We start from the raw sequence: 114,439 nt of genomic DNA, 5'->3' as shown, positions 1-114,439 counted from the left end.
CAGATGGCGGCTCAAGGAGACAACAGGCCTATCGGCGTTTTCGATTCCGGTATCGGCGGCCTGACGGTGGCGCGCTCGATCGCGACCTCGCTGCCGCACGAGTCCATCTACTATGTGGGCGACACCAAGCGCTGCCCCTATGGTGTGCGCTCGGAGAGCGAGGTGCGCTCATTCGTGCTGCAGGCCGGTCGCTGGCTTGCAGCCCACGACATCAAGATCATGATCATCGCGTGCAACACCGCCACGGCTGCCGGCCTCAAGATCGCGCAGCAGATGCTCCCGGTTCCGGTCATCGGCGTGATCGCCCCGGGCGCCCGCGCGGCGATCAACAGCACGCGGACGCGCAAGGTGGGCGTGCTGGCGACGCCGCTCACGGTGCGCACGGGCGCCTACACGCGCGCCATCCGCGACCTGGATGCCGGCGTGTCCGTGTACGGGTGCCCCGCGCCGAGCTTCGTCGAGATCGTCGAGAACGAGCTGGCGACCGGCGCGCACCTGCAGGAGCGCTGGCTGCAAGACGGCGACGTGTTCGACACGCCGGAGAACCGCGAGGAGGTCGCGCGCACGCTCGGCCCCATCTTGGAGCCGGGCATCGGCATCGACACGGTCGTGTTGGGCTGCACACATTTCCCGCTGCTCGTGAACCCGATTCGCCATGCGCTGGGCGAAGGCGTCCGCGTCGTGTCGTCGGCCGAGGAGACCACGCGCGAGCTGACCGACATCCTGGTCCGCCGCGAGCAGCTGGCGGAAGACGACGTAGTGCCCGAGCACCGCTTCGCGACCACGTCGGACAACATCGCGGAGTTCGCGGCGGCGGGCAGCTTCATCTTCGGCCAGCCGCTCAAGAGCATCGAGCACATCAGCCTGGATGAGCTCGACCGCTACTAACAGCAAGATAGTGAGGAGTGCGAGAAATATGGACCACATGGAGATCAACCGCGTCGATGGGCGCGCTGCGGATAAGCTGCGTCCGGTCAAGCTGACGCGCGAGGTCATGAAGCATGCGCAGGGGTCGTGCCTGGTGGAGTTCGGCGACACGCGCGTGCTGTGCGCCGCCACCATCGAGGAGGGGCTGCCCGCATGGCGCCGCGCGAGCCGACAGGGCTGGGTGACGGCCGAATACGCCATGCTGCCCGCGGCCACCGGTCGCCGCAGCCCGCGCGAGCGCGCCAACCGCAAGGGCCGCTCCATGGAGATCGAGCGCCTGATCGGCCGCAGCCTGCGCACGGTCACGAACCTGCGCGCGCTCGGCGAGTATACCGTGACCGTGGACTGCGACGTTCTCCAGGCCGACGGCGGCACGCGTACGGCGAGCGTCACCGGCGCCTGGGTCGCGCTGCATGACGCCCTCATGGCGTGGGTCGAGGCGGGCAAGATCTCGCGCCTGCCGCTCACCGGCCAGGTGGCCGCCGTGTCCATGGGCGTGGTCGACGGGGCCGAGTTGCTCGACCTCAACTACATCGAGGATTCGCACGCCGAGGTGGACATGAACCTCGTGGCGACCGATACCGGCGAGATCGTCGAGATCCAGGGGACGGGCGAGCAGACGCCGTTCGACCGGGCGCGACTGGGCCGCCTGCTCGATCTGGGCGAGGCCGGCATCAAGCAGCTGATCGACCTGCAGAACCGGGTCACCGCGTTTCGCGACGAGGACTGACCGCACGCACACGGCATACCGAGGAGGATGACAGCAACATGGCGCTCGAGAAGATCGACATAGATGAACTGGATCCGGCGCGCACCATCGTGGTGGCGACCGGCAACATGCACAAGCTGACCGAGATCGAGGACATCCTGTCCCGCGTGCTGCCCGACGTGCGCTTCGTGGCGCTCGGCCAGCTGGGCGAGTTCGACGATCCGGAGGAGACCGGCACGACGTTTTTGGAGAACGCCCTCATCAAGGCGGAGGCGGCGGTGGAGCAGACCAGCTTTCCCGCCATCGCGGACGATTCGGGCCTCGTGGTCGACGCGCTGGACGGCGAGCCGGGCGTGTACTCGGCGCGCTACGCGGGCGTGCACGGCGACGACGCGGCAAACAACGCGAAGCTGCTCGAGAACCTGGCCGACGTCGCTGACGGCGAGCGCACGGCGCGCTTCGTGAGCGTCGTCGCCCTGATCGATACGGACGGCCTGGTCACCTACGGCGAGGGGACCTGCGAGGGTGTCGTGGGCCGCGAGGGTCGCGGCACGAACGGCTTCGGGTACGACCCGCTGTTTTTGCCGGACGACACGCCGGGCAAGACGATGGCCGAGCTCACGCCAGCCGAGAAGAACGCCATCAGCCACCGGTTCCATGCGCTCGAGGCCCTGTCCGCCAAGATCTCCGGCGAGGACGAATGAGGGCGGTCGTCCAGCGGGTGACGCGCGCGAGCGTGACCATCGAGGGCGAGCGCACCGCGTCGATCGGGCGCGGGTACCTCATCCTGCTCGGCGTGGGCGCGTCCGACACGCGCGCCGAGGCGGACAAGCTGTGGGGCAAGCTGCGCGGCCTGCGCATCAACGAGGACGCCGACGGCAAGACCAACCTCTCGCTTGCCGACGTGGACGGAGAGGTGCTCGTCGTCTCGCAGTTCACGCTGTACGCCAACTGCCGCCGCGGCCGTCGCCCATCGTTCACGGATGCGGCGGCGCCACAGCTGGCGCGCGAGCTCTACGAGTACTTCGTCGAGTTGGTCCGTGCCGATGTCGAGCATGTGGCGACGGGCACGTTTGCCGCGATGATGCAGGTCGAGCTCGTCAACGACGGTCCTTTCACCATCCTGCTCGATACCGACGATCTGTAGCGCGGTGCTGTATTGGGGGCGCGGCGCGCTCGGGAGGGGTAATGGCCCCGTCCGAGCGCGTCGCGCCCCATTTGTCGCTTATTTGTCAAGCCCTCCATATCTGCCGCGCTGACGTGCAATGTTGATGCGGGCTTGCTATACTCTGTGCGTTTGTTTGATATCTTGGGACAATTCTGTGCGTAGGCATCGCGCCCGCCTTTTGTCTCTGTAGGAGGCGTTATGGAAGAGCTGGAAGTCAATCACGTCGATGACATCCATGAGAAGTTGACCCAGATGATCGGCCAGCGCGTGAAGGTCAAGGCCAACATGGGCCGCACCCGCGTCGTCGAGCGCATGGGCACCATCAAGACGGTGCACCCTTCCGTCTTTATCGTCGAGGTCGATGAGCGCCGCGGCCGCAAGTCTCGTCAGTCCTACCAGTACGTCGACGTGTTGACGGGAACCGTCGAGCTGTTCGACCCCGAGACGAGCGAGCACCTGTTCACGCCGCTGGGAAATCAGCTCGAGGAGCATTAGACCATGGACGCCCCCTCCTTCATCATGGTGACGGCGCCCGCCAAGATCAACCTGTATCTGGGCGTCCATCCGCGCAAGGACGAGCGCGGCTACCATCGCGTGGACACGGTGATGACCGCGATCGATCTGGCCGACACGCTGGCGATCGCGCCGGCAGACGAGCTCATGGTCCGCACGGTCCCCGAAGCGGGCTTTCCCATGGAGGAGAACACGGCCTATAGAGCCGCCGTCGCGATGGGGGAGGCGTTCGGCCGCGAGCCGCGCTTCACGATCCTCATCGACAAGCACATCCCGATCAAAAGCGGGCTGGGCGGCCCGTCCACCGACGCGGCTGCGACCATCAAGGGGATCTGCCATCTGTGGAAGATCGACCCGGCTGACGAGCGGATCGACCGCGTCGCCCGCTCCATCGGCGCCGACGTGCCGTTTTTCCTCTATGGGCCGCCGGCGTACTTCACCGGGGCGGGCGATATCATGCGTGAGGTCTTCCGGCCGCTGACCGGAACGCCCGTCGCGCTGGTCAAGCCGCTCGACGGCGGCGTGTCGACGGGGGAGGCCTACGCGCATTTCGATGCGGACCCCCAGGATCTGCCCGAACTCGACCCGATGCTTGCGGCCATGCGCGAGCACGATGAGGCGTCGATCTTCGCGCATATCGGCAACAACCTCGCGCCGGCGGCGTGCGCCCTCATGCCCGAGATCGGAACCATCGTGGCGTGGATGCGCGAGCAGCCCGGCGTGCGCGCGGTCGAGGTCTCGGGTTCCGGCGCCTCGGTGTTCGCGGTGTGCGATACCCAGATGGCGGCCGAGGCCATCGCGCTCTCCGCGCTCAACGAGCACGGATGGTGGGCCCAGGCGGTAAAAATGGAGAAGTCGGGGCCAAATATCGTTGTCGGGTAGATTTTCCCTAGCATTCGTTTTCGGAGTGTGGTAGGATAATCAAGCTTTCGGGTTGTGGCTCAGTTTGGTAGAGCACCGCGTTCGGGACGCGGGGGTCGCTGGTTCAAATCCAGTCAACCCGACCATTGCATGTGAGGACCGGGGCGAGAGATCGCTCCGGTCTTTTTTGTTGATGGGAGAGGCCCGTGGCCGCTTGCGCGCGGTCTCTCAGCTGCGCGATAAGGGCATGTCGTATCCTTGTCAGACGTGTTTCGCGCTCGCGTGTAAAATATGGCGGTGTTGTTTGCGCCACATAGGCGCGGTATACTCTTTCGAGCTGGAAACGCCTTGTCTTGCGAGATGCGGCTTCCATCTCGACTGTACCTGAGTACCGTGGAAGGAAAAGTATGTTCCCTAAGGGTTTTGAGTGGGTTGTCATTCTGATCGTTGCCCTGCTGATCTTCGGCCCCAAGAATCTTCCGAAGCTCGGCGCCTCCCTGGGCAAGACGGTGAAGAACATCCGCGAGGGTATGTCCACCGAGGATGAGGCCACCGAGGAGGAGCCCGAGAGCGAGGAGGACAAGGAGATTCGCGAGCTCGAGGCCAAGCTTGCCGAGGCCAAGGAGGCCAAGGCCAAGAAGGATGAAAGCCCCATCGAGGAGGACTAGCTCAAACCCTGACAATCGGGGTGAGCGATGGCCGGCTGCCCCAGGGCATGCCGGTCATTTCCATGTTATGTGAGGATATCGGCCGCACCGGTGCTGCCGAGCAGACATAGACGAGGAGTTTGTGCGCATGGATGCAAGCGAGATCGTACTGACAGCCGATGGCCGCCAGAAGCTCATCGAGGAGCTTGAGTGGCGCGAGGGCGAGAAGAACAAGGAGATCATCGAGCACATCAAGGAAGCCCGCGCGTTCGGTGACCTTTCCGAGAACGCCGAGTACGATGCCGCCAAGGAGGAGCAGGCCAAAAACGCGGCCCGCATCGCCGAGATCCAGGCCATCCTCGCCAACGCGCGCGACGTCGCCGACGGCGATCACAACCTGATCGTCTCCATCGGCTGCACCGTCTCGCTGGTCGACGGCGACGGCGTCGCCACCGACGTCACGCTCGTGGGTACGACCGAGACCAACTCCCTGGAGCACAAGATCTCCAACGAGAGCCCCGTCGGCCGCGCCATCATCGGCCACGGCGCCGGCGAGACGGTGGAGGTCGTCCTTCCTTCCGGCAAGACCCGCATCTACACCATCACGAACATCACGCGCTAGGAATCACTGATCAATTGCTTTCGCGCTCGGGCCTACGCGCCGGGCGCGAGATGGATTGAGCAGCGTTCTTTGGGCTCACGCGGACCCGCGCGCACCTGCCTGCTCGCTCCCTGGGACCGTGCGCCTCAGGGAGCGTTTCACGTTATATAAGAGGAGATACCATGGACCAAACCCAGGTTGATGCGGCTTCCACGCTCAACGACGAGCGTGCGCGCCGTCTGGCCGATCGCGCGGCGCTGTACGCTGCCGGCAAGAACCCGTATCCCGAGCACTCGGATGTCACCGATTACGTGGCTGACATCGAGAAGAACTATGCCGATCTGGCCGACGGCGAGGATACCGCCGATGTCGTGAAGATCGGCGGCCGCGTGGTCGCCAAGCGCGGCCAGGGCAAGATCATGTTCATCGTGCTGCGCGACCCCACCGGCGACATGCAGCTGTTCTGCCGTATCAACGACATGCCTGAAGACGCCTGGGAGCTGCTCGGCGAGCTCGACCTGGGCGACATCGTGGGCGCCGAGGGCGTCGTGGTCCGCACCAAGCGCGGCCAGCTCTCCGTGGCTCCGCGCAAGCTCGTTCTGCTGTCCAAGGCCGTCCGCCCGCTACCCGAGAAGTTCCATGGCCTGTCCGACAAGGAGACGCGCTATCGCCAGCGCTACGTCGACCTCATCGTGAACGCCGACGTCCGCGAGACCTTTGCCAAGCGCTCGCGCATCGTGTCGGCCTTCCGCCGCTACATGGAGGATAACGGCTACATGGAGGTCGAGACCCCCATCCTCCAGACCATCCAGGGCGGCGCGACGGCCAAGCCGTTCATCACGCACTTCAACGCGCTGAACCAGGAGAACTACCTGCGCATCGCCACCGAGCTGCATCTCAAGCGCCTGCTCGTGGGCGGCTACGAGCGCGTTTTCGAGCTCGGGCGCATTTTCCGTAACGAGGGCATGGACCTCACGCACAACCCCGAGTTCACCACCATGGAGGCCTATCGCGCCTACTCCGACCTCGAGGGCATGAAGGAGCTCGCCGAGGGCGTCATCAAGGCTGCGAACGCCGCCGTGAACGAGTCCGAGCAGATCGAGTACCAGGGCACGACCATCGACCTGTCCGGCACGTGGCCGAGCCGTCCCATGACTGAGATCGTCTCCGAGGTCATGGGCCGCGAGCTCACCCTTGACACGCCGATCGAGGAGCTGCGCGCCGCGGCGTCCGAGTGCGGTATCGAGGTCAACTCCGCGTGGGGCCCGGGCAAGCTCATCGCCGAGATCTACGACGAGAAGGGTGAACCTTCCATCGTGAACCCCACGTTCGTGTGCGATTACCCGGTCGAGGTCAGCCCGCTCGCCAAGCGCCACGAGGACGATCCGCGCCTCACGCACCGCTTCGAGCTCGTCATCGCCGGTCACGAGTACGCCAACGCGTTCTCCGAGCTGAACGACCCTGTCGACCAGGCGGAGCGCTTCCGCAAGCAGGTCGAGGAGAAGTTCGCCGGCGACGAGGAGGCCATGGAGTACGACGAGGACTATGTGCGCGCCCTCGAGTACGGCATGCCCCCGGCGGGCGGCATCGGCATCGGTATCGACCGCGTGGTCATGCTGCTCACCAACCAGGCATCCATCCGCGACGTGCTGCTGTTCCCGCACATGAAGCCCGAGCGCGGTAGCGCCAACGGTGCGGCCGCCGCTCGCGCCAAGGAGGACGAGGAGGCTGCCCAGGCCGCCTCTGGCGTGTCCATCGCGCCGAACAAGATGCCGACCGTCGACTACAGCAAGGTCGCCATCGAGCCGCTGTTCGAGGACATGGTCGATTTCGATACGTTCTGCACGTCCGATTTCCGCGTCGTGAAGGTCAAGGCCTGCGAGGCGGTGCCCAAGAGCAAGAAGCTCCTGCAGTTCACGCTCGATGACGGGTCGGGTACGGACCGCACGATCCTTTCGGGTATCCACGCGTTCTACGAGCCGGAGGACCTGGTCGGTCGCACGCTGGTCGCCATCACCAACCTGCCTCCGCGCAAGATGATGGGTATCGATTCGTGCGGCATGATCATCAGCGCCGTGCACAAGGAGGGCGACGAGGAGCGCCTGAACGTGCTGATGCTCGATGACGCCATGCCGGCGGGCGCCAAGCTGTGCTAAGCGCCTGCGCGCCGAGCGATTTGATCGCTGCATAAGCTGGCCCGGGGCCGTTTCGCATTATGCGGGACGGCCCCGGGCCTTATCTTTCGTCCGGGGTCTCTGCGAGAGCGCGACAGTGGAGGCTCGCGAGCTGGAAACTGCTGAAAAATCGACGTTGTGGACGCCTCAAATCCGGACCCGCCCGAAACGGCACGTGCTGCAACGGCGTTTCCGCAGGTAACGCCGCTGCAGCACGTGCGGTATTCAGGGCGTCGCGAAACGAGGCGTCCACAACGTCGATTTTTCAGCAAAAATGCTCGCCGCAGCCTCCTCTGGAGCCGGCGCGGAGGCGAAGGGGCGGTATGGCGGACGTGCGCTCTGGCTTCCCGCGGGGCTTACCCCGCAGATAAGAAATGCGGGCTGTCCCTCAGAACGGGGCAGCCCGCGGCGTTACATGCGAGAAGCGTTTCCCTTACGGCAAAACACCCAGGTTGTAGGAGTTCATGAGGATGGCTGCGGCCTGCTCGCGGGTCACGACGTCACCGGGGGCCAGCACGCGCGAGCCGCCGTTGTCCTTACCGTTGATGATGCCCTCATCGACCGCCCACGTCACCGCCGGGGTGGCCCAGCTGCTTGTGGCACTATGGTCGGGCAGCGCGTTGAAGGCGCTGTCATCGGCTGCGGCGGTGTCTGCTTGGGTGAAGTTGGCGAGGATGGTCACGAACTGCTCGCGGGTGATGGGGTCGTCGGGCTTGAACAGAGCGGACCCGTCCGCCTGAATAAAGCCGTTGACCACGCCGTTCTCGACGGCCCAGTTAGCGGCGGAGGTGTACCACTCGCCGTTCTTGACATCGGACATGCCGGTCGTGTTGACGGCGTTCGGATCGGCGCCGTTGGGCTCAGCGATGCGGAAGAGCACCGTCACGAGCTGTGCGCGTGTCATATCGTCGCCGATACCGAAGCGGTCGGAGCCGCTGTAGCCGGTAATGAGCCCGTTGCTCGAGGCGAAGTTGACGGCTTCGGCATACCACTGCGTCTCGTCCACATCGGAGAAGGGGCTCTCGTCGGTCACGGTCAGGAAGATGTCGATCTGCAGTCCACCGGAGACGCCGGTGATGGTGACGTCGCCCGGAGCAAGCGCAATGAGCGTGCCGTCAGGTTCGACCGTCATGATGCTCTCGTCGGATGACGTCCACGTAAAGCTGTCGGCGTTGATGAAGTAGCTCGTGTTCCAGCCCTGCTCGCCGGCGTTGATGCCCTGCAGGATGATGGGATTGCGAGAACCGCGCGGCATGAACGCGGTGTCGTCGGTCTGCTCGACACCGGGGATACCGACGGCGATCTGAGGGTTGATGTGGCCCGTGTACACTTCGACCGGGTGCGCTACATCGATGTTGGCAGGTTGGGTGGCGGCGGTGCCGGCGCTGGGGCTGAAGCACTGGACCCAGTACAGGGCGCCGTCCTGAGCCTGGAAGCAACCGACGCCGATGCTCGCATAGCTCGAGTTCATGATGTTCTCGCGGTGGCCCGTAGAGTGCATCCAGTCGTCCATGACCTCAGCGGCGGTCCACTGGCCCGTCGCGATGTTCTCGCCGAACATCTTGCTGGAGGCGGTGAAGCATACTGTGCCGTTCGGACGCGTGTGGCTGTAGGACACGACGGTCTCGGCGGCGCGCTGCATGGCGACTTCGAGCAGCTCGGCATCCATGGTAAGCGGCCTGAGCCCCTCTGCCGTGCGATGCTGGTTCACGATGTCCAGCACCTCGAACGCCTCGTCGTAGAGGTCGGTGCCGGGGATATTGAGCGTGGTGTAGGTTGCCTGCAGGTCGATGTCGGATGCCGCCTGGTCGTCAGCGGTGCGAACGATCGGCTCGGCAATGGAGGTGCTTTGCGGCTGAGCGCTCGCCAAAGCTGGCGTGAGGGCCAGCATGGCGGCAAGCGCGATCGCCAAGATGCGCGGTCGTTTCATGGGGATGCTCCTTCCTGTTGTCCATGCCCCCCTGAGAAGCGTAAGGGGGTTATTTCATGATGCGCGCGAAACCAGGTGCGCTGTTGCGCAACATGGGCGAAAGGGCGGATTTTTGGCGGAAGCGGAAGGGGAGGGCGGTAGGGAACCACTTATCAATTCATCCCGCGCCGGGCGGCTCCGGACCTTTCCTTCATCCGGGGTTTCCGTCAGAGCGTGGCAGTGGAGGCTCGCGAGCTGGAAACTGCTGAAAAATCGACGTTGTGGACGGCTCAAATCCGGACCCGCCCGAAACGGCACGTGCTGCAGCGGCGTTTCCGCAGGTAACGCCGCTGCAGCACGTGCGGTATTCAGGGCGTCGCGAAACGAGGCGTCCACAACGTCGATTTTTCAGCAAAAATGCTCGCCGTAGCCTCCACTGGTGGCAGAGCGGAGGCGAAGGGGCGGTATGGCGGACGTGCATCCTGGCTTCCCGCATCGTGGGCGGTCGATTTGCTACCATGGCACGCGAGGGAAGGGAGCGAGCCCATGGAATCCGTCCAGCTGCGCTATACGTACGAGAACCCGCATGCCAACCTCAAGCTTGAGCACTACGTGTACCGTATCGGGTCGTACCACTACAACTGGCATACGGATTTCGAGCTGCTCGTGGTCCTCAAGGGGTCCGTGGAGATGTGCGTCAGCGGCGCGCGCCACATCCTGAAAGAAGACGACATGGCCCTCATCAATCCCAACGAGGGGCATGCGACGCTGGGGCTCGGGCAGGGCAATATCGCCATGGTGCTCCATATCGACCCCGTGTTCTTCAAGGGCTATTTCGGCGAGGACGACTTCATCCGCCTGGAGCTCGTGTCGGACGAGTCGACGAGAAGCGAGGCGCGCTTCGCCGTCATTCGCCGGTGCTTGGCCCAGATGATGGTGCTGAACGTGCGGCGCGATCCGGCGAGCCGGTTGCGCTACGATGCGTTGCTCTACCGCCTGATGTCGGCGGTCGTTCCCATCGACCAGGTGCCTGACGAGCGGGGCCGCGCCTACCGCATCGACCGGCGCGGCAAGGATGCGGTGAGCAGGCTCGTGGCCTACATCGACGACAACTACCGCGAGCGCATCACGCTGGCGGATCTTGCCGCAAAGACCGGATACAACGCGAGCTACATCTCGCAGCTGTTCAAGGGCAAGCTCGGGATCAATTTCTCGGAGTACCTGCTGCGCGTGCGCCTGTCGGCGGCAACGGCCGAGCTGTCGGCAAGCGACGCCCGCATCAGCGATATCGCGGCGGCTCATGGTTTTGCGGACCTCAAGTCGTTCAACGCGGCGTTTCGCAAGACGTTCGGCAAGACGCCCGCCGAGTACCGCGGGCTGCTATCCGATGATAACCGCGCGGGCGATGCCGCGTTCAAGCAGGTATTCGTATCGGCAGACGACGAGTATGTGGGCGCGAAGCTCGCGGACTACATGGCTGCGGGGGCAGGGCAAGACGCGTACGACAGCGCGCTCCGTGCCGATCGGGATCAGATCCGCGCGCTGCACGAGGTGGCGCAGGCGGCCCGGGAAGCCCGTGCGCTTCTTGACGAGGCGCTCGCGCGGATGGGGACCGAGGCGTAAAACCGCAATCGCGCTGCCTTTCCCATGATCATGCCGTTCACCGTGCCCAATTAACCGTTCGCGGCGTGCTATCGGAATGTGCCAGATTTCGATTTCTAAAACATCGTCGTAGGGGAAATCTTTAGGTCCCTGCACAGCGCACCCCATGGGAAAAAACGAGGGGTGCGCGGCGAATGCGCAGGTAGAAGGGCGCAGCCCTACGGTCTGCCGACTTTATGCTCCTCGTGGCCCCGAATGCGCCGCAACAGTGCTCCCGGTCTGTTCATCCGCGCCTGCCGATCCTTGATAATCGGAAGGCGCTGCGTGCTCCGAAACCGTACCCTTCATGGTGTCGAGAGGCGGGAAACACCTCAGGTGACCTGCCGAAACAGCACAGATAAAGGGAGGTTGAGTCAAGGTGGAGAGAAGTGAGAACTTGGAGCGGTTGACCAACATCGTCTCCGACTTCACGAGCCTGGTGGGCAAGCGCCTGCCGGACGACGTCACGGCCAAGCTCAAGGAGCTGGCGGCGACGGAAACGAATCCCATGGCACAGATGATCTATCACACCATGGCGGCGAATCAGGAGAAGGCCTGGGAGCTCAACAGGCCGTCGTGCCAGGACACGGGCCTCATCCAGATGTTCGTGAGCGTGGGCAGCAAATTCCCCTACATCGACGAGCTCGCCGATGTGCTCAAGGAGGCCGTCTTCCGCGCGACGAAAAAGGCGCCGCTGCGCCACAACACCGTCGAGACGTTCGACGAGAAGAACACCTACACCAACGTGGGCACCAAGTCTCCGTGGCTGTACTGGGACATCGTCCCGGGCGACGACAAGGTCAAGATCCACGTCTACATGGCCGGCGGCGGCTGCTCGCTGCCCGGCTCGGGCAAGACCTTCATGCCCGGTGAGGGATACGAGGCGGTCGTGAAGTTCGTGCTCGACCTCATGACCTCCTACGGCCTGAACGCCTGCCCGCCGCTCATGGTCGGCATCGGCATCGGCACCTCGATCGACTCGGCGGCCTACATGTCCAAGCTTGCGCTCATGCGCCCGGTGGGCAGCCGCAACGAGAATGCGCTCGCGGCCCAGCTCGAGGAGGAGCTGATCGAGGGCATCGACAAGATCGGCCTCGGCCCGCAGGGCCTCGGCGGCACGAAGTCCGTCATGGACGTCCACATCGAGAACTCCGCGCGCCATCCGTCCGTCCTGTCCTGCGCGGTCAACGTGGGCTGCTGGTCGCATCGCCGCGGCACCATCGTGATCGATTCCGACCTGAACTACGAATTGCTTACGCACAAGGGGGTTGAGCTGTGAAAAAGGTACTCCATACGCCGATTTCCGCAGAGGATCTGAAAGACATCCACGTCGGCGACGTCATCTATCTGACCGGACACATCACCACCTGCCGCGACGTCGCGCACCGTCGCCTGATCGAGCTCGGCCGCGAGCTTCCCATCGATCTTGACGGAGGCGCCATCTTCCACGCCGGCCCCATCGTGCGCAGCACGAAAAACGAGGACGGCACCGAGACCCACGAGATGATCTCGCTCGGCCCTACCACCTCCATGCGCATGGAGAAGTTCGAGAAGGAGTTCATCGAGCAGACCGGCGTCAAGGTCATCGTGGGCAAGGGCGGCATGGGCCCCAACACCGAGGCGGGATGCAAGATCGGCCCCGCCATCCACTGCGTGTTCCCTGCCGGCTGCGCGGTGCTCGCCGCCACCGAGGTGGAGGAGATCGAGGACGCCAACTGGCGTGAGCTCGGCATGCCCGAAACCCTGTGGACCTGCCGCGTGAACGAGCTCGGTCCTCTGATCGTCTCCATCGACGCCGAGGGCAACAACCTGTTCGAGCAGAACAAGGTGACCTACAACGAGCGCAAGGAGGCCGTGCTCACCGACCTGTACGACAAGGTTCACTTCATCAAGTAGTCTCTCCTTTTTGATGCGGAAGGGGCTTTGCGCCCCTTCCGGAAACCCCGCTGCGCGTCAGCGCTTTCAAGGGTGCCCCGATCGGCCGCCCTCGCGCCGGATGCGCCCCGCGATGGGGCACCGGGCGCCGAATGAACCGATCGCCGGCCCCGCTCTTTTCCTTCCCACAACGAAATAACGTGCATGACGTAGGAGGTGTATACCCCTTGCTGACCTTTTTGGCTTTTGCCATGATCGTGAGCTTCATCGTCCTGCTTTCGATGAAGAAGCTCTCGGTATTCAACGCGCTCACCCTGGTGCCGCTTGTGTTTGGCGTCATCGCCGTGTTCGCAACCGGTGCCACCATGTCCGACCTGTTCTCCTGGATCAAAGATGGCATTTTCTACACGGTCGACTACGAGGGCCAGAGCACATCGATGGGCGTCATTTCGCCCGGTCTGACCATCCTGTTCTCGATCCTGTACTTCGACCTCATGCTCGGCGTCGGCCTGTTCGACCCCGTCGCGGCCTTCTTCATCAAGATGGCCAAGGGCGATCCGCTGAAGGTGCTCATGTCCACCGTGATGGTCGCCTCGGTCGTATCGTTTAACGGCGATACGACCACCACGATCATCATCTGCACCTCGGCGTTCATCAACCTGTACCGGCAGATGGGCCTGAAGCTCATCTACCTGGCGATCGTCATCGTGGCGCCCATCGGCATCTGGAACCAGCTCCCGTGGGGCGGTCCCACCATCGCGTCGGCGACCGCGCAGGGCATCGAGGTCAACGAGCTGTTCGCCACCTTGCTGCCGGGCCTGCTGGCCGCGCAGGTCGCCGTAATCGCCATCACGTACCTGCTCGGTAAAAAGGAGCGCAAGCGCCTGGGCTGGTCCGCTGCGGACGCCAAGGCCGTGTCGCCCGAGCAGCTCGACCAGATGATCGCCGCCGTGCGCGATAAGGATGTCGAGCTCAAGCGCCCCAAGCTGTTCGCGTTCAACCTCGTTCTGACCCTTGTCGCCGTCGTCCTGCTCATCCAGGGCGAGATCCACGGCTCGATCATCTTCATGCTGGCCTCGGCCATCGCGCTGGTGGTGAACTATCCCAAGGTGGAGGAGAGCTCGCAGCGCCTGGAGGATCTGGCTGCCGACGTGCTGCCCACGGCCGTGATCACCTTGGGCGCGGGCGTGTTCTCCGGCGTGCTGACGGGTTCGGGCATGGCGACGGCGCTGGCGAACTTCATCGCCGGCATCATCCCGACGCAGCTGTCGAGCCATATGGCGCCCATCTACGCGGTCATCGCCACGCCCGCCGTGTGCTTCCTGCCGCAAGATGCGTTCTACTTCGGTATCGCGAGCGTGATGAAAGACGTCATGGCGCAGTTCGGCATCAGCGCCACGCAGGCGGCGGTCGCCTCCATGGTCGGTCAGTCGTTCCGCCTGGTGAGCCCGGTCATCCCCGCCCTGTACATGCTGTGCGGCGAGTGCAAGCTCAACTTCACGGACTTCATGAAGGAGTACGGCAAGTACTACGGCATCGCGCTGCTCGTTTTGTACCTGGTGGTGTACGGCGTCGTCGGTGCGCTGCCGTTTTAGGGAAACTCCGACCGCTTCATTCGACGCCGCGGGGCGCCTGCCGCGAAAGCGATCGGCCGGCAGTTCCCCGGGCATCCTTACAATGCTCTCCCTTTTCCGTGGCGGGGTGCGCAAGCACCCCGCTTGCTTGCGTTGACGGCGGGTACCGCTACTTCGCTCGTTCCGTCTGCGGGACGCGGTTCACGATGACGATGCCCGCCGTGATGAGGACGAGTGCGACGGCGGTCTGCTGCCAGGGCAGGGTCCCCGCCTCGCCGAGCAGGATGCTTGAGAGGATGACGCCGAAGATGGGGTTCATGAACCCAAAGATCGCGACGCGCGACGTGGGGTTGTATTTGAGCAGGACCGACCACAGCGAATAGGCGATTCCTGATACGAACGCCAGGTAAATCAACATGCCGATGCCGGCCGGATCGATGTGGGGGATGCGCCCGCCCATGCACGCGCCCGCCCCGGCGAGAACCAGGCCGCCGAGCACGAACTGGTATCCGGACAGCGCCACGGGGTTTTCGCGCTGCGAGTAGATGCGGATAAGCGAGGAGGACACGGCATAGGACAGGGACGCGACGAGGATGAACCCCTCGCCCGTGAGCGTCATGGCGCCGCCGAGATCGCCGGTGAGGTTCACGAGCACGACGCCGGCGAACCCGATCAGGCAACCTGCGAGTTTGCGGGTCGTCATGCGCTCCTGGCGGAACACGAGCGTGGCCACAAGGATGGTGAGAAAGGTGCTCGATGCGTTGACGATGGTGCCCTTGACGCCCGACGCATGGGAGACACCGATATAGAAGAACGCGTACTGGACGATGGTTTGCGCGAGGGAGAGGCGCACGACCATGCCGAGCGAGCCGCGTTTGATGCGGACGGGTCTGTGCTCGGCGATCGACGCCGCCGTGAGCGCGATGACGCCGGCGAGAGCGAAGCGCAGCCCGGCGAACAGAAGCTCGGAGGGCACGTCGGCCGACGAGATGCCAAGCAGCGCATAACCGGTCTTGATGCAGGGGATGGCGCTTCCCCAGAACGCACAGCAGACCAGGGCGAGCAGGCATACGCACCAGGTGCGGGTGAGGATGGGTTGTTCCTGCCGCTGCGGCTCCATGGGCGTCTCCTTGGGATCGGGGTAAAACGCACCCATGGTAGCGCGCGCTGCCCGACGCGGCAATGGCTCGCGAGGGAGCTGAAAAACCCCTGCCCTCCTTGCGGCACTGCACGTCCTTCATGCCTGAATGCGCCGGGCGAATCGCGTGGAGCAACAGACAGTCGATTGACGAGACGGCGATGTCGCCTGACGGCAGATTCCGGTGAAGCATGCCGAGTGCGGTACCACAAGGAGGCAGGGGTTGGAGGGGGCGGGGCACCGCGCGGTTGGGGTACCCCGTCCGGCAGATGTTAGGCGAGGTCCTCGCCGTTCGAGGCGATGACTTTCTTGTACCAGCCGAAGCTCTTCTTGCGGAAGCGCTTAAGCGAGCCGGTGTTGTCGTCGTTGCGGTCGACGTAGATGAAACCGTAGCGTTTCTTCATCTCACCGGTCGAGGCTGAGATGAGGTCGATCGGACCCCACCAGAGGTAGCCCATCAGATCGACGCCATCGATTTCCACGGCATCCTTCATAGCCTCGATGTGCGAACGTAAAAAGTCGATGCGGTAGTCGTCGTCGACCGTATGGCCCTCCTTCAGCATGTCGACGGCGCCCAGACCGTTTTCCACGATGAACAGCGGCTTCTGGTAGCGGTCGTACAGGTTGTCGAGCGCGTTGCGCAGGCCGACCGGGTCGATGGTCCAGCCCCAGTCGCTGACCGTGAGGTACGGGTTCTTGACCCCTAGGATCTCCTTCATGGGGGAGTCGGGGTCGACGAGCGGGGTGGTGGGGTCGGTCGAGACGGTGGTCGAGCGGTAGTAGCTGAAGCCGATGTAGTCGACGCACCCCTCGCGCAGGTCGCGCTCGTCCTGCTCGGTCATGCCGATGTCGATGCCCTCGCGCTCGTAGCGCTTGAGCTGGTAGCTCGGGTAGTACCCGCGCGCCTGCACATCGGAGAAGAAGTAGCAGCGGTTCGCGAGCTCCCAAGCCTTGTGCACGTCCTCGGGCCGGCAACTGTAGGGATAGACCATGCCCTGGCTGAAGGTGAGCATACAGCCGATCTGGTTTTGCGGGTCGATCTCGTGGCCCACCTTCACCGCACGTGAAGAGGCGACGAGCATGTGGTGCGCGGCACGCATGGTGACCTTGGGGTCGGAGGAGGCGAGGCCCGCGCCCAGCCATGCATTGGTGTTCATGACGTTGATCTCGTTGAACGTCATCCAGTAACGGACCTTGCCGCGATAGCGCTCGAACAGCGTCGTGGCATAGCGCACAAAGCAATCGATCGTTCTGCGGTCCGTCCAGCCGTTCCATTCGTTCACGAGCGCGAGCGGGGTCTCGTAGTGGCTGATGGTCACCACGGGCTCGATGCCGTGCTCGCGCAGGCAGTCGAAGACGCCGTCGTAGAATGCAAGGCCGGCCTCGCAGGGCTCTTCCTCCATACCGGTGGGGAAGATGCGGCTCCAGGAGACGGACAGGCGCAGGGCCTTGAAGCCCATCTCGGCCATGAGGGCGATATCCTTGCGATAGGTGTGGTAGAAATCGATGCCATCGTGGTTGGGATACCACTCGCCCTCGATGGGCGCGAAGGTGGAGCCTTGGGGCGGCTCGTGCAGGTCGCCGAAGAACTCGAGGTGGCCGGGCTTGCCGTCGGGCCCCACATAGGTGAGGGTACGGCTGCGCTGGGCGGTGCCGCCGGTTATGACGTCGGCGATGGAGGGGCCGCGGCCGTCGGCGGTCCAGGCGCCCTCGAGCTGGTTGGCGGCGGTGGCGCCGCCCCAAAGGAAGTCATTGCGAAAAGACATGGGGTGCTCCTTGTCGGGCGGCATGCCGGCGGGCTGAACGTTTGGCCGGCATGCCGGAGTTTCGTGGGGACGAGCGAATGGGTCGGTGCTTTAGGCCTTCTTGGCCTGCGCGTCCTCATCGACGCCCAGGATGAACGAGACGATGAAGGCGACCGCGAACGCGATGGCGACCGTTGCGATGGCGATGACGATGTTCATCGGGTCGTCGCCCATGAAGGTCGGCAGCGCCGGGATGCCGGGGGTTGCGAAGGCATAGCGCTTGAGGTGCATGATGCCGGCGAACAGGCCGCCCACCGCGCCACCGATCATGCCGGCGATCAGCGGCTTGTGGAACTTGAAGACCACGCCGTAGAGGGCGGGCTCGGTGATGCCGCACAGGGCGGTGATACCGGTGGAGATGCTCATCTCGCGGTTCTTGGGGTTCTTCACGCGCAGGGCGGTGCCCAGGGTCGCGCCGGCGATGGCCATGTTGGAGGCGAGCATGCCCGGGCCGCAGACGGTCTCATAGCCCATAGCGGCGCGCTGGATGGTCTGGAGCGAGGGGAAGATGGCCAGGTGCATGCCGGCGAAGACGAGCAGCGGGCAGACGGCGCCGACGATGGTGGGCACGAGGATGGGTACGTTGGTGTCGAGGAAGGACAGGATTGCAGCGAAGATGCCACCGATCCAGCTGCCGAGCGGGCCGATAACGATAAGGGCGACCGGCGCGGTGATACCGAGCGTCAGCAGGGGCTGCAGGACGGCTTTGACCACGTTGGGGGAGACCTTCTCGGCGAAGCGCTCGACAAACGACATGAACAGGATCGTGAGGATGATGGGCAGCACGCTCGAGGAGTAGTTGTAGAGGGTGACGGGGATGGAGAAGAAGCTCACTGGCTCGCCCGCGTTCACCAGGGCGGTCCAGTTGGGGTGCAGAAGCACGCCGCCGACGATGCCCGCGATGTAGGGGTTGCAGCCGAATTTGTTGGCGCTCGAGAAAGCGAGCAGAATCGGCAGGAAGTAGAAGACGGAGTCCGCGATGAAGTTCAGGATGTAGTACTCCTGCGAATCCGAGGACAGGCCGAACAGCCCCATGATGAGCAGAGCCGCCTTGACCATACCGCCGGCGGTGATCGCCGTGATGACCGGGGCGAAGATGCCGGTGACGGTGTCGAGCAGCATGCCGACGGAGAAACCCTTCTTCTTGGACTCGCCATCGTCAGCAGCTTCGTCTTCCACGCGTGCGGGGTCGGCGACGCCGACGCCCACGATCTGTTCGACCTCCTTGAAGACCTCGTTGACCTGGGGGCCGATGATGAGCTGGGTCTGATCGCCCACTTCGAGGGCGTCGAGGATCCCTTCGGTCTCCTTGGCGGCGGCGAGGTCGGCCCGGCTCTTGTCCTTCAGGCGGAAGCGCAGCCGGGTGAAGCAGTGCGTCACGGTCTCGACGTTTTCCTTTCCGCCGACGAGGCGCACGCATTCCTGCGCGAACGTAGCGTTGTCCATCTGTTGCTCCTATTCGTCAGATGATTCGTTGCCGCTCCCGGGTGCGCGGCGCTTTTGACATCTCGTATCCTACGGGCTGGAAGCTCGGTTGAGGACATCAAGGGGTTCCGCAAGCTGGAACTTGGTTCCATGGCATGAAACCGCAGGTAGATGCTTGTTATGACGAATTGGAGCAAAAGGCCCCACATCTGCTTGCGTGGCGAGCGGTTGGATTTAGCGGGCGAACGGTAGGCTGCCGTCGACCCCATCGGGATGGTGCAGCCGCCAGTAGTGCAAGACGATCGTGTTGGCGGCAAGCTCCATGGCGAGGTTTCCGGCGGACAGGTCGCGGCCGAGCCCGCAATCGATGATGGCGTCGATGGGGATGGTCGGCGGCAGCGTCGGCTGCGAGGTGATCCAGCAGATCTTGCAGTGCTCGGGGCGCTCGAAGGGGCCGATGTTGTCCATCACGCGATGGAAGATGTTGCCGAACAGCGAGAAGACGATCAAAAGGGTATCGGAATCCAGGCGGCTGAGTATCTCACGTTGCTCCTTGGCGTACGTGTAGGCCGTGATGACGCGACCGGTGCCGAAGAGGTTGTGCTGGAACATGCAGGCGATGTCTCCCGACTGCTGCCCACCCATGACGATGACGTGCTCGTATTCGTCAAGGTCGGCGGCGATCTGGGCGAGTACGGCATCGTCGACGTGCTCGGCGAGCTTCAGCGCGTTGCGTGCGACGCTCGCCGCGTAGTTCTCGAGCAACGTTCCGTCGGGGTTGGAGATCTCCGAGGCGGGGAGGTAGTACTTGGTCGCATACTGCCGCTGGAACCGGAGCGCGTCGAGCTGGAACTGCCGGAACGTGTCGTAGCCGAGTTCCTTGCAGAACCGGTTGATCGAGCTTTTCGACACGTTGCAGGTGCGCGCCATCTCGGGCTCGGTCAGGTGGTCGATGCGCTCGAGGTTGCTTAGGACCCACATGGCGATCTGATGGTTGGTCGTGTGGTAGGACGTGGTGTTGATCATGCCGAGCAGCGTGGTTCCGATATGGTTCACATTCTACCTCCTACGTGCTATATTCCATCGTGCCACTCAGTATAATCCCCCATGCGTTTCCATGCGGATTGGGGGTTGTTTTTCCGGTCGCCATCCTGCTGTGGGCGGCGGATCCCACGGGTTTATGGTCGTTTGTAGCGTTCGGGTCCAGCGGGGTATCGGAAGATGAGCGCAGCGGGCATAACCGGCGCCCACTCCTCTCTTGGCTGAAGGGTAGAGGTTAATCGATGAGATCCAGGGCACGTAGCGACGGGCTCTCGATATGGCGGGCCACCTCGGTCGCTTGATCCATCAGCCAAGGTGATACGTTGGAGCTCAGATGCGCCGCATCCAGCGCGTCGACGAGCATCTTGGCGACCTCTTCGATTCTGGCGACAGAGGCCGCCGCATCGCCCCCGCGCACGAGAGCGGCGAGGTCTTCGAGATGCGCATGCGCCCGTGCGCCCACCTGTCCCAGATCGAGCAATTCCCTCGCCACCCATTTGTAAAATGGCCGGTATCGGCGGGCGAGGGCGTAGAGAACCCCGCAGACCGCCTCGTTGAAGCGGACGAGGGCCGACAGGGCGGCAAGGCTGTCGCCGCGCGCCGCCTGACGCGGAAAATTGTATTGGCCCGCCTGCGCAGCGCGGGCAAGGTTGGAGGCGATACGGTGCAGGCGCACGTCGTCGGGATAGTAGGCAAGCAGCTGCTTGCGGATGGCGGAAAACCGACCGCTTCCGTCGTAGAACACGCGGCCGTTGGTCGCTGCGGCGAGCATGGCCTCGCGCGCCTGTAGCCACCCGGTGGAGTCGTGAGGCATGCCGGATGGGAGGAAACGCTGGTAGAAGATCTCGATGTCGAAGACGCCGACGCGCGGCGGGGTTCCAGGAGGTGTGGCCGGGCGAGGCGCTATGCCTTCCATATACCGGCTTGCGACCATGTTATAGCGCCGCTGCAGCTCGCCTCCGAAGCGCTCCCAATCCGAACGCATGAGCCAGATGCAGCAGCCTGGTCCCCAGTCGTGATCGCGTGATATGGCGTCGTCGTAGCCCCAGCATTCTGAGCCCTCGCCCACGAGGCCCGCCGCGACACGGCGCCCAAGGCCGGCGAGCTCTCCTTCAAACAGCTCGGCTCGGTTGCGCTGCCAGAAGCGCTCGGCAAGGGCGAGCCCCGGTCCGGAGGCGCTCATCGCTCGAGTCCCGGGATGCGTCCATGCAGACTGCCCTCGGCGCCCTTGCTCGGGTGCGAGGCGAGCAGCTCGGGACCGAGGGCATCGCGTCCCGCTCTCAGGCGTTCGAGCAGTTCTGCCTTGTCGCGCGGCAGCCAGCCGGCCACAGGTACGGGGTTCGAGACGTGCAACCCGAAAAACAGACAGCCGTCGAGTTCGAGTCCCTCGAGGAACAAGATTTCCTCTTCAAGATACTGGCCGAGCGTGCACTCGGTGAAGCGCCCGGCGGCGACCTCGCGCTCCAAGCGGGAGCCCGGGTCGACGTGGAGCGGCGAGACGAACACAAGGGTCGGGTTCGTCTCGTTGACTAGGGCTGCGTTGGCGGTTGCATGCTCGGCGATTCGGTCGGGTCCGGCGGCGGCCGTGATAATGTTGGTGTTGAAGGGGAGGCCGGCGGCGGTGAGGCGCGCGAGCTCGCGCCGGGCCTTCTCGGCGGTGTGGCCCTTGTTCATATAGGCCAGGACGTCGTCCAGCCCGGATTCGACTCCTATGTTGATTTCGGCATAGCCGGCCTGCGCGAGTGCGGCGAGCTCCCGGTCGGTCTTGTGTGCGATGTTGTCTACGCGCGCGTAGGCGCCGATGGATTCGGCTTGTGGCAGATAGCGGTGAACGAGTTCGGAGATCTCAAGCAGCCGATCGCTGGAGAGGGCGAAGGCGTCGCCGTTGACGAGGAACACGCGGCGCGCATCGGGCCAGATGCGCGCCGCCTCGATCAGGTCCTCCTCGATCTCGGCGAGCGGCGATGCGGAAAACGGCGTGTCCAGGTACATACTGCAGAACGTGCAGCGATTGTGGCTGCAGCCGCTCGTGGCCTGAAGGAGCAGCGAATTCGCCTCGTAAGGAGGGCGATAGGTTAATCCGGTGTAATGCATGTGTTCCCCCTTGGGATGTCGGCTACCCTTCGCCGAGTTCTCCTGCGCTCTTGTTCGGCAGACCCTTGAAATCGTGGGCTTTCTCTCCTAAAGTGAGTATGAAATGAATGTAGAACATTTGCAAGTAGTATGTTCTCGGGGCATTGCCCCGTCTGCGTAACGGAAGGAACACCGATGGACTACAGCAGCCTGTTCGCCGAGCTGCCAAAAGGCTCGCTTTCCGATATCATCGTCGACCGCATCACGAACGCCCTCATCTCGGGTGAGCTCAAGCCGGGCGATCGGATTCCCACCGAGACTGAGTTTGCGGAGAAACTCGGTGTAGGCCGTAACGCTGTGCGTGAGGCAATCAAGGTGCTCGTCGCGTTCGGCGTGCTCGAGATTCGTCGCTCTGCGGGGACCTTTGTGGTCGACCACTACAAGACGAGTCTGCTGAACCCCATGATCTACGGTCTCATCCTGAGTGAGCACTCCATGAGCGAGCTGCTCGACGTGAAGATCGCGCTGTCGAATTCGGTCATGTATCTCGCCATGAAAGAGGCGTCGCCTGAGGACATCGCCCATCTGCGCGAGCTCGGCGAGACGTTCAGGACGGCGATGAACGATCCGGGGACCGACAACGAGGCGTGCTATCAAGCAAGCCTCGCATTCAACGAGTTCTTGGGGAGCATCACCCACAATCCCATGCTCGATCAGCTCGATAGCGTGGTACGCCGCATCGCCGCCTTTACGCGCCATGCGGCAATCGAGAAGTCTCGCGAGATCGGTGAACCCGACCTGCTTCCCGCAAACTACCTCAAGGAGGTCGACCTTATCGAGGAGGGCGGCCAGAGCAAGATCGCGGACTTTATGGACGAGCGCATGGAGCTCTGGAAGCGCCTGCTTCTGTAAACGCGCGACCTTGGCTGAGCGAGAGGGCGTCTGGGCGCATCATCTAATTACCGAAAGATGGTGTACCGAGACGCCCTTCTCCTATAGGACTGATACAATGGGCAGGAACATAGAACATAGGATGTAGGGAGAGACATCGTATGGCACGTTCCTCGCTTACGGGATCTTTGCGGACGAAGAACATATCCAAGATTATCATCGAGCGCGTTGCCACGAGCTTGGCGACCGGTGAGCTCCAACCGGGCGAACGCTTGCCCTCCGAGGAGGAGTTCGCCGCTCGCCTCGGGGTGGGGCGCAGCTCGGTGCGCGAGGCCATCAAGATTCTCGAGGCGTACGGCGTGGTTGAGATCAGGCGCGCCGACGGGACCTACATCGTCGACGAGTTCCATGGCGGGATGTTGAAGCCGCTGGTCTTCGGAATCCTTCTGCGGCGTGGCAACGGTCGAGACATGCTTGAATTGTGCGAGCGCGTGATCGGGCTCGCGGTGCCCGATATGGCGGCATCTCCCGATGCCTCAGCGATCGGTGCCGCGTTCTCAGAGTTGAAAGACGCCTCACTGGAAGCACCGGATGCGGTCGCTTCCGCTTTGACGCAGCTCGCATGCGCTTGTGCTCGCGGCGTCGCCAATCCGCTTCTGCGTGAACTCGTTTGCGAGGTCGTGCTGATCGCCTCCTATCAAAGCGCTGTCGCCATCGAGCGCATCTTCCAGGAAGATGGCCTCTCCACCATTTATCAGTATGGGCTGGAATTTGCGGAGTCCATCCTTATGGGCGATGAGAAGCTGGCAATGAGGGTGTTGCGGGACGGTGGCGCTCTGCTGCTTGCGGTTACCAAAGTCGATTAACACCTCTAAACACTGCATCTGACCTGTGATTTGACCGCTCACGGTCGGTGAACGGTCAATGTTCTATTGTTCTTGACTCAAATGTAGGACATTCTACAATGAACGTAGATTTAGGAAAGCGACTCGCTTTCAGTCGGATGCTTCGCGAAGGAGGAGCCATGGATCCCGAGAAGTACGTGGCGGAGTTCATCGAGCGCGCACGCGTGGCGCAAGCCGAGTTTGAGACCTATTCGCAGGAGGAGGTCGACCGCGCGGTCCGCGCGATCGGCAAGGCCGTGTTCGACGCGGCCGAGCCGCTTGCCAAGCTCGCCGTCGAGGAGACCCGTATGGGTCGCTATGAGGACAAGATCGCCAAGAACTCAGGTAAGACCAAGATCACCTGGGACCGTCTCAAGGGAGTGAAATCGCGCGGTATCATCGCACGCCATGAGGACGAGGGCATCGTCGAGGTGGCCAAGCCCATGGGCGTTATCGGCTGCATCCCGCCGACCACGAATCCGACCATGACACCGGCGCATAACGCCATGTGCGCTCTCAAGGGCGGAAACGCCCTGCTCATCAGCCCGCATCCGCGCGCCAAGAAGACGGGCGTGGAGACGGTGCGCATCATGCGCGAGGCGCTCGAGGCCATGGGCGCGCCTGCGGACCTCATCCAGATCATCCCCGATCCCACGCTCGAGATCTCGAGCCTCGTCATGAGCATGTGCGACTGTACGATCGCCACCGGCGGTCCCGGTATGGTCAAGGCAGTGTACTCCTCCGGCAAGCCCGCCTTCGGCGTGGGCGCCGGTAATGTCCAGACCATCGTCGACACCGATGCCGACCTCGAGCTTTCCGCCCAGCAGATCGTGCGCAGCCGTACCTACGACAACGGCGTGCTGTGCACCTGCGAGCAGTGCATCCACGTGCAGGAGGACATCTACGGCGAGATGGTTCGCCTGTTTCAGCAGGAGGGCGCCTTCTATATCAGCGAGCAGGCCGATGTCGACGCGCTGCGCGCCGCGCTGTTCCCCAACGGTGCCATCAACAAGGATGCGGTGGGCGCCTCCCCGCAGTTCATCGGCTCCCTTGCCGGTCTCGATGTGCCCGAGGACGCCAAGCTCCTCATGGTGAAGGTTGACGCCTACGGTGCCGACGAGCTTCTGTGCAAGGAGAAGCTCTGCCCGGTGATGTGCGTCGCCTCCTATGGCACGTGGGAGGAGGGCGTGGCCAACGCCAAGACCAACCTGCTGCACGAGGGTGCGGGTCACTCCGCGATTGTGCGCTCGCACACGGCGGAACACGTCGACTACGCCGGCGAACAGCTCCCGGTGTCGCGTATCGGCGTCAACATGATCGGTTCTTCCGGCCTGGGCGGCGCCTTCGATAACGGGCTCAACCCGACGGCGACCCTCGGGTGCGGTTCCTGGGGCAACAACTCCATCTCGGAGAACCTCTGGTGGCATCACCTGGTGAATATCGCCCGCATCGCCGTGGCCCTGCCCGATGTGCAGGTTCCGAGTGATGAGGAGGTCTGGGGCGAGTAGCCCTGGTAAGGCGACGCGGCGGGACCGGCCCTCTCGGCGGCCCCGCCGCCTGTGCGGGAAAGGAGGCCGCTGATGGTGCATTCGATGGAGGAGCTGCTGACGGCGGCGTGCGAAGGTGAGCCCGGGCGGCTCGCCGTGGCGGTGGCGCAGGATTCCTACGTGCTCGATGCCGTGGTCAAGGCTGCAGATGCAGGCATCGCAGACCCGGTGCTCGTAGGTGATGCCAAGAAAATCGCTCAAATTCTGGAAGAGCTCGGGGCGGACCCGACTACGTATGCGATTGTCGAGGAGCCTGACAAGGCGGAGGCATGCCAGGTCGCCGCGCGCATGGTGCGCGACGGCGATGCCGATTTCATCATGAAGGGCATCGTCGACACCGCGGTCGTCATGCGCGCGATTCTGAACCGCGACAACGGCCTGCGCCTCGGCGGCACGATCAGCCATGACCTCGTGCTCGAGGTGCCCGGCTTCGACCGGCTCTTCCATGTGACGGACGCCGCCATGACCGTCTCGCCCACGCTGGAGCAGAAGGTAGACCTCGTGCGCAACGCCGTCCGGGTCGCCCATGCGCTGGGCAATGCGTGCCCCAAGGTCGCGGCGCTCTGCGCAGTCGAGAAGGTGAACGAGAAGATGCCCTGCACCGTCGAGGCGGCCGAGCTCGCGCGCATGAACGCAGAGGGCGAGATCTCCGGCTGCATCGTGGACGGTCCGCTCCAGTTCGATAACGCCGTGTCCGTCGAGGCGGCGCACCATAAGGGAATCGACTCTCCCGTGGCGGGCGTGGCGGACATCCTGCTCGTGCCCGATATCGAGGCGGGCAACATGCTCGTCAAGGCGGCCGAGTACTTCGGGCGCGCCAAGAAGGCCGGCGTCATCGTGGGCGCTAAGGCCCCGGTGGCCCTGACGAGCCGTGCCAGCTCTGCGGAATCCAAACTCTACACGATTGCGCTCGCGCGTCTCATCGCGCGCGGCCTGGCGGCATAAGGGGGCATCATGCACCGTATCATCGTCTTGAATCCCGGGTCGACGTCCACCAAGGTAGCCGTCTATGACGGGGACGCGCGCGTGTTCCAGCGCACGATTGACCATCCTGCTGACGAGCTCGCCGGCTTCGAGCGCATCGTCGATCAGCTGCCCTATCGGCGCCGGATGATCGCCGAGATGCTCGACGCCGAGGGTATCGACCCCGCGACGGCCGATGCGTTCTCCGCCATCTGCACGGGTCTGCTCGCCATGCCGGGCGGCGTGTTCGAGGTGGGCGACGTCATGTACGAGCACGGCAAGATCGGGCCGGGCTCCAAGCATCCCGGCAACCTGGGCCCGCTTTTGGCGCGCGATTTCGCAAACGAATACGGCGCCCGCGCCTTCGTGGTCGATGCGAGCTCGGTCGATGAGTTTCGCGAGGAGGCGCGCATGACCGGGTTCGTCGAGATCCTGCGCACGAGCCGCGGCCATCCGTTGAACCAACGGGCCGTTGCGCGCCGCTGGGCCGTCGACCATGGGCGCTCCTACGAGGAGGTCAATCTGGTCGTTGCCCATCTGGGCGGCGGCATCTCGGTCACCGCGCACGAGCGCGGCAAGATGGTCGACACCGTCGACTCCACGCGCGGAGAGGGTCGCATGGCGCCCACCCGCAGCGGCACCGCACCGCTCGCCGACGTGATCGAGCTGTGCTATTCAGGAACGCGGACGCGCGAACAGATGATCGAAGAGGTCATGAAGCGCGGCGGTTGGGTCGCGCATCTGGGTACCTCGGACGCGCGCGAGGTCGAGGCTCGCATCGATGATGGGGACGCCTACGCGGAGCTCGTCTACCGCACGACCGCCTATCAGATCGGCAAGGACATCGCCGCGATGGCGAACGTGATGCGCGGAGCGGTGGATGGCATCGTTCTGACCGGCGGTATCGCCTACTCAGAGCGCATGTGCGCGCTCATCTCCGCCCAAGCCGGGTGGATCGCGCCGGTCGATGTGTATCCGGGCGAGTTCGAGATGGAGGCGCTCGCCGCCGGAGCGATCCGCGTGCTCGACGGTATCGAGGAGCCCAAGACCTATACCGGCGAGCCGGTCTTTCCGGGATTCGACAAGCTCTACGAGACCGCTCCCGCGGTGGCATAGGGGGGAGGCGGCTTTAGGGCTGCGTCCCGAGGCGATCGAGGAGGTCGTGTTCGGATGAATATCGGAATCGGGCATATCGTGGGCATCGTCGCGGTGCTTATCCTGATCGCCGCGGTGGGCGCCTGGTCGGGACGCAAGGTCTCGGATGCGTCGGACTTCACGACGGGCGGCGGCCGCGCCGGCACGGCGGTCGTGGCGGGCACGATCATGGGCACGCTCGTGAGCGGCCAGGCGACGGTCGGCACCGCGCAGCTCGCCTTCAGCTACGGGCTCGCTGCGTGGTGGTTCACGCTGGGATCAGGCATCGGATGTTTGATCTTGGGTCTCGCCTATGCTGTGCGCATGCGTGCCACGTCGTCGACGACGCTTGTGGGTGCAGTGGTTGCCGAGTACGGCGAGCGGATCGACTTCGTCGCCTCGATTTTTTCCGCTGTCGGCATCTTCATCTCGGTCATCTCCCAGATGATCTCCGCATCGGCGCTCATCACGACGCTCTTTCCCATGCCGGCACTCGCCGCCGCGCTCATCGCCGGCACCATCATGGCAGTCTATGTCATCTTCGGCGGCGTATGGGGAGCGGGCATCGGCGGAGTGGTGAAGCTGGTTCTGCTGTACGCCTCCTGCATCGTGGGCGCCGGTGTCGTCCTCATGCTGGCGGGCGGACCCGCTGGGGTCCTGGGCGGCGTGACCACGGCGCTCGCCGGCACGGACTTGGGCGCGCTGTCGGGGATCGCCGGCGCGGAGGATATCCCGGGCCGCTTCCTGTCGCTTGTTGCGCGCGGACCGTTCAAGGATTTGGGCTCCGGTCTCTCGCTCGTGCTCGGCGTGATTTCGACCCAGTCCTACGCCTCGGCGATTTGGGCCGCCAAGTCCGATGGGGCGGCGCGCAAGGGAGCTTTGCTCTCGGCTGCGCTCATCCCGCCCATCGGCATCGCCTGCATCCTGATTGGTCTGTTCATGCGCGGCGTATGCGTGACGGCCGACGAGGCGGCTGCGCTCGCGGCGATCGGCCAGGCGGTACCCGAGGGCGTGTTCGTCATCGATTCCACCGCCCAGGTGTTCCCGCAGTTCGTCATCCACTTCCTGCCCCAGCTCGCGGGTGGCATCGCTCTGGGCGCCTTCTTCATCGCGACGGTCGGTGGCGGCTCTGGCCTCTCGCTCGGCGTGGCCACGGTCGTCGTGGAGGACCTTTTGTCCCATATGGTGGACCGTCTGCGCGACCCCATCTTCAAGCTCGTCGTCACGCGCTCGCTCATCGTCATCGTGCTCGTGCTCGCCGGTGCGGCGGCGCTCGCCCTGCCGGGCTCGATGATCAACGACTTCGGATTTTTGTCGATGGGCCTGCGCGGCGCGGTGATCTTCATCCCGTTCACGTTCGCACTATTCGCCCCGGGCAAGATCCACAGCGGCTGGGGCTTGGCGAGCGTGATCATGGGGCCGGTCGCCGTCATCGCAGGCAATCTGATCGGCCTGCCGTTCGACCCGTTGTTTCTGGGTGTAGCCGTCTGCCTTGTCATCATGCTCGTCGGTCTGTATGCCGGGGGCCGTACGCCCGCGCGCACCGGCGCCGTACGAACTCGCAGCTAAGGAGGAGCCATGCTCGATCAAACCTTCTATCAGGAACTTGACGCCCGCTATGCCGCGCACGACGCCGCGGGGGCGGAGACCTATCTGCGCGCCGCGCTCGACGAGGCGTGGTCCGATGAGCGCAACCACGAGGATCGCGCGACGGTCTTGAACGAGCTGCTCGGCCATTACCGCACAGCCGGCGATTTCGAGGCATGCGATTCCGTGCGCAAGGCCCTTCTGCGCGAGCTGCGCGCCCTCGACCTTAAGGACGGCCCCGTGTATGCGACTTTTGCGCTGAACATCGCCAACGCCTGCCGCGCCATGGGGCGGCTCGATGAGGCGGAACGGCTCTTCTTGCAGGTGCGCGACATCTATGCGCGCGAGATCGAGCCCGGCGACTTCCGTCAGGCGAGCCTAGCCAACAACCTGGGGCTCACCTATCGCGCCAAAGGCGACCTCGCCTCTGCGCGGCACTATCTGACCGAGGCGCTCACCATCGCCGAGGCCCTGCCCGATGCGACGGCAGCCGTTGGTGCCACCTGCTCGAATCTGGCGGACCTCGCAATCGAGCAGGGGGATTTGGATGAAGCGCAGGCATTCGCCGACCGCGCGGTCGCGACCTGCTCCGGCGATACGGGAGGTGTGGACCTGTCGGCAGCGCTCGCCGCATCGGCGCGCATCGCCTATCGACGCGGCGATTTCGCGGCGGCGGCGGATTCGTACGGCAAGGCGGCCGATGCTTACCGTCGGGCCTTTGGCGAAGGCGGTGCCTATGCGACCTTGGTGGGGAACCGCGATGCGGCGCTGGCGGCTCAGGCGAATTGATCGGTATCGGCAACAAAGGGGTTTGATATGAACGTAATGGATGCGATCCAGGCCCGCTGGAGCGTGCGCACATATGCCCTGCGCGCGGTGGAGCCGGAGAAAATCGAGGCCATCATGGAGGCGGGCCGCCTGGCGCCGACAGCTTCTAACGAGCAGAAGTGGCGCTTGATCGCCGTCACCGATCCCGAATTGATTGCCCAGATGGTGCCCGCCTGCAAGGACGTGGCCTGGGTGGGGACCGCGCCGCTCATCCTCGTCGCCTGCTCCGAGGGCGACCGCACCATGGTCTGCGGCCAGAGCGCGCGCACCGTGGACTGCACCATCGGCATGAGCTACATGACACTCGAGGCCATCGAGCAGGGCCTGGGTTTCTGTTGGCTCGGCTGGTTCTACCCCGAGAAGGTGTGCGAGGTGCTGAACATCCCCGACGACTTCATGGTGGTCGCCGTCGCCACGGTCGGCTATCCCGCCAGAGAGGGGAAGCGCTCGCCCAAGAAAAGCACCGACGAGGTCATCGTGTACAACCGCATGGCATAGCGCTGTGCGAATAGTTTTATATCCTGTAAGGAGGCATCATGGGATATAGTTTTCTCGAACCGGTGAGGGTGGGCCCGCACACGCTGCGCAACCGCATCACCAAGTCGGCCATGGCCGAGTACATCTGCGCGGGCGACGGGACGGTTTCTGACCGCTACGTCGAGTTCTACCGCACGATTGCCGCGGGCGGGGCATCGCTTGTCGTGCCCGGCATCATCCCGCTGGTGGAGCCACAGGACCCGCCTATCTTCATGGGAACCTTCAACCCCTCGCTTGCAACCGATGAGGCGATCGGGCAGCTCGCCCGCGTGGTCGATGCGGTGCATGGCGAAGGCGCGCTCATCATGTTCCAGATCTGGCACTCCGGTTGCTACGCGACGCCCGACGGATTGAAATCGATGGTCGACGACTTCACGACCGAGGAGCTGCGCGCGCTTGAGGGTCGCTTCGTGGATGCGGCGCGTCGGGCCAAGGCGGCAGGCGCCGATGGCGTCGAGTTCCATATGGCGCACACCTATCTCGCCTCTCAGCTGCTGAGCCCCTTTTTCAACCATCGTACCGACGAGTACGGTTCTGATACCATCGAGAACGCAACACGGTTTGCCAAAAACGTCATCGAGCGCATCGACCGCGAGCTGTGCGACAACACGTTCACCGTGATCGTCAAGCTTCAAGGCTCGGACTGCACAACGGGCGGCATCACGGCGGATCGCGCCGCTGAGGCCGCGGCCATCCTCGAGAAGGCCGGCGCCACTATGTTCACGGTGAACGCGGGCGGCGCGCTCGTGGGCTACCAGTACATGTCGGATAACGGGCACCGTCCGGAGGGCTGGAAGGTCGACTTCGCCGCAGCGGTGAAGGAACGCGTTTCGGTCCCCGTCGCGACCTGCGGCAACATTCGCCATCCCGACTATATGCACGAGCTCATACGCGACGGCAAGGCCGATATCATCGCGCTCGGTCGCGAGCTGTACGCAGACCCCGAGTTCCCCGTCAAGTGCGCGACCGGCCGTGAGGATGAGCTGCGCTACTGCGTGAGCTGCCTGTACTGCTTCACGCCGGTGCCCGAGGATGACTCGATTCCCGGTTGTACCGTGAACCCCTGGTGCCGCTCGGAGCGCGCCCACCCCGAGTTGGTGCACGATGGGGATGGCCGCCGCGTGGCTATCGTCGGTGCGGGCGTGTCCGGTCTCGAGGCGGCGGTCGTGCTCGCTGGGCGCGGTTTCGCGCCGACCGTCTTCGAGCGCAGCACCCATCTGGGCGGCCTGGTCGACCTTGCCGCCAAGCCCCCGCACAAGGAGCGCCTCGCCTGGATCATCGATTATTACGAGCGCCAGCTGCGCCGTCTGGGCGTCGAGGTGCGACTGGGCGTCGAGGCGACCCCTGAGGTCGTGTCGCAGATCAACCCATATGCGGTCTTCGTGGCGACCGGCACCAACGAGGTCGTGCCAGGTCGTATCCCCGGCATCCACGGGCCCAACGTCGTCCGCGTGCGCGACGTGCTCAACCGCAAGGTCCGCTTCTGCGACAAGCGCCTCGCCATTATCGGGGGCGGTATGACGGGCATCGAGACGGCGCACATGCTGGCGTTGGGCGGAAACGAGGTCCATGTAATCGAGATGCTGCCCGAAAAGCCGCTCGGTATCGCCGACAAGCTGTCCTTCGGCGATGCGTTCACCGACGGCGTCCAGATCCACTACGAGCACCAGCTCGTTTTGATCGACGAGGGCGGCATCGACGTCCGCGACCTTGCATCCGACACCGACGTGCGTATGGATTGCGACGCGGTGATCCTGTCGATGGGCATCCGTGCAGACCCTGCGGTCATCGAGGCCTTTGAGGCTGCCTTCGAGCGCGTGGTGCCGGTCGGCGACGCGGCCGCGCTCGGTCGCATCCCGACCAACATCCGCTCCGGCGCCGATGCCGCCTACGCACTCGCGTAGTCCATCAGATGCCCCTGGGCTCCGTCGCGCACCCGATGCCTCCGTGCGCGGCGGCGCCCTTAGGCGATAGACCTACCTGAAATCAAGAAAGGAAGAACCATGTCTTTGTCCCTGAAGAAGCAGTTTGAGGTCCGTCTCGACCTGGTCGCCCCCTCCGAGGTCGTGGGCACCGACTTCGCCGGAGCCGGGAGGCGTATCCTCGTGCCGTGCCCCCAAGGCGAGCTCACCGGCCCCGATTTCCATGGCACCATGATGTGCGCCGGCATCGATCACCAGCTTGTGCGCGACGACGGGGTGACCGAGATCAACGCCTCCTACGGTTTCAAGCTCGATGACGGGCGCGCCGTCTACATCCACGTCGAGGGCATCCGCGCGGTGCCGGACGAGCTGGTGGAGACGGTCAAGGCGGGCGGCGCGGTCGACCCCAAGCAGTTCTACTACGTCACGACGCCCACGTTCGAGGTGTACGACGAGTCGCTCGCCTGGATGACCAAGAAGATCTTCGTGTGCGATGCCGTCCGCCTGCCGGATTGCGTCCTGTTGACCTATTATACGGTCGAGCAGGAAAACGACCATCCGGCGCTCGACTAGGCGAACTATACCGGGCACTCGGGGCGTCAAGGGCGCATACTGCGCCGACGCTTCAGCCCGTCACAAGAGTAAAGCATGCCACGGCTGCCTGCAGACCCCTTTGGGAGGGTTGCAGGCAGTCGTTCTATACGGAACATTCGTGTACATGAATTTGAAACATAGTCTCTGACCTGCGCTTCGACCGTATACCTCACGAATCGTACCGCTCGCCTAAACCCTGCTCCTTAATCGTATGTAGAACATAGAATGAATTACGACGTACAAAGAGGTACGTGCAGGGATCCCGCTCGGAACTCCGCGAGAAAGAGACACCCATGAACAATAAGGGATATATCAATTGGGCGATTTGGATCAGCGTCCTGTCCGGCATCTATTGTTTGGTCTACCTGTATACGGTCGGGACCTTCACGTCCGAGAACGTCCTGCCGGGCTACCAGATCGTCTACGGTACCTTCACGGCGCTCCCCATCTATTTCACGGCGGGTGCCAAGCGTGAGGATTTCTGGCGTTACATCTCCAGCTACCTCGTTGGCCTGCTGTGGTCGATGGTCTACCTGTGGATTATGGACCAGCTCTCCGCCATGGGCGTCGACCCGTGGGTGAACATCGCCCTGATCGTAGCGATCGTCTGCACCGTCGAGTGCGCCCTTCACTTCACGGTTCTGTCCAAGCTTCCGTTTTCCGTCGTGCCCGCCCACTTCGGCGCCATCTCCAACGCGTTTTGGCTGTCGAATCTGACCATCTCCATCTTGGGCCCGGGTGCGACCTCGGTGGGAGGCTTCTACAACTTCGCCGCCTTTCCGATTCTGGCGCTCACGCTCTGCGGCGGCACGCTTCTGGGCCTCATCTGCAACGAGGGCTTGAACTTCATTAACCAGAAGACCGGAAAGTTCCAGCTTCCGAAACCGCAGCAGGATTAATCCTTAGGTAATGTTGACATGCGTGGCCGCAGGCGAGACGAGTGAGCCCGTCCCCGCATGTCTGAAGCTTGCAGGTTGCGACCTGCCAGATCACAAGAAAGAGGAGGAACATCATGGCCGAGGAAACCATCGAGGTCAAGGTCGTCGAGGGAGGCGCCAAGCTCGGTAACGAGCTGCGCGCCGGCACCGTCGCCAAGACGGGCTCCACCAAGCGCACCCAGGAGCTCAACGGCATGCTCCACGCCAACCGTCCCAACCTTGACATCACGCGCGCCCGTGCCTTCACCAAGGTGTATCGCGAGACCGAGGGCTACCCTGCGCTGTACCGCCGCTATAAGGCGTGCGCTGAGGTCTACCGCACCCTGTCCGACACCGTGTACGATTACGAGCAGCTCGTGGGCTGGCCCACCAAGCGCATCCGCGGCGCGAACTTCGCCATCGAGCTCCATGCGCACTGGCTGGTCGACGACCTGCCCAATCTGCGCGACCGCACCTACGATCCGTTCGAAGTCACCGACGAGGACTACAAGGAACTCGAAGAGGACCTGTTGCCGTACTGGAAGGATAAGACGGCTGCGGCCCAGTGGAAGCACTACGTGACTCCCGAGGAGTGGGACCGCGCGCAGTTCGGCGGTGTGTCCGATGTCTCCAATTACATCTGCGCCAACGGCAGCCACTTCATCCCCTCGTGGACCGACGTCATCGCCAACGGTTTCCAGAAGTATTACGAGAAGGCCAAGAAGCTGCTGGCCGAGCTCGACCCCAACGATCCCGCCTCCATCGAGAAGAAGTACTTCTACGAGGGCATCATCGAGGTCTGCGAGGCCATCCACGACTGGGCCGACCGCATGAGCGCCTCGTGCCTGCTCAAGGCCAAAGAAGAGGCCGATCCCGTGCGCAAGAAGGAACTCGAGGAGATGGCCGCGATGATGAAGCGCGTGCCGTGGGGTCCCGCCACCAACTTCCATGATGCCATGGAGACCGCATGGGCCGTCTGCTTCTTCTTGTTCGTCGAGGGTGCCGGTCCGTCCATCACCTGGGGTCGCTTCGACCAGTACATGTACCCTTACTACAAGGCCGACATCGAGGCGGGCACGCTCACCCCGGAGAAGGCGCTCGAGCTGATCGAGGAGATGTACATCAAGGTCACCTCCAACGTGTGGTTCCAGTCCACCCAGATGGCCTACATCTTCGGCGGCTACTACCGCTATCCGCATCTGGACGTGGGAGGTCTAGACGCCAACGGCCGCGACGCCTCCAATGAGCTCTCCTACCTGTGCCTGCGCGCCATGCGCTATTCTCGCACCACGTCGCCGGCCGTCTCGCTGCTGCTGCACCAGAAGACCCCCGATTCGCTGCTGCGCGAGGCCTGCGAGCTCGCCGCCGACGGCATGGGCCATCCAAGCTTCTTCGATGTCGAGACGCTCTACAAGATGCTCGCCACCCGTGGCGCGGGCGCCGGTCGCTCCAACTACTCGCTGCAGGACATCATGAAGTACGGCAGCCCGATCGGCTGCGTCGAGCCCGGCGTGGAGGGCATGCAGTATGGCCATACCGACTCCGGCATCATCAACGTCGCGGGCTGCATCTACGCTGCCGTCACCAACGGCAAGAAGGCCAAGGGCGTGGACGGCACCCACTGCGGCAAGATCGTGACGTTCCCCTCTGGCGAGCCCGAGACGCTCGATACCTACGAGAAGTTCGAGCAGGCGTGCCTCGCCCAGATCGAGTATGCGATCAAGGAGGCCCACTCCAACCTGATCATCGTCGAGAAGCTTCTGGCCGAACAGTTCAACCTGCCCACCTTCACGATGCTGCTCGACGGGGCGCTTGAGCGCGGTGTGGACGCGACCGCAGGTGGCGCCAAGGTCAACATCGGCCCGACCATGCAGATGGTGGGCTTCGCGACCGCCGTCGACTCCATGGTCGCCATCAAGAAGGTCGTCTACGACGACAAGGCTGTGCCGCTGCGCTGCGTGGCCAACGCCATCGAGGCCAACTTCGTGGGCTACGAGGATACCCGTGCCCTGCTGATGGCTGCCCCCAAGTTCGGCAACGACGACGATTACGCCGACGACGTGGCCTGCCGCGTCTGGTCGTTCTTCGGCGACACGACCAACAAGCTCAAGATGTACCGCGGCAACTACTGCGATGCGGCCATCCAGATGGTCCAGTCCAACGTGGGCTACGGCGCGATGACCGGCGCCACCCCCAACGGCCGTCTTGCCGGCGCCCCCATTTCCGATACCATGTCGGCCTCTCAGCAGGCCGACACCCACGGCCCGCTGGCAGCTGCTCGCAGTTACGGCAAGCTGGACTATACGAAGTACAGCAACGGCACGCTGCTGAACATGTGGATCAGCCAGTCTGAAATGATGGAAGTCTAGAGTCCAGCAAGGGAGTGATGTGTTATGCAGACTATTCGCGAGACCGGTCTCGATTTGCCCGAGGCCACCTATCAGATGCCCACCTACAAGGAAGCGGGCATGAATAACTTCGTCAACCTGGTGCGCACCATGCTGAACGATTACGGCGTGTATCACGTCCAGTTCAACACCATCGATAAGGGAACGCTTATCGACGCCAAGGCGCACCCCGAGAACTATCCGACCCTGCTCGTTCGTGTCGCCGGATACAGTGTCTACTGGACCGACATCGCCGAGCGCGTGCAGGACGACATCATCAACCGTACGGAGCATACGTTCTAAATTCGGTTTTGATGAGATGACGTAACCGGTAAGGGCAGTCCACCAGCGGATATGCGGGGGTCGCAGGGAGCATAATCCTGTGGCCCCCGCTGCATGCTGCGGGCGGGCTTTCGTGGGGCGCCGGCATTCGGTGCAAGGAGGTTTTCGATGGCAGAGGGCAACGTCTCGGGGCGAGAAGCGACCGTGTTCGATTTCGGGCATTTTCGCAACACGGACGGAGCGGGTATCCGCACCATGATTTTTTTCAAGGGTTGTCCGTTGCGCTGCAAATGGTGCTCGAACCCCTGGGGGCTTTCGGTCGCCCCGCAGCTCGCCGTGAACCGCGAGCGTTGCGTGGGTTGCGGCGCGTGCGTGCGCGTATGCAAACAGCAGGTGAACTCGATCGGCGAGGACGGCAGGGTCGAGATGGATTGGGAGCGCTGCAGCGCCTGCGGGCTGTGCGTCGCCATATGTCCCGCCAGCTGCCGAAAGATCGCCGGCGAGCGCTATGATGCCCAGGGTTTGTACGAGCAGGTGCGCCGCGATCTCACCTTCACGCGCCGCGGACGCAGCGGTATCACCCTGTCCGGAGGCGAGGTCCTCATGCAGTGGGAGGTTGCCGCCGAGGTCTTGCGCCTGTGCAAGCGCGACTATATCGACACCTGCATCGAGACCTCCGCGTTCGGCCCTTGGGAGCACCTTGAGGCGCTTGCCGCATACTGCGACACAGCGTTCGTCGACCTGAAGCATATGGATTCCGCCCGCCATCGCGAGGTTACTGGCGCACCCAATGAGCTCATCTTGGAGAACATCGAGTGCCTGTGCGCCTATATGGAGCAGCGCGGGCGCCGCGTCATCGTGCGCCATCCGGTGATCCCCGGGTACACCGACGATGAATCCAACGCGGAGGCCATCGCCCGTTTCATGGCGCAGCTGCCCGGAAAGCCCGATCTGAACATCCTGCCCTACCACAACCTCGGCGAGCTCAAATACACCATGATCGGTGAGGAGTGCGAGGTCACGGGCCTCGATATGATGAAGAAGACCGATGAGCGCATCGGGCTGATCGTGGAGGCCTGCGAGCGCCTGGCGCCCCAGGTTCGCGTCACCGTTGGCGGCGAGAACATCCATTGGGATTAGCCGATGCGTCGTGTGGGTCGGTTGCGAGAGGGGAGGACTGCGAATATGGCGGACGGAGAGGTGAAGCGCGCCGTATACGGCAAAGCTCGCGAGCTGGGTGTAAACCTCGTGAGAACCTGCTCTGCGGATGCGTGGGAGGAGCGTCCCGTTCAAGACCCGGAGTTTTGGCCTCGCAACATCTGGCCATGGGCCAGCCGTGTCGTCGTGCTCGGGATGCCGCTTTTCGCGCCCATGATGGCGACCGCGCCTTCGATGGTCTACCAGGAGCTCTACGATACAAGCAACCGGGTGCTCGATGATATTGCGTACCTGCTGTCGAACTATGTGACGACTCTTGGCTATCGGGCGATGTACTTCCCGCGGGACTGCTATTTCAACATCAACGTGCTCGAAGACGACCCTCGAGCCGCTTTTTCGCATGTCCTGGCGGCTTACTATGCCGGCATGGGCACGATTGGCGACTCGCACAACCTCGTCACGACACAGTTCGGTCCCCGGCTGCGTATCGTGTCGATTCTGACCGACGCGCCGATCGAGCCCGATCCCATGTTGGAGCACGACCTCTGCATCCACTGCGAGAAGTGCCTCAGGTCATGTCCGGTGCGCGCCTTCACGCACGCCTTACAGCAGGGGCAAGACGTCTACGACATGGATGCGATAGCCTGCACGAAGTATCACGAGGAGCTCGTCGGGGCACATCACTGGCCATGCGGCATCTGTGCCGCCGTGTGCCCGGTCGGCGAGGATGTGCGACGATATCAGATGGAGCCTATGGTGACGCCGGAGGGAATAGCTCACTGCCAGCGTTTCGGCTCGTGATATCGAGTGCGCGCATGGGGTCTCGCCATGCGCCCGAGTCTGCTTGCACCATGTGCCGGCTGTGCGGAAAAGCTTGGCACAGCCGGCGTTTTTCATAGGTCGTATAGGCCGCAAAGAGCCGCCCGTGCGTTCGACTGTAAGGTCAAGCGCACGGGCGGCTCTGGAGTGGCGCACGGTAATTAGGCAGGCACCGGCGCCGCCGGGCGAGAATGGGGGAGAAAGGTAAAGAGAGGGGTACTGAGCCCGGCTATGATGCTTCGCGCCTACAGGGCTTTGCGGTAGAGTGCGATGACATCCTTGATGGTGGTCTGTCGGGGATTGACGGCGATGTTGCCGCTCGTCATGGCATCGGCGGCCATGGCCTCGATCTTGTCTTCCGTCACGCCGACCTCAGAAAGCGTCGCCGGGATGTCCAGCTGCTTGAGCAGGTGACGAACCTCATCGGCGAGCATTTGCGGGCGGAAGTCGATGACGGGATGTCGATCCTCGCGGATGTAGTTGAAGATGCGCTCGTAGCGGCCGTGGTCGGCGAGCGCGTTGTACTCGACGATCGTGGGAAGCAGGATGGCGTTCGCCATGCCGTGCGCGACGTGGAAAAAGGCGCTTACCGGATGGCTCATGGCGTGCACATCGCCGCAGCGGGCGAAACCGAAGGCGATGCCGGCGAACGTGGAGCCCACCATCATGGCCTCAGCGGCCTCGATGTCGGCGCGGTTGGCCACGAAACGGCGGATGTTGGCACCGATGAGCCCCAGGGCCTTCTCTGCCATCGCGTCGGTGAACGGGTTTGCGTCGAGCGATGTATAGGCCTCCCAGGCATGAATCATGGCATCGATGCCGCAGGCGGCGGCGACGCCCGCTGGGGCGGTCATGATGAGCTCGGGGTCGAGCAGGGCGAATGCGGGCAGAATTTTCGCGCTGTATACGGACAGCTTGTGGTTGCGGGCCTCGTCGGTGATGACGGAGAACGGGGTGACCTCAGAGCCAGTGCCCGCCGTGGTGGGAATGGCGATGAGCGGTTCGATATCGCCGGGAACCTTGCCGGTGCCCTCGTAGGAGGTGATGCTGCCCCCAAAGCGCACGAGCACGCCGACGGCCTTGGCAACATCCATGGGGCTACCGCCGCCGAGAGCGACCAAGCACGCGGCGCCGCTTGCCTTATACGCCTCGGTTGCGGCGTCCACGATCTCGACGGTCGGATTGGGCAGCACGTCGAGATAGGAGGAGACCGTGATGCCGGCATCTTCGAGGATGTCCGAAACGTGCCCGACTGTGCCGATCTTCTCAAGTCCGCGGTCCGAAATCAAGAACGCATGCTTCGATCCGAGTTCCTTGACCAGCTCGGGCAAGCGTTGCAGGCTGCCGGTGCCGAAGACGATATTTTGCGGAATCCCAAATCGGAAATCCTTCATGTGTGCCTCCCTCATTCGTGTTCTACAAGAGTTGTTGGAATGTAGAACATAATATGAATTACGTCCATCTTACGACCAGTGAGAAAGAAGTCAATGGCTTGTTGCGGTTTTAGCGCGAATGCACCCGAGCGGTATCGGTTTGCCGGTGTACGGTCTATAAGACGTGCTGGCCGTCCAAGCCCCGGTCCCCCATGCTCCCCGTGGCGAGTGCCCGCTCTACATCATCCAGACTTTGGTAGCCGTAGGCATGAACCTGAGCTACGGCGATCAGTTCCTGAAGGTTTCTGCCCTCCTGTGCTGCGGTGCGGTATGTGGCGAGCAGGGAGGTGAGCGTGCGAAGTGAGTACGTCGACATCTCTCCGCGGGCATAGGTCTCGACGGAGGTCTTGTCTGGCGTGTCGTCACGGGTATGCAGCACCCGTCCCCGCCCCATATAGAGCGGGTAGTGCTGGGCAAGCTCATCTGCCCAGCGGACCGTGAGGCCTACCAGCTCTTCGACCGCCTCGTGCGTTTCATTTGGGACGGGTGGCAGCATGGTGGCGAGTGAGGCAAACTCGTCCGGATGCGTCGATTCCATCATGCGCGCGTACTTGATGGTGACGGGATTCATGCCGCGCGCCCGGTAGTCGGCCAAATCGTCCAGCCAGCTCTCAAGTGCCTGTCTGTCCCAGCAGGTGTATTGCGCGCGGCGCATCGTCGAGAATGTGCGGGGCATCGATTGGCAGCTTGCAGGGCCTCCGACGTTATTCACCTCTTGGAAGAACTCCCATTCCCGGGCGGTGATCGTATCGATAAGGTTGTCTCGGCTGCACACGACTTTCTCCAACCGCGAATATAACCAACTGAAATGTTCTATATTCTACAACAAAGCGAGAGGCACGATGTGGGAAGAAGGCGGCGCAGTCGGGTTTTCTGATTGGGTTCGTAAAGGCCTCTAAACGCGATGCGGCGCACATCTCATGGGAAATGAGAGCCTGAAAACCACGAGTGCACCTTTGGCATGTGCCTTGCGGTAACGAAGATGCCAAAGGTGCACCAACGATTGCGGGGGAGGGACCGCAAGAAATATTGAGACCGCTGGGGACGGCTAAGGGGCCGCTACAGGCGGGCGACACCCGTCTCGCGGACAGCGGCGGCCACGGCGGTGGCGACCGCGCCTTTCACGCACGGACTGAACGCTTCGGGAATGAGGACAATGGAGTATTCTGAGGGAAGCGCTGGCCAATTCATTCCGCGCCGGACGTCCCCGTGCCGGACGCCTGCGGGCTTAAGGCTGCGTCGGCGCAGCTCAACTGCGCCTTCCCCGCCTTCGTGCTCATCTGCCTCATCGCGGTGGCACGGCGCGTGAAAGCGATCGGTCGGTGGTGCTCTCATCGAGGGCTCTTTATCTCTACAGGCTATAGGTTGCAGGTGGTCGGCGTTATGGAACAGGGGAGCACGCAGGAACGGGAAGACGGGGAGTCCGTCTCGGATCGATTGGGCGCGCGGCAGCTGCGCATCGTGGCCACGCTCGGATTCTGCGGGCTCGTGTCGGCGGCGGACAACTGGTTCGTCTCGCCCGCCCTCCCGGCGATCGCGCAGACGCTCGCTGTGGCGCCGGCCGCCGCGGCGGTCGTGCTGACCGCGTATCTTGTTCCCTACGGCGCCCTGCAGCCGGTCTGCGGCGCGCTGGGCGACACCGTGGGGCGCCTGAGGCTGCTGCGCATCATCGTGCTCGGCCTTTGCGTGGGGACGCTGCTGTGCGCGGCGGTCCCAAGTCTGCCGGCGCTGGTGCTTGCGCGCATCCTGACCGGCTGTTTCGCTGCCGGCATCATATCGGTGTCTCAGGCGTTCGTGGGGGATGTGGTAGGTCAGCGAAACCGTGCGGGGGCGGTCGGCATCCTCATGGGGATCACGTTTACCGGGCAGGGGCTGTCTGCCGGTCTCGGCGGCATCCTGACGGATGCGGTGGGCTGGCGCGCCGCGTTCGTCTCGTTCGGCCTGCTCGCCGCCCTCGCCTGGCTGCTGTTGTTCACGCTGCGCGAGCCTGCGCCGCGGCATCGCGATGGCATCGAGGCCGCCGCTCATGCGGGCGTGCGGGAGCGCCCCGTGCTCGGATTCATGTGGGCGGCGCTTCGCCTGTTTTTCGGTCCGCACCGCGCGGTCTTTCTTCTCGCCTGCACGACGGGCGTTCTGTTTTTGGGCGTGTACGGCCTGATGGGGACGTTTCTGAACGAGGTGTGCGGGCTTTCCTCCACGCAATCCGGCCTGGTCATGATGATGTACGGCGTGTTCTGCCTCGTGGGAGGCGCCTGCTCGGGTGCGCTGGGTGCGCGCAAGGGGCTGCCGGGCGTGATCGCGGTGGGGGAGGCCTCCGGTATCGCGGCGGCCGTGCTGCTTGCGGCATCCGCCGTCACGGCGTCGTGGGTGCCGGCGCTGGGTGCTGCCGGCTGCCTGGGTCTGGGCTACATCCTCGTGCAGCCGACGCTCGTGACCCTATCCATGGACGCCGACCCCGATCAAGCGGGGTTGTGTACGGGGCTGATCGGATTTGGCGTGTTCGTGGGAGGCGGCATCGGGTCCGCGGTCGGCAGCATGGTGCTCGCCGCGGGCGGGTATCCCGTGCTGTGGGGTGTCGCGGCCCTCGCCCTGCTCGCCCAGCGCTTGGTGAGCTCGCGCGTGCTCTAGGGAAGCGCCGACCAGCGGTACCGCCCTTCCCTCAATTGCGTCGGAGAGTCCATATGCCGCACTCCGTGGGAAAGTGGCTAGAAATTTCTGTTTTGCTGTCGCCGAGCCGGGATGGAGGGGTCGGGAGCCCGTCGCCGGCATCGATTTCTCCCCGGCAACGTCCGATTCGGGGGTCTGGTGGATCGGAAACCGACTTCCCAAATGGTCAATACAGCCAAGACGGCTCCTCCGGACATCTCGGCCGCGCCCGGCTGACAGCAAAACAGAAATTTCTAGCCACTTACGCCCGGAGAGGGGCGCGGCCGGGGCGGCATCCGACGCGGGGAGCTGCGGCCGGCATCGCTCATGTAGGCTTTTCGACTCTCAGCGAGATTATTTCTTGCCGAACAGGCTGCCCAGCCCCTCGGCGATTCCTGACAGCGGGGAGTTCTCGAGCATGCCGCCCAGATTGCCGGCGATGCCGCTCAGATCGAGATTGCCCAAATCGAGCCCCTCGGGGAGCTGGAAGTCCCCGCCCATGACGGTCTCCTTGATCTGGTCGACGACGCCTGCGAGGTCGGCGCCTTCGAGCTTGTTGCCCGTAATGCCCTCGATGGCCGCCGCAGGGTCGGCGATGAAATCCTTGATGGCTTCGGGGCTGTTGCCCAAAGCTCCCATAACCTGATCGGCGATAGCCTTGATATCCATGATGTTCCTTTCGGTTGGCAACGGAGGTGCTGGCACGCCCACTATATCGGGTTCGATCGGCTGTGCGTACCCTCCCAACCACATATTGAACATCGGAGGTTCATGGCCGGCACTGGCTGTGCGAAAGGCAACGTTGGAGCGATATGAATATATAAATAACGAAAAGAAGAACTACGACAATATGAAATAGTGTACTAATAGTCTATACTAGCAAAACAAAATATGAACTGAATAGCAGTTCATAGTGTTATTGCGGAGGTGGACGATGCAGTACGAGATCGTGAGCAAGGCATATCCGGTGGTCGTGTGCCATCTGGGGCCGGGAGAGCAGATGAAGACCGAGCGCGGGTCCATGGTGTGGATGGATTCGTGGATCGATATGGCCACCAAGACCGGAGATATCGGCGGCGTGTTCGAGCGCGTGCTGACCGGCGAGAGCATCTTCCAAAACGTGTATACCGCCACACGGCCGGGCAAGGTGGCCTTTGGATCCAGTTTTCCCGGTCGCATCGTCCCCATCGCCATCGCGCCCGGACGCGAGTTCATCGTGCAGAAGATGGGCTTTCTCGCATCGGAGATGGGCGTCGAGCTGTCCATGCATGTGAACCAGCGCATCGGCGGAGGCTTCTTTGGCGGCGAGGGGTTCATCATGCAGCGCCTATCGGGGTGCGGCACGGCGTTCATCGAGGTCGACGGCGATCTTGTGAGCTATGAGCTTGCTGCCGGCGAGCAGCTTGTCGTCAACACGGGCAACGTGCTGGGGTTCACGGCGGGCGTGACGCTCGACATCCAGGCGGTCAGGGGCGGAATGAATCTAGTGTTCGGAGGCGAGGGCGTGTTCAACACGGTGCTTACGGGTCCGGGGACCGTGTGGCTGCAGACCATGCCCATGGCGAGCCTGGTCGATGCGATCCTGCCGAGCCTAAAGGCCAACAAGCGCTAGATCAATGCAAATTGGGGGACGTACCTTCAGCGTGCACTCTGCGCATGGGGGATGTATTCTCTACATGTAGAAATACATGTAGAAGATATATTTCCCACACGCAACAGTGCACGCCGAAGGTACGTCCCCCGATTTGCACAATCAAAACACTTACGCGATCGGTAAAAACTTGGTAGGGTGGGTACCACAGCTGCCCCATAGAACATACGTAAAGCTGGCGTGCCCGCGCGAATCGGTACGCCGGCTTTTTTTCATGCCGGTCAGCTGCGGTATATCCGTCGAGAAAGGAAACGCCTACACATGCCAACCAACAAACGAGAAAGTCTGATCTTCACCATCATCATGTGCTTCTGCATGGTGCTCTGGATGTCGGTCTACAACGTCGCCCGCGTCCACGGCTGGGACTTTGGGCCCGGCACGGTGGCGAGCGCCTGGCTGGGCTTCCCGCTTGCGTATCTGGTCGCGATGCTGCTCGATGTCCTCATCGCCAGCCGCTTTGCCAAGTGGTTCGTCTTCAAGTTCCTGGTGACGCCGGGCGTGAGCTCGCCTCGCGCGATCACGCTGGCCATCAGCGGCATGATGGTGGTTCCCATGGTCCTGCTCATGTCGCTCTACGGCGCCCTCGAGGCGTTTTTCCACGTGGGCAACCCCGCGATGATCCTGTCCGCATGGGTCTCGAACATCCCGTGGAACTTCATCGCCGCGCTGCCGTGGAACCTGCTTGTTGCGGGATCCGTCGCGCGCCGGCTGTTTCGCCGTGCGTTTCCCGAGGGCACGGTGTTGGCGGAGCCTCAGGCGTCCTAAGAGAAGCACCGATCGATTCACGCGGCGCCCGCCCGCTTCTCGTCCAAAACCCCGTCGCGCACAGCGCGAGGGCGTCGGGCGAGAAGCGGGCGGGCTTTTGCCGCAAGGGGCAGATGGGGCTACCCTTGTGCGCGGGCCTCCATGATGAGCATCTGGAGGCGGTTCTCGATGTTCGCCTGGCTCGTGTCGGGATCGTAGTCGAGCGGCAGGATCGAGACGTCGGGATAGCGCTCCTTCAGGCTCTTGACGATACCGCGCCCCACGATGTGGTTGGGCAGGCACCCGAACGGCTGCAAGATGATGAACGCGCGGCATCCCCGCTCGGCATGGTGCAGGATCTCCGCGGGGATGAGCACGCCCTCGCCCGCGTCGAACGTGTGATGGACGATGTCGTCGCTCGCGCGGACCAGCTCCGGCATGCGCTCGGGCGGCTCGTAGAGCGGGTGCTTGCAGGCGATGCGGTCGGCCGCGCTCTGGGCGAATTCGAACACGTCGTCGGACAGCGCCCATTCCGCCTTCTGCGCGAACGGCTTGTGGATGCCGTATTCGCGCACCTGAGCGTGCTTGTAGAAATACGTCTTGCGGATGACATCGGTCATGCGCGCCTCGATGACCTCGAAGCCGTTGCGCTCCAGGTACAGCTCGATGTCGCGGTTGGCGCCCGGATGGAAGTTGAGCAGGTATTCGCCGACGATCAGCACGGTCGGACGCGGATGGGAGCGGTCGATCTCCACCTCCGACATCACCTGGATGCCGCGGCGGAAGCCGGCGAGCCCTCCGCGCACGCCGCGCCGTTTGATGCCCTCCATCACGTGGTCGAGCGCGATCTCGAAGGCGCGATCGGACGCGCCGGGCTCCTTCTCATAGGGGCGCATCTTGCGCAGCAGCTCTTCGAGCGCGTCGATCATCGGCAGGCCGTGCGCGATGCGAAGCGCGGTGGCGGGGCTCATCTTGATGCCCGGGTGCAGGTTGTGGTCGTCGGCGGTATCGTTGGTGACGATGGGAATCTGCGCGAAGCCGGCGTCGTCGAGCGCCTTGCGCAGCAGGGCCGAATAGTGCGTAAGGCGGCAGTCGCCCACGTACTTGGCCATCATGACCGCGGTATGGTCCAGGTCGTAGCGCCCGCTCATGAGCGCGTCGAGCACCTCGCCGATCACGATCTGCGCGGGGAAGCAGATGTCGTTGTGCACGTAGCGCTTGCCCAGGCGGATGGCGTTCTCGCGGCCGAGGTCCAGCGAAGCCGTCTTCAGGCCCTGCTTGGCGAATGCGGCGGCCATGAGGCGCGAGAACGCATGCGAGGTGTTGGGCACGAGTACGGTATAGGTGTCGCGCTCCTCGCGGGTGAACTTGACGGGATACGGATCGGGAAGCTCGCGCACCTCATCCATATCGGCATCGCCGCGGGCGCGGCGGATGCGCGTCGTCTCCAGGAAGGAGCGGACGCGGATGCGCAGGGCGCCCTCGGCCGCGCTCTCATCGACTTTGAGCAGCAGGGGCCGTTTGGCCGAGACCTCGTGCATGAGGCGCGCCGCCTCGTCTGCCAGGTAGGCGTCATGGCCGCAGCCGAAGCTCGCGATCTGCGCGAACTCGAGGCAGTCGGTGCGCGCGGCGATGAGCGCGCACGACAGGATGCGCGCATGGTAGTTGTTGGCGATGTCCAGACGGCTTCGCGTGAGGTCGACCTCGCGCATGCCGGGAACGGAATCCGCGGTGAGCACGGGGACGCCCTGCTCGATGAACATGCCCGGCAGGTTGTGGTTGACCAGCGGGTCGGTTTGGTAGGGGCGCGCCGCCAGGACCACGCAGGTGCCGCCGCGCTCCTGAACCTGCTCGAGCACCTCCGCGCCGCGCGCCTCGAGCTCATCGGAGAACGCCGCCTGCGCGCGGTCGGCTTCCGCCAGGGCCTCGTGCGTCGCCTCGGCGGGGATATTGAAGGTCGAGGCGAGGTACTGCACGAGCTGGTGCTCGCGGTCCTCGGCGGTGTACCAGTGGAACAGCGGGGAGTCGAAGGGGATGTCGAAGCGCTTGGCGGGGTTATCCGAGGAACGGATGACCATGGGGTAGCCCTTGACCACCGCGCACATGGACTCGGCGGTCTCGGCGGTGCCCTCGGGCGCCACCGTGGTGATGATGGGCATGAAGATGCGGTTGACGTGCTTGTCCGCAAGGTCGCGGATGTGCCCGTGCACGAGCTTCGCCGGGAAGCAGATGGTGTCGGAGCTCACGGCGGAAAGGCCGCGCTCGTACATCTTGTGCGAGCTCATGGCGGAGAGCACGACGGTGAAGCCGAGCGATTCGAGAAGCGCGGTCCAGAAGGGCGCCGAGTCCCAGATGGCGAGCACGCGCGGGATGCCGATGCGGATGCCGTTGTCGGGAAGGATCTGCTTGTGGTCGCGCTTGGCGAACAGCAGCCGCGTGCGCTCCTCGAACAGGTTGGGGACGTTCGAGATGGCCGCCGCGGCCTGCTTGGCGCGCTCGCGCACGGCGTGGTCGTGGGGGTCGCCGATGACCTCGCCGCGCGAGCAGCGGTTTCCGGTCACGTAGCGGTCTCCCGTCGAGAAGCTGATGATGGTGCGGTTGCAGTGGTTTCCGCAGAACGGGCAGGTCACGTTGCCCTCGCGCGTGAAGGTGAGGTCGCGGACGGCATCGAACCCGATGAAGGACGAGACCGGCTCCTCGGCCGCATCGCCCCGGGCGCCCTCGAGCTGCTCCTTGGCGAGCAGCGCGGCGCCGATCGCGCCCATCAGTCCGGGATAGGGGCTGCGCGTGACCTCGCGGCCGACGTACTGCTCGAAAGCGCGCAGCACGGCGTCGTTCGCGAACGTGCCACCCTGAACCACGATGTGCTCGCCCAGCGCATCCATGTTCGGCACGCGGACGACCTTGGTGAAGACGTTCTCGATGATGGAGCGGCACAGGCCGGCCATGATGTCGGCGGGCGTCTTGCCGTCGCGCTGCTCGGAGATCACGCTGCTCGTCATGAACACCGTGCACCGGCTTCCGAGCGCCGCGGGGCTGGTGGACGAGAAGGCCGTCGACGCGATGTCCTTGACCGGGATCTTGAGCGAGCGCGCGAAGTTCTCGAGGAACGAGCCGCAGCCCGACGAGCACGCCTCGTTGACGATGACGTCGGTGATGACGCCGCGGTCGACCCACATCGCCTTCATGTCCTGGCCGCCGATGTCCAGGATGAACGTCGCGTCGGGGCAGTAGGCGAGGGCCGCGCGGGCGTGCGCGACCGTCTCGACGGTGTGGTAGTCCGCGCCGAAAGCGCGCGCGAACATCTGCTCGCCGTAGCCGGTGGTGCCCAGCGCGCGCACCTCGAGCGTCACGCCGCAGGCAGCGTAGCGGTCGCGAAGCTCGTTGATGGCCTCGCGGGCGACATCGATGGGCTCTCCCTGGTTCGAGGCGTAGAACGAGTCGATGGGCGTGCCGGATTCGTCGAGCAGCACGAGCTTGGTGGTCGTGCTGCCGGCGTCGATGCCCATATAGACCGGCAGCACGCCGCCGCCGATGAGCCGGGGCGGCTCGATGGGCTTGAGAGCGCAGCGCTCCTCGAACGCACGGCGCTCCTCGTCGGATGAGAAGAACGGCGGAACCGCGGCATGGTGGCGCAGGGGGTGCTCGGCCATCCCGTCGAGGGAGGCCGCGACCTCCTCGAGTTCGCGCGGCAGCCCCGCATCCTTCTCGTTTCCGCTGCGTGCGAGCCAAAGCGCCGCGCCGCGCGCCACGATCGTCTCGGAATGCTCGGGGATGATGACCTGGTCGGGATCGAGCCCCAGGCGCTCGGCGAACACGCGCACGAGGGTGCGGTTGAACGTGAGCGGGCCGCCCTGGAACACCACGGGCGGATCGATATCCAGGCCCTGGGCGAGTCCGCCGACCGTCTGCTTGACCAGGGCGTGGAACGTCGACAGGGCGATGTCCTCCTTGGCGACGCCCTGGTTGAGCAGCGGCTGGATGTCGGTCTTTGCGAAGACGCCGCATCGGCCCGAGATCTCGTAGACCGTAGTGCCGCGGGAGGCGAGGGACTCGAACTGCTCGGTGGCGACGCCCAGCACCGAGGCGATCTCATCGATGAACGCGCCCGTGCCGCCCGCGCACGTCCCGTTCATGCGCATGTCGTCCACGCGCGACGTGCCGTGATAGGGGTCGGTCTTGAAGAAGATCATCTTGGCGTCCTGGCCGCCGAGCTCGATGACGGTGCGCGCCTGCGGGTACAGGGTCTGCACGGCGTTGGCGCCGGCGACGACCTCTTGGACGAAGGGGGCGCCGCACGCCTCGGCGATGGGGGCCGAGCCCGATCCCGTGACCGCCAGCAGAAACCTCCTGCCCGGAATCTCGCGTGCGACCGCGCGCAACGCAGATGCGGCGCACGCGGCTTGATGGGCGTGATGGCGCTCGTAGCTCGTGTAGAGCACTTCGTGCGTGGTCGGATCGACGACGACCGCTTTGACCGTGGTCGATCCGATATCCAGGCCGAGCAGTAGGGCCTCGGACGCGCAGGCGTTCTTGTGAGAAGAGCAGATAGGGGACTGGGGCATACGGACGAAACCTTCAATAATCTGTTGAGAATCGATGGGACAGAAAAATGCTACCCAATTGCGCTTGAAATGAAAGGGGGTCCAGCAAAACTACTTAGGTACAGTACAATCTCGTGGGGAAACCGTCGGACGCCTGTCTTGCGCCCAGCGGAGGGCGGCCGGCATCTGCCATCGGGGACGGGTGCGTTCGGCAGATGCATCCGCGCCTGACCCGGCGATTCGGGTACCAGTACTCTATATATGTCTTTGAGAGGGGAATACGATGGCCGGTGCCAAGGACATCATCATCGACTGCGACCCGGGCCAGGACGACGCGGTGGCGCTCCTGCTCGCGGTGGGCGACCCGCGTGTCAACCTGCTCGGCGTGACCACCGTAGGCGGCAACCAGAGCCTGCCCAAGGTGACACGCAACGCGCGCGCGGTGCTGGAGGCCGCCCATGCCCGGGATGTCTGCGTGCACGCCGGAAGCGCCCGTCCCCTGGTGCGCCGGCTGCGCGTCGCGGCGGAGGTCCACGGGGAGACGGGCCTTGACGGCGTCCGCCTGCCCGAGCCGGTGCGCCCGCTCGACGAGGGCCATGCCGTCGCATGGATCATCGAGACCGTCATGGCGCGCGAGCCGGGCACGGTGACGCTGGTCGCCCTGGGCCCGCTCACCAACATCGCGCTCGCAGCGCGCATGGAACCGCGCATCGTCGAGCGGGTGCGCGAGGTCGTGCTCATGGGAGGCGCCGTTCACGAGGGGAACGCCTCGCCGGTCGCCGAGTTCAACATCGCGACCGATCCCGAGGCGGCGCATATCGTGTTCCACGAGGCGTGGCCGCTCACCATGGTCGGCCTCGACGTGACGCATCAGGCGCTGTGCACACCGGAGGTACAGCGGCGCATCGCCGGGCTGGGCAGCGATATCGCGTCCCATGTGTGCGGCATGATGGATTTCTTCCGTCGCGCATACCGCGCCAACAGGGCCTTTCCGGACCCGCCCGTGCACGATCCGTGCGCTGTGGCCTATGTCATCGACCCCGGCGTCATGGAGGTGCGGCGCTGCCCGGTCGATATCGAGCTCGCCGGCACCGTGACGGCGGGCATGACCGTGGCGGATCTGCGCGGGCCCGAGCCCGACGCGCGCGCGTGCCATACGCAGGTCGGTCTGCGGCTCGACATCGAACGGTTTTGGAATCTGGTCGTCTCTGCCATCGAGGCAATCGGTTAGGAGCAGCTCATGGGACGAGTCATCGTGTTCGGCAGCCTCAACATGGACCTCAGCATCGCATGCGAGCGGATGCCGCGGGCGGGCGAGACCATCACGGGCGGCGATTTCCTCATCGGCGCGGGCGGCAAGGGCGCCAACCAGGCGTCGGCCGCCGCGCGCATGGGCGCCGAGGTGGACATGATCGGGGCAGTCGGCGCCGACGTGTTCGGCGAGCGGCTCGTCGAGGGCCTGCGGGCGGACGGGGTCGGGTGCTCGCATGTGACCGAAGCGAAAGGGGCCACCACGGGCGTGGCGGTCATCACGCGCTGCGAGGGCGACAACCGCATCGTGCTCGACCCGGGGGCAAACCACCTGCTCGATGCCGATGCGGTCGCCCGGGCGCTCGACGGCCTGGTCGGCGGCGACGGAGCGGGGTCGGTGTTCCTCGTCCAGCTGGAGTGCGACGTGGCGGCCACGCTGGCGGCCCTGGTGTGCGCCCACCGGCGCGGGATGTGCACGGTGTTCAACCCGGCTCCGGCGCGCGAGCTGCCCGTCGAGGTGTGGCGGCACGTCGACGTCGCGTGCCTGAACGAGACCGAGTGCGAGGTCATCACGGGCACGGCTCCCGTGGACGACGAGAGCGCGCTTCGCGCGATGGAGCTCATGAGGGCGTGGGGCGTGCGCACCGTCGCGCTGACGCTCGGCGCCAAGGGATCCATGGTGCTCGGCGACGGCGGCCCGATTCGATCCGTGCCGCCGAAGGTCGAGGTGGTCGACACCACGGGTGCCGGAGACACCTACATCGGCGCGCTGGTCACCGGCCTTGCCGCCGGTCTTCCGCTGGAGCAGATCATATCCTGTGCAACCGAGGCGTCGGCTCTCGCCACGACCTATCTGGGCGCCCGCCCGCCCGCATAACGGGTTGGCTGGGGACGGGTTCGTTTCAACCCATGCCGACGCGACCGGTACCGATTACCCCGTTCGTTATGTCGTCGAGGAGTTTTTAGCCGGTGTTTCCACGGGCTTCTTTTAAAATTTCACGTTTCGGTTAAGATAGTGCAACTTTGGGTACCACACTGGTCGAACGAACAAGTGTTAGCACGTAAGAGGTATTCGCATGCTAGATCGATTCACCGACCGTGCACGGCGCGTCATGTCCTTGGCCAAGGAGGAAGCGCTGGCACAGAATTCCACGAAGGTGGGCACCGAGCACCTGCTGCTCGCGCTCGCCAAGGAGCAGGAGGGCATCGCCGCGGAGGCGCTGCGCTCCCTCGATATCAGCTACGACGACATCTTGACGCAGCTCAAGGAGATCCGCACCACGGTTCCCGATGAGGAGCAGCCCGCGGAGGCCGCCAAGCTCGCGTTCACCCCGCGCGTCATCTCGGTCATGGAGCGCTCCTTCCGCTTGGCGCGCGAGAACAACCAGACCTACGTGTCGACCGAGCACCTGCTGCTCGGCGTGGTCGACGAGGGCGATGGCATGGGCATGGACATCCTCCAGCGCCTGGGCGTGTCCGCGGCCGCGGTGCGCGGCGCGGTGGACAAGCTCACGTCGAAGGACCAGGGGCGCAAGCGCCCCATGGCGGGCTCGGCATCCGGGCGTCCCGGCGCGGGCCTGCCGTTCTTCTCGGGCGAGTCGGCGCGCGCCGACGACGCGAACGCCAGCACGCTCGCCCAGTTCGGCACGAACCTCACCGCGCAGGCGCGCGAGGGCAAGCTCGACCCGGTCATCGGGCGCGAGAAGGAGATCTCCCGCATGATGGAGATCCTTTCCCGCCGCACCAAGAACAACCCCTTGATCCTGGGCGATCCGGGCGTGGGCAAAACGGCCATCGTCGAGGGTCTGGCCCAGCAGATCGCTTCGGGCGACGTGCCGGAGAACCTCGTCAACATGAACATCTGGACGCTCGACCTGCCGGGCCTTGTCGCGGGCGCCAAGTACCGCGGCGAGTTCGAGGAGCGCCTGAAGAACGTCATCCAGGAGGCCACCGAGGCCGACGACATCATCCTGTTCATCGATGAGATGCACACGCTGATCGGCGCCGGCTCCGCCGAGGGCTCCATCGACGCGAGCTCCATGCTCAAGCCGGTGCTCGCGCGCGGCTCGTTCCAGATCATCGGAGCGACCACGGCCGAAGAGTTCCGCAAGTACCTCACCAAGGACCCCGCGTTTGAGCGCCGCTTCCAGCCGATCGATGTCGAGGAGCCGAGCGTCGAGGACACCATCAAGATCCTGAACGCCTTGCTGCCCCGCTACGAGGAGCACCACCACGTGCGCTACACGCCCGCGGCAGTCGAGGCGGCGGCCAACCTGTCGTCCCGCTACATCCAAGATCGTTTCCTGCCCGATAAGGCCATCGACCTGATCGACGAGGCCGGTGCCCGCGCGCGCATCGCGGCCAATCGCGCCCCCGAGCCGGTTCGCACCGCCGAGGCGCATGTCGGCGAGCTCAAGGTGGCGGTCGAGGCGGCCACGAAGGACGACGACATGAACCGCGCCGCCGAGCTCAAGGAGCAGCAGCACGCCGCCGAGATCGAGCTGTCCGAGGCCCGCGCCGCCTGGAACGCCGAGATGGACGCGAGCCCGCTTGCCATCGACGTGCCGCAGATCGCCGACATCGTGTCCGCGACCTCGGGCGTGCCGGTGTCCTCGTTGACCGAGGACGAGTCCCGTCGCCTGCTCGCCTGCGAAGACGTGCTCAAGACCCGCATCATCGGCCAGGACGAGGCGGTGCACGCGGTGGCCAAGGCAATCCGCCGCTCGCGCTCGCCGCTCAAGGACCCGCGCCGCCCGGGCGGCTCGTTCATCTTCCTCGGCCCCACGGGCACGGGCAAGACCGAGCTCGCCAAGACGCTCGCCGAGTACCTGTTCGGCAGCAAGGACGCGCTGATCAGCTTCGACATGAGCGAGTTCGCCAGCGAGTACGAGGTCTCCAAGCTCATCGGTAGCCCTCCGGGATACGTGGGCCACGAGGAGGGCGGCCAGCTCACCAAGGCCGTGCGCCGGCATCCGTACTCCGTCGTGCTGTTCGATGAGATCGAGAAGGCGCACCCGGACATCTTCAACGTGCTGCTACAGGTGCTCGACGAGGGCCGCCTGACCGATGGCCAGGGCAAGACCGTCGACTTCCGCAACACCGTGATCATCATGACGTCCAACGTGGGCGCGCGCGAGATCGCGCAGGACGCGAGCGTGGGCTTTGGCACCACCGGCGAGACCGGGCTTTCCGCCAAGGAGATCAAGAGCCGCGCCATGGGCGAGCTCAAGCGCCTGTTCAGGCCCGAGTTCTTGAACCGTATCGACGACATCGTGGTCTTCCAGAAGCTTGCGGGAGAGTCGCTCACCAAGATCGCCGAGCTTCTCGTGGACGACCTGCGCCAGCGCCTGATCGCCAACGGCATGAACATCGTGCTGACCGACGCCGCCATCGCCAAGATCGTGGCCGAGGGCACCGACCTCACCAACGGCGCCCGTCCGCTGCGCCGCGCCATCCAGCGCCTCATCGAGGATCCTCTGAGCGAGGAGCTGCTGGCGGGCGAGTGGCGCGAGGGAGACACGGTGCTCACCGATGTCGTGGACGACGAGTTCGTCTTCAGCCATGGCACGGGCGAGATTCCGGCCCCGCGGGCGACCGGCGTGCTGGGCGCGTCGTTCGAGCCGTAGGATGCGCAGCGAGGTTGGGATAAGAGACAGGACAGCGAGGGCATGGAGGACGGGTCGGGCTCCGAGGTCTGGGCCTGTCTCTTAGACACATCGGGGCGCCGGAGCGCGCTCGTAGGGGCGTGCCGGGCGGCCTGCAGGCTCCCTGCTGCGAGATCCTGATAACGACGGCCTTTCGAACGGCGTCTGCGGCTGCGCGGGCGCCGTTTTTGCTACGTTGGCTGGTCGGGTGCTGTGCTGCGGAAGGGTGTTTCGAATCGAGAGTACGCTATAGGAACGCGGATCCGCCGAGAGTACGGTATAGGAACGTTTTCGAGCGAAAAACGTTCCTATACCCTACTCTTAATCGCTCGGCGTTCCTATACCGTACTCTCGATTCAGGCGGCGCCCCCGTCGTGTCGCGGCGTGACAAAAAGACAGAGGAATTGTCGCGCCAGCCGCCGCAGCACCTTCCCGCAGAAAACGAAGTGACGGTTTCTGCGGGAACAGCTGTGGCGTTTTGCATAACAGCCAAAACGATATAGCTATCTACCTCGTAGTTTGGTATATCAATCGAAACAATATGCATCTTTCGCCCGAGCTTTCCGCAGAAACCGTCACTTCGTCAGGGATGGGTCAAAATGAACGTCCCCAATCAACCCATCGCGACGGGCGGCGGGGCGCCCTCGTTCCGACCCGCCGGAATCGCAGGGACCGGCGTATCCACGATGGCCTAACTGAGGTATTTCAAAAACGGAGGGTGCCCTCAGCTTAACGAGGGCACCCTCTTTCTCTCAGGTCTGCATGGAATGTGGTTGCGGGATGGCTGCAACGCGGATCTCGCTATTCTTTGGATCCTCGTGTAGCGGTCCAGATGAATCCGTAGGGGAGAATGAACGCCATGAATGTGCTTGCTCTTAGGAGCATTCTGATGCCAGGGTTCAGCATCTCCGAGCCAAAGAATCGAATAGCCGCGTTCGAAGCGAGAAACAGCAGCACAAGCAGCACGGCAAGAGCTTTCAACTTTCCTGAAGCCCCGTCCGAAGGTTGCTTGCGTGCAAGTTGCGCTTCATGGTTTCTTATTCGGGCTGACAGCCGATAGAGAAGTAGGGCTTGCAACGCCAGGGCTATCACTTCGATAACAAAGACCCAAGAATATCCATCGATGCGCACTACCAGGGAGACGGCAAAGAACAGCGCCCACATGAGGATGACCGGTCCCAAAACGATTGCCAAAGGATTATCAAGCATTCTCTTCATCTGCATCACGTCCCTTGGAGTAGCTGGCAACGTTAGCTGGGCATGCCTCCTACGGGAGATTCGACCTCCCAGTAGCCAGTCTGGCTTCTAGGAAGCAGTGCCAGTTTCATTATGGGGACCGAAGGGCGGATTTTCCCACTTCATTAGGGGTGCAAGGTGCACCCTTTTGTAGTTTCGAGCTCTCGGCGCAACGTTTCCTTTAGCTCTGAAGCACAGCTGACGCCGAATTTGCGATATGCGCGTTTCCGATACGACTTGACCGTGTTTTCCGTTGTGTGACGGCGGGCGCAAGTCTCTTTGATGCTTGCGCCGTTGATGCAATCGAGTATGACAAGCGCCTGTAGCTCGCCCATTCCATGCTCTTTGAGGAGCTTCAGCAATTGGTCATCGCCGGTTTCCATGTCGGTGCAGTGGTCTCTCCATGAGCTGGTGATGGTTGCATACCACCATGCACTTGCGATTGCAATGAGGCCAATGAGGATGGGTTTAATTGTCCATAGAGGCGGATAGGGAGTTAGCGCTTTTGCCAGAACAAGTCCGGCGCCGAATAGCTGGAGCATTTCGATTTTGAATATCGAAATGAGTGCGCTCACGCCGTCTCGCACACGTAGCTCGCGCAATCTGTCCAAGTTACGTATTGAGGTCCCGGTGGGATGAGAGGCTATATAGATGATTGTCGGAATGAAGCTGATAGCGAGCGTCGACAGGAGGCTTGTGATCCCTCCAGGGGGAATCTGACCAATCTGAAATCCCCAGAGTAGGGAGATGCCTACGATGATTAGTAGGATTGGCATGGACGTTTGCTCGGCGTAACGCTGTCTTGGTGCCTGTAAGCCATCCCCTACTTGGATTTGTGCCGAATACATAAGAACAATCATCGCGAAAGTCCATACGATGATATGTGAAGCCTGATATATGACGGTCCCATCAGGGAGAACGGGCTGAAATGGTACACCGATGACAGAGAATATAATACATATAATAACAATACCAATACGTAGTGCTATTGGAGATGCCTTCTGTCGTTTCAAGGGATGATCGGGAGATATCTTGTCGGGAATCATCTTGACGGATTGAGAGATTGACAAGCCCGCGTCTCTGCTCCTTAACAAACGTTGGAGCTCTGAGAGATTGTCGACCTCAAGCTTCTTGAACGCGCGCACGCGATAGGTGGAGACGGTGCTAGCGGCGATGCCCAGCATGGACGCAATGTCTTTTTGCGAGTATCCGAGAGCGGAACAAGCAACGATAGCGCGCTCTCTATCACTTAGCTGGGAGGCCGATGAGCCTTCAAGAATCGGGATGGCGGTTTCCTGGCGGTCAGGTATTTTGGTCTCGTCGGCTGCTTCCGATGCTTCTTTCGGAAAGTGGATTATCAGCAGCACGAGGGCAAGGAGAATGAGGGGCTGGCAATACCAGAGCGGAGATGCTGCTCCGCTGTAGAAGCCGTAGTACGCATTTTCCCCGAGGACAAAACTTCGAACGATCTGATACGAGATCAGGCCGGAGATCACTCCGAGAGGCTGAATCGCGCCCCCTTTCCAACGTGAGCTGATTGATGTCATTACATAAGTTAGTGCTCCAGAAGAAAAGCAGAGCACCATGGACGATGGGGGATAGAACGCCTTGAGGGCATCAGCGACGAGCTGCACAAGCAGAGGGGACACGAATCCGATTCCCAGCGATATGGTTGCATAGTTGCCGGAACGTTTATCGGCGGCTTTTGGGGCGCATAGACACCACCAGGTTAGGGCTAGTGACGCAGACAATAGTTCTACGACACTGAGAGCTTGGTTAACGATTACGGCGGTTTCGGTGGTCAAATACCCGTTGCCGCGTATGACTGCGTATATTTCAACGGCAAGAAACGCGGCAGTTGAACCTAGGCCAATCGTGCGAAAAACGTGCTGGGACTTGCCCTCGCTCTTCGAATCCCATTCGGCCACGTGAAAGATCGCCACAAGGATAAGTGCCAATGATAGCGGCGTAAGAGTTATCTGCAACGGCAGGGCAGGCATGGTTATGTTTCGGACGACATAGGGCAACGACATCAAGAGGGCGGACTGAATGCGCCAGATACGCAGTGACATCATCGGCTCGTTCACCATGAATTCCTCCAAGTGGATCGTCATGGTATCCATAATAGGTCAGCCTGTCGAAGGGGTTGCTTGCCTTGTGCTGCTAAAGTTGATTGAGGCCGCGCGGAAACGGGACGTCAGTTTTGCGTCATAGGGGAGATGCAGATAATACCTGAGCCGGCGCGGCTCCGCGCTTCGGTCTTGGTGTCCGGTTGGAAGATAGGGAGGGATTGTTGCACTGAGGTTGAAACTCTGCAGCGACCTTGGCGGTGACATTTTTCTGTTTAACTTTGTAAAACGTTGTCGCAAAGCGGTGGTATCCATGAGAAAATATTTGCATGACTGAGAATGCGAGCAGATGGAGTAGCACATTGGATAAAAACGAGATTCAAAAGCGCATGGACCAGGCCATCAGGCTGACCGCTCCCGGTCAGCCCATCAGGACCGCCCTCGACATGATCATCGCCGGGCATCTCGGCGCCCTGATCTGCGTCGGCGATACCGAAAACGTGCTCGCCGCCGGCAACGACGGCTTTCCGCTGAACATCTCGTTTACCTCCAACCGCCTGTTCGAGCTTTCCAAGATGGACGGTGCGGTCGTGATCGACGAGGACCTGTCGCATATCCTGCGCGCCAACTTCCATCTCAATCCGGATTCCTCCATCACCACGAGCGAGACGGGCATGCGCCATCGCACGGCCGCCCGCATGAGCGTGCTGACCGACGCCATCATGATCTCGGTGTCGTCCCGCCGTTCGGTGGTGAACGTCTACGTCAAGGGCAAGGCCTACGAGATCCAGCCCGTCGGCATCATCATGAGCTCGGTCAACCAGCTCATCGCCACGCTGCAGACCACGCGCGCCTCGCTCGACAAATCGCTGGTCCGCCTGACCGCCCTTGAGCTGGACGACTACGTCACGCTCGCCGACATCACCGGCATCTTCTCGAGCTTCGAAATCATGCAGCAGGCCAAAGAGGAGCTTCGCAGCTGCATCGTCAAGCTCGGCAACCAGGGCAAGCTGGTCCAGATGCAGATGGAGCAGCTCGCCGGCGAGAGCATGGATACCGAATACGACCTCATGATCCGCGACTACGCGAGCGATTCGTCGGAGGAGAACGCGCGCCGCATCCGCGAGCGCTTCAGCTCCATGACGCCCGAGGAGCTCTCCAATCCCGCGCGCGTCGCCGACGCGCTCGGTTTCGACGACCTAGATGAGGATTCCGTCATGACGCCGCTCGGCCTGCGCACCCTTTCGCGCGTGTCGGTGGTGCGCGACGGTGTGGCCGAGAAGATCGTCGACGAATACGGCTCGCTGCAGGAGCTCATGGGCGATATCCAGAAGGACCCCGAGCGCCTGGGCGACTTCGGCGTCAACAACCCCGCGATCCTGGCCGATTCCCTCGCGCGCATGCAGGGCAAGCAGGGTGCCTGACATGGGCGACGTGTGCGCGGTCATCGTAGCCGGCGGATCGGGGCAGCGCTTCGGCAACCCCGGCGGCAAGCAGCTCATCGATGCCGCGGGACGTCCGCTCATGACTTGGTCGCTTCTGGCGTTTGACGCCGCGCCCTCGGTCGGCCATATCGTGGTGGTCTGCCCGGCTGAGCGCACCGAGGAGGTGCGCCGCCGCGCGGTCGATCCGTTCGACCTCACGGTGCCCGTGAGTTTTGCCCCTGCGGGCGACACCAGGCAGGATTCCACGCGCTCCGGTCTGGCGGAGGTGCCAAAGACCTGTGATTTCGCGGCGATCCATGATGGCGCACGCCCCCTCATCACCCCAGAGGTCATCGAAGGCGCGGTGCGCGTCCTGCGTGAGGACGCCGAGCTCGACGGCGTGGTGTGCGGACAGCCCGCCGTCGACACGCTCAAGCTCGTCGAAGACGGAGTGATTCTCGACACGCCCGATCGAAGCCGCTTCTGGACCGTGCAGACGCCCCAGATCTTCCGCGTCGAGGCGCTCCGCCGTGCCGAGGACGCCGTGCGCGCGGAGGGCTTCGTGGGCACCGATGACGCATCGATCGTCGAGCGCGCCGGCGGCCGCGTCCGCTGCGTCGAGGCTCCGCGCGACAACCTGAAGGTCACGCTGCCCGAAGACCTGCCCTTGGTTGAATTCCTGCTGCGCTCCCGCGGCTGACCGATGGGTTGCTTGGGGACGGGTTCGTTTCAACCCATCCCGCCGTCCCGGTTCGGCGCTTTTTCATGAACGCCGTCTAGTGCTCCCTTAACCTTGTGCGCGCTCCACGAGGTCGGTAAACAGTCCGAGCATGCGCGGTTCGCTTTCGAGCAGCTCTTCAGGGTGCCATTGGACCAAAACGATCTGGCCGTCTGCAGATTCCAGTGCTTCGGGGATGCCGTCTGAGGTACGGGCGATCACGGAAAGACCGCGTCCCGCTTCTTTGACGCATTGGTGGTGGAGGGTGTTGGTGTACAGCGAGGTGGTACCGAGGATGCGTGCCACGCGGCTTGCAGCGTCGATGTCGATGCGGTGCATCAGGTAGTCGCGGTTTTGCTTCTGGGCATGCAGTAGATGCCGGGGGTTCGCGTAAGCGAGGTCTTGGTACAGACTGCCTCCCAGGGCGACGTTGACAAGCTGCAGGCCACGGCAGATGCCCAGCACGGGAAGATCCAGCTCGAGGGCTTTTGTGCAGGCGGCTATCCAGAGCCGGTCGGTCTGCAGGTCGACTTCGCCCAGCTCGGGCAGGGGATCTTCGTGGTAGAGGCGCGGATCGACGTCGATGCCGCCCGGCAGGAGCAATCCCTGGCAGCAAGCGAGAAGCCTGTCCACGTCATCGATGCCCGTCGTGGCGGGGATGAGCAGCGGGATGCCGCCGCCTCGCTGGACGGCCGCACAGTACGCGGCGTTGGTGAAGTCGCGCATGACGGGGACGTTTCCGCTCGCGTCGATCGTGCGCATGCCGAGAATGCCGATGACCGGCCGATCCATAGGGCTCTCCTTTGGCGGTTGAGTGCAACAAGCCAAGCCGAGCTCTCGCGTCGGTTGGCCGCGCACCATGGTAGCAAGTTTGGTGTGCGATGTGGGTGCGATGGGCAGTGGTATGCCGCATCCCGCCATCGCTCGCTTTTCATGAAAAAGTGCGATGTCAGAAATCGCTTTCCTGGGCAAACGCCGAAAATGGCGTCCTTCGTTCATGAAAAACCGGGGAGCTGAAGTTCGGTCAGTCCAGGGTGTACCGGCTGCGAGCGACCGGTGTGAAAGCGAGCGGTCGATGCCCTATGCAATCGTGTCCTCACTCGGGGCCTTCCGGCAAACCTTCGCCTGCTGAGGTATGATGCTGGCAACGCAAACCGAGCAGGAAGGCAATCGCGCCATGCAGCAGCCCGCACTTCGCATAGGACACGGCTACGATGTTCACCGTCTGGTGGAAGGACGCCGCTGCATCATCGGTGGCGTGGACATCCCGTACGAGAAGGGCCTGCTCGGCCATTCGGACGCCGACGTGCTCGCTCACGCGCTGGCAGACGCGATTCTCGGCGCCTGCCGAGGAGGCGACATCGGGAAGCTATTCCCCGACACGGATCCCGCGTACGAGGGCGCGGACTCGCTTGTGCTGCTTTCGCGCGTCATGGAGTTCGCACGCGAGCGCGGCTACGAGTTCGTCGATGCCGACTGCACCATTGCGGCGCAGGCGCCCAAGATCACGCCGCATCGCGACGCGATGCGCGCCAACCTCGCCCGCGCGCTCGGCGTCGATGCCGAGCAGGTGGGCGTGAAGGCGACGACCACCGAGAAGCTTGGCTGGGAAGGCGAGGGCGCCGGCATCGGCGCCTGGGCCGTGTGCCTGCTCGAGCGATGTAGCTCCCGCGATCGGGCCTAGGAGCCGGCGCATCGTCCGCCCCGAAGACCCCATTTCCGACCGACCGCACGACGGACGGGCGAGGTGCCGCATCGCGCCTCGCCGTCTTTGGACCTCCCTGAGAGGATGTTTGCCATGAAGATCTACAACAGCAAGACCCATACCAAAGAAGAGTTCCAGCCCATCGAGGCGGGCAAGGTGCGCATGTATGTGTGCGGCCCCACCGTCTACGACAACATCCACATCGGCAACGCGCGCACGTTCATCTCCTTCGACGTCATCCGCCGCTGGCTGATCGCCTCCGGGTTCGAGGTCACGTTCGCGCAGAACCTCACCGATGTGGACGACAAGATCATCAACCGTGCGAACGAGCAGGGCCGTACGGCCGAGGACGTGGCGAGCGAGTTCTCCGAGAAGTTCATCGCGGTCATGCACAAGGCCAACGTGATGGATCCCGACATCCGTCCGCGCGCCACCAAGGAGATCGGCCCCATGATCGGCATGATCAAGACGCTCATCGAGCAGGGTCACGCCTATGCGGCCGATAACGGCGACGTGTACTTCGCGGTCCGTAGCGACCCCAGCTACGGCGAGGTTTCCGGTCGCAAGATCGACGACCTGATGGTCGGCGCGCGCATCGAGGAGAACGAGGACAAGAACGATCCGCTGGACTTCGCCCTGTGGAAGGCCGCCAAGCCGGGCGAGCCCATGTGGAACTCCCCGTGGGGCAAGGGGCGCCCCGGCTGGCATACCGAGTGCGCCGCGATGGTGCACCGCTACCTGGGCACGCCGATCGATATCCACGGCGGCGGCTCCGACCTCGCCTTCCCGCATCATGAGAACGAGTGCGCGCAGGCCTCGTGCGCGTGGCATCAGGGCTTTGCCAACACCTGGATGCACACGGGCATGCTGCTTGTGGACGGCGAGAAGATGTCGAAGTCGCTCGGCAACTTCTTCACGCTCGAGGAGGTGCTCGAGAAGCACTCCGCGGCGGCGCTTCGCCTGCTCATGCTGCAGACGCACTACCGCAGCCCGCTCGACTTCAGCTGGGAGCGTCTCGAGGGCGCGGAGAACTCGCTCGCGCGCATCGCGGGAACGGTGAACAACCTCAAGTGGGCTGCCGACCACGCGGAGGGCGAGGCGGACGCCCAGCGCGTGGCCGCGCTCGTTGCCGCGACCGAGAGAGCTTCCGCGGAGTTCGAGTCCTGCATGAACGACGATTTCAACACTGCCGGCGCGCTCGCTGCGTACTTCCAGTTGGTGACGGAGGCGAACACCTATCTCGACCAGGCCGGCTCCGCCGTGGACGAGGAGGCGGCGACCGTGTGCGCCGTGTCCATCGCGGGCGCGTTCGCGATCCTGGGCATCGAGCTGCCGAAGCCGGAAGAGGAGCTGCCGGTCGGCCTGCTCGGCGTCGCCGCCGGGCTTGTCGGCTATACGGGCGATGACGTCGACGAGGCCGCGGAGAAGATCCTTGCCGCCCGTGCCGAGGCGCGCGCTGCCAAGAACTGGGAGCTTGCCGACGCGATTCGCGACCAGCTTCGCGACATGGGCCTCATGATCGAGGACACCGCCGCGGGATCGCGCATCAAGCACCTCTAGCGTCACCTTTTGGGACGGGGCCATCTTTAATCATCTGCGAGCAGGGGTCTCGATTGCGAAGCCCCTGCCGTCCTTTTAGGGCTCCGACGTCGTTCCCAACCGTGGAACATCTGCGCAACGTGCCGGCGTCGAGGACGTCTCATCTATACTGCAAGGTCGAATAACGATGAGAGTCAGATGGGAGCCGCATGGCACGACAGCAGAACAACAAGGGACAGCGCCCCGAAGCTCGCGGAGGGCGCGGTGCGAACCGCAAGGGGCCCGAAAGGCAGCGCGAGGCCGCTGGGCGACAGCGCCCGGGCGGACGCAGCCAGGCGCATCCCGGCAAGGGCGGCCAGCGCTCCGGGGGAGCGACGCGCCCTGCTCGCGCTGCCCAACCCGCCCATGCGCCGGCGGGCTCGTATCTCGAAGGCCGCCGCGCAGCCATCGAGGCGCTGCGCACGGGTTATCCCGTCAAGCGCGCGCTGGTTGCGGAGAGCTCGAGCAAAGATGTCGTCCTGACGCAGATCATCGAGGCGTTGCGCTCGGTGAACGCGCCTGTCAGCTACGTTGCGCGCGAGCAGCTCGATGCCATCTCGAGCCATGGTGCGCATCAGGGCATCGTGCTCGAGGTCGGCTCGTACCCGTACGCCGACCTGTCGGACATCATCGCGCGCGCCGGCGACGGTCCGGCGCTGGTGCTCGTGCTCGACCATGTGACCGACGCGGGCAACTTCGGCGCAATCGTGCGTTCGGCCGAGGTCGTCGGCGCCGCGGGCGTCGTCATCGCGAACAAGCGCGCCGCCGAGGTCACGGTTGCGACCTATAAGACGAGCGCGGGTGCGGTCATGCATCTGCCGATCGCCCAGGTTCCCAACATCGCGCGTGCGCTCGAGGACCTCAAGGAGGCAGGTTTTTGGGCGTGCGGCGCCTCCGAACACGCCGAGCAGGTGTGCTGGGACGCTCCGCTCGAGGGCCGGGTCGCGCTCGTCATGGGCTCAGAGGGCGAGGGCATCTCCCGCCTGGTGCTCCAGACGTGCGATTTCCTGACCAAGCTTCCCCAGCGCGGCGAGACCGAGAGCCTGAATGTCGCCCAGGCGGCGACGGCTCTCAGCTTCGAGTGGATGCGCCGCAACCGCGCCGTGCTCGTCGACGGGGCGGGCGAGTAGCCCATGACCAAGAAGAACCGGGCCAAGGCCAAGGCGAAGCGCTTCGGCGAGGGGTCGGCGCAAAAGTTCGTCGATGCGAGCACCTACGGCGTGGGCAACGCGTTCGCCTCGGCCTTCTCGACGCCCGACGTGCCGCGCGGGTCGAACGTGAGCGGGAAGCGCGAGCTTCTGGTCGTAGACGGCTACAACGTCATCCATGCGACGCCGCGCTACGAGCAGCTTATCTTCGACAAGTCGGACGACCCCTATTCGCACGATGTGTACGACCGCGCGCGCACGGCGCTGATCGCCGACGTCGCGGCGTTCGCCGGCCGCCGCTACGAACCGGTCATCGTGTTCGACGGCGCCGGCAACGTTTCGGCCGACCGGCCCAATCTGCCTCAGGCGGGCGTGCGCATCGAGTTCTCACCCACGGGCGTATCGGCCGACACGGTGGTTCAGCAGCTGTGCACCGATGCCCGCGAGGCGGGCCGTGCGTGCACGGTGGTCACCAGCGACGGCACGATTCAGGCGACCGTGATGGGGAAAGGCGTGGCGCGCATCTCGGCCCGCATCTTCGTGGAGGAGCTTCGTCACGTCGACGAGGACGTGCGCGAGGCGGAGGAGGCCCCCAAGATCAAGATGACGCTGGGAGGACGCCTGTCGCCCGAGTCTCTCGCGCGTCTGGAGGCGCTCCGCAACAGCTTCCGATAGGAAATGGGTTGGTTGGGGACAGGTTCGTTTCTGGGTTGGTTGGGGACGGGTTCGTTTCGACCCATTTTGCCGGCCCGTTGGCATGGCGGAATTCCATGTATAAAGCCCTGATAAACCCGCAGTTGGCGAGAAAGACCGTGCATAAAAAATCGCCCAAAGTAAAACCCACCGGAGACATAGGCTGAGTTTGTCACTGTTTTTCGGTGCCCTTTCCCCACATGCGGCATACCCCTCGACATTCTCCCAGTTGTTTCCTGCGGAAACGTCGGGGGCTGTGGCGCATGTGGAGGAACGACACCGAAAAACAGTGACAAACTCGTATACACGGTTTTCGGGCGGCTCGCTGGGGCGATCGCTTCGCACAAGAGCTCAAGCCGCTACGCCTCCAGCCGCCAGACGCGGTTGGTTGGGGACGGGTTGGCTGGGGACGTGTTCGTATCAACCTATCCATCGTGGAATGGCGGGGACGTACTCTCGATATGCCCGTACTCCTGTCAGGCCAGCATGGATGTGGCGGTTCCCACGACCTCAGCCCGCACTCTTTCATGACCTCCGTTGGACTGCTGCGAGTATGGTGGAGCAGCGGAAGTTATTCTGGGATGACGCTTCAAAGTCTTGCCGGATTCGAGGGGTTTCAGTATCCTGAAGAAGCTTCGCGCGCAAGCGCCAAGCGTGCCAGCGTGGCTCAACGGTAGAGCAAATGATTTGTAATCATTGGGTTGCGGGTTCGATTCCTGTCGCTGGCTCCATAGGATGGATGGCGAGTCCGGTGCTCTTGTAGCGCCGGGCTCGCTTCTTTTGCGGGCCGACAGGGATCGAACCCGGTTGCGGGCACGGAGCTGAGGCAATGCGGAGCATTGCCCAGCGAAGTGCGCAAGGCGGCGCAGCCGCCGCAGCGGTCTGAGCGCGCGTAAGCGCGCGGCGATTCCTGTCGCTGGCTCCATAGAAAACAGCAGGTCAGACACGGTAAACGGTCTGGCCTGTTTTTTTTTGTTGCCAGTGTTAATAAGAAGTGCCAGTAAATCGCCAGTAAATATGGTGAAGTGGGCGCGAAAAGATCCCTGTCGCTGTATTCCATTCGCATCAAGTCATGAAACGGTCATGAACCAGTCATGAAATCGAGGCGGATCCGGAACGCTGGACCTTCGTCGGGGGGCTCGAGCATCGAAGCAGGGCTCACCGGTCGGTCGAGCAACTTGTCTGCCATGAGCGCCCATCCCTAATGGCAGAGGGCAGGCCGTGGGAGACGGGCGCGGGCGACGGGATGGGTTGAAATGAACCCGTCCCCAAACAACCCATCCCAGACGCAGAAGCAGAAGGGGTGTCCCCAGTTTGCAAAAGTGCAAGCGGAAGGTACGTCCCCAATTTGCACTCGTCAGGAATCCTGCGTCTTCACAAGCTCACCATGATAAAGTGCCGCTAAAACCGCAGGTAGACGCCTATGTGACAGAAATAGGATACGCCCGGTGGCGTGTATTAAGCAACTTTGCGTTGACATCCGGCCCCCGAGCGTCGTAATATCCTTCCTGCGCAACGGAGCGGCCAGCCGTTCCGAGCGCGTGAACACATGGGAGTTTGCCCGAGTGGTTAATGGGGACGGGCTGTAAACCCGTTGGCTATGCCTACATAGGTTCGAATCCTATAGCTCCCACCCGTTCACGCCTGTGTAGCTCAGTCGGTAGAGCACCTCGTTGGTAACGAGGAGGTCACCGGTTCAAGTCCGGTCGCAGGCTCCAGTACGGCGGTGTAGCTCAGCTGGTTAGAGCACACGGTTCATACCCGTGGCGTCACTGGTTCGAATCCAGTCACCGCTACCCAGGTAACACGGTGGCTTTCCTATATACTAGGGGAGCCACTAAGTTTATTGGTACGTCCCGCCGGGGACACCTTTAAGGAGGAGGCTTCATGGCCAAGGAAAAGTTCGAGCGCACTAAGCCGCATGTTAACATCGGCACCATCGGTCACGTTGACCACGGCAAGACCACGCTGACGGCTGCCATCACCAAGGTTCTCTCCGAGACCGAGGGCTGCAAGGCCGACTTCACCGCGTTCGAGAACATCGACAAGGCTCCCGAGGAGCGCGAGCGCGGCATCACCATCTCCGTCGCTCACGTCGAGTACGAGACCGCTACGCGTCACTACGCTCACGTCGACTGCCCCGGCCACGCTGACTACATCAAGAACATGATCTCCGGTGCTGCTCAGATGGACGGCGCTATCCTGGTCATCGCTGCCACCGACGGCCCCATGGCCCAGACCCGCGAGCACATCCTGCTCGCCCGTCAGGTCGGCGTGCCCTACATCGTCGTGTTCCTGAACAAGTGCGACATGGTTGACGACGAGGAGCTTATCGACCTCGTCGAGATGGAGACCCGTGAGCTCCTCTCTGAGTACGACTTCCCCGGCGACGACATCCCCGTTGTCCGCGGCTCCGCTCTGGGCGCCCTCAACGGCGAGGAGAAGTGGATGGATTCCGTCCGCGAGCTCATGAAGGCTGTTGACGAGTACATCCCGACCCCCGAGCGCGACGACGCCAAGCCGTTCCTGATGGCTGTCGAGGACGTCATGACCATCTCCGGCCGTGGTACCGTTGCTACTGGTCGTGTCGAGCGCGGTCAGCTCAAGCTCAACGAGCCCGTCGAGATCGTCGGCATCAAGGAGACCCAGTCCACCGTTGCTACCGGCATCGAGATGTTCCGCAAGACCATGGACTTCTGCGAGGCTGGCGACAACGTCGGCATCCTGCTGCGCGGCATCAAGCGTGAGCAGATCGAGCGCGGCCAGGTTCTCTGCAAGCCCGGTTCGGTTCACCCGCACACCAAGTTCACCGGCGAGGTCTACGTCCTCACCAAGGAGGAGGGCGGCCGTCACACCCCGTTCTTCGATGGTTACCGTCCGCAGTTCTACTTCCGTACCACTGACGTGACCGGCTCCGTCAAGCTGCCCGAGGGCACCGAGATGGCCATGCCTGGTGACCACATCACCATCGAGGGCGACCTCATTCACCCGATCGCCATGGAGGAGGGCCTGCGCTTCGCTATCCGCGAGGGTGGCCACACCGTTGGCTCCGGCGTCGTCAGCACCATCATCGAGTAACTTCGGTTAGTCGTAGCTGATTTGCTTCTTGAACCCGGCTCCTTTTCGGGGGAGCCGGGTTTTTCTTGTCTACTCCTTTGTACAGGTTGTGTAACGAATTTGCAGATGTCCACCAGATTTCAAAGGAGCATTGACACACTTCCGTATCTGCGGTTAAATGTTCCACCGTGCCCGCAGGGGACGGTAAATGGAGGTTATTAGATACATGCGTACTCTCGTTACACTTGCCTGCACCGAGTGCAAGCGTCGCAACTATACGACGACCAAGAACAAGGCAAACATGCCTGATCGCATGGAGATCAAGAAGTATTGCCCCTGGTGCCGTCGTCACACCGTGCACAAAGAGACTCGCTAGTCTCACGTACATACGCCAGTAGTTCAATTGGTAGAGCATCGGTCTCCAAAACCGAGTGTTGAGGGTTCGAGTCCTTCCTGGCGTGCCAGTTTGTAATCCGTAAGCCTCCTTGTGAGGCTTACGGTTTCTAATGTCTAGGTGGTTTAGGCCGGAGGTAAACGTCATGGCCAACAAGAAGTCCAAGAAGAAGAGCAACCAGGCTTCTCCTGCTGCTTCTAAGGCCCAGCCTGCGCAGGCAGCCGGCAAGAAGGCGGATGCCAAGAAGGCCGCTCCTCAGAAGGAGGAGAAGAAGTCTCTCTTCAAGAAGGGCGAGAAGGCCCCTGAGACGTCGAAGAAGGCTTCCAAGAAGACCACCAAGGCCAAGAACGCCAAGCCGGGTATCATCGTCCGTGCAAAGAAGTACCTTGGCTCCATCCGCTCCGAGATGAAGCGCGTTGTGTGGCCGTCCAAGAAGGAGCTCATCAACTACTCCGTGGCGGTCGTCGTTTCGCTCGTTGTCGTTGGTATCGTGATCGCCGTCCTCGATGTTGTCATTGGTGAGGGCCTTCTGCTCTTGTCGGGACTGAGGGGGTAGTTCATGTCTAAGCGTTGGTACGTAGTTCACACCTATTCCGGATACGAGAACCGCGTCAAGTCCGATCTCGAGCATCGCATCGAGACCATGGGCATGCAGGACCGTATCTTCAACATCGAGATTCCGGTAGAGCGCGTCACCGAGATCAAAGAGGGCGGCAAGCGCGAGACCAAGGATTCGAAGATCTTCCCGGGCTATGTGCTGGTCCGCATGGAGATGGACGATGATGCTTGGACCTGCGTTCGCAACACCCCCGGCGTGACCGGTTTTCTGGGCGCCAACGGCAAGCCCGCTCCGCTCTCCCGCGATGAGTACAACAAGATGATGCGCAAGTCCGCCAAGGGCGGCGCTCCCAAGCGTACGTCGGTCGCCATCGAGGTCGGTACGGCCGTCAAGGTCATCTCCGGTCCTCTGGCCGATTTCGACGGCAAGGTGTCTGAGGTCAACGCCGAGTCCGGCAAGGTCAAGGTCACGCTGCTCATCTTTGGCCGTGAGACGCCGGTCGAGCTTTCGTTCGACCAGATCACGGTCATCGGTTAGGTTGTCCGTTCGCGCGTGCACGCTTCGTCATCCGGCCGCTCACCGGATGGTGTGCTTCTAACGGGTTCGCGCTGACGATATAGCACTTGTTCACACGTTCGTGTTTAGGAAGGTTTGACATGGCTGAGAAGAAAGTTGCCACCGTCATCAAGCTCCAGATTCCCGCTGGCGCTGCGAACCCCGCTCCTCCCGTCGGTCCTGCCCTGGGTGCCGCTCAGGTCAACATCATGCAGTTCTGCCAGGCGTTCAACGCCGCTACGGCTGACAAGCAGGGCGACATCATCCCCGTCGAGATCACCGTCTTCGAGGATCGCTCCTTCGACTTCGTCTGCAAGACCCCTCCTGCGGCTCACCTGATCAAGAAGGAGCTCAAGCTCAAGAGCGGCTCCGCCGTTCCGCAGCGCGACAAGGTTGGCCAGCTCACGCAGGAGCAGCTCACCAAGATCGCCGAGATCAAGATGCCGGACCTCAATGCCAACGACATCGAGGCCGCCAAGAAGATCGTCGCCGGCACCGCCCGCTCCATGGGCGTCACCATCGCCGACGCGTAAGTTGCTTTCCTTGCAGGCGCGGCATTCGGTCGCGCCTGCTTTTGCGCAATAGGGCGCACATCGATGTGGGAGGGCTCGTGCCCGTTCACCACAGGAGGTAAGAATCATGGCTAAGCATGGTAAGAAGTTCCGCGCAGCTGCGGAGAAGGTCGATCGTTCTCAGCTCTACACGCCGCTTGCGGCCGTGAAGCTGGTCAAGGAGCTCGCTCCCGCCAAGTTCGACGAGACCGTTGAGGCTCACTTCCGTCTGGGCATCGACACCCGCAAGGCTGACCAGAACATCCGTGGCTCCATCTCCCTGCCTCACGGCACCGGCAAGTCCGTTCGCGTTGCCGTGTTCGCCGAGGGCGCCAAGGCTGACGAGGCTCGTGAGGCCGGTGCCGACGTCATCGGTTCCGACGAGCTGATCGCTGACATCCAGAAGGGCGAGATCAACTTCGACGCCGCCATCGCCACCCCGAACATGATGGCGAAGGTCGGCCGCATCGGTAAGATCCTCGGCCCCCGTGGCCTGATGCCGAACCCCAAGCTCGGCACCGTCACCATGGATGTCGCCAAGATGGTCAGCGAGCTCAAGGCCGGCCGCGTCGAGTATCGCGCTGACCGCTACGGCATCTGCCACGTGCCCCTGGGCAAGGTTTCCTTCGACGACCAGAAGCTCGTTGAGAACTACGCCGCTCTGTACACGGAGATCCTGCGCGTCAAGCCCGCTTCCGCTAAGGGCAAGTACGTGAAGAGCATCACGCTGACCTCCACCATGGGCCCCGGCGTCAAGGTCGACTCCGCTGTCCAGCGCAACTTCATGGAGGAGTAGCGTTTAGCACTTTACATTTCCGGTGTTGCTGAAAGCCCGGTACCGTTCGCGGTACCGGGCTTTTTTTGGTGCACTTGTGGGCAAATGGCCCCGTTTCAGAACGTTCTTTCGAAATCCTACCGTTTACCTTGCCTAATCTACCGTTTATCTCTGCGTGAACATGTATATCAACACACAAAGTAATCTGTGCTACATTGGAGCTGTCAGAAAGCACGTATCCGACGGGAGGTGACGCAATGTCCACGAGGGATGCGGTAAGCGATCTCATTCGCGGAAATATCGACGCCATCATCTTGTGCACGCTTTCGAGTGGTGACAGCTATGGCTATGAGATCCTCAAAGAGATCGCCACGGCCAGCGGGGGAGAATACGAAATGAAAGAGCCCTCGCTGTACACGAGCCTCAAGCGCTTGGAGAATCAAGGGTACGTTGAGAGTTACTGGGGGGATGAGTCGCAAGGCGCCCGACGCAAGTACTATCGGGTTACCCCTTCGGGTGGCGATGAGCTCACCGAAGCGACGAAGCGCTGGGTTCGTGTTCGCAATATTATCGATAGGCTGCTGAAACAGGAGGGGGACAGACGATGAACGAGCTTCGTATGTACGTTGAGCATCTGTTCCAGGGTAGGGTTCTCACTGAAGAGAACATCGAGCTCAAGGAAGAGATCTACGGCAATCTCGTGGCGCGCTACGAGGATTATCTTGCCCAGGGACTGTCTGAAGAAGAGGCGATGGCGCGCACGAAGGAAAGCGTGCCAAGCATCGATGACGTGCTGTCGGGAGGTGCCGGCACCGATGAGCCCGTCGAGGCGCCGACGACCGTGCTTCCCGAGACGGAACCGACGGTCGTCATGGCTGCGCCCGCGGTGAAATCCGAGACGCCTCGAGGACCGACTCCACCGACATCCTCTGCGGCCTCTGAGGGCCCACAGCACCAGGCGCCCAAGTCGCGGGCCAAATGGCCGCTCGTGCTCGGCATCGTCGCCGTTGCCCTGATCGCCGCGGTGCTCGGCCTGTTCGAGTTTGTGATCGATCCCATGCTGGATCATCAGGAGGATGTCGCCGAGGCCCAGGCAGAGCAGCAGTGGCGCGAGCAACAGAACCAGAGCCCGCAGACCTCGCAGGGCGACTCGACGAGCGGTGATGCGGCCACGTCGTCGAACACCCAGTCCCAAACGCAGGCCCAGACCCCGCAATTCGACGACCCTGAGGATCAGCGGGAGTGGGAGGCGACGACGGCGCTCGACAACGAGATCGCCAACAACTCGATCGATACGCTGAAGTCCTATACGGGGAACGGCACGACCAAGGTGCAGCTGTTCGAGAGCCTTCCGCTCGGCTCCTATGTTGATAGCTCCGGCGTCGAAGAGAACGGCGACAGCTTCAACGTGCGCTACAGCAATGTGAGCGAGGACATCGATGGCGACGCTCTCGACCGCGCGATCGTCTACGACGCCGTGGCGGCACTGTCGGTCTACGAGGACCTCAATACGGTGAACATCACGGTTCACGAGCAGTACGACAGCGAATACGAGACCGACATCTACAGCTTTGAGCGCACGATGCTCGAGCAGCTCCTGTCGGATGCGAGCGGCGGTTCGATCACGCAGCTGAACTCCTCGCTGTTCGAATCCGGCGACCAGTGGAACGCCGTGCGCGACCTGGTGATGCGCGAGAACGTGTACGACACGGCAACCGATCGGGCTGAGCGCAACTAACCTGATACCTCTCGGATGGGGGCGGGCATCTTTCAGATACCCGCCCCCCTGCGTTAGGGAAACACTGAACAATTGCTTTTGCGGCGGGTAGCATAAAGCGGCCTTGCGCTCGCGTCCTGGGAGGACGCCCAGCGGAGATTCAGCCGTACAGAATTGCTGAAAAATCGACGTTATGAGTGAGTGGATTTGGAAGGCCCTGAAAATCGCATCCGTTGAATGGCTGTGACCTGCGGAAACATCGGCTCGAAGATGCCGTTTTGTTCGAGTTTGAAATCGATGCGCTCAAAACGTCGATTTTTCAGCGAACGCTCGGCCAGAACCCTCCGCAGTGGGCTGCGGGCCGGTAAGCCGTGCCACCAAGCGCCCCCGTGGGGCCGGCTTCCTACCCGGGGTGCTCCTGCGGAAGCCCTTACTCCGTGGTCCCTTTGCCATATCTGTTGCTGCCGTTTATCGAATGTGTATTTCGTACCGATGACGAGTGCGTGGCTTCTCTATAGAACGGATGAAAGGGAGTGCTGATGATGCGCTTCGGTTCGAGACGCGGACGACGGAGGAACGGCCATGGCTATCATTACCACATTGCGAACAATTCGCGTAGAGCAGTATCCGAACTGCATATGGGTCGAGGTCGAGACCGACGACGGGCTTGTCGGTTTGGGCGAGGCGTGGCGCGGCGCCGCGGCGATCGAGGCGGTTGTGCACAGCGAGCTGGCCGATTGGCTGATTGGCCAGGATGCCCGTCGCATTGAGTTTATCTCGCGCACGCTGCTGACGCCCTACGTGGGCTTCCATAGCGCCAGCGCAGAGGTCCGCGCGGCGAGCGCGGTGGATATCGCCCTGTGGGACCTGTTCGGCAAACGCGCCGGCATTCCGGTGTACGAGGCCCTGGGCGGCGCCTCTCGGACCTCGCTTCCGGTGTACAACACGTGCTCGGGCTACTCGTTCAACGCGAGCAGCAGCGCCTACGACTCGGGGAACGCCCGTCGCGTCATCACCGATGCCGACGGCATGCGCGGTCCCTATGACGATCAAATCGCCTTCACGCGCGATGCGGGCAAGCTCGCCGAGAGCCTGCTCGCGGAAGGCTATCGCGTGATGAAGATCTGGCCGTTCGATCCGTATGCGAAGGCGACCCAGGGTATGTGGATCTCCGACGAGGATCTGCAGGCGGGCATGGAGCCGTTCCGCAAGATTCGCGCCGCGGTGGGCAACCAGATGGAGGTCATGTGCGAGCTGCACAGCCTGTGGAGCGTGCCGGCGGCGCGCAGGATCTGCCAGGCGCTCGAGGAGGTGGACGTCTTTTGGGCGGAGGATCCGCTGTGCAAGATGGACGACGTCGAGCAGCTTCGAGACCTTCGCGCCGGGACGCGGACCCCGATCTGCGGCAGCGAGACGCTGTCTTCGGCACCGGTGTTCCGCCGGTTGCTTGCCGAGCAGGCGGTCGACTACGCGATGCTCGACCTGGGCTGGTGCGGCGGCTTGACGGAAGGGCGTAAGATCGCCGCGCTGGCGGAGAGCTTCAACATCCCCATCGCGCCGCACGATTGCACCGGCCCCGTCCAGCTGTGGGCGGGCCTGCATCTGGGCATGTATGCACCGACGGCCATGTTCCAAGAGGTGGTGCGCGCGAACCTCGCGACGTGGTATCAGGATCTGGCGGATGCGCTTCCCCAGATCGATGGCGGTGATGTCGGTCTGCCCGAGAGGCCGGGACTCGGCGTCGAACTGCGTCCCGAGGTCAAGCAGCGCCCCGATACCATCATCCGTGAGAGCTAGAAGCTCTGATTGGTTGGCCGATGTGCGCCCGAGGTCTCCCCTCGGGCGCTTTTCTGTGCGCGGCCAACGACGACACCCCTCTTCATTCATGAATGAAGAGGGGTGTCAGAAATTTGAATCCTGGGCAAACGTCGAAAAGGACCCCGCTTATTCATGAATAAGCGGGGTCCGAGAGGGTGGAGCGGGCCGATTCGTCTCGACCCGCTCCGCGCGTTGCCGGGAGCAGGTCAGCCCGCGAGCTCGTTTTCGAGTTCGCGCACGATGGCGGCTGCTTCGAGGGCCTCGTCGCGCGTGATGCCGCGGTAGAAGACGAATCGGATGTAGCGCTTCATGACCGGACGGATGATAAGGCCCCGTTGGGCGGCAAGCTCGCAATAGCGCAGCGGATCATCGACCAGGTCGCTCACGTCTATCACGACGATGTTGGTGACGACATCGCCCACGATATGCGTATGCGGAAGGCCGAGGATCGCATCGGCGAATGCGCGGGCGTTTGCATGGTCCTCTGCCAGGCGGTCGATGTTGTGGCGCAGTGCGTAGAGTCCCGGCGCGGCGATGACGCCGGCCTGTCGCATGGCTCCGCCGAGCGCCTTGCGCATGCGGCGCACCTCCAGTATGGTGCCCTGGTCTCCGCAGACGATCGAGCCGACGGGGGCCGAGAGCCCTTTGGACAGACAGAACATAAGGGTATCCACGGATGCGCACAGCTCGGCGGGGGCGATGCCGAGGGCGACGGTTGCGTTGAACATGCGGGCGCCGTCCATGTGGACGGGGACGCCATGGTTCCCTGCGAGCTCGTGGATGGCGGCGAGGCGCTTGAGCGAGACGACGGCCCCGCCCGCGTAGTTGTGCGAGTTCTCGACGCAGACGAGGTCGATGCCGCCCGCATCGAGATGCCGTTCGATGTCGGCGAGGTCGGGCTGGCCGTGCTCGTCGTGGCGGTAGGTCTGGAACTTCATGCGTCCGAAGTCGGGGTCGAACAGGTATTTTTCGCTGATGAGCAGATGCTGCTGCTCATCCACCAGCAGGGTGCTTCCCGGTTTTGCCTGGGCGAGCACGGCTGCGGTGTTCGCCATGCTGCCCGACGGCATGAGGACCGCGGCCTGTTTGCCGGTGACCTGTGCGGCGAGGTCCTCGAGCTCGTTGACCGTGGGGTCTTCACCTCGGCCGAGCTCATGGGTTCGGTCGTCGTCGCCGAGCGGGGCGTCGAGAATCGCCTCGAGCATCTCGGGCGTCGGTTTGGTGAGGGTGTCGCTGCGCAGGTCGATCATGGTGGCCTCCTCGTTCCGGTGGTGCGGCACCATCATATCGTGCGATCGGGGAGTGGGGCGAGGCGGCATCGTTCGGACGGAGGCATCGGGCCGGCTGAAGGCCGATGTCCTGCCGATGCCCCCTCGGCGCGCCTAGGCATCCCGCGCTGGGCTGCCAGAGGCGCCGCGCAGACCGTTTACGGGATTGTAGCTTGCATGAGCGCTTTAGTTTGCTAAACTGCAATACATTCGCCTACGAAAGGACGGAACGCATGGCAACAAGGGAGTACAGCATGGCTTCGCGCGCGAGCGCCTCTGCTGCTCAGTCCCTATCCCTAGCGCTCCTACTAGCCGCCGATGCGCGCTAGGGTCCTTCGTATGGCACGAATGGCATAAGCCGGCACTTCCAGAAGCACCCCATCGCGCATCTGACCGACGCCTTGCAGGGCGTGACGCGCGACGGGGTGCTTTTGCGTATCTTGCGCAACCGCAATCGGTGCCACCTCCTGCAGGCACAGCATACGACCACGAGCACAGGAGGAACCCATGACCCGCAAGATCGCCATCTTCGACACGACGCTGCGCGACGGAGAGCAGTCGCCCGGCGCAAGCATGAACACCGAGGAAAAGCTCATCATCGCCCGTCAGCTTATTCGCATGAACGTCGATGTCATCGAGGCAGGCTTCCCCATCTCGAGCCCCGGTGACTTCAAGAGCGTGGCCGAGATCGGCCGCATCGCGGGCGACAAGTGCACGGTGTGCGGCCTGACGCGCGCGGTCGACAAGGATATCGAGGTCGCAGCCGAGGCGCTCAAGACCGCCAAGCGTCCGCGCATCCATACCGGCTTGGGCGTGTCGCCCTCCCATCTGCGCGACAAGCTGCGCCTCACGGAGGAAGAGGCCATCGAGCGCGCCGTCCATGCGGTCAAGCATGCGCGCAACTTCGTGGACGATGTCGAGTTCTACGCCGAGGATGCCGGTCGTGCGGATCAGGACTTCCTCGTGCGCATCATCGAGGCGGCCGTCAAGGCGGGTGCCACGGTCGTGAACATCCCCGATACCACGGGCTACAATATGCCGTGGGAGTTCGGCGCGCGCATTCGCGACCTGCGCGAGCGCGTGGACGGTATCGAAGACGTCACTATCTCCGTCCATACCCATAACGATCTTGGTATGGCGACCGCCCTGGCGCTCGAAAGCGTGCGCAACGGCGCCACGCAGATCGAGTGCACCATCAACGGCCTGGGCGAGCGCGCGGGCAACACCTCGCTCGAAGAGGTCGTCATGGCCATCCGCATGCACGGTGCCGAACTCGACGCCCACACCGACATCGTCACGCAGGAGCTCACCCATGCGAGCAAGCTCGTGAGCTCCATCACGGGCATCATGGTTCAGCCCAACAAGGCGATCGTCGGCGCCAACGCGTTCGCCCATTCCTCGGGCATCCATCAGGACGGCGTCCTCAAGGCGCGCGACACCTACGAGATCATCGACCCCGCCGACGTCGGCGCCGCCGGCTCGCAGATCATCCTGTCCGCGCGCTCCGGCCACGCGGCGCTGCGCCATCGCATGGCAGAGCTGGGCTATACGTTTACCGACGAAGAGTTCGAGGGTATCTACCAGGCATTCCTCGAGGTCGCCGACAAGAAGAAGGAAGTGTACGACGAGGACCTGGAGTCTATCGTCCACGAGCGCGAGCGCGTGAGCGCCGCGATCTGGACGCTGGGCGCCGTGCAGGTGTCCTGCGGCTTCCCGCTGACGCCGACGGCGACGCTGACGCTGGTCGACGAAGAGGGCACCGAGCATACCGTCGCCGCCTACGGAACCGGTCCGGTCGACGCCGTCTACAAGGCGGTCGACCAGATCGTGGCCGTGGACAACGACCTGTCCGAGTTCTCCATCAAGTCCATCACCCGCGGCATCGATGCGCTGGGCGAGGTCACGGTGCGCGTGACCGCCGCCAACGGCGAGGTCTACATCGGCCGCGGCAGCGATAACGACATCATCGTGTCCTCCACGAAGGCCTACATCAACGCCCTGAACCGCCTGATCTCCGATCAGCGCGAGGCAGAAGCCAGCGCCGCCTAACGGCAGGCGACACGCAACGTCAGATCACAGAAAGGGATGCAACCAATGCCAAGACCTATGACCGTGGCCGAGAAGATCCTTGCGGCCCATGCCGGACTCGATGAGGTCCGTCCCGGCCAGCTCGTCGAGTGCGATGTCGACATCGTGCTGGCCAACGACATCACGGCGCCCATCGCCATCGACGTGTTCCGCGAGCTCGGCGCGACCGAGGTGTTCGACCGCGACCGCGTGTGCCTCGTGCCCGACCATTACGCGCCCAACAAGGACATCAAGAGCGCCGAGCAGACCAAGAAGATGCGCGACTTTGCCCATGAGCAGAAGGTGGCGCACTATTGGGAGCAGGGCTGCGCGGGCATCGAGCACGCGCTGCTTCCCGAGACGGGCACCGTCGTGCCGGGCGACCTGATCATCGGCGCCGACTCGCACACCTGTACCTACGGCGCGCTCGGTGCGTTTTCCACCGGCGTGGGCTCCACCGATGCGGGCGTGGGCCTGGCGACCGGACGGTGCTGGTTCAAGGTCCCGCCGACCATCAAGTTCGAGATCGAAGGCGAGCTTGTCGACGGCGCGACGCCCAAGGATGTCATTCTGCACATCATCGGCATGATCGGCGTCGACGGCGCTCTGTACCAGGCCATGGAGTTCACCGGGTCGGCCATCCGCAGCATGTCGATGGAGGGCCGCATGACCATCTCGAACATGGCGATCGAGGCCGGCGGCAAGGCGGGCATCATGGAGGTCGACGACGTGGCGCGCGCATGGCTCGAGGGGCGCTGCCAGCGTCCGTACGTGGAGTACCACGCCGATCCGGATGCGGAGTACGCGCAGGTCATCCATATCGACGCGGCCGACATCAAGCCGTGCGTCGCGTGGCCGCATCTGCCGGGCAACACCCATCCGGTGAGCGAGAGCACCCATATCGCCATCGATCAGGCCGTCATCGGAAGCTGCACGAACGGCCGTATCGAGGATATGCGCGCGGCCGCAGAGGTACTGCGCGGGCGCACCGTCAACCCGAACGTCCGCTGCATCGTGATCCCCGCGACGCAGGCGGTCTTCAAGAAGTGCATGGCGGAGGGTCTGGCCGATGTCTTCATCGATGCCGGCTGCGTGTTCTCCACCCCCACGTGCGGTCCCTGCCTGGGCGGCTATATGGGCATCCTCGCCGCCGGCGAGCGCTGCGTGTCCACCACCAACCGCAACTTCGTCGGCCGCATGGGCGATCCCACCTCGGAGGTTTATCTGGCAAGTCCCGCGGTCGCCGCTGCAAGCGCGGTCGCCGGCCATATCGCCGCGCCATCCGACCTGTAATGATTCCTTTTGGGACGGGGCCATCTTGTTTCATACGGGCCCCGTCCCGCCCAGATCGTGAGTACGAAAGGACCGCTCATGCATTTTGAAGGCACCGCGTTCCGCTATGGACGCGATATCGACACCGATGTCATCATCCCTGCCCGCTACCTCAACTCCTCCGACCATGCGTACCTGGCGTCGCACTGCCTGGAGGATCTCGACCCCACGTTCGTCGAGCGCATGAAGCCCGGTGACATCATCGTGGCCGAGGAGAACTTCGGCTGCGGCTCTTCCCGCGAGCATGCGCCGGTTGCCATCAAGGCCGCGGGCGTGTCGTGCGTCATCGCAAAGAGCTTCGCGCGCATCTTCTACCGCAACGCCATCAACATCGGGCTGCCGATTCTGGAGTGCCCCGAGGCGGTCGACGCGATCGCCGACGGCGTGCGGGTCTCGGTCGACACCGACACCGGAACCATCACCAACATCGATACCGGGGAGGCGTTTGCGTCCGAGCCGTTCCCGCCGTTTATCGCCGAGATCATCGAGGCAGGCGGCCTGGTCAACCGCACGCGCGCCAAGCTGGCCGCGCAGTAATGCCATCCGGTACGTTTTGGGACGGGGTCGTTTTTGCTCATGGACAATCCGTTTTCCGCGGGCCCGAGCTCGCTTGATTGGAGCTGCAACGTGAAGAAGAGCTACAAGATTTGCTGCCTGCCCGGTGACTGCATCGGGCCGGAGATCATGGCCGAGGGCAAGAAGGTGCTTGCGGCCGTGGGTCAGAGGTTCGGCGTCGAGTTTGTCTGCGAGGACGCCCTGATCGGTGGCGCGGCGATCGACGCATGCGGCACCGCGCTGCCCGACGAGACGCTTGATGCCGCGCGCGCCTCCGACGCCGTGCTGCTTGCCGCTGTGGGAGGTCCCAAATGGGACACGACCGATCCCACCGCGCCGCGTCCCGAGCAAGGTCTGCTCAAGATCCGCAAGGAGCTGGGGCTGTACACCAACCTGCGCCCCGTGCAGATCTTCTCGGCGCTTTCGGGTGCCTCCACGCTGAAACCCGAGGTCATCGATGGTGTGGACATGATGATCGTGCGCGAGCTCACCGGCGGCCTGTACTTTGGGCGTCGCGAGCGCTTCTATGACGAAGAGGGTTCGGGTGCGGACGGAAAGCCGGGCCAGCGCGCGTACGACACGCTCGAGTATCGCGAGTACGAGATCGAGCGCATCGCCCGCCAGGCCTTTGAGGCGGCGCGCAAGCGTCGCGGCAAGGTGGCGAGCGTGGACAAGGCGAACGTGCTGGAGACGAGCCGCATGTGGCGCGAGATCGTGCATCGCATCCACGACGAGGACTACGCCGACGTGGAGCTCGAGGACGTGCTGGTGGACAACGCCGCGATGCAGCTCATCAACCGCCCTGCGGACTTCGACGTCGTGGTGACCGAGAACATGTTCGGCGACATCCTGTCTGACGAGGCGGCACAGATCACCGGGTCGCTCGGCATGCTCGCCTCCGCGAGCCTGGGCGACGGCGTGGCCCTGTACGAGCCGAGCCACGGCAGCGCGCCGGATATCGCGGGCAAGGGCGTCGCGAACCCGCTTGCCCAGATTCTGTCCGTTGAGATGATGCTGTGCTACAGCTTCGACATGGGGGAGGCCGCCGACGCCATTCGCGCCGCGGTGGGCGCGGTTCTCGATGATGGCCTGCGCACGCGCGATATCGCTGATGCCGGTACGCCCGAGGAGAACGTGCTGGGCACCGCCGCCATGGGAGATGCCGTCGTCGCGCGCCTGTAGGGTTGTTCGCGGCCGTTGCGGGCCGCAGAATCGACCGGCTGCTTGGCAGATTTTGGGTGTTGGACCCGAGTGAGAGCCCCGCGGCGCGTGCCGCGGGGCTCTTTGCGCACTGCCCGCTACGAAAAAGGGACTTTTGGGTACATGTTTCGGGATTGCGCGAGTAGAGCCTATTTGAGAGCAAGTAAAACATACTATAAGCATAATGATATGCTGCTGTTCGATAGGTCTTCCCGACGGTTCCCAGAACAAGTACCCAAAAGTCCCTTTTCTTTTTGAGCAATATAATCAAGCTAAGCAAAACCATTCTTAAATATTAATCTGCGGGTATTATGCCGGGATTTCCGGCATAATACCCGGTTTCAGCGCGCAGGGACGGCAACATATCGTCACCTCCTGCGATCTCGCGTGGCCTGCCCCAGCAAGTACCACCGATCATGCAAGCAGTTCGAAGTGGTTCTTTTTGAACCGGATGAGCCCGTCACGCTGCATCTTCGAGAGCTCGGCGGACAGCGCGCTGCGGTCGACGCCGAGGTAGCCGGCCATCTGCTCGCGCGAGAAGGGGATGGCAAAGCTGCGGCTTTCGTGCTCGAGCGCCTGCTCCGCTAGGTAGGATAGCACGCGCTCGCGAATGGTTTTGGGCGCCGTGTGCATGATGCGGCGCGACAGCGCGATGTTCTTCAGGGCGGCGATGCGCACAAGGTTTTGGATGATGCGGTGGTGATAGGGGCAGGACTGTCCGCACACGTGCAGCAATTTCTCGGCGTTGAGCAGCAAGACGCGACTCGGTTCCGCTGCGACGGCATCGACGAGCAGCTTCGACGCGCTGACGGCGTACGCCTCGCCGAACATCTGCCCCGCCTCCGCATGCACGAAGATGTCGCGCGCGCCCCAGATATGATTCGCGACGATGTTGACGCTGCCGTCCAGCACGATGCCGAGGCTGTGCGTGATGCCTCCAGCGTGCATGATCGTTTCGCCCTTGTCGTAGGCGCGCTCATGGGCATCGAAGCAGGGGAGCATGCGCTCTGCGTCCAAAGGATCGATGCCCTCGAACAACATGGCATGTGTGGGAGCGATGTGCTTCATGCGGAGTTCCATTTCGTTGTTGCGACAACATACTTATCGTAGCCCTCCCGGTATAACTGGGCAAGCGCGGGGTCGGATACGGTGACCCCCGAGAGCAAGGAGGGCTCTGGCATGGCATTCGAACCCATGATGTTCTGCTTCCAGTGCGAGCAGACGGCAGGTTGCAGCGGTTGTACGGGAAGGGCGGGCGTATGCGGCAAGCCGGCCGACGTCGCTCATCTTCAGGACGAGCTGACGGGCGCGCTCATCGAGCTGGCGCGCCTGAGCGATGAGGCGGAAGGAGTATCCGAGAGCGCGTGGCATCTGGTGATCGAGGGGCTGTTCGCGACCGTCACCAATGTCAACTTCGACGGGGATGCGCTCCAGAAGCTCATCGACCGCGTCCATGTCGAGCAGGCGGAGGCGGCATCGGCGCGATGCGCGGAGGGTGTTCCCTTTGTGGTGTCGGATTACGACATGAACCGCGTGTGGCATGCAGACGAGGATATACGCTCGTTGAAGTCCCTGATCCTGTTCGGTATCCGCGGCATGGCGGCGTATGCCTATCACGCGCTTGCGCTGGGCTATGCAAAAGACGAGGTGAACGCGTTCTTCATGAAGGCGTTGCGCGCGGTGGGCGACGATGCGGCGACACCGGATGAGCTGCTCGCGGTCATGCTCGAGGTGGGCGAGAAGAACTACCTCTGCATGGAGATGCTCGATCTCGCGAACACCGCCACGTACGGATCCCCTGTTCCCACCGAGGTTCCGCTGCTGGTCGAGAAGGGGCCGTTTATCGTCGTGTCCGGTCACGACCTGTACGACCTGCGGTGCCTTCTTGAGCAGACCGAGGGCCTCGGCATCAACATCTATACGCACGGCGAGATGCTGCCGGCGCACGGCTATCCCGAACTCAAAAAGTTCTCCCATCTCAAAGGCAACTTCGGCACGGCGTGGCAAAACCAGCAAAAGGAGTTCGCAGGCATTCCCGCACCGGTGCTGTTCACGACCAACTGCCTGATGCCGCCGCGCGCGAGCTACCGGGACCGCGTGTTCACCACCGGTGTCGTCGACTATCCGGGGCTTGTGCACATCGATCGGGAGCGGGATTTTTCGCCGCTGATCGAGATGGCGCTCGAGTTGGGCGGGTATCCCGAAGACCGCCAGTTCACGGGCATCAACGGCGGCACCAAGGTGACGACGGGCTTTGCGCGCGACGCCGTGCTCTCCGTGGCAGATCAGGTGGTCGATGCGGTGCGCGAGGGCAAGATCGGCCACTTCTTCTTGGTCGGAGGCTGTGACGGTGCGCGACCGGGGCGCAATTACTTCACGGAGCTCGTCAAGCAGACGCCGGCCGACAGCGTCGTGCTTACCCTGGCGTGCGGAAAGTACCGCTTCAACGACCTTGATCTTGGGACGGTCGCCGGTCTGCCGCGCCTTATGGATATGGGGCAGTGCAACGATGCGTTCAGCGCGGTGCAGGTGGCCTTGGCGCTGGCGGAGGCGTTCGGCTGCGGTGTGAACGAGCTGCCGCTATCCATCGTGCTGTCGTGGTACGAGCAGAAGGCGGTGTGTGTGCTGCTGACCCTGCTGTACCTGGGTATCCGCGATATCCGCCTCGGGCCCACGCTGCCGGCGTTCGTGTCCGATAACGTGCTTCGTTATCTGGTGGAAACCTACGGCATTTCGGCCATCACCACGCCCGAGAACGACCTGCAGGCAATGTTGCAGGGCTGAAGAAGCGCCGGTTCATCGGCTGATGTGCGCCCGGGGTCCTCTCTGGGCGCTTTTTGTGCGCCGCACTGTCGCCGTGAGATCCGTTCGTTCATGAAAAAGTACGGGTGTCAAACAATGGAATCCTGGGCAAACGCCGAAAACGGCCCCGCTCGTTCATGAATGAGCGGGGCCTAGGGGGTGCTAGCCGATTCCGCCTCGATCATCTGCTTTTGCGCTAAGCCCACCCCGCCGTTTGCGGCCTCGCCTAAACGATTCGATTCATCGGGATGCGAGCGCTTCAGTGCCGGTAAGATGGAGGGCAGCAGCCGGACTTGTGCGACCGTCGACGAGGTGAGCGCTATGCAGCGAGATGATTTGCAGGTTATCGAGATCCCTGAGGACGCGGTCATCGTGACGCGCGAGGGCGAACTTGGCGTCGAAGCTGCCGCTGGTCCCATGGACACCATCATGCGGTTCAAGTTCTTCGTGATCGCGCTGCTTATCGTGGCCGGCATCGTGTCGGCCGTTCCCCTGCGCGAGATCTTCTCGTCACCCGATACCTTCGCGTCGACCATCGCGACGCTTGACGAGAAGAAGGCCAACGTGCTCGGCATGGTCACCGCGTCGACAGCCGCTTCGGTCGCCATCACGGCGGTGCCCGACGACGTCGGCACGCCCATCGCCGAAAAGCTCATGGATCTGAGCTCGAACCTCATGCTGATCTTGGGCGTGCTCTATCTGGAGAAGTACCTGCTGACTATCTTCGGGTTCGCTACGTTCGGCGTTCTCATCCCGTTAGCGCTGCTGTTCCTCATCGGGGCGATTCTGCTGTATCGCCGGTCGGGGGCTTCAACCGTGCTCGCGCGCCTGGCGGCAAAGCTGGTCGTCCTCGGCGCGGTGCTCGTGGCGACGGTTCCCGCGGGCGTCGCCGTGACCGATATGATCGATAGGACCTATGAGATCTCCTACACCATCGAGGAGGAGCCTCAGGAGGAAACGGATGCCGAAGAGGGCGCCGACAACCCCATCGACTTTATCCTGAGCCTGCCCGAAACCGTCGTCGACGCGGCGAGCAGCATCGGCGAGGACCTGCTCGCCCAGGTCAACCGGTTGATCGAGGGCGTCGCGGTCATGTTGGTCACATCGTGCGTCATCCCCGTCCTCGTGCTGCTGTTCTTCCTTTGGATCGCGAATATGCTGCTTGGCATCAACGTCGACGCGCCTATGCACGCCATCGCGAATCGAGGCCGCCGGATGATGGTGAGCAGAAAAGATGTCGCAGCCGTCAAGGCCGGCATTATGAAGCATCGCGCGGGTACGGACAGTTCCGCTCCGAAAGAATAAGGCCATCGTGCGCCGCACATTGTTTCCCAGAGGGGTGAAGAGGTGCCGATGACACAAACCGGGCAGTTTGACACGCTAAAGGGGGTCAGCAAAGGCTCTTAGCGTGCCAAATTGCCCATTTTGTGTCATCAGCACCCGCCTCTCCGAGGCGAAGGGGGCGAGCTGATCGACTCTCGCCCCCGCAAAACGCTGCGCCGCGGAACGCGGCCTAAACCGCTATTTGACCTCCTCGGTATTGGCAACGAGGTGCGCCGACGGCTTGTTATTGTGGATGGAGCAACCTAAGGGTGGAGGCCGAAGGTCCGTCCGATTCTGCCGAGTGAGGAGCTGCCGATGCTGCAAGAGAACGCAATCTGGATGGGCGTAGGTACCGAGCCCGACAACAAGCACGTCAGTCTGCTTCTGAACCAGGCGAATCGCCATGGCTTGATTTCCGGCGCGTCGGGAACGGGCAAGACGGTGACGCTCAAGGTCATGGCGGAGGGCTTTGCGCGGGCCGGAGTCCCCGTGTTTATGGCCGACGTCAAGGGCGACATAACCGGCGTGTGCGAGGCGGGAAAGGACTCCGAGGACATGCAGGAGCGCATCGCTCGCTTCGGAATCGAGGGCTGGAGCAATGCGGGCTGTCCGGTCCGACTGTGGGATATGCTCGGCGAACAGGGGATTCCGGTTCGTATCACGGTGTCCGACATGGGTCCCACCATGCTTGCGCGCCTGCTTGAGCTCACCGAGGTGCAGGAGGGCGTGCTGGACATCGTGTTCCGCATCGCCGATGACAAGCAGCTGCTCCTGATCGATCTCAAAGACCTGCGCTCCATGCTCAACTACGCCGCCGAGCACGCCAGGGAGTACGAGTCGACATACGGCAAGGTGTCGTCTCAGTCGGTCGACGCCATACTTCGCTCGCTCATCTCCATCGAGGACCAGGGCGGCGACGTGTTCTTCGGCGAGCCTGCGCTCGATTTGGCGGACTGGTTCGCCTGCGCGCCCAACGGCGAGGGGTATGTCAACATCCTGAACGCGGCCAAGCTCATCCAGAGCCCCAAGATCTATGCGATGTTTCTGCTGTGGATGCTCTCCGAGCTGTTCGACACGCTTCCGGAGGCCGGTGATTTGGACAAGCCGAAATTCGTGTTCTTCTTCGACGAGGCCCACCTGCTGTTCAACGACATGCCGAGCGAGCTGCTCGACAAGATCGTGCAGGTCGTCAAGCTCATCCGCTCCAAGGGCGTCGGCGTGTACTTCATCACGCAGAGCCCTTCCGACATTCCGGATGAGGTGCTCGCCCAGCTGTCAAACCGCATCCAGCACGGCCTGCGCGCCTACACGCCCGCCGAGCAGAAGGCGGTTCGCGCCGCGGCGAGCTCGTTTCGCGCAAACCCCGCGTTCAAGAGCGAAGATGCGATCCTCGAGCTCGGTACGGGCGAGGCGCTGGTGTCGTTTTTGAACGCGGAAGGCCAGCCCGAGATCGTGGAGCGCGCCAAGATTCTGCCGCCGCAATGTCTGATGGCGGCGGCCTCCGACGAGGCGCTTCGTGAGGCATGTGCAGGCCAAGGCGACCTGATGGCCAAGTACGGCACGGCGCTCGATCGCGAGAGCGCGTTCGAGCAGCTTGAAGAGGCCGCGCGCGACGAGGCGGAAGCCGACAGGCTCGCGGCGGAGCGCGAGGCGCTTGAGAAGGAGAAGGCCGCGTTCGAGGCGAAGAAGGCCAAAGAGGCGGAGCGCGCCGCCGCCAAGGCTGCGCGAGAGGCCGAGCGCGAGGCGGAGCGTGCCGAGCGGGCTCGCGAGAAGCAGCAGGAGCGGATGATCAAGGGCATCGGCAAGCTCGCGAAGCAGATCTTGGGCACGTTCGGCCGTGAGGCGACAAGACAGATCACGCGCAACCTGTTCGGAGGGTGCCGCCGGTAACCGCGCGATCGCGGGCCCGGTCAGCCGGGCCGGGGCCGAATCTGCCAGCCGTACACACCCCTGAGGCGGCGGGCTATGCCATGTCGCTGGCGATGGCGCGCACGATGGCGTCCGCCGCGAGCGACACCTTGCCCGGATCCTCGACCTGCAGAACGATCGTCCCCTTGATGCCGAGTTCGGTGATCTCGGAGAAGAAGACCTTAGGCCCGTCGGTGACCGGCGAGATGCCGCCCGCCGCCTCGCGCGCCATCGCGATGAGCCTGTCGGCGATTGCGTCCATCGAGAGGTCCTCGTGGGCGTCGTCCTTGTAGCGGGGCACGGCGAACGGCACGGACACGCGGTTGGCCGGCAGCAGGTGAACAAGTGCGGTCTTGGATATCACCGAGTTGGGCACGATCACGGTCTGCCCCATCGGGTCCTTGATCGTGGTGTGGCGCCAGGAGATGTCCTGCACCACGCCCTTCTCGGTGCCGATTTCGATGTTGTCGCCCGGCTTGATGATGCCCATGAACGTCATCTGGAGACCGCCGATCAAATTCGACAGCGTGTCCTGGAAGCCGAGCGACACGGCGATACCGCCGACGCCGAGGGCGGTGAAGATGGCGTTGGTGCTGTATCCGTAAACCCCGTCGATGATGATGCTCGCCCCGACGATCCAGATCACGGCGCGCACGATGTTGACGATGATGCTCGACGAGGGCAGCGGGTTGCTGTCCATGTTGAGCAGATGGCGCAGCGCCCGCGCGGCGATGCGCGCGACGATGATGGTCGCCGCTCCGAGTACGACGGTCCAGAAGATTTGCTGGACCAGGGGGTTCGTGGCAAAGGCGAGCAGATACTCGTTGATCTCCATGGCTCCTCCGCGAAAGCAGGTAATCAGTGTTTCCCTGGGGTTATTTACCCACTCGAATCGCTCCGCGGTCGCAGCGATTGCCCCACGAGTCGATCAGGTCGTCATCTTTGTAGACGCAGATGATTTCGCAGTGGTTGGCGCAGCGGCTGCAGACGACCTCGCGCGTGCGGAACTCGAAGTCGTCGACATCGAAGGCGAAGGGGCGGCGCTGCGAGGTCGGCACGTCTGCCGCAAGCAGCGCGGCGCCGAACGCGCCCATGAGATGGCCGTCGGGGTCAGCGAGGACCTCCATGCCGAGCGCGTCCTCGAAGGCGCGCACCACGCCGATGTTCTTGGATACGCCGCCCTGGAACACCACCGGCGCGACGATCTTTTTGCCCTTGCCCACGTTGTTGAGATAGTTGGTCGCCACGGCGCGGCACAGTCCGGCGATGATGTCCTCTTTGGAATAGCCGACCTGCAGCTTGTGCACGAGGTCGCTTTCGGCGAAGACCGTGCAGCGCGCGGCGATGTTCGCGGGCTTCTTGCTCGACAGGGCGATGGCGCCGAACTCCTCGACCTCGACGCCCAGACGATGCGCCTGGCTGGACAGAAACGAGCCCGTGCCCGCGGCGCACAGCGTGTTCATGGCGTAGTCGACGGCGATGCCGCCCTCGACGCAGATGATCTTGGAGTCCTGGCCGCCGATCTCCAGGATGGTGCGGACGTCGGGATGCAGGAAGGTGGTGCCCACCGCATGCGCGGTGATCTCGTTTTTGATCACCTGCGCGTCGAGCATGGCGCCCACCAGGCGCCGGGCCGACCCGGTCGTCCCCACGGACACGACCTGGACCTCGGAGGTGTCGATCTGCGAAGCGAGCTCGTCGACCACGCGCCGGGCGGCATCGGTGGGATCACCCTCGGTCCACAGGTAGGAGCGGGCGATGATGTTCTTGTCGGCGTCGATGATGACGCCCTTGGTGGAAATGGAGCCGGTGTCGACTCCCAGATAGGCTTCGATCATGGTTCTTCCTTTCGTCGCGATCGGGCGGCGCCGTCGCGCTCGGAACGCGGGGCAGGCTGCGATCAGCGGGCCTTGCGCATGGCGATCATGTCGTAGAAGGCCTCGAGACGCGTGTCCAGACCCGTATCGCTTGTCTGCGAATCGTAGGAGAGGAACAGCACGGGCACGTGATAGTCGCGCGAGAGGCGCTGCAGCACGGGCATGACGTCGATCTCGGGCGTGCAGCCCGAGGACTTGAGGTGCACGATGCCATCGAACCCCTGCTCCATGTAGCGCTTGGCCGCGGCGATGGTGAGCGTGCTCGTGGGCCCCATGTCGTAGGCGACGTACTCGGAGATGCTGCGCCGCAGGTTGGGCTCGTTGTAGTGCAGGTGCCTGCTCGTCATGTTGAGCGCGCGGGCGAGCTCGACGTGCATGGCGAGCAACTTGTCCTCCAGGTGCAGGTTGCTCGGAGCGTCCTGGGCGGTGAAATACTCGCCCACGATGCCGACGCGCACGGGGTCCGCCGGCTTGTCGATGGCGATGCCGCCGAGCTCCGCCATGCCGCGACGGTAGGCCTCGTCGATGTCCGCCGCGCACGTAGCGTCGCGCATGTCTTGGAAAAAGCGCTTCTGGGCGGCCGCGAAGCTACCGTGCTCGACTTCGAAGCCGGCGCGGGCCAGGTAGGCGTCGTTGTAGCTGTCCATGCGCTCGACCATGTGCAGGCACGCGAGCAGGTTTGCCACGCCCGCGGGGATGGACAGGTGCGGATTGACCACGCGCTTGCAGTACGCCGCGTACTCCTTCATCGAGCCGCTCGGCACGTTGGCGAAGTTCAGCATCTCGAAGTCGTAGCCCATGTCGCGCAGGATGGACTCCTGCAGCTCGCCGTAGTACCCCAGACGGCACGGGCCCGTGAACTGCATGAGCACGTCCGCGCCGGCATCGAGCGCCTCGATGTAGGCGCCCATGATGTGCTTGAACGGCGCGCAGACGTAGTCGTTGCTGTGCTGGCTGCCGATCTCGAGCGTGCGGCGCGTCGGCTCTCCCATGTCGAGATACTCGGCGTTCAAGACCTGCTCGACAAAGTATTTGAAGACCGGGCCGTAATAGCTGTAATGGAAGAAGGCGACGCGGCGCGCAGCGTGATGCTTGTCGCGTCGACGGAGAGCGAGTACAGGCCGCGCAGCGGGTTGGCGTTCATGGTCTCGTAGAACGCGCGCTGCGCATCGAGCACGCAGGCAGGGCGCTGGGCGGTGGCGCCGCTGTCCAGAAACGCGATGTCGGGCTTGCCCGCAAGCAGCGGGAAATCCGCCTTATAGGGATTCACGTCGATATCGATCATGCGATCTCCTCCTCGAAACCATCGATGAGGGCGGAACCGAGGCGCACCACGTTCTCGCGGATGTCGTCAGTCGGTGCGGAAAGGGCGGCGTCCTCGAGCTTCGCCGCCACGAACAGGGACTCCGCCTGCTCCTGGGAAAGGCCGCGGCATCCGAGGTAGAACAGCTGCTCGGGACGCACGTGCCCGATCGTGGCGCCGTGGTTGCCCGCCACGTCGTCCTCGTCGCACAGGATGGTCGGGACGGTTTTGTTGTCCACGCCCTGGTTGGCCAGAAGCACCGTCTCGCGCTCGGAGCCCTCGGAGCCCTTGCACCCGTGGACGAGGTCGATCGTGCCGCGCAGCACCTTGCGGGAGGTGCCCGTCAGCACGCCGTTGGCGTCCATGTTCGAGAAGGTCTTGCGACCGCGATGGCGGATGATGTAGTTGAAGTCGCGCGCATCCTCGCCGGAGGCCGAGGTGGAGCCGCTCTCGGCGGTGTCGCCGCCGCAGGTCGGAGGCGAGGCCGGTGTAGGTGCGGCCGCCGCCGAGCACGATGTGGCGGACGTTCACGCGCGCGCCCTCGTCGAGCACGTAGCCGGAATCGTCGATCACGGTGAACGGCGCGTCGGCGGTCACGTAGACGACGACGTTCACACGGGAGCGCGCTCCGGCGAACACGCGCAGCTCGAAGCCGAGGCCGAAGCCGGCGTGCTTGCAGCTTCCGCAGCGGCGCCATCGAGCGAGATGGTGACGTCGAGCGTGGAGTCGGGGGCAGTCACCACGTCGACGGAGGCGCCCGCCGCGTGGCCGGGCTCGCCGTCGACGCGGACCACGGCGCTTTCGGTCTCTCCCTTCTCGGTGGCGAGCACGACGGTGCTGCCGGCGAGGAAGTTCAGATACGAGCGCGCGTCGATATGGATGCCCGTCTCGAAGGAGGCGGCGACATCGCCCGCGATCTCCTCGCGGGTGGCGCGCTTCTGGTAGGCGGACAGCGCCGGGGTGTCGAGGTCGTTGACGCCTGTCCCTTATACACATCTAGATGTGTATAAGATACAGCGCCGTACTCGAAGACGCTGCAGACGTCATAGCCAAGGAAACGGAGGAGTGTGGGAGGGTATGATCTGATACGTGTGCTGTGTCTCTGGTTGTGGTGATTTAGGATACGGCCACCACCGAGATGTACACTCATTCCCGGCTCGACGCTCTTCCGTGCTGAACCCCGGCGTGTATGCTCCTGTCGCTTATGCACATCTAGATGTGTATAAGGGACAGCGACGAAGCTCTCGATGCGGGTCTCCACGCCGGCGGTGCCCGACTGCGCGTCGACGGTCAGCGCCAGGATCGGCTTGCCGTGGACGCAGCGCTGCACGGCGTCATCGGTCATGGAGTCGGGGCCGCACGGGAATGCGCTCATGATCACGATGCCGTCGACGCGGTCGTGCAGCGCCAGGATGGCGCCGACGAGCTCGCGGTTGACGATCCAGGGCAGCGTCGCCGAGAACTCGAAGCTCTTCTTGTAGGCGCGCTCGCGGTCGTATTCGTCGGCATAGATGACCTCGGCGCCCGCCGCGCGCAGCGCGTCTTCGACCGCGCCGCCGACGAAGGGGTCGTGCGCCACATAGGGGTGTGCCGCCACGAGGATGGTGAGTGGGCGTCCGGCGCGCGGCAGGCGCTCGATGCTGTCGAGCAGGTCGCGTTGGGCGCGGGCGAGCATCTCCTCGGCGCGCTGCTGCTCATGCAGGGCGGCATGGATGGTCGCCTTCACGTCGCGGGGACGCTCGCCGAGGCGCGCCCCGAGCTCCATGAGGCCCTCGCGCAGCGAGATGTGCGCTTCGAGCTCGTCGACCGCGAAGGACAGGATGCGCGGATGGCGTTCGTGGAGCGAGTTGGCCACGAGGTCGGGAAGGGCCTGGAACTTGGTGCAGAAGTGCTTGAGCTGGCCGAAGTTGGCGGTGCTGGGGATGAACAGGGCGTCGACGGGACGGGGGTTTCCCGCAGGGTCGAGCCCACGGCCGTCGAGCAGCGCAAGGACGTGGCCCATGTAGAGCTTGGACGCCAGGCAGCATTCGTCGACCGAGACGGCATCGCCTGCGGCGAACGTGGCGCGCGTCGAGGGCTGGTCGACGATGACCGTGCGGCCGAGGCGTTCGAAAAACGTGCGCCAGAGGGTGTGGTAGCGGTAGTACAGCAGACCGCGCGGAATGCCGACGGTGCGAACGTCGGCGGCATCCGTCTCGCGGCTTTTGATGAGCTTCGGCATAAGCCTCCTTGGATGGGACGGGGCGGGAGAGCGAAGGCGCCGGGCCTTGCGCTCTGCCCGAATAAGAACGGCCCCGGTGCTGGGACCGGGGCCGAAAGAAGCGCTCGTGAGGGCGGTTGGGCTACGACAGGAGCATGCGGTCGTTCGCGAGCTCGCCGCCGGAGACCTCTTCGAATTTCTGCAGGAGGTCGGGGACGGTCAGCGCCTTCTTCTCGGCGCCCTTGACGTCGTAGATGATGCGGCCCTCGTGCATCATGATGAGGCGGTTGCCCAGGCGGATGGCGTCGTTCATGTTGTGCGTGACCATGAGCGTGGTGAGCTGGTGCTCGCCGACGATCTTCTCCGTGAGCTCGAGCACCTTTGAGGCCGTCTTGGGGTCGAGGGCGGCGGTGTGCTCGTCGAGCAGCAGCAGCTTGGGCTCGGTCAGCGTCGCCATGAGCAGCGTGAGCGCCTGACGCTGGCCGCCGGACAGCAGGCCCACCTTGCTGGTGAGGCGCTTCTCGAGACCCAGGCCGAGCTCGGCCAGGCGCTCGGTGTACTCGTCCTTCTCGGATTTGGTGACGCCCCAGGCGAGCGTACGGGTCTTGCCGCGGCGCTTCGCCATAGCGAGGTTCTCGATGATCTGCATGTCGGCGGCGGTGCCCATCATGGGATCCTGGAACACGCGGCCGAGGTACTTGGCGCGCGCGGGCTCGGACAGCAGCGAGATGTCCTTGCCGTCGAGCTCGATGACGCCCGAATCGATGGGGTAGACGCCCGCGATCATGTTCATGAGGGTCGACTTGCCGGCGCCGTTGCCGCCGATGACGGTGACGAAGTCGCCCGCATCAAGCGTGAGGTTGACGTTTACCAGCGCGCGCTTCTCGTTGATGGTTCCGGCGTTGAAGGTCTTGCAGACATTGGTGATGTTCAGCATCGCCTATCGCCCCCCTTCCGAGCGTGCGGCACGGGTGTAGGACCGCTTGAGCTGGTACTTCTCCCACACGACGGGGATGCACAGGGCGAGGGCGACGATGATGGCGGACAGCAGCTTCATGTCGTTGGCATCCATGCCCATCTGAAGGACGATGGCGCGGATGAGGAAGTAGACCACGGAGCCCACGACGGCAGACGCCAAGCGCCCGCCGAAGGAGTGCAGCTTGGCGCCGGGCAGGACGCGCCACAGGACCTCGCCGATGACGATGGCGGCAAGGCCGATGACGATGGCGCCCGTGCCCATGCCGATGTCGGCGTACTTCTGGCTCTCGCAGATCAGGCCGCCGGACAGACCGACCAGGCCGTTGGAGAGCACGAGGGCGATCATCTTCGTGACCTTGGTGTTCACGCCGAGCGCGCGGACCATGGCCTCGTTGTTGCCGGTGGCGCGGCAGGCGGAACCGATCTCGGTGCCGAAGAACCAGTAGAGCACGACGATGATGAGGACGGCGGCGACAAGGCCGACGACGATGGCGCCGGCGTTCGTGGACAGGCCCGTCATGTCGGTGACCTTGGAGAAGATGGTCTCGTTTTTCAGCAGCGGCGTGTTGGACTTGCCCATGATGCGCAGGTTGATGGACCACAGGCCGATCTGCGTGAGGATGCCGGCGAGAATCGCGGGGATCTCGAACACGGTGTGCAGAAAGCCCGTGACGGCGCCTGCAACCATGCCGGCGAGCATGGCCGCCAAGATCGCGACCAGGGGGTCCACGCCTCCCACGACGAGCACGGCGCACACGCAGCCGCCGAGCGCAAAGCTGCCGTCGACCGTCAGGTCCGCGATGTCGAGCAGCTTATAGGTGATGAAGACGCCGAGGACCATGATGCCCCAGAGAATACCCTGGGATACGGCGCCAAGTAGGGCGAGCCCCATATCTCTCCTCCTTTATTCAGCCAAATGAACCCCGACGGGTATGCTCGCCGGGGTTCATCGCGAGAACGATGTAGATACATCCGACAAGTCTAGCACGGCGACTTGCCCGATGGAGCCAGAAGGTATCTGTAATGGAGTTGAAACGTGCGAGCTCCGGGGTACCGGGCTCCGGCGCGAACGAAAAAGGGCTGGAGACGTAGGTCTCCAGCCCTGAGGTGCAAGCTGTCTGCAGGGAGGGTTACGCCGAGACGTCCTCTCCGCCTTCATCTGCCAGGAAGGACACGTCGATGCCGAGCGTATCGGCCGTCTCCTGGTTGTAGACGAGGTCGCACTCATCGGCAGTCATCTGCTCGATGGGCATCTCGGCGGGATCCGCACCCTCGGTGAGGATCTGGACGGCCATCTCGCCTGCGCGGTAGCCGAGCTCTTCGTAGTTGATCGACACGCTCGCCAGCGCGCCGCCCTCGACCATGCCGACCTCGCCGACGACCGTCGGGAGGTTGTTCTCGTTCGTCACCATGGTGACGGTGGAGATACCGGCGGAGATGGTGTTGTCCGTGGGGATGTAGACGGCGTCGACCTTGCCGACCATGGACTCGGAGACCTGCTGGATCTCGTTGGAGCTCGAGGCGGTGTAGCGCTCGTGCGCGATGCCGAGCTCGTCGAGAGCCTCCTCGGCCAGCGCGACCTGGATGTCGGAGTTGGACTCGGCGGTGCAGTACAGAAGGCCGACGGTCTTGGCGTCGGGCACGAGCTGCGCCAGCAGGTCGATCTGGTCGGACACCGGGTTCATATCGGAGGTGCCGGTCAGGTTGCCGCCGGGGGCGTCGTTGTCGTCCACCAAGCCGGACGCGGCGAAATCGGTGATGGCCGTGCCGATGATGGGGATGTCGCTCGTGGCGCCGGCGACCGCCTGGGCGGCGGGCGTCGCGATGGCCAGGATCAGGTCGCACCCGTCGTTGACCAGCGTGGAGGCGATGGTCTGGCAGGCGGACTGGTCGTTCTGCGCGTTCTGCTGCTCGATATCGTAGGAGATGCCCGACTCGTCGAGCGCGCGGACGAAGCCGTCGTTCGCCGCGTCGAGGGCGGCGTGCTCCGTCAGCTGCAGCACGCCGATCTTATAGGTCTTGCCGTCGCCGGAGGCCGAGGTGGAGCCGCTCTCGGCGGTGTCGCCGCCGCAGCCTGCAAGCCCGAGCGTGCCGGCAGCGGTCAGCGCCGCCATGCCGGCGAGCCCTTTGGAAAATGTGCGGCGGGAAAGCGTGGTGCGTTCCATAGTTATCTCCTCATATTGCCTTGCGCGGAGCGCAAGGGGGATGCGACGCCGGGGTCCAGTCATTCGGCCCCGGCGCGTGAGCCGTATCGTGTTCGGTAATTCTAGACGATTTCAGCATCTTCGAGGCCGGAGATGTCGATGCCGACCTCATCGGCGGTCGCCTGGTTGGCGATGAGCTGGCAGTCCTCAGCGGCGAGGTACTCGATGGGCATCTCGGCGGGGTCGGCGCCCTCGGTGAGGATCTCGACGGCCATCTCGCCGGCCTTATAGCCCAGGTCGTAGTAGTTGATGGAGTAGGAGGCGAGGCCGCCGTCCTCGACCATGGTGTCGCAGCCCACGATCACGGGCAGGCCGTTCTCGTTGGCGACCATGGAGACCGTCGCCATGCCGGCGGCGATGGTGTTGTCGGTGGGGGTGTAGACGGCGTCGACCTTGCCGACCATGGACTCGACCACCTGCTGGATCTCGTTGGAGGACGACACGGTGTAGCGCTCGTGCGCGATGCCGGCCTCATCCAGCGCCTCCTCGGCCATGGCGATCTGGACCTCGGAGTTGGACTCGGCGGTGCAGTACAGAAGGCCGACGGTCTTGGCGTCGGGAACGAGCTGCTGGAGCAGGTCGATCTGGTCGGCGACGGGGGTGAGGTCGGAGCTTCCGGTCACGTTCCCGCCGGGGGCCTCGTTGTCGGCGACCAGGCCGGACTCGGCGAAGTCGGTGATGGCTGTGCCGATGATGGGGATGTCGCTCGTGGCGCTCGCGACCGCCTGCGCTGCGGGCGTGCCGATGGTGAGGATCAGGTCGTCGCCGTCGTTCACGAGCTTGCTCGCGATGGTCTGGCAGGCGGACTGGTCGTTCTGCGCGTTCTGCTGGTCGATCTCGTAGTCGATGCCGGCGTCATCGAGGGCGGCAACAAAGCCCTCGTTGGAGGCGTCGAGCGCGGCGTGCTCGGTGAGCTGCAGCACGCCGATCTTGTAGGTCGAGCCGGTTGCGGCCTCGGCAGTGGAGCTGCCTTCGTCGGTGGTTTCGGTCGTGGCGCCGTTGCCACCGCAGGCGGCAAGCGCGAGCGCAAGCGTGCCTGCAATGACGGCGGATGCCAGGGTCTTGAGCCGTTTCATGGCGAATCCTTCCTCTCTTCGGTTCCTTCCCGAACGAATATGCAGATAGATAGTTGTTGATGATAGAGGGCACCGCCGCGGTGCCCATTAATTCCGTCGCGCAGGTTACACAGTATTAACGTTTGCTCCGGCGATAGGAAAAATCTGCCCGCCGACCGAATTGCCCGGCGCGGATCTTCCCGGATCGGTTCAGCGGAGGCTTCGGCCCCAACTTTTGCTGAAAAATCGACGTTGTGGACGAGTTGGTTTGGAACGCTCGCAAAAGGGCACCTGTCGTACGGCCGTTACCTGCGGAAACGTTGACACCGAAGATGCCATTTCACGCGGGTCAGGATTCTACCCGTCCACAACGTCGATTTTTCAGTAATTCTTGATGCCGGAGCCTCCGCTCCCGCCGGTCTCGGTGGCACAACCGTGTTCCGATCCCGCCGTATGTCAGAAAATCCTGTTTCCATGGAGCTTCTTCCAGCGCCTCCAGAGGTGCGCCGCCCGCACGGCGTCTGCTCCGCGGATGCGGCCGGCGCCGCCAAGAAGGAGAACGAGCCGGTAGCCCCTTCGCGCAAGATAGACCCGATGCCTCGCCTCGTCTCGAAACCTCAGCTCGAACACGCCGTTGGCGACCTGCTTCCAATCTCCGAGCAGATGCCCCTCGCGTGCGATGGCGCGGATCCTCCGGATGATCGAGAAGCGCACCGGCCTGTTAGGTACGCGGTTGAGCCATCGATCGAATTCGGCCGTGCTTTCGATGCGGTACACGTCAGTCACCCTTCGCCGTCGTGTCGCACCGGTTATGCAGGGAGGGACGGCATCGGCTGGCGCGGGAAAACGCGAAAGCGTGCAGATCCGCTTGGCGCCGGCGGAACAGCGGCGTGTCTTCGGGCAGGTTCTCGCCGAGTGCGGCGGCGAGCCGCTTGGCGAGCGCGCGGAATGATTCAAGGTCGCTTATCTCGGCGACGGTTGCCTGGATGACGGTCGCGTCGGGGTCGGACGCGCGATCGAAGGGGCGGGCGTGTGGATCGTCGACGATTTCGAGGGCGACATGCTGTTCGGGCCAATAGAGTGCCATGGATACCTCCCGTAAGACGGCTGATGATGGGCCCAGCCTAGCAAAGGGGGTCCAACAGATTTCCAACAGGCATCCTGATGGTGGCCAACGCAGCAGATAATTGCTGTATACATAGAAAGATAAGCAAAATATATATCGGCGAACGATACAAAAGCAGCCCCCAGCGGACTGGACGTTCGCTGGGGGCTGAGCGGTCGCAACGTGTTTTGAAGATTAGAACTCCGCGTTGCCCACGGTGCGCGGGTGCGGGATGACGTCGCGGATGTTGCCGACGCCGGTCAGATACATGACCATGCGCTCGAAGCCGAGGCCGAAGCCGGCGTGCTTGCAGCTTCCGAAGCGGCGCAGGTCGAGGTAGTACTTGTACTGGCCCTCGTCCATGCCGAGCTCGGCGATGCGGCGCTCGAGCACGTCGAGGCGCTCTTCGCGCTGAGAGCCGCCGATGATCTCGCCGATTCCGGGCACGAGGCAGTCGGCTGCGGCGACGGTCTTGCCGTCGTCGTTCATGCGCATGTAGAACGCCTTGATCTCGGCGGGGTAGTCGGTGACGAACGTCGGGCACTTGAAGTGCTCCTCGGTGAGGAAGCGCTCGTGCTCGGTCTGCAGGTCGATGCCCCAGCTCACGGGATACTCGAACGTGTGGCCGGCGGCGACGGCGCGCTCAAGGATCTCGATGGCCTCGGTGTAGGTCACGCGCGCGAAGTCGGAGGTGGCCACGTGCGTCAGACGCTCGATCAGGCCCTTGTCCACGAACTTGTTGAGCATGTTGAGCTCGTCGGGGCACTTCTCCATGACGTAGGTGATGATGAACTTGAGCATGTCCTCGGCGAGGTCCATGTCGTCGTTGAGGTCGGCGAACGCGATCTCGGGCTCGATCATCCAGAACTCGGCTGCGTGGCGCGTCGTGTTGGAGTTCTCCGCGCGGAACGTCGGGCCGAACGTGTACACATCGCCGAAGGCCATGGCGAAGTTCTCGGCGTTGAGCTGGCCGGATACGGTGAGCGATGCCGCCTTGCCGAAGAAATCCTGGCTCCAGTCGACCGTGCCGTCATCGAGCAGCGGCGCGTGCGCGGGGTCGAACGTGGTGACGCGGAACATCTCGCCGGCGCCCTCGCAGTCGCTCGTGGTGATGATCGGCGTGTTCACGTACACGAAGCCGCGGTCCTGGAAGAACTTGTGGATGGACGCGGCGGCCACGGAGCGGATGCGGAACACGGCGCGGAACAGGTTCGTGCGCGGGCGCAGGTGCTGCTGCGTGCGCAGGAACTCGACCGTGGCGCGCTTCTTCTGCAGCGGGTAGTCCGGGGTGGAGGTGCCTTCGACCTCGATGCTCTCGGCGGTCAGCTCGAAGGGCTGCGGCGCGTCGGGCGTCAGCTTGACGGTGCCCGTGCACACGAGCGCGGCCGACACGTTCTGGTGGGAAATCTCGTCGTAGTTGGCGAGGTCCTCGCGGTTCATGACGACCTGCAGGTCGCGGAAGCAGCTGCCATCGTTCAGGGTGACGAAGCCGAAGTTCTTCATATCGCGGACGGATTTGACCCATCCGGCGACCGTGACCCGGCTCCCGCCGAGCGACTCGGCATCGGCGTAGAGCTGAGCGATCTTGGTGCGGTTCATAGATGCCCCTGTTCTTGGGTTAAAGCGAATTACAGACCATCGACCATCATAGCAGGCAAACGGGGGACGGGTGCATGTTGGCCATTGCCAATATGGGGAAGAGGTGGCCGGCTGCGTCGTCGGCTCCGTTCCCGCGTTGCGGGCGGCGGGTTTTTCGGTGCGCAGGATGTGTCGCCGCTCGGTTCTGCGCGGATTGATTACAATCCGAGGCACGAGAGCACAACGACAGGAGTCTCCCCATGAAGACAGATCGCGATCTGGCGCGCCAGCTGGCATCGATCGAGCGCCGAGGGTATCCGGCCTACAAGAGCTTACGCGGAAGCTACGACATGGGCGGCTTCACGCTGTCGATCGACCATGTGCAGGGAGATCCCTTTGCGGCCCCGTCCCAGCTGAGCGTTGTCGTTCCGGCGCGGACCGCGGGGTTTCCCCGGCCGCTGTTCGATGCGCCCCACCGCAAGGTTGCGCTCGAAGACGTCTTGATTCGCCGGTTCGCCCAGGCCGCGTCGCGCGTGAGCTTCAAGGTCGGCGGTTCGGGCAAAAGCGGCCTTCTCGCCACAAGTCGTCCCGGACCGGAGGTGCTGGCGCGCTCTGCGTGCGAGGTCTCCCGCGACGGCTCGATCACGCTGCGCTTTGAGGCGGGCCTTCCTGCTCACGGGCGCACGGTCGATGCGCGCGCATGCGAGCGGATGCTGCTCGACCTGGTGCCGCGCTGCGTCGACGAGGCGCTTGTGTGCGATGACCGGGCGCTTGCCGTGGCGCAGCGTGCGGTCGATCTGGCTGATGACCAGCAGGCCGTTCGCGACGAGCTCGGGCGCCTGGGCCTGGTGGCGTTCGTGGCGGACGGGTCGGTGCTGCCGCGCGCGACGGGCGTGTCGGCAAAGCCGCTGAAGGGTGCGCGCCCATTTGCCGCGCCGGCATCGATGCGCGTGACGATCGATCTGCCCCATCGCGGCCCCACGCCCGGCATGGGTATCGCGCGCGGCATCACGTTGATCGTGGGAGGCGGCTATCATGGCAAGTCGACGCTGCTCCGCGCGCTGCAGGACGGCGTGTACAACCATGTCGCGGGCGATGGCCGCGAGCTCGTGATCACCGATGCCACGGCGGTCAAGTTGCGCGCCGAGGACGGTCGTCCCGTGCACGATACCGACATCTCGCTTTTCATCGGCGACCTGCCCGACGGGCGCGACACGCATCGGTTCTCGACTGAGGACGCCAGCGGAAGCACCTCGCAGGCGGCGGGCGTCATCGAGGCGCTCGAGGCGGGCGCGCGGGCGCTGCTGGTGGACGAGGACACGTCAGCGACGAACTTCATGGTGCGCGACGCTCTCATGGAGGCGGTCGTGAGCGGCGAGCACGAGCCCATCACGCCGTTCGTGGAGCGCGTGCGCGACCTCTGGGAGCAAGCGGGCGTGAGCTGCGTGATCGTGGCGGGAAGCTCGGGAGCGTTTTTCTCGGTCGCCGATGCCGTGATTCAGATGGACCGCTACGAAGCGCACGATATCACCGAGCGCGTCCGTCGGGTGTGCGCGGACCTGCAGGCTCCCCAGACCCCGCGTGCTGCGGGGTTCGCCCTGCCGCAACGGGAGCGGCGCGTGCGCATCTTTGGCATCAAGCCGCAGGTGCGCGGAGGCCGTCGCGGTTCGGATGCGAGGATCAAGGTGCGCGTCCGCGGTCTGGACGAGTTCTCGGTGGGCGGCGGCTCGGTGGACGTGCGCCTTGTCGAGCAGCTGGTCGACGAGGAGCAGACGTCCGCGCTGGCGCAATGCGTCCGCTGCGCGGCGGCGCGCGGCCTGCTCGATGGCGCGCACACGGCGGGCGATATCGTGGCCACGCTCTACGCCATGATCGACGAGCGCGGTTGGAGTGCCTGGTCCGAGCACGGCGATGCGTCGTGCGGCTTGGCGCTTCCGCGCCCGCAGGAGCTGTTCGCCGCGCTCAACCGCTGGCGCGCCGCGGGCTGAGGCCGGGGGCTTCGGCCTGCAGATTCCCGAACATGATGGGGCGTTCCGCTGTGGCGCCTCATCGTGAGCCGGCGATCTGGATTTCTGGCTAGAAATTTCTATTTTGCTGTAGACCGGTTCGGGCAAGAGCGGTCGTGTTGGCTGTTCTGTCTTTATTGACCGTTTGAAATCCCGGATTCGAAGGCCCGATCGTTCCAAATCGAGGGCGTTTTGGGAGCATACGGCGCCAGTGGCGGAATCTGGGCCCGTTTTCACGGGTCCCCAACAGCAAATCAGAACTTTTTAGCCACTTCGAGAATATTGACTGGAAGAGATGACGGGCGTGGCGGTTGGGCTGTCGACCTGTGTCCGCTTGGCCTCTCGCGCCGCGCATCGGCTGGCCGGCCGCGCAACCTTACCAAACCGTCATGCAACCGTAAGGCAAATCGATGGCGGCCGACCTGCCGCCTGCAGGAACATATATATGTGCGATTTCGCACCTGTTGCAGGCAATTCGGCAGAAGGCGGCATCGATGTCCCTCATCAAACGGTTCTTATCGGGATACAGCGACAATTTCCTGCTCGCGCTCACCTTGTGGCCTGCGGCTTCGTTTGCGCTGACGCTCCCGATCCTGGCGTACCTCTACCATCGCGACGGTCGTCTCAAGTTCGCATCGGTCGTCTCGACGTACCTTGCGGTGCTCTATGTGCTTGGCCTGGGGTGCTTCACGCTCTATCCGCTGCCCGACGGTACGTCTGGGCCGGGCATCACCTACGGCGTGCCCTGGCAGCTCAATCCCCTGGCGCCGATCAGCGACTTTGCGCGCGAGGGCCTGTCCGTCCTGCCGCAGATCGCCTTCAACGTCGTGTTCTTCGTTCCCTTGGGCTTTATTGCGGGGCGTCTGCTCCGTCTGCGCTTCGTGCCGTCGATCGTCTTGGGTTTTGCCGCATCGTTGCTGATCGAGGCGGCGCAGGGCACCGGATTGTTCGGCGTCTATCCGTATGCCTATCGCACGGCGGACGTCGACGACCTCATCTACAACACGAGCGGGGCGGCGCTGGGTTGGCTGTGCGCCGCGGCCCTCGCCCGCGTGCTGCCTCCCGGGGCGCTTGCCGAGGAGGGCGAGGTCACCCATGCGCCGGGCTTCATCCGTCGCTGCGTGGCGTTCTGGCTCGATACGCTGATCATCGGACTGCTGTCGCTTGTGGTGAGCGGTGCGGTGTCCATCATGTTATGGAACCTGCCCGAGGGCATCGCCCGCGACCTGGCGGGCACGCCTTGGATGCTCGTCGTGATGGCGCTTCTGTTTGTGCTGGTGGAGGGCGTGCTGCCCTGGATGCACGCGGGTTCCACGCCGGGCGGCGGCTTCGTGCGCATGAGCTGCGAGACTCGCGAGCGCACCGGTGCGCGGCGCGTGGCGTTTTACCTGGCGCGCCTCGTCGTGCTGGGCACCGCGTACCTCTTCATCCCGTTCGCGTGGTTTGCGCTCGCCCTGTTCTACCTCGTCGCTCGCCGCATGCCCTACGACTACCTCTAGCCCTGAAATTATAGGGACAGTCCCTAGAATTTCAGGCTTGACCGATGAGCCGCGAAACCACGAGGGCGGCCGCGGCCGCGCACCCCATGAATGCAAGGGGCAGCATGACTGCGGGCACGCAGGCGGACAGGACGGCGAGGACGATGCCGCAGACGGCTATCGCCGCCTCGCAGCTGAGATGAGCGACCCGATGCCCCCATGATGGCACCGTTGGGCCGGAAACGCCAGGTGGGACTTTTTGGGACGGGCCCGGCTGCCGGGGCAAACGATCCGAGAAGTCGCACCTTACAAAAGCGTTAGCCCCAAGCGTCCAACCGTAAGCCGCCCGTAAGACATCGGCGCGCGCGACGTGGAACCATAGAGGTCGTCCTGTCCCCGACCGTGGAGGATCCCATGCTCATCAAGCTTGCCCTCGGCAACGTGCGGCGCAGCGCGCGCGATTTCTCGGTCTACTTCATGACCCTCGCCTTCGCCGTCTGCCTGCTGTACTCGTTTCTGGCATCGACCGACTATCTGCTCGCGCTCGACCTCACGGCCGAGCAGCGGCTCTATTACGCCAAGTCCGGCGAGGTACTCGTCGCGTTCGCGGTGTTCGTGGCCGTGATCTTCGCGTTTCTCATCGGATACGCCAACGTGTTTTTGGTGCGCCGCCGCAAGCGCGAGTTCGGTCTGTACGAGCTGCTGGGCATGGGGCACGCTCGGGTCTCGTGCGTGCTGGCGCTCGAGAGCGCCTCGGTGGGCATCGTGTCGCTTATCGCGGGCATGGCGCTCGGTGTGGCGCTCTCGCCCCTGTTCGGCCTGGTGACGGCGTTCGTGTTCGGCGTCCCCTGGACGCCGGTGGTGACGGTCTCGTCCGCGGCGGCCGCGCAGACCGCCCTCGCGTTCACGGCCATCACGCTGTCTCTTATACACATCTAGATGTGTATAAGGGACAGGCTCTATGTGCTTGGCTTGGGGTGATTCACGCTCTAGCCGCTGCCCGACGGTACGTCTGGGCCGGGCATCACCTACGGCGTGCCCTGGCAGCTCAATCCCCTGGCGCCGATCAGCGACTTTGCGCGCGAGAGGAGGAGGATGAGGGGGGGGGGAAGAGGGGGGGGAGGGGGGGGGGGGAAGGGAGGGGGCGGGCGGGGGAGGAGCGAGGGCGGAGGGTGGGTGGGAGAGAGGCGGGGGGGCGAGGGCGAGGAATGCGGGGAGGGGAGGGGTGGGAAGCGCGACTAGCTCACCCGCGTCGGGGCGGGTCGCCGTGGGCGCGCAGCGGCTGCTCGCGATCGCGCTGCTGGCGCTCGTATGGGGCGCGTGCCTGCTCGCCCCCGGCTACTTCATCGTGTTCATCATCCCCATGGGGTTCATCGCGCTGGGCGGCACCTACTTCGCCTTCCGCGTGCTCGCGGCGCACGTGCCCGAGCGCCTGCGCGCGCGTTCCGAGCGGTACTACACGGGGCTCGTTCCGTTTACCGTGCGACAGGTCGAGGCACGCATCGAGAGCGGCTGCACGGCGCTGGCCGCGGTGTGCGTGTTGCTGGCCGCGGGGATGTGCATGATCGTGGCCGGCTTGGTGTTCAGCGTGGGCCTGCGCTCGGGAGACCTGTTCGAGAGCGCTTGGGCGCTCGCCCCGCTCGCCTACGCCTGCGTGTTCTACGGCGCGGCGTTCATGGTCGCCGCGGCGGCGGTGCTCGCCTTACAGCAGCTCTCGCAGGCGGCCGACGCGGACGTCGCCTACCGCACGCTCGACCGCCTGGGGGCCGATGCCGCCCTGATGCGATCTTCCGTGCGCGCGCAGGTGGGGGTGAGCTTTGCCGTTCCTGCCGTCATGGCGTGCCTGCACTGCCTCTTTGGGTTCGCGCTGATCTTCGTTTTGTCGATCATGTTCGCGTCGGAGGGCTTCGTGCTGTTCGCGGCGGCGACGGTCGGGCTCACGCTGGCGATTCTGATCGCCTATTACCTGGCGACGAGCTCGACGTGCATCCGCGCGCTGACGCGCCCCTCCGCGCGGCGGTAACGTGCAAATCGGGGGACGTACCTGCTGCGTGCAAAAATGCACGCAGCAGGTACGTCCCCCGATTTGCACCCCTGAATTATTAGGGACAGTCCCTAGAATTTCAGGTCATGGGCTATTCGGCGATCCCCAGCGTCTCGACGCAGCGTGCGAGCTCGTCGGGAATCTTGATGTGCTGCGGGCATGCCTGCTCGCACGCTGCGCACGCGATGCACGAGGTCGCCCGCTTGTGCCCGTGCTTGCCGACGAGCCATGCCTCCTCGTCCTGTGCCTTCTTGAGGTCGCCGTACAGGGTCAGCATGTTCATGGCCATGAATGTCCCCGAGATGCCGACGCCCATGGGGCACACCTTGGCGCAGTAGTTGCAGGCGGTGCAGGGGATGAGCGGGATGCGGGCGAGCTCGGCGCGCGCCTTGTCGAGCGTGGCGCGCTCGGCGTCGGACAGGCCCGTGAAGCCCTTCATATACGAAAGGTTATCCTCCATCTGCTCGACGCTGCTCATGCCCGACAGCACGGTGATGACGCCCGGCAGGCTCGCGGCGAAGCGGACCGCCCAGCTCGCGGCAGAGGATTCGGGCTCCGCATCGTGCAGCACGCGCGCGACGCTCTCGGGCGGGTCGGCGAGCATGCCTCCCTTGACGGGCTCCATGATCACGATCGGCATGTTGTGGGCGCGCGCCACCTCGTAGCATCCGCGCGACTGCACGGAGGGGTTCTCCCAGTCGGCGTAGTTGATCTGCAGCTGGACGAACTCCATCTCCGGATGGGCGGTGAGCAGCGCATCGAGCTCCTCGGGCGTGGAGTGGAAGCTGAAGCCGGCGTGCTTGATGCGCCCGGCGGCCTTCTGCTCCAAGATCCAGTCCCACAGGCCGAACTCGTCGAAGAGTGCCGTGCGATGCTCGCCCAGGTTGTGGAGCAGATAGAAGTCGAAGTAGCCGGCCCCCGTGCGCTCAAGGGACGTCTCGAACTGCGCGATCGCGTCGTCGCGCGTCTTGCAGTCGATCCACGCGGCGCATTTCGTCGCGAGCCGGTAGCGCTCGCGCGGATAGCGCTCGACAAGCGCCTGGCGAATGGCGTCCTCGCTGCCCTTGTACGCCCAGGCGGTGTCGAAATAGGTGAAGCCCGCATCGAGGAACATGTCGACCATCTGCTTGGTCTGCTCGATATCGATGTCCTCGCCCTGCTTGGGCAGGCGCATGAGGCCGAATCCCAGCTTGCCGATCATATCGAATTCGTTCTCAGACATCTTGTCTCCCATCTGGCCGAACGTCTGGCAAAAACAGTTCGCGCCCGGCTCCTCCGTGACGGGCGCCGGGCGCGAAGGCAATCGGTCGGTGCTCCCTAGCTGCGGGTCACCAGCAGCGGGTCGCCGATCTTGACGAGCGGGCGCCCCGCGATCATGGTGTTGGAGGATCCCACGTGGTCGATCTTGCGGAAGTTCTGCGGGTTGCTGATCACGACGGTGACCATGTCCTCGTAGCCTGCGGCCTTGATGGCCTCGGGGTCGAACGAGAGCAGCGGTGTGCCGGCGCTCACCTCCTGGTTGGCCTCGACGTGGCGCACGAAGCCCTTGCCCTCCATGTTGACGGTGTCGATGCCCACGTGGATGAGCACCTCGATGCCCGTCTTGGTCATGATGCCGACAGCGTGGTTGGTGACGGTGACCGTGTCCACGCGGCCGTCGGCGGGCGCGTAGATGGTGTTGCCGATGGGGATGATGCCGTAGCCGTCGCCGAGCAGGCCGGAGGCGATGACCCCGTCGTTGATCTCCTGGATGGAGACGAGCACGCCCGAGGTCGGCGCATAGATCGTGTCGGAGCGCGTGGCGAACGAGGCGGGCTCGGGGGCGGCCTGCGCGTCGGTCGAGAAGAAGGTGCTCTTGATCTTCTGGAGCAGGTTCATGGGTCCTCCTAAAGGTTGAGGGGCAGCTGCGGTTCGCAGCTTATCAAGCTCATCATACCCAAATACGCACCGGATGGCTTGGTATGAACCCAAGTCCGACCTCGGAGCACATGTTTGGGGGCGCGGGCGGCTTGCGGCATCCTCAAGCATGTGCGGAGACCGTGCGCGAGCCAGGCGCACGGCGCGGGAATGCCCTAAGATAAGCAGACATGCGCCGCGCCCGCGGCGCGCAGAAGAGAATGAATGGAAAGGGCCTTCATGGTTATCGAACAGCATGCCCTTTGGGGAGACGATCCGACCGACGAGCATCCGGCGACGTTTACCGCCTATCTGGCGGACCCGGTTCCGGCGCGCGAGCATGCGCCCCGCCCGGCCGTGGTCATCTGCGGCGGAGGCGGTTTCACCAACATCGCCGCTCATGAGCAGGAGCCGGTCGCGTTCGCGTTCTTGAATCAGGGCTATCAGGCGTTCGTGCTCGACTACGTGACGAGCGCCACGGGCAACGTGTCGTTCCCCAACCCCGAGGCCGATCTTGCCAAGATGGTCGCCCGCGTGCGCGCCAACGCGCAGGCATGGCACGTCGACCCCGAGAAGGTCGCCGTCGTCGGCTTCTCCGCGGGCGGCTTCATCTGCGCGTCGCTGGCGGCCCAGTGGAAGACCGGCCCGTTCGCCGCGCTTACCGGCGAGCGTCCCGACCATATTCGCCCCGATGCGGTCGTGCTGGGCTATCCGCTGCTCGACATGCGCGTGATGCGCGATGAGCGCACGCGCGATCCCCGCATCGACCTGCGCGTTCCCAAGACGGGCGGCAAGACGGGACGCGACCTGCTCAACGATTTCATCTCCATGGTCATCGGCGGGGAGGCGACCGACGAGCGCATGGCGGAGGTGTGCCCCACGACGCACGTCTCGCGCGATATGCCGCCGACGTTTGTGTGGGGGACCAGCGACGACCGCACCTGCCCGATCATCCAGGCCTACGATTTCGTCTCGGCGCTTGCGCGCGCCGGCGTCGCCCATGAGCTGCACGTCTTCGACCGGGGCGGGCACGGCCTGTCGGTCGCGAATATCAACACCTGCGCCGATAACGCCGAGGAGCAGACCGTCGTGCGTCCCTGGATCGGTCTTGCGTGCTCCTTCCTGGAGCGTTGCGGGCTGTAGGGGACGGCAGGGGCGCGGACCATCTCGAAAGGACGAAAGAACATGGATGTGCATCTGATGGGCCTTGTGCTCGCCGTCGTGGCGCTCGCGGTGCTCGTCGTGACGTTCCGCATGGGGACGCGTGCGTTCGGTCGCGCTTCGGTGCCTGCGGGGTTGGTGCTGTTCGCGGGGCTCGTGATCGCCACCTGCGCGGCCTCCGGCGGCTTCACGGTGACTTCCGGCTCGCTCATGATCGTGTTCGTGCTGGTCGCGGTCGAGCTGTTCGCCATGAACGGCGTGCTGCTGATCTCGCGCGACGGGGGCGTCCGCGCGGCGTCGGCGGTTCCTCTGGCCATCGCCGTCGTGCTCGCGCTGCTGTTCACCGTGGTCCCCATGGTCGTGGAGGGGGCCGGAAACCAGCTGGCGAGCGCCCTGCTCGGGCTCGTCTCGCTGGTCGGGCTGTGGATGTCGTTCTCGCTCGCCATGGTCGCGCTCGCATCGTTCGTCTATCGGGTGGCCGCGCGCGAAGCCGCGCCCGACCGCAAGAACGCGTACAAGTTCATCGTCGTGCACGGTGCCGCCATCGAGGGCACGCGCCCCTCGCCCGTGCTCATGGACCGGCTCGACTGCGCCTTCACGCTGTGGGAGCGTCAGGGCAAGAAGGGCACGATCATCGTTTCGGGCGGGCAGGGTTCGGACGAGGAGCTGAGCGAGGCCCGCGTCATGCACGACTACCTGCGCGATCGCGGCGTGCCGAAAAAGCAGCTCGTCGAGGAGGACCGGTCGTCCACGACGCGCGAGAACCTCGCGTTCTCACGTGAGGTCATGGGCGGCCTGACGACGGCGGAGTCGTATCGCGTGGCGCTGGTGACCAGCGATTTCCATGCGTATCGCTGCGGCTACCTCGCATGCCGCATGGGCTTGGACGCCGACGTCATGGGCGCGGCGACCGCAGGCGACACCTGGGCGCGCTCGATCATTCGCGAGTTCGGCGCGGTGACCAAGGATCTTCCCTTGACCTATCTGGCACCGATCATCTTGTGGATTGCGGGCCTGTTGCTGCTGTAACATGCGCACTTGCGCAGGAAAGGAATGAAGACATGTCGTTTGACGTGGCAAAAGCATATCTGGACAGCATCGGCCTCGGGGACCGCGTGATCGCGACCGAGGCGCCGAGCTCGACGGTCGAGGAGGCCGCCGCGGCGCTCGGGTGCGAGCCCGCGCATATCGCCAAGACCATGGCGTTTTTGGTGGACGATGCGCCGGTGCTGGTCCTGTGCGCCGGCGATGCGCGCGTGAACAACAGCATGTTCAAGCAGTTCTTCCACACCAAGGCGAAGATGGTCCCCGGCGATGTCGTCGAGCAGCTTGTGGGCCATGCGCCGGGCGGCGTGTGCCCGTTTGGCGCCAAGCCCGAGGCGCGCGTGTATCTGGACGAGTCTCTGCGCCGCTTTGACGTGGTGTATCCCGCCTGCGGCGATGACCACAGCGGAGTGCGCCTGACCATTCCCGAGCTCGAGCGCGCCACGCGCGCGGAGGGCTGGGTCGATGTGTGCCGCGGGTGGCGCGCGGAGGAATAGCGGCGGAGGGGCGCCCGCATCCCCTCATGGAGGAGGCGGTGCGCCCCGTAGCTGGAAACGTGGTCGAGCAACCACTTTTCTGGTTTTGCCCTGTGCGATGGGTTGGAACAAGCACGTCCCCAAATGACCCATTCTTCTCAAAACGGGTGTCATCTGGCCGATAGCGCGCCTACGCGGCGTTTCCCTTGAGACCCTCGATGGTCTCGGTCAGGTAGTCGGTGAAATCGGCCGAAGTTGGGCCGTCGCCCATGCCCATGACCACGCGCCGCTCGGTGGTACAGCAGATGTCGAGCGCGCGCTCCAGCAGGGCGCGGCGGTCGGCGAAACCGATATGGCCCACGAGCAGGCCGGCGGCGCGGATGACGCTGCAGGGGTTCGCCCACGGTGCCAGGCCGCGTTCGGCGAGCGTGGGTGCCGTGCCGTGAATGGCCTCGAACAGCGCGTGCTGCGTGCCGAGATTCGCCGAGGCCGCCGAGCCGAGGCCGCCCTGGTGCTCGGCAGCGATATCGGTCACGATGTCGCCGTAGAGGTTGGGCAGCACGATGACTTGGAAATCCTTGTTGAAGTCGGGATCCATGAGCTTAGCTGCCGTCGCGTCGACCAGGCGCGTCTGCACGGTGATCTCGGGGTACTCGCGCTCGGCGACATCGCAGATGGTCTTTTGGAAGTTGCCGTCGGCGTGCTTGACGATATTTGCCTTGGTGACCACCGTGACCGTGGTCTTGCCGTTGTCGCGTGCGTAGTTGAGCGCCATGCGCGCCAGGCGCTCGGTGCCGGGAAGCGTGCACACCTTGAAGTCGACAGCGAGGTCGTCATTCACCTGGATTCCCTTGTCGCCCCAGATGTACTCGCCCTCGAGGTTCTCGCGGAAAAACGTCCAATCGATACCCTGGTCCGGCATGCGGATGGGACGCATACCGACGAACAGGTCGAGGCCGCGGCGCAGCAGGCTGTTGGCGCTCACCAGGTTGGGCCAGGGGTCGCCGGGGCGCGGGGTGACGAGCGGGCCCTTGAGCAGCACGTCGCAGGCAAGCGCGGCTTCGAGCACGTCTTGGGGGAGCGACTCGCCCAGCTCCGCGCGGCGCTCGATGGTCAGGCCGTCGATAGGACGGATCTCGATGCGCTCGGATGCGATCTGGTCGGCAAGCAGGCATTCCAGCACGCGGACCGCCTGCTGGACGATGGTGGGGCCGATGCCGTCACCGGGCAGGATGCCGATGGTGATGTGGTCGAGGCTCGCGTAGTCCTTGGGCTTGCCGCCCTGTTTGACGCGTTCGATGCGCTCGAACTCTCCAGCGAGGAGCTCGCCGAAACGTTTGGTTGCGCGCTCGATGGCCTGTGTGTGCAATGCGTCCATGATGCCTCCCAGATGTGAGATCGCAGGCGTTTACCATGTCTTCATGGTGCGCCCGGCGCGCGCCGCAATCCAATTGAAAGCCGGCATGGCCCCATGCCGGCACGGCATGGTGACAACCGTGGCGCATCTCTGGGGACAGTCCCTTAATATTCACCGAGGAGGCATGTGCCTCCTCGGTGAATATTAAGGGACTGTCCCCAGAGATGCGCAGCACCATTCCTACGGCAGGGGATCGGGCTCCATGACATGGGCGATGGCGTCCTCGAAGTAGCGAAGCATCTCCATGTCGGCACGGGAGAGCGAGCCGTTCGCGAACGTAGCGATGCACAGTGCCCACGCGGCGTTCAGGCTGTTGTCGAGCGACAGGAACTGGGCCTCGCCCGGCTCGATCTTCGAGAGCGCCGTATAGCTCTGCGGGCCGATGGTGTAGCCGATACCCTTGGCGGCAAGGCTCTGCACCGTCGTGTAGTCCCGCGATTCCAGCAGGATGTTGGGGCGAATGCCCGTCCGCATGAACACGGTGTCGAGCACTTGGCGGATGCGCTGCCCATATGGCACGGTGAGCAGCGGTTCGTCTGCCAGGTGGCGGATGTCGATGAGCGGGTAGGGGTAGGCGGGGTCGTTGGTCGCCTTCCGCGCGATGGGGCTGTCGGCCGAAACGGTGACGACGAAGGGATCTTTCCAGAACACGTCGTAATCGATATGGCGGCTGCCCTCGCCCACCAGGCGGTGCATGACGGCGAAGCTGATGTCGCACGCCGTGAGCGCCCGGTCGAGCTCCTTGGAGTTCTTCTCCAGAATCGAGATCTTGATGTTCGGGTACCGTCTGTGAAAATCGGGCAGCACCTGCGGCAGCAGGAACTTCGCGAGCAGGCGCGTGATGCCGAAATTGATGTTTCCCTCCGAGAGGGATTCCATATCGGAGAGCTCGGCCAGCAGGTCGTCGTAAAGCTTGAGAACGCGGTTTGCCATGGCGACGTACTTCTCGCCCGCCTGCGTGAGCTTGAGGCCGGAGGGCGTGCGCGCGAAGAGCTTCGCGCCCAGCGACTCCTCGATGCGCTGCAGGGACTGGGAGAGCGACGGTTGCGCGATGAAGAGCTTGCGCGCCGCTGCGGACACGCTTCCCTCTTCTGCAATGGTCTTGACGTACGTGAGTTCTCGATCGTTCACGTGGGCTCCCTCGGCGGCTTCCATCGAGATTCCTTCTGGTACGTAAAACAGTATCTAAAAAACGACTATTGCGAGGGACAACTTTTACTCGGCCTTAAGGGTTTCCGTTAACAAACACCTAAAGTACCTGCGGTTATAGGCAATTCTGTATAGAGTCTATTGAAAGATAGTATTTGTTGGACGGGGTCAATGGAACAAGAATGAAACCATCGAACGTCCACACAACCAGGAGGAGAGTGCCCATATGGATGCAGTGAAGCTGTACGAAGGCGGCGTGTTTCTCGTCGACGGCGAGACCGTTGTCCCGGCCAGCGAAGGGGACGCCATCAAGGCCATGACCGGGGGCGAGGTAACTGCCGAGGCGGCGCGCCGCGGCACGATCGCCTATCGCATCATGCAGGAGCACAACACATCCGGCGACGATGCCAACCTCAAGATCAAATTCGATGCGCTGACGAGCCACGACATCACCTATGTCGGTATCGTCCAGACCGCCAAGGCGTCGGGTCTCACCAAGTTCCCGATTCCCTACGTGCTCACCTGCTGCCACAACTCCCTGTGCGCGGTCGGCGGCACCATCAACGAGGACGACCACCTCTTCGGTCTGTCCGCCGCCAAGCACTACGGCGGCATCTTCGTGCCCCCGCACATCGCGGTCATCCACCAGTACATGCGCGAGATGATGGCCGGCGGCGGCAAGATGATCCTCGGCTCCGACTCCCATACCCGTTACGGCGCCCTCGGCACCATGGCCATCGGCGAAGGCGGCGGCGAGCTCGTCAAGCAGCTGCTGGGCCAGACCTACGATGTCGCCACGCCCGAGGTCATCGCGATCTACCTCGAGGGAGAGCCGGCGCCCTTCGTCGGTCCGCAGGACATCGCGCTCGCCATCATCGGCGCGGTCTACGAGTGCGGCTACGTCAAGAACAAGGTCATGGAGTTCGTGGGCCCCGGTGTCGCGAGCATGACCACCGACTACCGCAACGGCGTCGACGTCATGACGACCGAGACCACCTGCCTGTCCTCCATTTGGCGCACCGACGCCGATACGCAGAAGTACCTGGCCGACCATGGTCGCGCCGACGAGTTCAAGCAGCTCGATCCCGAGGCCATCGCCTACTACGACGGCTGCGTCCGTGTGGACCTCTCCAAGGTCCGCCCGATGATCGCGCTGCCGTTCCACCCCTCCAACGTCTACACCATCGACGAGCTCAACGCCAACCTGGATGACATCCTGGCGAGCGTCGAGAAGCGCGCCGACGAGATCGCCGGTCGTGCGGGCGCGCTGGATCTGCGCGGCAAGGTCGACGCCGCCGGCCTGCACGTCCAGCAGGGCACCATCGCCGGCTGCGCGGGCGGCAACTACACGAACGTCATCGAGGCCGCCCATGCGCTGCGCGGCAAGAGCTGCGGCGACGGCGTGTTCAACCTGTCCGTCTACCCCTCCTCCCAGCCGGTCTTCGCCGACCTGGTCAAGAAGGGGGCCATCTTCGACCTCATGCAGGCCGGTGCGATCATCCGCACCGCGTTCTGCGGCCCGTGCTTCGGCGCCGGCGACACGCCCGCCAACAACACGCTGTCCATCCGCCACACCACCCGCAACTTCCCCAACCGCGAGGGCTCCAAGCCCGGTCAGGGCCAGATGTCCGCGGTGGCGCTCATGGACGCCCGCTCCATTGCGGCCACGGCTGCAAACGGCGGCGTGCTGACCTCCGCCGAGACGCTCGACTGCTGGGGCGACGTGCCCGAGCACGAGTTCGACGCCTCCTCCTACGAGCACCGCGTCTTCAACGGCTTCTCCAAGGCCGAAGAGGAAGAGCCTTTGTGCTACGGTCCGAACATCAAGGACTGGCCTGAGATGGAGGCACTCGGCGAGAACGTCCTGCTCCAGGTCTGCTCCAAGATTCTCGACCCGGTGACCACCACCGACGAGCTCATCCCCTCCGGCGAGACCTCCTCGTTCCGCTCCAACCCGCTGGGTCTGGCGGAGTTCGCGCTGTCCCGTCGCGATCCGGCCTACGTCGGCCGCGCCAAGGCGACCGCCGCTCTCGAGGCCGAGCGCAAGGCGGGCACGGTTCCTGCCGACATCGCCGACGTCTTCGCCGCCGCCCAGGGCGTGTGCGCCGACGCCGACGCCGCCAACACCGAGATCGGCTCCATGGTCTACGCGATCAAGCCCGGCGACGGCTCCGCTCGCGAGCAGGCCGCAAGCTGCCAGCGCGTGCTGGGCGGTCTTGCGAACATCTGCCAGCAGTACGCCACCAAGCGGTATCGCTCCAACGTCATCAACTGGGGCATGCTGCCCTTCCAGTCCGATGACGAGCCCGCGTTCGAGCCGGGCGACTGGATCTTCGTCCCCGGCGTGCGTGAGGCGATCGCGACCGGCAAGAGCGAGTTTAGCGGCCACATCATCCGCGACGGCAAGGTCGCCGGCACCATGGCCCTCTACACCGCGCCGCTCACCGACGACGAGCGCGAGATCATCCTCGACGGCTGCCTGATCAACTTCAACCGTCGCAAGTAGGGTGATGCACGAGTGCGCGGGTCAGCTTCAAGCTGCCAGGCAGGCCCGCGCACTTGGCTTCATATA

At 63.8% G+C, this 114,439-nt stretch carries 97 protein-coding genes, 6 tRNA genes and 1 pseudogene; 71 read left to right on the top strand and 33 right to left on the bottom strand.

Translation table 11 applies throughout. The annotated features are described in order from the left end of the window. The first annotated feature begins 3 nt into the window (after positions 1 to 3). The 10 genes from murI to lysS all read left to right on the top strand — a co-directional run bounded on the left by murI (position 4) and on the right by lysS (position 7,582). Positions 4 to 888, top strand: coding sequence for a glutamate racemase (gene murI, locus BN3789_RS03270; RefSeq protein ID WP_066829875.1), 885 nt, complete (start codon positions 4 to 6; stop codon positions 886 to 888). Positions 889 to 916: 28 nt separating this feature from the next. Then, positions 917 to 1,657, top strand: a complete 741-nt coding sequence (gene rph, locus BN3789_RS03265) for a ribonuclease PH (protein WP_066829872.1) — start codon at positions 917 to 919, stop codon at positions 1,655 to 1,657. Between the two features lie 38 nt (positions 1,658 to 1,695). Further along, positions 1,696 to 2,340, top strand: coding sequence for an RdgB/HAM1 family non-canonical purine NTP pyrophosphatase (gene rdgB, locus BN3789_RS03260; RefSeq protein ID WP_066829869.1), 645 nt, complete (start codon positions 1,696 to 1,698; stop codon positions 2,338 to 2,340). Beyond that, positions 2,337 to 2,783, top strand: coding sequence for a D-aminoacyl-tRNA deacylase (gene dtd, locus BN3789_RS03255; RefSeq protein ID WP_066829866.1), 447 nt, complete (start codon positions 2,337 to 2,339; stop codon positions 2,781 to 2,783). The genes rdgB and dtd overlap by 4 nt, the downstream gene beginning before the upstream one ends. A gap of 219 nt (positions 2,784 to 3,002) precedes the next feature. After that, positions 3,003 to 3,299, top strand: a complete 297-nt coding sequence (locus BN3789_RS03250) for a Veg family protein (protein ID WP_066829863.1) — start codon at positions 3,003 to 3,005, stop codon at positions 3,297 to 3,299. Between the two features lie 3 nt (positions 3,300 to 3,302). Further along, positions 3,303 to 4,199: a 4-(cytidine 5'-diphospho)-2-C-methyl-D-erythritol kinase gene (gene ispE, locus BN3789_RS03245; protein ID WP_079989056.1), complete on the top strand. Its 897-nt coding sequence runs from the start codon at positions 3,303 to 3,305 to the stop codon at positions 4,197 to 4,199. A 48-nt stretch (positions 4,200 to 4,247) separates the two neighbouring features. After that, a tRNA-Pro gene (locus tag BN3789_RS03240) sits at positions 4,248 to 4,324 on the top strand. 261 nt (positions 4,325 to 4,585) lie between these two features. Next, positions 4,586 to 4,846 (top strand): twin-arginine translocase TatA/TatE family subunit, encoded by a 261-nt coding sequence (gene tatA / locus BN3789_RS03235; RefSeq protein ID WP_066829860.1) that lies wholly within the window; start codon positions 4,586 to 4,588, stop codon positions 4,844 to 4,846. Positions 4,847 to 4,973: 127 nt separating this feature from the next. Next, on the top strand, positions 4,974 to 5,447 hold the full coding sequence (gene greA / locus BN3789_RS03230; RefSeq protein ID WP_066829858.1) for a transcription elongation factor GreA: 474 nt from the start codon (positions 4,974 to 4,976) through the stop codon (positions 5,445 to 5,447). A gap of 161 nt (positions 5,448 to 5,608) precedes the next feature. Continuing rightward, positions 5,609 to 7,582, top strand: a complete 1,974-nt coding sequence (gene lysS, locus BN3789_RS03225; protein ID WP_066829855.1) for a lysine--tRNA ligase — start codon at positions 5,609 to 5,611, stop codon at positions 7,580 to 7,582. Positions 7,583 to 8,033: 451 nt separating this feature from the next. Here the strand turns inward: lysS and BN3789_RS03220 are convergent, their stop codons facing one another. Continuing rightward, positions 8,034 to 9,530: an S-layer homology domain-containing protein gene (locus BN3789_RS03220; RefSeq protein WP_066829850.1), complete on the bottom strand. Its 1,497-nt coding sequence runs from the start codon at positions 9,528 to 9,530 to the stop codon at positions 8,034 to 8,036. A 525-nt stretch (positions 9,531 to 10,055) separates the two neighbouring features. Between BN3789_RS03220 and BN3789_RS03215 the strand changes: the two genes are divergently transcribed. The 4 genes from BN3789_RS03215 to BN3789_RS03200 all read left to right on the top strand — a co-directional run bounded on the left by BN3789_RS03215 (position 10,056) and on the right by BN3789_RS03200 (position 14,620). Next, positions 10,056 to 11,132: a helix-turn-helix domain-containing protein gene (locus tag BN3789_RS03215; RefSeq protein ID WP_066829847.1), complete on the top strand. Its 1,077-nt coding sequence runs from the start codon at positions 10,056 to 10,058 to the stop codon at positions 11,130 to 11,132. A 397-nt stretch (positions 11,133 to 11,529) separates the two neighbouring features. Beyond that, positions 11,530 to 12,429 (top strand): L(+)-tartrate dehydratase subunit alpha, encoded by a 900-nt coding sequence (gene ttdA / locus BN3789_RS03210; protein WP_066829845.1) that lies wholly within the window; start codon positions 11,530 to 11,532, stop codon positions 12,427 to 12,429. Beyond that, a complete protein-coding gene (gene ttdB, locus BN3789_RS03205; protein WP_066829842.1) occupies positions 12,426 to 13,046 on the top strand; it encodes a L(+)-tartrate dehydratase subunit beta in 621 nt (206 codons plus the stop codon). Before ttdA ends, ttdB begins: the two co-directional genes overlap by 4 nt. 206 nt (positions 13,047 to 13,252) lie before the next feature. Next, entirely contained in the window at positions 13,253 to 14,620 is a 1,368-nt protein-coding gene (locus BN3789_RS03200; protein ID WP_066829839.1) for a citrate:proton symporter, read from the top strand. 148 nt (positions 14,621 to 14,768) lie between these two features. Here the strand turns inward: BN3789_RS03200 and BN3789_RS03195 are convergent, their stop codons facing one another. The 6 genes from BN3789_RS03195 to BN3789_RS03170 form a co-directional block, all read right to left on the bottom strand. Further along, positions 14,769 to 15,719 (bottom strand): DMT family transporter, encoded by a 951-nt coding sequence (locus BN3789_RS03195; protein WP_066829836.1) that lies wholly within the window; start codon positions 15,717 to 15,719, stop codon positions 14,769 to 14,771. A gap of 290 nt (positions 15,720 to 16,009) precedes the next feature. Beyond that, positions 16,010 to 17,503 (bottom strand): glycoside hydrolase family 1 protein, encoded by a 1,494-nt coding sequence (locus BN3789_RS03190; RefSeq protein ID WP_066829833.1) that lies wholly within the window; start codon positions 17,501 to 17,503, stop codon positions 16,010 to 16,012. Positions 17,504 to 17,593: 90 nt separating this feature from the next. After that, on the bottom strand, positions 17,594 to 18,988 hold the full coding sequence (locus BN3789_RS03185) for a PTS transporter subunit EIIC (RefSeq protein WP_066829830.1): 1,395 nt from the start codon (positions 18,986 to 18,988) through the stop codon (positions 17,594 to 17,596). Positions 18,989 to 19,201: 213 nt separating this feature from the next. Further along, positions 19,202 to 20,023: a MurR/RpiR family transcriptional regulator gene (locus BN3789_RS03180; protein ID WP_066829821.1), complete on the bottom strand. Its 822-nt coding sequence runs from the start codon at positions 20,021 to 20,023 to the stop codon at positions 19,202 to 19,204. A 220-nt stretch (positions 20,024 to 20,243) separates the two neighbouring features. Further along, positions 20,244 to 21,191 carry a DUF4037 domain-containing protein gene (locus tag BN3789_RS03175; RefSeq protein WP_066829818.1) on the bottom strand — a complete coding sequence of 316 codons (948 nt, stop codon included), beginning with the start codon at positions 21,189 to 21,191 and terminating at the stop codon, positions 20,244 to 20,246. Continuing rightward, positions 21,188 to 22,102: a radical SAM protein gene (locus BN3789_RS03170; RefSeq protein ID WP_066829815.1), complete on the bottom strand. Its 915-nt coding sequence runs from the start codon at positions 22,100 to 22,102 to the stop codon at positions 21,188 to 21,190. Before BN3789_RS03170 ends, BN3789_RS03175 begins: the two co-directional genes overlap by 4 nt. A 174-nt stretch (positions 22,103 to 22,276) precedes the next feature. Here BN3789_RS03170 and BN3789_RS03165 point away from each other — a divergent pair, with 174 nt between their 5' ends. From BN3789_RS03165 to BN3789_RS03095, 15 genes are all read left to right on the top strand, one after another. Beyond that, positions 22,277 to 22,993 (top strand): FadR/GntR family transcriptional regulator, encoded by a 717-nt coding sequence (locus tag BN3789_RS03165; protein WP_066829813.1) that lies wholly within the window; start codon positions 22,277 to 22,279, stop codon positions 22,991 to 22,993. Between the two features lie 140 nt (positions 22,994 to 23,133). Beyond that, positions 23,134 to 23,838 carry a FadR/GntR family transcriptional regulator gene (locus tag BN3789_RS03160; RefSeq protein WP_066829810.1) on the top strand — a complete coding sequence of 235 codons (705 nt, stop codon included), beginning with the start codon at positions 23,134 to 23,136 and terminating at the stop codon, positions 23,836 to 23,838. 158 nt (positions 23,839 to 23,996) lie between these two features. Then, positions 23,997 to 25,364: an aldehyde dehydrogenase family protein gene (locus BN3789_RS03155; protein ID WP_202615057.1), complete on the top strand. Its 1,368-nt coding sequence runs from the start codon at positions 23,997 to 23,999 to the stop codon at positions 25,362 to 25,364. 72 nt (positions 25,365 to 25,436) lie between these two features. Next, entirely contained in the window at positions 25,437 to 26,348 is a 912-nt protein-coding gene (locus BN3789_RS03150) for a bifunctional enoyl-CoA hydratase/phosphate acetyltransferase (protein WP_066829808.1), read from the top strand. 9 nt (positions 26,349 to 26,357) lie between these two features. Next, positions 26,358 to 27,482, top strand: coding sequence for a butyrate kinase (gene buk, locus BN3789_RS03145; protein WP_066829805.1), 1,125 nt, complete (start codon positions 26,358 to 26,360; stop codon positions 27,480 to 27,482). A gap of 54 nt (positions 27,483 to 27,536) precedes the next feature. Next, positions 27,537 to 29,069, top strand: coding sequence for a sodium:solute symporter family protein (locus BN3789_RS03140; protein ID WP_066829802.1), 1,533 nt, complete (start codon positions 27,537 to 27,539; stop codon positions 29,067 to 29,069). A gap of 9 nt (positions 29,070 to 29,078) precedes the next feature. Then, the gene (locus BN3789_RS03135) at positions 29,079 to 29,876 is read left to right on the top strand and encodes a tetratricopeptide repeat protein (RefSeq protein WP_066829799.1); all 798 of its coding nucleotides are present in this window, start codon (positions 29,079 to 29,081) and stop codon (positions 29,874 to 29,876) included. Positions 29,877 to 29,903: 27 nt separating this feature from the next. After that, positions 29,904 to 30,413 (top strand): nitroreductase family protein, encoded by a 510-nt coding sequence (locus tag BN3789_RS03130; protein WP_066829796.1) that lies wholly within the window; start codon positions 29,904 to 29,906, stop codon positions 30,411 to 30,413. Between the two features lie 38 nt (positions 30,414 to 30,451). After that, the gene (locus tag BN3789_RS03125) at positions 30,452 to 32,356 is read left to right on the top strand and encodes an oxidoreductase (protein ID WP_066829793.1); all 1,905 of its coding nucleotides are present in this window, start codon (positions 30,452 to 30,454) and stop codon (positions 32,354 to 32,356) included. Positions 32,357 to 32,455: 99 nt separating this feature from the next. Continuing rightward, the gene (locus BN3789_RS03120; RefSeq protein ID WP_066829790.1) at positions 32,456 to 32,947 is read left to right on the top strand and encodes a DUF3237 family protein; all 492 of its coding nucleotides are present in this window, start codon (positions 32,456 to 32,458) and stop codon (positions 32,945 to 32,947) included. 314 nt (positions 32,948 to 33,261) lie between these two features. Then, on the top strand, positions 33,262 to 33,867 hold the full coding sequence (locus tag BN3789_RS03115; RefSeq protein WP_066829787.1) for a DUF1097 family protein: 606 nt from the start codon (positions 33,262 to 33,264) through the stop codon (positions 33,865 to 33,867). 113 nt (positions 33,868 to 33,980) lie between these two features. Continuing rightward, complete coding sequence (locus BN3789_RS03110; RefSeq protein WP_066829785.1) at positions 33,981 to 36,254, top strand: pyruvate formate lyase family protein; 2,274 nt, start codon at positions 33,981 to 33,983, stop codon at positions 36,252 to 36,254. Positions 36,255 to 36,278: 24 nt separating this feature from the next. Then, on the top strand, positions 36,279 to 36,575 hold the full coding sequence (locus BN3789_RS03105) for a glycine radical domain-containing protein (RefSeq protein ID WP_066829782.1): 297 nt from the start codon (positions 36,279 to 36,281) through the stop codon (positions 36,573 to 36,575). A gap of 147 nt (positions 36,576 to 36,722) precedes the next feature. After that, positions 36,723 to 37,694, top strand: coding sequence for a glycyl-radical enzyme activating protein (locus tag BN3789_RS03100; RefSeq protein WP_066829779.1), 972 nt, complete (start codon positions 36,723 to 36,725; stop codon positions 37,692 to 37,694). A gap of 45 nt (positions 37,695 to 37,739) precedes the next feature. Then, positions 37,740 to 38,513, top strand: a complete 774-nt coding sequence (locus BN3789_RS03095) for a 4Fe-4S dicluster domain-containing protein (RefSeq protein ID WP_066829776.1) — start codon at positions 37,740 to 37,742, stop codon at positions 38,511 to 38,513. Between the two features lie 263 nt (positions 38,514 to 38,776). Here the strand turns inward: BN3789_RS03095 and BN3789_RS03090 are convergent, their stop codons facing one another. Both BN3789_RS03090 and BN3789_RS03085 read right to left on the bottom strand, forming a co-directional pair. Continuing rightward, a complete protein-coding gene (locus tag BN3789_RS03090) occupies positions 38,777 to 39,925 on the bottom strand; it encodes an iron-containing alcohol dehydrogenase (RefSeq protein WP_066829773.1) in 1,149 nt (382 codons plus the stop codon). 154 nt (positions 39,926 to 40,079) lie between these two features. Then, entirely contained in the window at positions 40,080 to 40,739 is a 660-nt protein-coding gene (locus BN3789_RS03085; protein ID WP_066829769.1) for a DUF4125 family protein, read from the bottom strand. A gap of 608 nt (positions 40,740 to 41,347) precedes the next feature. Between BN3789_RS03085 and BN3789_RS03080 the strand changes: the two genes are divergently transcribed. Further along, positions 41,348 to 42,592: an MFS transporter gene (locus BN3789_RS03080; protein ID WP_079989050.1), complete on the top strand. Its 1,245-nt coding sequence runs from the start codon at positions 41,348 to 41,350 to the stop codon at positions 42,590 to 42,592. Positions 42,593 to 42,964: 372 nt separating this feature from the next. Here BN3789_RS03080 and BN3789_RS03075 read toward each other — a convergent pair whose 3' ends face one another. Next, positions 42,965 to 43,279 (bottom strand): hypothetical protein, encoded by a 315-nt coding sequence (locus BN3789_RS03075; RefSeq protein ID WP_066829763.1) that lies wholly within the window; start codon positions 43,277 to 43,279, stop codon positions 42,965 to 42,967. 265 nt (positions 43,280 to 43,544) lie between these two features. Here BN3789_RS03075 and BN3789_RS03070 point away from each other — a divergent pair, with 265 nt between their 5' ends. After that, a complete protein-coding gene (locus tag BN3789_RS03070) occupies positions 43,545 to 44,222 on the top strand; it encodes a TIGR00266 family protein (RefSeq protein ID WP_066829760.1) in 678 nt (225 codons plus the stop codon). Positions 44,223 to 44,522: 300 nt separating this feature from the next. Further along, positions 44,523 to 45,026 carry a DUF2798 domain-containing protein gene (locus BN3789_RS03065; RefSeq protein WP_066829758.1) on the top strand — a complete coding sequence of 168 codons (504 nt, stop codon included), beginning with the start codon at positions 44,523 to 44,525 and terminating at the stop codon, positions 45,024 to 45,026. 119 nt (positions 45,027 to 45,145) lie between these two features. Here the strand turns inward: BN3789_RS03065 and BN3789_RS03060 are convergent, their stop codons facing one another. Continuing rightward, entirely contained in the window at positions 45,146 to 49,570 is a 4,425-nt protein-coding gene (locus BN3789_RS03060) for an acyl-CoA dehydratase activase (protein WP_066829756.1), read from the bottom strand. Between the two features lie 262 nt (positions 49,571 to 49,832). Between BN3789_RS03060 and uriH the strand changes: the two genes are divergently transcribed. From uriH to BN3789_RS03045, 3 genes are all read left to right on the top strand, one after another. After that, positions 49,833 to 50,780 carry a uridine-preferring nucleoside hydrolase UriH gene (gene uriH, locus BN3789_RS03055; RefSeq protein ID WP_066829753.1) on the top strand — a complete coding sequence of 316 codons (948 nt, stop codon included), beginning with the start codon at positions 49,833 to 49,835 and terminating at the stop codon, positions 50,778 to 50,780. Between the two features lie 9 nt (positions 50,781 to 50,789). After that, complete coding sequence (locus BN3789_RS03050; protein WP_066829749.1) at positions 50,790 to 51,677, top strand: ribokinase; 888 nt, start codon at positions 50,790 to 50,792, stop codon at positions 51,675 to 51,677. Between the two features lie 199 nt (positions 51,678 to 51,876). Continuing rightward, positions 51,877 to 54,426: an ATP-dependent Clp protease ATP-binding subunit gene (locus tag BN3789_RS03045; protein WP_079989049.1), complete on the top strand. Its 2,550-nt coding sequence runs from the start codon at positions 51,877 to 51,879 to the stop codon at positions 54,424 to 54,426. 819 nt (positions 54,427 to 55,245) lie between these two features. On the opposite strand, the gene BN3789_RS03040 is transcribed toward BN3789_RS03045, so the two are convergent. Further along, positions 55,246 to 55,662, bottom strand: coding sequence for a hypothetical protein (locus BN3789_RS03040; RefSeq protein ID WP_161938970.1), 417 nt, complete (start codon positions 55,660 to 55,662; stop codon positions 55,246 to 55,248). A 143-nt stretch (positions 55,663 to 55,805) separates the two neighbouring features. Then, positions 55,806 to 57,770 carry a LuxR C-terminal-related transcriptional regulator gene (locus BN3789_RS03035; protein ID WP_161938969.1) on the bottom strand — a complete coding sequence of 655 codons (1,965 nt, stop codon included), beginning with the start codon at positions 57,768 to 57,770 and terminating at the stop codon, positions 55,806 to 55,808. A 368-nt stretch (positions 57,771 to 58,138) separates the two neighbouring features. Between BN3789_RS03035 and disA the strand changes: the two genes are divergently transcribed. Together disA and ispD are read left to right on the top strand one after the other, a co-directional pair. Further along, on the top strand, positions 58,139 to 59,173 hold the full coding sequence (gene disA / locus BN3789_RS03030) for a DNA integrity scanning diadenylate cyclase DisA (protein ID WP_411431520.1): 1,035 nt from the start codon (positions 58,139 to 58,141) through the stop codon (positions 59,171 to 59,173). A 1-nt stretch (position 59,174) separates the two neighbouring features. Further along, positions 59,175 to 59,873 (top strand): 2-C-methyl-D-erythritol 4-phosphate cytidylyltransferase, encoded by a 699-nt coding sequence (gene ispD, locus BN3789_RS03025; protein WP_066829739.1) that lies wholly within the window; start codon positions 59,175 to 59,177, stop codon positions 59,871 to 59,873. A gap of 87 nt (positions 59,874 to 59,960) precedes the next feature. On the opposite strand, the gene BN3789_RS03020 is transcribed toward ispD, so the two are convergent. After that, positions 59,961 to 60,683: a gamma-glutamyl-gamma-aminobutyrate hydrolase family protein gene (locus BN3789_RS03020; protein WP_066829736.1), complete on the bottom strand. Its 723-nt coding sequence runs from the start codon at positions 60,681 to 60,683 to the stop codon at positions 59,961 to 59,963. A 385-nt stretch (positions 60,684 to 61,068) separates the two neighbouring features. Here BN3789_RS03020 and ispF point away from each other — a divergent pair, with 385 nt between their 5' ends. The 18 genes from ispF to BN3789_RS02935 all read left to right on the top strand — a co-directional run bounded on the left by ispF (position 61,069) and on the right by BN3789_RS02935 (position 74,420). Next, positions 61,069 to 61,575, top strand: coding sequence for a 2-C-methyl-D-erythritol 2,4-cyclodiphosphate synthase (gene ispF / locus BN3789_RS03015; RefSeq protein WP_066830321.1), 507 nt, complete (start codon positions 61,069 to 61,071; stop codon positions 61,573 to 61,575). Between the two features lie 114 nt (positions 61,576 to 61,689). Continuing rightward, a complete protein-coding gene (cysS, locus tag BN3789_RS03010) occupies positions 61,690 to 63,156 on the top strand; it encodes a cysteine--tRNA ligase (protein ID WP_066829733.1) in 1,467 nt (488 codons plus the stop codon). 188 nt (positions 63,157 to 63,344) lie between these two features. Beyond that, on the top strand, positions 63,345 to 64,304 hold the full coding sequence (rlmB, locus tag BN3789_RS03005) for a 23S rRNA (guanosine(2251)-2'-O)-methyltransferase RlmB (protein ID WP_066829730.1): 960 nt from the start codon (positions 63,345 to 63,347) through the stop codon (positions 64,302 to 64,304). 3 nt (positions 64,305 to 64,307) lie between these two features. Continuing rightward, positions 64,308 to 64,997 (top strand): NYN domain-containing protein, encoded by a 690-nt coding sequence (locus BN3789_RS03000; RefSeq protein ID WP_066829727.1) that lies wholly within the window; start codon positions 64,308 to 64,310, stop codon positions 64,995 to 64,997. Positions 64,998 to 65,671: 674 nt separating this feature from the next. Further along, a tRNA-Thr gene (locus BN3789_RS02995) sits at positions 65,672 to 65,746 on the top strand. An 820-nt stretch (positions 65,747 to 66,566) separates the two neighbouring features. Beyond that, positions 66,567 to 66,648, top strand: a tRNA-Tyr gene (locus BN3789_RS02990). Positions 66,649 to 66,657: 9 nt separating this feature from the next. Then, positions 66,658 to 66,733 (top strand) — tRNA-Thr (locus tag BN3789_RS02985). 4 nt (positions 66,734 to 66,737) lie between these two features. Then, a tRNA-Met gene (locus BN3789_RS02980) sits at positions 66,738 to 66,811 on the top strand. Between the two features lie 91 nt (positions 66,812 to 66,902). Continuing rightward, positions 66,903 to 68,093, top strand: a complete 1,191-nt coding sequence (tuf, locus tag BN3789_RS02975) for an elongation factor Tu (RefSeq protein ID WP_066829724.1) — start codon at positions 66,903 to 66,905, stop codon at positions 68,091 to 68,093. Positions 68,094 to 68,298: 205 nt separating this feature from the next. After that, positions 68,299 to 68,448, top strand: a complete 150-nt coding sequence (gene rpmG, locus BN3789_RS12280) for a 50S ribosomal protein L33 (protein ID WP_079989048.1) — start codon at positions 68,299 to 68,301, stop codon at positions 68,446 to 68,448. 12 nt (positions 68,449 to 68,460) lie between these two features. Next, positions 68,461 to 68,536, top strand: a tRNA-Trp gene (locus BN3789_RS02970). A gap of 75 nt (positions 68,537 to 68,611) precedes the next feature. Beyond that, complete coding sequence (gene secE, locus BN3789_RS02965) at positions 68,612 to 69,022, top strand: preprotein translocase subunit SecE (protein WP_066829722.1); 411 nt, start codon at positions 68,612 to 68,614, stop codon at positions 69,020 to 69,022. A 3-nt stretch (positions 69,023 to 69,025) separates the two neighbouring features. Further along, complete coding sequence (gene nusG / locus BN3789_RS02960) at positions 69,026 to 69,562, top strand: transcription termination/antitermination protein NusG (RefSeq protein ID WP_066829720.1); 537 nt, start codon at positions 69,026 to 69,028, stop codon at positions 69,560 to 69,562. Positions 69,563 to 69,681: 119 nt separating this feature from the next. Then, positions 69,682 to 70,113, top strand: a complete 432-nt coding sequence (rplK, locus tag BN3789_RS02955) for a 50S ribosomal protein L11 (RefSeq protein WP_066829718.1) — start codon at positions 69,682 to 69,684, stop codon at positions 70,111 to 70,113. A gap of 106 nt (positions 70,114 to 70,219) precedes the next feature. Then, on the top strand, positions 70,220 to 70,927 hold the full coding sequence (gene rplA, locus BN3789_RS02950) for a 50S ribosomal protein L1 (protein ID WP_066829712.1): 708 nt from the start codon (positions 70,220 to 70,222) through the stop codon (positions 70,925 to 70,927). 236 nt (positions 70,928 to 71,163) lie between these two features. Then, positions 71,164 to 71,514, top strand: coding sequence for a PadR family transcriptional regulator (locus BN3789_RS02945; protein ID WP_066829709.1), 351 nt, complete (start codon positions 71,164 to 71,166; stop codon positions 71,512 to 71,514). Continuing rightward, positions 71,511 to 72,644, top strand: coding sequence for a permease prefix domain 1-containing protein (locus BN3789_RS02940; RefSeq protein WP_066829706.1), 1,134 nt, complete (start codon positions 71,511 to 71,513; stop codon positions 72,642 to 72,644). Before BN3789_RS02945 ends, BN3789_RS02940 begins: the two co-directional genes overlap by 4 nt. Before the next feature lie 561 nt (positions 72,645 to 73,205). After that, positions 73,206 to 74,420, top strand: coding sequence for a mandelate racemase/muconate lactonizing enzyme family protein (locus tag BN3789_RS02935; RefSeq protein ID WP_066829703.1), 1,215 nt, complete (start codon positions 73,206 to 73,208; stop codon positions 74,418 to 74,420). 227 nt (positions 74,421 to 74,647) lie between these two features. Here BN3789_RS02935 and BN3789_RS02930 read toward each other — a convergent pair whose 3' ends face one another. Next, positions 74,648 to 75,691, bottom strand: coding sequence for a threonine aldolase family protein (locus BN3789_RS02930; protein ID WP_066829700.1), 1,044 nt, complete (start codon positions 75,689 to 75,691; stop codon positions 74,648 to 74,650). A gap of 525 nt (positions 75,692 to 76,216) precedes the next feature. On the opposite strand from BN3789_RS02930, the gene BN3789_RS02925 reads away from it, so the two are divergent. The 4 genes from BN3789_RS02925 (at position 76,217) to leuB (ending at position 80,845) form a co-directional block, all read left to right on the top strand. Further along, positions 76,217 to 77,758, top strand: coding sequence for a 2-isopropylmalate synthase (locus BN3789_RS02925; protein WP_066829697.1), 1,542 nt, complete (start codon positions 76,217 to 76,219; stop codon positions 77,756 to 77,758). Between the two features lie 45 nt (positions 77,759 to 77,803). Beyond that, the gene (gene leuC / locus BN3789_RS02920; RefSeq protein ID WP_066829691.1) at positions 77,804 to 79,069 is read left to right on the top strand and encodes a 3-isopropylmalate dehydratase large subunit; all 1,266 of its coding nucleotides are present in this window, start codon (positions 77,804 to 77,806) and stop codon (positions 79,067 to 79,069) included. Positions 79,070 to 79,147: 78 nt separating this feature from the next. After that, entirely contained in the window at positions 79,148 to 79,645 is a 498-nt protein-coding gene (locus BN3789_RS02915; RefSeq protein ID WP_066829689.1) for a 3-isopropylmalate dehydratase small subunit, read from the top strand. A 39-nt stretch (positions 79,646 to 79,684) separates the two neighbouring features. Beyond that, positions 79,685 to 80,845 (top strand): 3-isopropylmalate dehydrogenase, encoded by a 1,161-nt coding sequence (gene leuB, locus BN3789_RS02910; protein WP_229254146.1) that lies wholly within the window; start codon positions 79,685 to 79,687, stop codon positions 80,843 to 80,845. A gap of 432 nt (positions 80,846 to 81,277) precedes the next feature. Here leuB and BN3789_RS02905 read toward each other — a convergent pair whose 3' ends face one another. After that, positions 81,278 to 81,931 (bottom strand): Crp/Fnr family transcriptional regulator, encoded by a 654-nt coding sequence (locus BN3789_RS02905; RefSeq protein WP_066829684.1) that lies wholly within the window; start codon positions 81,929 to 81,931, stop codon positions 81,278 to 81,280. A gap of 111 nt (positions 81,932 to 82,042) precedes the next feature. On the opposite strand from BN3789_RS02905, the gene hcp reads away from it, so the two are divergent. From hcp to BN3789_RS02890, 3 genes are all read left to right on the top strand, one after another. Next, positions 82,043 to 83,647: a hydroxylamine reductase gene (hcp, locus tag BN3789_RS02900; RefSeq protein ID WP_229254144.1), complete on the top strand. Its 1,605-nt coding sequence runs from the start codon at positions 82,043 to 82,045 to the stop codon at positions 83,645 to 83,647. Positions 83,648 to 83,986: 339 nt separating this feature from the next. Beyond that, positions 83,987 to 84,970 (top strand): hypothetical protein, encoded by a 984-nt coding sequence (locus BN3789_RS02895; RefSeq protein ID WP_066829682.1) that lies wholly within the window; start codon positions 83,987 to 83,989, stop codon positions 84,968 to 84,970. Between the two features lie 333 nt (positions 84,971 to 85,303). After that, the gene (locus BN3789_RS02890; protein WP_066829678.1) at positions 85,304 to 86,878 is read left to right on the top strand and encodes a helicase HerA-like domain-containing protein; all 1,575 of its coding nucleotides are present in this window, start codon (positions 85,304 to 85,306) and stop codon (positions 86,876 to 86,878) included. Positions 86,879 to 86,951: 73 nt separating this feature from the next. Here BN3789_RS02890 and BN3789_RS02885 read toward each other — a convergent pair whose 3' ends face one another. The 5 genes and pseudogenes from BN3789_RS02885 to BN3789_RS13155 all read right to left on the bottom strand — a co-directional run bounded on the left by BN3789_RS02885 (position 86,952) and on the right by BN3789_RS13155 (position 90,474). Next, entirely contained in the window at positions 86,952 to 87,731 is a 780-nt protein-coding gene (locus tag BN3789_RS02885; protein ID WP_066829675.1) for a mechanosensitive ion channel family protein, read from the bottom strand. A gap of 40 nt (positions 87,732 to 87,771) precedes the next feature. Continuing rightward, positions 87,772 to 88,734, bottom strand: coding sequence for an acyl-CoA dehydratase activase (locus tag BN3789_RS02880; RefSeq protein ID WP_187119103.1), 963 nt, complete (start codon positions 88,732 to 88,734; stop codon positions 87,772 to 87,774). A 62-nt stretch (positions 88,735 to 88,796) separates the two neighbouring features. Then, on the bottom strand, positions 88,797 to 89,786 hold the full coding sequence (locus tag BN3789_RS02875; RefSeq protein ID WP_202615056.1) for a 2-hydroxyacyl-CoA dehydratase: 990 nt from the start codon (positions 89,784 to 89,786) through the stop codon (positions 88,797 to 88,799). An 80-nt stretch (positions 89,787 to 89,866) separates the two neighbouring features. After that, a pseudogene (locus BN3789_RS02870) lies at positions 89,867 to 90,058 on the bottom strand (aminotransferase class V-fold PLP-dependent enzyme); the annotation flags it as partial. Beyond that, the gene (locus tag BN3789_RS13155; RefSeq protein ID WP_229254167.1) at positions 90,055 to 90,474 is read right to left on the bottom strand and encodes a SufB/SufD family protein; all 420 of its coding nucleotides are present in this window, start codon (positions 90,472 to 90,474) and stop codon (positions 90,055 to 90,057) included. The pseudogene BN3789_RS02870 and the gene BN3789_RS13155, both read right to left, overlap by 4 nt. A 7-nt stretch (positions 90,475 to 90,481) precedes the next feature. Here BN3789_RS13155 and BN3789_RS13150 point away from each other — a divergent pair, with 7 nt between their 5' ends. Continuing rightward, a complete protein-coding gene (locus tag BN3789_RS13150; RefSeq protein WP_229254142.1) occupies positions 90,482 to 91,021 on the top strand; it encodes a hypothetical protein in 540 nt (179 codons plus the stop codon). Here BN3789_RS13150 and BN3789_RS02855 read toward each other — a convergent pair. The 8 genes from BN3789_RS02855 to asnS form a co-directional block, all read right to left on the bottom strand. Then, positions 90,930 to 92,297 (bottom strand): acyl-CoA dehydratase activase-related protein, encoded by a 1,368-nt coding sequence (locus BN3789_RS02855; protein ID WP_222704298.1) that lies wholly within the window; start codon positions 92,295 to 92,297, stop codon positions 90,930 to 90,932. The two genes, BN3789_RS13150 and BN3789_RS02855, sit on opposite strands and share 92 nt — an antisense overlap. A gap of 121 nt (positions 92,298 to 92,418) precedes the next feature. Then, positions 92,419 to 93,213, bottom strand: a complete 795-nt coding sequence (locus tag BN3789_RS02850; protein WP_066829664.1) for an ABC transporter ATP-binding protein — start codon at positions 93,211 to 93,213, stop codon at positions 92,419 to 92,421. A gap of 3 nt (positions 93,214 to 93,216) precedes the next feature. Continuing rightward, positions 93,217 to 94,146: an ABC transporter permease gene (locus BN3789_RS02845; RefSeq protein WP_066829661.1), complete on the bottom strand. Its 930-nt coding sequence runs from the start codon at positions 94,144 to 94,146 to the stop codon at positions 93,217 to 93,219. A 238-nt stretch (positions 94,147 to 94,384) separates the two neighbouring features. Further along, positions 94,385 to 95,419 carry an ABC transporter substrate-binding protein gene (locus BN3789_RS02840; RefSeq protein ID WP_066829656.1) on the bottom strand — a complete coding sequence of 345 codons (1,035 nt, stop codon included), beginning with the start codon at positions 95,417 to 95,419 and terminating at the stop codon, positions 94,385 to 94,387. Between the two features lie 101 nt (positions 95,420 to 95,520). After that, positions 95,521 to 96,534 carry an ABC transporter substrate-binding protein gene (locus BN3789_RS02835; protein ID WP_066829655.1) on the bottom strand — a complete coding sequence of 338 codons (1,014 nt, stop codon included), beginning with the start codon at positions 96,532 to 96,534 and terminating at the stop codon, positions 95,521 to 95,523. A gap of 435 nt (positions 96,535 to 96,969) precedes the next feature. After that, complete coding sequence (locus BN3789_RS02830) at positions 96,970 to 97,290, bottom strand: type II toxin-antitoxin system RelE/ParE family toxin (RefSeq protein ID WP_066829654.1); 321 nt, start codon at positions 97,288 to 97,290, stop codon at positions 96,970 to 96,972. A gap of 1 nt (position 97,291) precedes the next feature. Next, positions 97,292 to 97,600 carry a hypothetical protein gene (locus BN3789_RS02825; RefSeq protein ID WP_066829652.1) on the bottom strand — a complete coding sequence of 103 codons (309 nt, stop codon included), beginning with the start codon at positions 97,598 to 97,600 and terminating at the stop codon, positions 97,292 to 97,294. Between the two features lie 213 nt (positions 97,601 to 97,813). Further along, complete coding sequence (gene asnS, locus BN3789_RS02820) at positions 97,814 to 99,217, bottom strand: asparagine--tRNA ligase (RefSeq protein WP_066829650.1); 1,404 nt, start codon at positions 99,215 to 99,217, stop codon at positions 97,814 to 97,816. Between the two features lie 239 nt (positions 99,218 to 99,456). Here asnS and BN3789_RS02815 point away from each other — a divergent pair, with 239 nt between their 5' ends. The 4 genes from BN3789_RS02815 (at position 99,457) to BN3789_RS02800 (ending at position 104,703) form a co-directional block, all read left to right on the top strand. Beyond that, positions 99,457 to 101,184, top strand: a complete 1,728-nt coding sequence (locus tag BN3789_RS02815) for an ABC-ATPase domain-containing protein (protein WP_066829648.1) — start codon at positions 99,457 to 99,459, stop codon at positions 101,182 to 101,184. Between the two features lie 512 nt (positions 101,185 to 101,696). Next, on the top strand, positions 101,697 to 102,701 hold the full coding sequence (locus BN3789_RS02810) for a VanZ family protein (RefSeq protein WP_066829641.1): 1,005 nt from the start codon (positions 101,697 to 101,699) through the stop codon (positions 102,699 to 102,701). A 393-nt stretch (positions 102,702 to 103,094) separates the two neighbouring features. Then, positions 103,095 to 103,619 carry an FtsX-like permease family protein gene (locus BN3789_RS02805; RefSeq protein ID WP_066829640.1) on the top strand — a complete coding sequence of 175 codons (525 nt, stop codon included), beginning with the start codon at positions 103,095 to 103,097 and terminating at the stop codon, positions 103,617 to 103,619. Between the two features lie 286 nt (positions 103,620 to 103,905). After that, on the top strand, positions 103,906 to 104,703 hold the full coding sequence (locus BN3789_RS02800; RefSeq protein ID WP_147569515.1) for a hypothetical protein: 798 nt from the start codon (positions 103,906 to 103,908) through the stop codon (positions 104,701 to 104,703). A 112-nt stretch (positions 104,704 to 104,815) separates the two neighbouring features. On the opposite strand, the gene BN3789_RS02795 is transcribed toward BN3789_RS02800, so the two are convergent. Together BN3789_RS02795 and BN3789_RS02790 are read right to left on the bottom strand one after the other, a co-directional pair. Then, positions 104,816 to 105,946: an aldo/keto reductase gene (locus BN3789_RS02795; RefSeq protein WP_066830310.1), complete on the bottom strand. Its 1,131-nt coding sequence runs from the start codon at positions 105,944 to 105,946 to the stop codon at positions 104,816 to 104,818. Positions 105,947 to 106,041: 95 nt separating this feature from the next. Further along, the gene (locus tag BN3789_RS02790; protein WP_066829632.1) at positions 106,042 to 106,602 is read right to left on the bottom strand and encodes a PTS sugar transporter subunit IIA; all 561 of its coding nucleotides are present in this window, start codon (positions 106,600 to 106,602) and stop codon (positions 106,042 to 106,044) included. Between the two features lie 258 nt (positions 106,603 to 106,860). Here BN3789_RS02790 and BN3789_RS02785 point away from each other — a divergent pair, with 258 nt between their 5' ends. The 3 genes from BN3789_RS02785 to BN3789_RS02775 are packed head-to-tail and all read left to right on the top strand — an operon-like array spanning position 106,861 to position 109,322. Continuing rightward, positions 106,861 to 107,763 carry an alpha/beta hydrolase gene (locus tag BN3789_RS02785; protein WP_066830307.1) on the top strand — a complete coding sequence of 301 codons (903 nt, stop codon included), beginning with the start codon at positions 106,861 to 106,863 and terminating at the stop codon, positions 107,761 to 107,763. Between the two features lie 42 nt (positions 107,764 to 107,805). Further along, positions 107,806 to 108,810 (top strand): YdcF family protein, encoded by a 1,005-nt coding sequence (locus tag BN3789_RS02780; protein WP_066829631.1) that lies wholly within the window; start codon positions 107,806 to 107,808, stop codon positions 108,808 to 108,810. Between the two features lie 32 nt (positions 108,811 to 108,842). Further along, positions 108,843 to 109,322 carry a YbaK/EbsC family protein gene (locus BN3789_RS02775; protein ID WP_066829630.1) on the top strand — a complete coding sequence of 160 codons (480 nt, stop codon included), beginning with the start codon at positions 108,843 to 108,845 and terminating at the stop codon, positions 109,320 to 109,322. A gap of 169 nt (positions 109,323 to 109,491) precedes the next feature. On the opposite strand, the gene BN3789_RS02770 is transcribed toward BN3789_RS02775, so the two are convergent. Together BN3789_RS02770 and BN3789_RS02765 are read right to left on the bottom strand one after the other, a co-directional pair. After that, positions 109,492 to 110,679, bottom strand: a complete 1,188-nt coding sequence (locus tag BN3789_RS02770; protein ID WP_066829629.1) for an isocitrate/isopropylmalate family dehydrogenase — start codon at positions 110,677 to 110,679, stop codon at positions 109,492 to 109,494. Between the two features lie 219 nt (positions 110,680 to 110,898). After that, the gene (locus BN3789_RS02765) at positions 110,899 to 111,873 is read right to left on the bottom strand and encodes a LysR family transcriptional regulator (RefSeq protein WP_066829626.1); all 975 of its coding nucleotides are present in this window, start codon (positions 111,871 to 111,873) and stop codon (positions 110,899 to 110,901) included. Between the two features lie 220 nt (positions 111,874 to 112,093). Between BN3789_RS02765 and BN3789_RS02760 the strand changes: the two genes are divergently transcribed. Then, positions 112,094 to 114,373, top strand: a complete 2,280-nt coding sequence (locus BN3789_RS02760) for a hydratase (RefSeq protein ID WP_066829624.1) — start codon at positions 112,094 to 112,096, stop codon at positions 114,371 to 114,373. The last annotated feature ends 66 nt before the right edge of the window (positions 114,374 to 114,439 follow it).

It is taken from the genome of Collinsella ihumii (assembly GCF_900046475.1).
GTDB lineage: Bacteria > Actinomycetota > Coriobacteriia > Coriobacteriales > Coriobacteriaceae > Collinsella > Collinsella ihumii.
Note: the sequence above shows the minus strand (reverse complement) of the source record. Positions and strands in the feature narration are given on the sequence as shown.

What these genes read in the sequence shown, in the direction of transcription:
- murI (WP_066829875.1), top strand. Translation starts at nt 4, where the DNA reads ATGGCGGCTCAAGGAGACAACAGGCCTATCGGCGTTTTCGATTCCGGT.
- rph (WP_066829872.1), top strand. Translation starts at nt 917, where the DNA reads ATGGACCACATGGAGATCAACCGCGTCGATGGGCGCGCTGCGGATAAG.
- rdgB (WP_066829869.1), top strand. Translation starts at nt 1,696, where the DNA reads ATGGCGCTCGAGAAGATCGACATAGATGAACTGGATCCGGCGCGCACC.
- dtd (WP_066829866.1), top strand. Translation starts at nt 2,337, where the DNA reads ATGAGGGCGGTCGTCCAGCGGGTGACGCGCGCGAGCGTGACCATCGAG.
- BN3789_RS03250 (WP_066829863.1), top strand. Translation starts at nt 3,003, where the DNA reads ATGGAAGAGCTGGAAGTCAATCACGTCGATGACATCCATGAGAAGTTG.
- ispE (WP_079989056.1), top strand. Translation starts at nt 3,303, where the DNA reads ATGGACGCCCCCTCCTTCATCATGGTGACGGCGCCCGCCAAGATCAAC.
- tatA (WP_066829860.1), top strand. Translation starts at nt 4,586, where the DNA reads ATGTTCCCTAAGGGTTTTGAGTGGGTTGTCATTCTGATCGTTGCCCTG.
- greA (WP_066829858.1), top strand. Translation starts at nt 4,974, where the DNA reads ATGGATGCAAGCGAGATCGTACTGACAGCCGATGGCCGCCAGAAGCTC.
- lysS (WP_066829855.1), top strand. Translation starts at nt 5,609, where the DNA reads ATGGACCAAACCCAGGTTGATGCGGCTTCCACGCTCAACGACGAGCGT.
- BN3789_RS03220 (WP_066829850.1), bottom strand. Translation starts at nt 9,530, where the DNA reads ATGAAACGACCGCGCATCTTGGCGATCGCGCTTGCCGCCATGCTGGCC.
- BN3789_RS03215 (WP_066829847.1), top strand. Translation starts at nt 10,056, where the DNA reads ATGGAATCCGTCCAGCTGCGCTATACGTACGAGAACCCGCATGCCAAC.
- BN3789_RS03195 (WP_066829836.1), bottom strand. Translation starts at nt 15,719, where the DNA reads ATGGAGCCGCAGCGGCAGGAACAACCCATCCTCACCCGCACCTGGTGC.
- BN3789_RS03190 (WP_066829833.1), bottom strand. Translation starts at nt 17,503, where the DNA reads ATGTCTTTTCGCAATGACTTCCTTTGGGGCGGCGCCACCGCCGCCAAC.
- BN3789_RS03185 (WP_066829830.1), bottom strand. Translation starts at nt 18,988, where the DNA reads ATGGACAACGCTACGTTCGCGCAGGAATGCGTGCGCCTCGTCGGCGGA.
- BN3789_RS03175 (WP_066829818.1), bottom strand. Translation starts at nt 21,191, where the DNA reads ATGAGCGCCTCCGGACCGGGGCTCGCCCTTGCCGAGCGCTTCTGGCAG.
- BN3789_RS03170 (WP_066829815.1), bottom strand. Translation starts at nt 22,102, where the DNA reads ATGCATTACACCGGATTAACCTATCGCCCTCCTTACGAGGCGAATTCG.
- BN3789_RS03165 (WP_066829813.1), top strand. Translation starts at nt 22,277, where the DNA reads ATGGACTACAGCAGCCTGTTCGCCGAGCTGCCAAAAGGCTCGCTTTCC.
- BN3789_RS03160 (WP_066829810.1), top strand. Translation starts at nt 23,134, where the DNA reads ATGGCACGTTCCTCGCTTACGGGATCTTTGCGGACGAAGAACATATCC.
- BN3789_RS03155 (WP_202615057.1), top strand. Translation starts at nt 23,997, where the DNA reads ATGGATCCCGAGAAGTACGTGGCGGAGTTCATCGAGCGCGCACGCGTG.
- BN3789_RS03150 (WP_066829808.1), top strand. Translation starts at nt 25,437, where the DNA reads ATGGTGCATTCGATGGAGGAGCTGCTGACGGCGGCGTGCGAAGGTGAG.
- buk (WP_066829805.1), top strand. Translation starts at nt 26,358, where the DNA reads ATGCACCGTATCATCGTCTTGAATCCCGGGTCGACGTCCACCAAGGTA.
- BN3789_RS03140 (WP_066829802.1), top strand. Translation starts at nt 27,537, where the DNA reads ATGAATATCGGAATCGGGCATATCGTGGGCATCGTCGCGGTGCTTATC.
- BN3789_RS03135 (WP_066829799.1), top strand. Translation starts at nt 29,079, where the DNA reads ATGCTCGATCAAACCTTCTATCAGGAACTTGACGCCCGCTATGCCGCG.
- BN3789_RS03130 (WP_066829796.1), top strand. Translation starts at nt 29,904, where the DNA reads ATGAACGTAATGGATGCGATCCAGGCCCGCTGGAGCGTGCGCACATAT.
- BN3789_RS03125 (WP_066829793.1), top strand. Translation starts at nt 30,452, where the DNA reads ATGGGATATAGTTTTCTCGAACCGGTGAGGGTGGGCCCGCACACGCTG.
- BN3789_RS03120 (WP_066829790.1), top strand. Translation starts at nt 32,456, where the DNA reads ATGTCTTTGTCCCTGAAGAAGCAGTTTGAGGTCCGTCTCGACCTGGTC.
- BN3789_RS03115 (WP_066829787.1), top strand. Translation starts at nt 33,262, where the DNA reads ATGAACAATAAGGGATATATCAATTGGGCGATTTGGATCAGCGTCCTG.
- BN3789_RS03110 (WP_066829785.1), top strand. Translation starts at nt 33,981, where the DNA reads ATGGCCGAGGAAACCATCGAGGTCAAGGTCGTCGAGGGAGGCGCCAAG.
- BN3789_RS03105 (WP_066829782.1), top strand. Translation starts at nt 36,279, where the DNA reads ATGCAGACTATTCGCGAGACCGGTCTCGATTTGCCCGAGGCCACCTAT.
- BN3789_RS03100 (WP_066829779.1), top strand. Translation starts at nt 36,723, where the DNA reads ATGGCAGAGGGCAACGTCTCGGGGCGAGAAGCGACCGTGTTCGATTTC.
- BN3789_RS03095 (WP_066829776.1), top strand. Translation starts at nt 37,740, where the DNA reads ATGGCGGACGGAGAGGTGAAGCGCGCCGTATACGGCAAAGCTCGCGAG.
- BN3789_RS03090 (WP_066829773.1), bottom strand. Translation starts at nt 39,925, where the DNA reads ATGAAGGATTTCCGATTTGGGATTCCGCAAAATATCGTCTTCGGCACC.
- BN3789_RS03080 (WP_079989050.1), top strand. Translation starts at nt 41,348, where the DNA reads ATGGAACAGGGGAGCACGCAGGAACGGGAAGACGGGGAGTCCGTCTCG.
- BN3789_RS03075 (WP_066829763.1), bottom strand. Translation starts at nt 43,279, where the DNA reads ATGGATATCAAGGCTATCGCCGATCAGGTTATGGGAGCTTTGGGCAAC.
- BN3789_RS03070 (WP_066829760.1), top strand. Translation starts at nt 43,545, where the DNA reads ATGCAGTACGAGATCGTGAGCAAGGCATATCCGGTGGTCGTGTGCCAT.
- BN3789_RS03065 (WP_066829758.1), top strand. Translation starts at nt 44,523, where the DNA reads ATGCCAACCAACAAACGAGAAAGTCTGATCTTCACCATCATCATGTGC.
- BN3789_RS03060 (WP_066829756.1), bottom strand. Translation starts at nt 49,570, where the DNA reads ATGCCCCAGTCCCCTATCTGCTCTTCTCACAAGAACGCCTGCGCGTCC.
- uriH (WP_066829753.1), top strand. Translation starts at nt 49,833, where the DNA reads ATGGCCGGTGCCAAGGACATCATCATCGACTGCGACCCGGGCCAGGAC.
- BN3789_RS03050 (WP_066829749.1), top strand. Translation starts at nt 50,790, where the DNA reads ATGGGACGAGTCATCGTGTTCGGCAGCCTCAACATGGACCTCAGCATC.
- BN3789_RS03045 (WP_079989049.1), top strand. Translation starts at nt 51,877, where the DNA reads ATGCTAGATCGATTCACCGACCGTGCACGGCGCGTCATGTCCTTGGCC.
- BN3789_RS03040 (WP_161938970.1), bottom strand. Translation starts at nt 55,662, where the DNA reads ATGAAGAGAATGCTTGATAATCCTTTGGCAATCGTTTTGGGACCGGTC.
- BN3789_RS03035 (WP_161938969.1), bottom strand. Translation starts at nt 57,770, where the DNA reads ATGGTGAACGAGCCGATGATGTCACTGCGTATCTGGCGCATTCAGTCC.
- disA (WP_411431520.1), top strand. Translation starts at nt 58,139, where the DNA reads ATGGACCAGGCCATCAGGCTGACCGCTCCCGGTCAGCCCATCAGGACC.
- ispD (WP_066829739.1), top strand. Translation starts at nt 59,175, where the DNA reads ATGGGCGACGTGTGCGCGGTCATCGTAGCCGGCGGATCGGGGCAGCGC.
- BN3789_RS03020 (WP_066829736.1), bottom strand. Translation starts at nt 60,683, where the DNA reads ATGGATCGGCCGGTCATCGGCATTCTCGGCATGCGCACGATCGACGCG.
- ispF (WP_066830321.1), top strand. Translation starts at nt 61,069, where the DNA reads ATGCAGCAGCCCGCACTTCGCATAGGACACGGCTACGATGTTCACCGT.
- cysS (WP_066829733.1), top strand. Translation starts at nt 61,690, where the DNA reads ATGAAGATCTACAACAGCAAGACCCATACCAAAGAAGAGTTCCAGCCC.
- rlmB (WP_066829730.1), top strand. Translation starts at nt 63,345, where the DNA reads ATGGCACGACAGCAGAACAACAAGGGACAGCGCCCCGAAGCTCGCGGA.
- BN3789_RS03000 (WP_066829727.1), top strand. Translation starts at nt 64,308, where the DNA reads ATGACCAAGAAGAACCGGGCCAAGGCCAAGGCGAAGCGCTTCGGCGAG.
- tuf (WP_066829724.1), top strand. Translation starts at nt 66,903, where the DNA reads ATGGCCAAGGAAAAGTTCGAGCGCACTAAGCCGCATGTTAACATCGGC.
- rpmG (WP_079989048.1), top strand. Translation starts at nt 68,299, where the DNA reads ATGCGTACTCTCGTTACACTTGCCTGCACCGAGTGCAAGCGTCGCAAC.
- secE (WP_066829722.1), top strand. Translation starts at nt 68,612, where the DNA reads ATGGCCAACAAGAAGTCCAAGAAGAAGAGCAACCAGGCTTCTCCTGCT.
- nusG (WP_066829720.1), top strand. Translation starts at nt 69,026, where the DNA reads ATGTCTAAGCGTTGGTACGTAGTTCACACCTATTCCGGATACGAGAAC.
- rplK (WP_066829718.1), top strand. Translation starts at nt 69,682, where the DNA reads ATGGCTGAGAAGAAAGTTGCCACCGTCATCAAGCTCCAGATTCCCGCT.
- rplA (WP_066829712.1), top strand. Translation starts at nt 70,220, where the DNA reads ATGGCTAAGCATGGTAAGAAGTTCCGCGCAGCTGCGGAGAAGGTCGAT.
- BN3789_RS02945 (WP_066829709.1), top strand. Translation starts at nt 71,164, where the DNA reads ATGTCCACGAGGGATGCGGTAAGCGATCTCATTCGCGGAAATATCGAC.
- BN3789_RS02940 (WP_066829706.1), top strand. Translation starts at nt 71,511, where the DNA reads ATGAACGAGCTTCGTATGTACGTTGAGCATCTGTTCCAGGGTAGGGTT.
- BN3789_RS02935 (WP_066829703.1), top strand. Translation starts at nt 73,206, where the DNA reads ATGGCTATCATTACCACATTGCGAACAATTCGCGTAGAGCAGTATCCG.
- BN3789_RS02930 (WP_066829700.1), bottom strand. Translation starts at nt 75,691, where the DNA reads ATGATCGACCTGCGCAGCGACACCCTCACCAAACCGACGCCCGAGATG.
- BN3789_RS02925 (WP_066829697.1), top strand. Translation starts at nt 76,217, where the DNA reads ATGACCCGCAAGATCGCCATCTTCGACACGACGCTGCGCGACGGAGAG.
- leuC (WP_066829691.1), top strand. Translation starts at nt 77,804, where the DNA reads ATGCCAAGACCTATGACCGTGGCCGAGAAGATCCTTGCGGCCCATGCC.
- BN3789_RS02915 (WP_066829689.1), top strand. Translation starts at nt 79,148, where the DNA reads ATGCATTTTGAAGGCACCGCGTTCCGCTATGGACGCGATATCGACACC.
- leuB (WP_229254146.1), top strand. Translation starts at nt 79,685, where the DNA reads ATGGACAATCCGTTTTCCGCGGGCCCGAGCTCGCTTGATTGGAGCTGC.
- BN3789_RS02905 (WP_066829684.1), bottom strand. Translation starts at nt 81,931, where the DNA reads ATGAAGCACATCGCTCCCACACATGCCATGTTGTTCGAGGGCATCGAT.
- hcp (WP_229254144.1), top strand. Translation starts at nt 82,043, where the DNA reads ATGGCATTCGAACCCATGATGTTCTGCTTCCAGTGCGAGCAGACGGCA.
- BN3789_RS02895 (WP_066829682.1), top strand. Translation starts at nt 83,987, where the DNA reads ATGCAGCGAGATGATTTGCAGGTTATCGAGATCCCTGAGGACGCGGTC.
- BN3789_RS02890 (WP_066829678.1), top strand. Translation starts at nt 85,304, where the DNA reads ATGCTGCAAGAGAACGCAATCTGGATGGGCGTAGGTACCGAGCCCGAC.
- BN3789_RS02885 (WP_066829675.1), bottom strand. Translation starts at nt 87,731, where the DNA reads ATGGAGATCAACGAGTATCTGCTCGCCTTTGCCACGAACCCCCTGGTC.
- BN3789_RS02880 (WP_187119103.1), bottom strand. Translation starts at nt 88,734, where the DNA reads ATGATCGAAGCCTATCTGGGAGTCGACACCGGCTCCATTTCCACCAAG.
- BN3789_RS02855 (WP_222704298.1), bottom strand. Translation starts at nt 92,297, where the DNA reads ATGCCGAAGCTCATCAAAAGCCGCGAGACGGATGCCGCCGACGTTCGC.
- BN3789_RS02850 (WP_066829664.1), bottom strand. Translation starts at nt 93,213, where the DNA reads ATGCTGAACATCACCAATGTCTGCAAGACCTTCAACGCCGGAACCATC.
- BN3789_RS02845 (WP_066829661.1), bottom strand. Translation starts at nt 94,146, where the DNA reads ATGGGGCTCGCCCTACTTGGCGCCGTATCCCAGGGTATTCTCTGGGGC.
- BN3789_RS02840 (WP_066829656.1), bottom strand. Translation starts at nt 95,419, where the DNA reads ATGGAACGCACCACGCTTTCCCGCCGCACATTTTCCAAAGGGCTCGCC.
- BN3789_RS02835 (WP_066829655.1), bottom strand. Translation starts at nt 96,534, where the DNA reads ATGAAACGGCTCAAGACCCTGGCATCCGCCGTCATTGCAGGCACGCTT.
- BN3789_RS02825 (WP_066829652.1), bottom strand. Translation starts at nt 97,600, where the DNA reads ATGGCACTCTATTGGCCCGAACAGCATGTCGCCCTCGAAATCGTCGAC.
- asnS (WP_066829650.1), bottom strand. Translation starts at nt 99,217, where the DNA reads ATGAACCGCACCAAGATCGCTCAGCTCTACGCCGATGCCGAGTCGCTC.
- BN3789_RS02815 (WP_066829648.1), top strand. Translation starts at nt 99,457, where the DNA reads ATGAAGACAGATCGCGATCTGGCGCGCCAGCTGGCATCGATCGAGCGC.
- BN3789_RS02810 (WP_066829641.1), top strand. Translation starts at nt 101,697, where the DNA reads ATGTCCCTCATCAAACGGTTCTTATCGGGATACAGCGACAATTTCCTG.
- BN3789_RS02805 (WP_066829640.1), top strand. Translation starts at nt 103,095, where the DNA reads ATGCTCATCAAGCTTGCCCTCGGCAACGTGCGGCGCAGCGCGCGCGAT.
- BN3789_RS02795 (WP_066830310.1), bottom strand. Translation starts at nt 105,946, where the DNA reads ATGTCTGAGAACGAATTCGATATGATCGGCAAGCTGGGATTCGGCCTC.
- BN3789_RS02790 (WP_066829632.1), bottom strand. Translation starts at nt 106,602, where the DNA reads ATGAACCTGCTCCAGAAGATCAAGAGCACCTTCTTCTCGACCGACGCG.
- BN3789_RS02785 (WP_066830307.1), top strand. Translation starts at nt 106,861, where the DNA reads ATGGTTATCGAACAGCATGCCCTTTGGGGAGACGATCCGACCGACGAG.
- BN3789_RS02780 (WP_066829631.1), top strand. Translation starts at nt 107,806, where the DNA reads ATGGATGTGCATCTGATGGGCCTTGTGCTCGCCGTCGTGGCGCTCGCG.
- BN3789_RS02775 (WP_066829630.1), top strand. Translation starts at nt 108,843, where the DNA reads ATGTCGTTTGACGTGGCAAAAGCATATCTGGACAGCATCGGCCTCGGG.
- BN3789_RS02770 (WP_066829629.1), bottom strand. Translation starts at nt 110,679, where the DNA reads ATGGACGCATTGCACACACAGGCCATCGAGCGCGCAACCAAACGTTTC.
- BN3789_RS02765 (WP_066829626.1), bottom strand. Translation starts at nt 111,873, where the DNA reads ATGGAAGCCGCCGAGGGAGCCCACGTGAACGATCGAGAACTCACGTAC.
- BN3789_RS02760 (WP_066829624.1), top strand. Translation starts at nt 112,094, where the DNA reads ATGGATGCAGTGAAGCTGTACGAAGGCGGCGTGTTTCTCGTCGACGGC.